An 80,917-nucleotide genomic window follows, 5' to 3' on the forward strand; every position below is an offset into this window, starting at 1 on the left:
TACAATACAGGATAGCATCCATGTGTTCAGCCTAGTTCATAAATATGTGTCCAGGATTCTGGGTACATATCAAGATGCCGGGGCTATTTTACGCAAGAAGCTGCTGCAGGCACTACAGACCGGTAACAGGAGGAAAAAATATTTTCTTAAAATTGCACTAAGTTTTCCAAAGAAACGTCCGATAAATAGATTAGACAACAGAAATGCGAATCATTTCAAGGAAGAAAGGAGATGCCGTTATGCGTATAGAAGCTTATAACCAGATTGCATCCATATATAAAACAAGTAAGACTGGTAAAGTACAGCAGCCATATGGTGTAAGCACAGGCAGGGATGAAGTGCAGATTTCCCAGTTGGGAAGAGATTACCAGATCGCAAAACAGGCAGTCGCAGAAGCTTCGGATATCAGGGAAGATAAAGTAGCAGAACTGAAAACAAGTGTCCAGTCAGGAAAATATGATGTGGATTCCGGAGATTTTGCAAGTATGTTACTGGCAAAATATAACGAAATGAAGAAGTAAGAAGTGAGGATAAGCCGTGGCTAGTTTGATGGAGGATTTGGCAGATGTACTTCTGCAGGAAGATAAACAATATCAGGAGTTGATTGTTCTTTCAAAAGAGAAGACAGATGTACTGGTTGCCGGAAATGTAAAGAGGTTGGAAGAAATTACTGCAATGGAGCAGGAAATGACAGATGTGCTTCATGGATATGAAGTGCGCCGCAGAACTATCTTACAGGATATGGCAGATGTACTGGGTAAATCAAAGGATGATTTTACCATTGAGACCATGATACAGATACTGGAATCACAGCCAAAAGAACAAAGCCGCCTTATTTCACTTCGGGGTAAACTTCACAGGACGTTAAAGGAAATGGCACAGCTAAACACACAGAATCAGGCACTGATAAAACAGTCCTTAGAGATGGTGGAGTTTGACCTGACCTTGTTTAAGAGCCTGCGACAGGCACCGGAAACGGCAAATTATAACAAATCTGCATACAATACCGGAGATTTGTTAGGAAGCAGCGCTTTTGACACGAAACAGTAGGCAGGAGGAAAAGTACCATGGCAAATGGAATGGGAAGTTTATATATTGGTTCTTCTGGACTTCGGACAAGCCAGAATGCCTTGAATACGACAGCAAATAACCTTGCGAATGTTGACACAACCGGATATGTGCGCCAGCAGGCCATTCAGGCGGACCGCCATTACAATACATTTGATAAAAATGCAGCAATCAGTAATCAGCAGTCCGGACTTGGTGTAAGCATTGCAGATGTCATTCATTCAAGAGATATATTTTTAGATAAATCATATCGTACAGAGACTGGAAGACAGTCTTTTTATTCCGCATGCTACTCTGCAACAAATGAAATTTATACTTATTTTCAGGAGCTGGAGGGAGAAACATTCCAGGATAGTATCTCGTCTTTATATACTGCATTTGAAGAGTTCTCCGAAGATCCGTCTGATTCGGTAAACCAGAACCTTGTAATGCAGAAATCGAGTCTGTTTATCAGACGGGCGAAAGCCGTTTACACAAGTTTACAGAACTATCAGAATAATTTAAATACAAAAATTTCCAAAGATATTGACCGGATTAATGAACTGGGAAAGAAAATCTATGATTTAAACGAAAACATTGTAAAAATCGAGGCTGGTGGAGTCGAGACTGCAATGGAATTAAGAGACCAGCGGGATAACGCACTGGACGAACTGGCAGGTCTGGTTCATATCGACTATGATGAGAAATACGATGGAACTGTATTTGTTTCAATAGAAGGTGTTGATTTCGTAAATCGTGCCCAGGTATATGAGATGGGAAAAAGCGTAGATGACGAGACCGGTTATATTACACCATACTGGCCGCAGATGTCAGATACGAATCGTGGACAGACAGCCAATGTATTTAACTTTAATGTAGATATTTCATCTGCTTATAACACCGACATCGGAGAATTGAAGGCACTGGTAATGCAGCGTGGAAATTATGTGGCAGATTACCGTGATATAGAAGGAAAATCCCGTCAGGAATATAATGATGATGCAGGAATGTCTGTAATGCTTTCTACAGAAGCAGAATTAGACCAGCTGGTACATAAACTGGTTACAGCAATCAATGATATCTTCTGTCCGAATGTAGAATATGCCGGCACAGATTTAACCGGAACAACAGCAGATGGAAATGCGTTTACCATTACACAGGGGATGAAAGTTTTAGATACAGATAACTGCGCAGTAGGAAGTGATGGAAAGCTTCCGCCACAGGAGCTATTTTCCAGGGTAGGAACGGATCGCTATACAGAGGTGAATGTAACGGATGCGGCTGGAAATACCAGGACATACTATGTATACAATGAGGAAAGTGCAACAGATATTTCTAAAATGTATACCTTGTCCAGCCTTAAGGTAAATGATGAAATTATCAGCCAGCCATCTTACATCCCGCATCTGACACAGGATAGTAATAATAAACAGGTAGCGCAGCAGCTTGGTACCGCATTTACAGAGATGTGGAAGAAGAGTGAGATTTCTTTGAATCCGAATGCTACCAGTAAATGTACCTTTATGGAATATTATGCACAGATGATTGGTGAAACAGGAACAGCAGGTTCTGTTTACAATACCATGTCAGAGACACTGAATAACACGGTAAATACCGTTGATAATAAGCGTCAGCAGGTAATCGGAGTTTCTTCTGACGAGGAACTGACCAGTATGATTCAGTTCCAGAATGCTTACAATGCAGCCAGCCGTTTTATGAATGTGGTAAGTGACATGATAGAGACATTAATTAACGGATTGTAATATAGAAGAGGTGGGAATATGCCGTCACAATTTTTTGGATTAAATATAGCAGCATCTGCATTAAATGCATTTCAGGCATCTGTAAATACTGCTGCCAATAACGTATCCAATGTACAGACCAAAGGTTACAGTAAACAGGTAACGAATAAAGAAGCCGGTGAGGGAATGCGTGTCAATGCAAAATACGGAACCACCGGAACCGGAGTAAATGCGGTTTCTGTCACACAACTCCGGGACAGCTATTATGACACGAAATACTGGAATAATAATGGAAACCTTGGATTGTATCAGAAACGTCTTTACTATATGGAACAGATTCAGACATATTTTACAGATGATGATACGGAAAAGGGTTTTTCCACATTATTAAAAACCATGTTTAATAATCTGGATACCACACAGCATACGAACTTTGATGAGAATGTAAGAAAGCAGTTTATCGGAAGCGCCCAGAGTCTTGCTACCTATTTTAACGGAGTTGCTACGAACCTTCAGGAATTACAGGGAACCTTAAACAATGAGATTAAGTCTACTGTAGATAATGTAAACTCCATTGCAGAGAAAATTGCATTGATTAATAAGCAGATTAATCAGGTGGAAATCAATGGTGGACATGCCAATGAGCTGAGAGATAAGAGAGCACTTTTGGTGGATGAACTTTCCGCAATTGTTCCAGTTGAAATATCAGAAGTGCCGATTACCAACAGTAACTATCCGGATATGGATCTTGGAATTAATAAATACACCGTGAAAATCAATGGACAGACCATGGTGGACGGATACGATTACCGTACCCTTTCTTATGAAGCGAGAGAGCAGAAGATTAACCAGACTGATATTGATGGATTATACGACCTGACCTGGTCAGATACCGGAGTAAAATTCAATGCAGCCAGTGCATCCATGGGTGGAAGCTTAAGAGCTTTGTTTGAAATGAGGGATGGAAATAATGCAGAGAACTTTACCGGTAAAATAGGAACAGAAGCCGGAAGTATCCAGAATACTGTGGTAGATGGAAGAACTGTAACACAGATTACCGTAAAGAATCCATCTATGACGGATGTAGAGAAATTATCCATTGCAGAACAGGGAATCATAACCGTATTAAACAATGATTACCTTTATTCCGATTTTACCATGAATGCAGATGGAAGTTATACTTTTACATTAAAACAGGAGTTAAATGCATCCCAGAGAAGCAAGTTCTTAGGAGAAAGTGTCAGCATTGGAAAGAGTGTGGATGCCATGGGAATCCCGTACTATATGTCCCAGATGAACCAGTTCTTAAGGAGCTTTACCAAAGCATTTAATGATATTGAACGTGGAGACGCAGCTGATCCGGCAGTAGATTTAAATGGAAAAGAAATGGGAAGCTTCTTTGTAGGAAAGAGAGCTTTAGGCGGAGAATATGATTTTACAGATACACAGATATCCTCCGGTTCCAATACCTATTATCAGCTGACAGCATTAAACTTTGCTGTAAATTCAGAGTCCATAACAGACCCGGGAAGATTTGCAGCAGTAACCAGGTCAGAGTACACCGATGGTGTGGATAAATATACATTGTTGGATAGCTTGAAGAAATTAGAGAGTGATACCAAGCTTTACCGTGGAACGGGGGCAGATGATTTCTTACAGTGTCTGCTTTCGGATATTTCTGTAGATACAGAAGAAGCGGAGCTTTTCAGCAAGAATTATTCCAATATAGAGTCGACTATCGATATGCAGAGACAGTCGGTATCCGGTGTAGATGAAGATGAAGAAGCACTGGACTTAGTAAAATTCCAGAATGCATACAATCTGGCATCCAAGATGGTTTCTGTTATGGCAGAGATGTATGACAGATTAATCTTAGAGACCGGAGTATAAGGAGGTTTGTTAGAATGAGAGTAACCAATAACATGATCATGAGCAATACCAAAATAAATATCAATGGAAACAAGACCAATGTGAATACATTGAATAATCAGATGACATCACAGAAGAAAATCAGCAGGCCATCCGATGACCCGGTTATTGCTATCCGTGCACTTCGGCTGCGCAGCAGTTTAAGCCAGATTAATCAGTATTATGAAAAAAATATTCCTGATGCAGAGGCATGGTTAGATGTTACCGAAACCTCTCTTACTAACATGATAAAGCTGCTGACTACCATTCACACCCAGTGTGATGCAGGAGCCAATGGAACGCCGACGGAAGAAGACCGTAAGACTATTTTAAAACAGTTACAGTCCTTAAGTGACCAGATTTATTCTGAAGGTGATGCAGATTATGCGGGAAGAACGGTATTTACCGGTTATAAGACGAATTCAACCTTGACATTCCAGGCAGACAGCAAAGAGGCTTATAATATCAGCGAGTATTTATCCGCAGATAAAATCGAAGAATATAATTATTCCTATGGAAATGTTAAGACCCCGACAGCTGCAGACGTAGCTGCAAAGACAGCACCGGGTACACCGGAGAATACTACACTGCACAGATTGCGCCTTTCCTATGATAATATTACCGATATTACTGGTGGAAAAATCAGTTACAGTTATAAAGACACAGCAACCGGACAGATGACCACGAAAGAGCTGAATGTTACCACTGTTACCACCAGTGATTTAGAAGCGTCTTCTTATGCAATAGCAGATAATGACATCGTATTTAATAAAGACACCGGTGAATTCCTGATGGGAAAAACGCTGGCATCAAATCTGAAATCATTCGGAGCAACGGTTTCTGTAAATTATGATAAGACCGGATTTTCCAAAGGAGAATTACGACCGGAGAATTATTTTGACTGTACCAATAATACAGATGCAGCTAATCCAATCCAATATACTAATTTTGAAAACGGAAAGAGAGTCCGGCAGGATATTGAATATACCATTGCATCGAATCAGACACTGGTGGTAAATACACAGGCAAGCACAGCGTTCAATTCTGATATCGCAAGAGATTTAGATAATCTTACTTCCATTGTGCAGTCAGCGATTGACGCACATAGTGTAGTGGATAACATTAAGGAAATGAAAGGCTTAAGCCAGTATTCCTCAAAGGACGACCAGGAATATTTGGAAAGCTGTCTGGCTGCTGCCCAGAAACAGGCAGATTATGCAGACCATCAGCTGCAGACAGTATTTAACAGGGGATTGACGAAATTCGAAGGCTATATGTCAGATGTAAACCTTGCAATCACGGATGTGGGAAGCAAGGGACAGCAGCTTGATATTACAAAGAACCGCATGTCTAATCAGCAGCAGACGGTAGAGGCGTTAAAATCAGACAATGAGGATAAGGATTTATCAGAGATTATCATTGACTATACTTCTTCCTATACTGCATATCAGGCATCTTTACAGGCGGCCGCTAAATTAGAAAGACAGACTTTACTGGATTATCTGTAAGAAAGGAGAAACTGGCATGAAAGCAGCAACAAGATTGTTTGGGGAAATAGAAATTGACGAAAGCAAAATCATAACATTTGAGGACGGAATCATTGGATTTCCGGATATGAAGAAGTTTACCTTAATCTTCGATGAAGAAAAAGAGGGCAGACCATCCATTTCCTGGTTACAGTCCATGGACGAGCCAGAGATAGCATTTCCGGTAATGGATCCGCTGTTCGTTTGTGAAACATATAATCCAAGTGTGGAAGAGGAATTGTTAAAGAATCTTGGAACCATAAAAGAGGATAACCTTTATGTACTGGTAACAGTTACCGTGCCGCAGAATATCAAAGAACTTGCAGTGAACTTAAAAGCACCGATTGTAATTAATACAGACACAAGAAAAGCGAGTCAGATAATCGTAGAGGATGACCTGCCGGTAAGATACAGAATTTATGAAATTTTAGAAGAAGCAAAGAAGAAGGCAGGTGAATAAGATGCTGGCATTAACAAGAAAAAAGGGAGAATCCCTTGTTGTCAATAACAATATTGAGATAACAGTACTGGAGATCAGAGGAGACCAGATTAAAATCGGCATCTCAGCACCAAAGAATGTGCCGGTATACCGGAAAGAAGTATATTTACAGATTCAGAAAGAAAATGAAGCTTCTCTTAAAGCCGATGGGTTAGAAGCTTTGAAAAATTTACTGTAACCGCTAAATAAATTTACGGGTTCTACCGATATAAGAGTTAGAACAATGGTAAACGGAAATGACAAGAAGCACATGGAGGTGTAAGCAATGTCAATTGAATCAATCAGAAACAGTGGATCGGTGTATCAGGGAAGTTCTCCGGTTCAGGGAACAATAAGAGAAAGTTCCGCAGTAACAACAGAAGGATTACAGACAAGTGCAGATGAAATGCAGCAGGAAAATGCCAGTGTATTAGAAAATGCAGCAGCACAGGGTCAGAATCCAGCAGAAGAAGAAAAAGCAACTGCCGCTTCCTCGGAACAGGTTAAGAAGGCGGTGGAGAGCATCAATCGCAGCCAGGCTCATACAGAAGCAATCTTTGGCATCCATGAAGGAACCAATCGTGTTACCATTAAGATTGTGGATAAAGAGAGCAAGAAAGTGATTAAAGAATATCCGCCGGAGAAGACACTTGACATGATACAGAAGCTCTGGGAGATGGCAGGGCTGATGGTAGACGAGAAGAGATAGGAGGTACTTAAGATGGCAATTCGAGTATCAGGATTAGCGTCAGGAATGGATACCGAGTCGATTGTTACACAGCTCGTATCTGCATATAATGTAAAGAAAAATACATATGTAAAAGCACGGACCAAGCTTTCCTGGAAGCAGGATGCATGGAAGACATTAAATAAAAAGGTAAAGAGTCTTTACAGTAACATGACAAGCTTAAAGTACAGTTCTGCGTATAAGACCAAGATGGCGTCGGTGTCGGATACTACTAAGGCAAGTGTCAGTGCAGAGGGTACTGCTGTAAACGGAAGCTACAGCTTAAAGATTAATCAGGTGGCAAAGTCCGGTTATCTTACCGGCGGCCAGTTAGCAGCTTCTACAACCAGAGCAACCAAGCTTAGCGAGTTATTGGGTGATGACAGCTTTGCCGGTGGAAAGATTGAAGTGACATCTGCCGGAAAGACCAGCACTATTGAAGTGACAGCAGATACAACCGTAAGTAATTTTGTTTCCAAATTAAATGACGCAGGCGTAAAAGCATCTTATGATGCTACGAACCAGAGAATCTATGTAGCAGCATCCGGCACAGGAGCAGCCAATGATTTCAGCCTGTCAGGAGTAGATGACAATGGAAGCACAGCATTAAAGGCACTGGGCTTGAGGGTAGCTTCCAAGAGCAATACAGAGAATTATAAGTCATGGGCAGCGTATGATGGACAGGATATAGCGCAGATTCTTGCGGATCTGCAGAATTCCAAGGATGCAATCTCAGCAGCCAATAATAGCATTACACAGTCGCGCTCTAAGATTTCCGGTTATACAACAAAGGTAAATTATGCATCTTCCTATGAGACCATGATGAATGCATATAAGGGACTTGATAATGCAGGAGAAATCCGTGATTTGGATGAACTGGCAGCTATGTCCAAAGCTGATTTATCCAAAACATATGAATTGGATGATGATGGAAACTTTAAAAGAGATTCAGAAGGAAAGCTGATTGTAGCAGACGATACAGTCGCAGATGATAAAAAAGCAACCGGTACAGACCGCCTGAATGCCCTTGCAGCCAAAGCAGGTCTTGTTGAGAAGAAGGATGAAAATGCCGGAGAAGATGTAAAACAGGTTACCATTGCAGAATTTGCGGCAGCAAAGGCAGCAGTAGACAAGTATGATGCCCAGGCAGCTGATGACACCCTGACAGCTGATGAAAAAGCGGATATGAATGATTTCATTACCAGTGTACAGCATGCTTATAAGGGGGCAGCAGATTCAGAATATGCATCCATAGAAGAACTTACCAATGCATACAATGATAAGATTACGAAAGAGCAGGACAGTATTACTGCCCAGAATCAGATTATCAGTGATAATAAAGCAGTCCTTGAGAAATATGCCCTGTTAGATAATGGGGAAGATCAGGCGGCATTAGAGGCACGTATTTCCTATGCGGTAAAACAGCTTGCCAATGCAGCTGACAAGACACAGTACAATACGGATGCAACCCGCATAGATGGTCAGGATGCAGAGATTTATGTAAATAATGCAAAATATACGTCATCCTCTAACTCCTTCAGCATTAACGGACTGAAGATTGAGGCGCTGGCTTCCACCGAAGGTAGCGAGATTAACGTAACGGTAAAGAATGACGTAGACGGTGTATACAAGAAAATAAAAGATTTCTTAAAAGAATATAATTCCCTGATTAATGAGATGACTTCTCTTTATAACGCAGATTCTGCCAAAGGATATGAGCCGTTGACAACGGAAGAAAAAGATGCCATGACAGATTCTGAAGTCGAGGAATGGGAGAAGAAGGTAAAGAGTGCATTGCTTCGCCGGGATGACAGTCTGGGTAATCTTTTAAATTCCATGACCAGTGCCATGTATAAGGGATATACTGTGAATGGCAAGAGTTACAGCCTTTCCAGCTTTGGTATTTCAACCCTGGGATATCTCAATGCAGATGAGAATGAGGAAAATGCTTATCATATTGATGGTGATGCAGATGATTCAGCGGTTTCTTCTAAGACCAATAAGTTAAAACAGATGTTACAGGAAGACCCGGATACAGTTACGGCATTCATGCAGCAGCTTGTTACCGGTGTATACAATGAGATTGATACCAAGATGCGCTCTAATTCTCTGAGCAGTGCAATGACTGTTTATAATGATAAGCAGATGGCAAAAGAGTATAGCAATTACACTACCACCATTAAGAAGTGGGAAGATAAGATTACTTCGATGGAAGATTCTTATTATAAGAAATTTGCGGCGATGGAAACTGCACTGGCAAAATTACAGCAGTCTACATCCTCACTGTCAGGTCTCTTAGGTTCATAAGTGCCGATAAATGTCAGTCACAGGTATAGACCGGTGATAATGTGAAAATACATGGAGGTAACACGATGACAATGAACAATGGATATGCAGCATATCAGAACAGTAAGATTATGACTGCTTCTCCGGCAGAATTGACACTGATGCTTTATGAAGGTGCCATCAAATTCTGTAATATTGCAATCATGGGAATTGAGGAGAATAATATCCAGAAAGCCCATACAAATATTGTAAAAGTAGAAAATATCATAGAAGAGTTTCAGGCAACCTTAAATCATAAGTATCCGGTTGCAAAGGACTTTGAAAATGTGTATAAGTACTTACAGGAACGTCTGGTTGAGGCAAACATGAAAAAAGATAAAGAAATTTTAGAGGAAGTACTGGTACACCTTCGCACCATGCGTGATACTTGGAAAGAGGTAATGAAGCTTGCACACAGCAAATAACAGCTATATTGAAATCTTAAAACAGAGCCTTACGAAAAAAATAGAACTGCTGGATACAATTATGGCATTAAATGTATTGCAGAAGGACATGCTGGAAAATCCGGATTTAGATCCGGATGAACTGGAAGAAAATCTGAACCATAAGGCAGATATGGTAGAGCAGTTATCAAAGTTAGATGACGGATTCAGTCAGATTTATGACCGGGTTCGAGCTGATTTGACAGAGAACCGAGGGGCATATTCGGAAGACATTGCTCAGATGAAGCGGGATATTACCGCAATCATGGACAAGAGTACTGCAATCCAGAGCCAGGAAAAACGCAATCAGGTATTGATGCAGCAGAAATTTACTTCCGTGAAGAAACAGATTAAGGAAGTAAAGAAATCCAGACAGGCGGTGAATTCCTATTACAGAAATATGATGAAAATGGGAACTCCGGGTTCCACATTTCTGGATGATAAGAAGTAGACTGGAAAAATTTAAAAAAATTTTCCATTTACTATAAAGTATCGAGACAACCGTCCGATATATATAACAAGTAAACAAGATATTGTTACTTAGCAGATAGATTTGAGGAGTGTACGGCCGATAAGATATCTGCAACAACAAACAAGTAGTCGCAAGGAAGCGACGTTAAATTCAAGGAGGAATTAATTATGGTAGTACAGCACAATTTACAGGCAGCAAACACAAACAGACAGTTAGGTATCACAACAAGCGCACAGGCAAAATCAACTGAGAAATTATCTTCCGGTTACAAAATCAACCGTGCAGCAGATGACGCAGCAGGACTTTCCATTTCTGAGAAAATGAGAAGCCAGATCCGTGGTCTTAACAAAGCTTCTTCAAACGCACAGGATGGTGTATCTTTAGTACAGACCGCTGAGGGTGCATTAAATGAAACACATTCTATCTTACAGCGTATGAACGAACTTGCTACACAGGCAGCTAACGGAACTAACACAACTGTTGATAGAAGTGCTATCAAAGCTGAGTTGGATCAGTTAACATCTGAAATCGACCGTATCCAGTCTACCACACAGTTCAACACAATGAACCTGTTAGATGGTACTTTCTCTGGAACAACAAACAAGATGAAATTACAGGTAGGTGCCCTTTCCGGACAGTCTATCGACTTCTCAATTGCTAATATGTGCGCATCAAAGATTGGTCTTAAGGCTGCTTTAAGTGTAAGTACATTTACAAAAGCTGGTTCTTACATGAAATCAGTTCAGGATGCAATCGAAGTTGTTTCTAAACAGCGTTCCGCAATGGGTGCTATCCAGAACCGTCTGGAGCATACAATTGCCAACCTGGATACCACATCTGAGAATACTCAGTCAGCAGAATCCCGTATCCGTGATACAGATATGGCTTCTGAAATGGTTACATACAGCAAGAATAACATCCTTGCTCAGGCAGGTCAGTCTATGTTAGCACAGGCTAATCAGTCTACTCAGGGTGTATTATCCTTACTTCAGTAATCATAAGTACTCAACCATAAAAGTAAAGCTGACCCGAAAGGGTCGGCTTTATTTTTTACTTTACAGGAAATTGCTTTCCTGTAAAGTAAAAAAACGCTCTGCGAGGATGCGCACTGCGGCGTATAAGCTAGATGGCGCAGGCGCGAGAATGTGCTAAGGCACATTCTTTGTTACACGGGTAGTGATAATTATTTTCTTAGTGACGAAAAGATTAGTATCATGTAGAATAGAAGAAAAGAGATAAGACGAGGTACTCTAAAGTGGAAGCAGGAAAGTATAGTCAGTTACAAGAGGAAATGAAAGCAGTAATCCGGAAGCTGTATCAGAACCAGCAGGAGGAAACTTATCCATGGATTGGTGCACATATTCAGGAGATAAAGGATAGCCTGTTAGAACAAATTACATATTATACAGAAAAAGGTGAAACCGACGTAGCAATACAGGAACAGGCAGTTACCATATTGGAGCATCTGATTCATGCATATCAGAATCATCAGATCATGGAACTGGCAGATTGCCTGAACTATGAATATGGCAGATATATGGGATGGGAGATATAATATGACGATATACGAAAAGAATATGCAGGCAATCCGGGAACACCATGTAAGACTTCATGAATATCTGGAAACGGCACAGCCGGAGCAATCAGTAGAGATACGCTATGAAGCAGCGGAAGATGAAATGCTTTATCCGATTGTGACAAAGGGCGGATTGGAATACCGGTTAAATAGTAAATATAATCCAAAGGAAGCATCCATGCAGTATGTCAGCCAGTTTGAAAAAGAAGGCTCCTACAGTGTGTTCTTTCTTTTGGGATTTGGAGACGGAAGAAGTATAGAAGCATTGGCGCAGACGCTGGATGAGACCATGACACTTATTGTATATGAACCATCCGTTGCTATTTTCCAAAAAACATTAGAGACCTTTGATTATACTGAACTTTTAAAGAAGAAAAATGTGTATTTGATAGTAGAGTCAGAGAATATGCTGCAGGATTATTTAGAATCCGGTATCAGCTTTAACAATATCCGGATGATGCGCCTTGGCATTCTTCCAAATTATGATTCTATTTATCCGAAGGAATGTAAACATATGTTAGAGACTATGATATATTTCATGAATAAGACGAAAATATATCGGAATACCATCTATAATTTCCGGGATGAGTTTGCGGCGCATGCTCTCAGTAATATGTATGATTATCTCTGGCAGACAGATACCCATTATCTGAAAGAATGTCTTGCGGAGGAGGATTTGAGTGATGTACCGGCAATTATTGTGGCGGCAGGACCATCCTTAAATAAAAATGTGCAGGAACTGAAGCGGGCGAAAGGAAAAGCATTGATTCTTGTGGTGGATGCAGCACTCCGGGCAGTAGTAAATGCCGGAATTACACCGGATTTGGGAATGACGGTAGACGCAAGAGTTGCAGACCGCTTTTTTGAAGGAATCGATATCAGCACATTTCCGTTTGTATTTGAGGCAATATCCAGAGAAGAAATCGTAAAGAGACATACCGGCAAACATTTCTATGATGAATTTCCGTGTAACATGTTTGCAAAGGCTGTAATAGAAAAGAAAGGCTATGTCTTAGATGATATTTTAACCGGAGGCTCTATTTCGACCAGCGCATTTTCACTGGTAAAGGCACTGGGCTTTAAGAAAATTGTATTTATCGGTCAGGATTTGGCTTTTACCGGAGGACAGAGCTATAACAGCGGTCTGAAGATGGATGAAAAAGAAAATGAGCAGCACCAGAAGAAACGTGTCATCGTACAGGTAAAAGGTAATGACGGAACCATGCTGGATACGGATTATCAGATGGATATGTACCGGAAATGGATTGAAAATGAAATCTTAAAATTGCCGGAGGATATTACGGTAATCAATGCAACAGAGGGTGGCGCGAAAATAGAAGGCGCAAAAGTGATGACATTAAAAGAAGTCATTGATTCCTGCACGAAAGAAATTGATTTCGAAAAATTATTGCAGGAAGTACCGTTGGCATTTTCAGAGGAAGAACGGCAGGATATTATCAATGAGATAAAGGAAGAGCCGAAGCGTCTGGAAGAAGTAAAGGAAAATATTAAGAAAGCAACGAAAGTTGCAGAGCAGTTAGAACAGGCATCCAAAGATGGAAATGTAGAGGAGCAGAAGAAACTTCTGACAGAATTTGGAAATCTCAATGAAGAAATCCAGAAAGAGCCGGTGCAGGATTTGTTACTATATTATAACAGTGAAATAGAATTTTCCATTGGGGATGATGTATTATCTGCAGATTTAACAATACCAGACTTATGCAATCGTGCAAAAGCCTGGTACAAGGGCTATGAATCTGCGGTAGACCGACTCATAGCAGATTTACATGAAAAATTTATTGACCGTCTATAACAGATAACATGGTTTGAATCCGGTGCTCAAAGGTGTGGGCCTCTAAAATTTTACCAAGGGCGTTGGCAGCAATCTGCTGACGTTCTTTTTCGTGGGAAAGATAATAGTCGGCATAAGTTTCTGCTTCCTCATAGGAAGAATAATAAATGAAATCTTCTCCCGGAACAAAGTAATTCAGAAAATCTTCCTGATAATTGGTCAGCAGGAAACCACCGCTTCCCATAATATCGAATGCCCGCAGAGGAATGCCCTTTTGGATACTGCGCAATGTAATGTTAAGATTAATCTTTGAATGTTGGAAAACCAGAGGCATAATCTCATAATAGTCAATGGCTCCCATATTTTCAACTTTGGGAAGCTGCGGAGTAGGATTGTTGGTATAAAGCTTCACCTGATGCGCTGCGGAAAGCTTTTTTAGGATTGCAGTGCGGTCTAATTCTGCCAGTTTCCTGGCAAGGAAATAGTTGGCATAAATATAGCACGGTGTTTCGATGCCGTCTTCATTAGGCGCATATGGAACGGATTTTTGCATATCACTTAAGATGGTATCATTTAATAAACCGGGAATTAGAAATTCACCATATACCTGCTGCTGGGCTGCGATAATTGCATCGAGGTATCCCTTCGTAAAGGCAGGAAGCTTCTGATATAGGCGGTCATAAAGCAGGTGGTCTTCGTTATAAAGAGAACCGACAAAAGAAATCTCGGAAGAGATTATATCAAGGATAGAATCTGCTGCCTGCATGGTGGAAAGTCTTTTTGCATTTGCGGCAAGCGGCAGATAGAATACCCGGTCAATGCCCCCCTGCTTTAACTCTTCGTAAATTGGATAATCGAAAAGAAAAATATAATTGGTGGGATAAGTAATCGTAAAGGAATACAAAGCCACCAGCGGACTGTCATAAACATAGGAAACATAACGGAGATTATGCCGATGGGCACAGGTGGCCAGAATCGGATAATAGTTAAAGGAAAATACAAAGTCGTAGGAAGTATTTTCTACAGCAGCATCAAAAGCCGCATCATAGGCAGCACTTTTGCGGACATTATAATCCTCGTGCATAAATAAATCGGTTTCAATGTTGCAGTTATGAAATGCTTCTAACATATCTTTTTTGGCAAAAGCCGGTGAATCAAGAAATAATATTTTCATAGAGTTCCTTTCATTAAAGAGAGCGCGCAGAGGATAACATTTTCTGAAGCTGTTTCTCATAAGTATAATGATTTAATACTTTCTGATAGCCGTTTTCGGCAATTTCTATCCGTTCTTTTTCATGGGAAAGATAGTATTCGCATTTAGACAGAAGGTCATCAGGACTGGTATAGATGTCTAAATCTTCTCCAATGGTAAAACATTCACTTAAATCATTCTGATAATTTGTCAGTAAGAAGCCACCGCATCCAAGAACATCAAAGACACGAAGGGGAATACCGTTCCGGATGGATTTGCAGGTCATGTTCAGATTAATTTTGCTGTGGGCAAAGACCTGAGGCATTTCTGTTAAAGTCATAACCCGTCCACGATTGTGGACAGGAAGAGCGTCTGCATCACTTCCGGTGTATAAGTCTACTGAAAAATGGGAGCCAAGAAGGGACAAAAGGTGCTTCCGCTCATTGGCAGTTACCTTCATGCCAAGGTACTGCTGTGCAATGATATCCCGGTCAACCCGTCTGGCTTTTTCCGGCGGAATATAATAATCCGGCATACAGTCAATAAATTCTTTGACAATAGAATCCGGCAGCAATTCATTTAAAAGAAATGCACCGTAAATCTGTTCCTGTGCATCCATAATTCCATTCAGATATCCTTCGAGATAAGGGGAAGGATTCTTGATGGCATCATAAGGACATTTTTCCGTATAGAGCGATCCAACAAAGGAAATATCACTTTTATAAGAATCGGGATTGGAATCAGCAAGAACGGAATCCCAACGTTTTACATTGGTTGCCAGCGGCAGGAAAAAGGTATGAGCCGGGTTATATGGCGCAAAGTCCTGATATTGCATGGAATCAAAAAGAAAAATACGGTTCCATTCATTCGAATAGGAATCCGAATATAATTCCATGACAGGACTGTCTACGGTCCAGCAGATATAAGGAAGCTTCATGATATTACAGATTTCCGATAAAACAGGATAAAAGTTTATTGAGAAAATGCAGTCGAAGGAAGATGATAACAGTGTATCAGAAACATGCTTGATGACTGTCTGTGTGGGAATATTTTTATCGGTAATTTCAAGATTAATACAGAATACTTCATGCCCTAAATGCTTCATGGCTTCGATAATATCCGGTTCGCAAATGCTTCCATAACGGTAGAATAGTATTTTCATGATAAACTTTCCTCTTCCTTGGATATAGAGTATAATAACTATAACTATTGTAACGAAATCGGTGGAAAGAAACAAGGTTAGAATAAGGAGAAATCGTCGCAGGACGAAAAGAAAATATATGGAACAGTTTTTTGGGATTTTACAAAGAGGACTGGGGCAGCTGGATGCAACAGGGGAATATGAAGAAGGAACGCTGCGGGAGTTAAAGGAAAGCTACCAGAAATTTGATGCAGCGATGCAGCAGAATATGCTGCGCGTAATAGAACAGTCATTGGCAAAGTTTCCGATAACATTGCAGATTTACATCTGGTCATCCCTGCTGGCGGTTCTTCGGGATGAAAAAATCATTCCTTATATGGGAGAATTAACGGCAGATGACTCTTTGAATTTATGGCAGAAAGTGGAATTAATGAATCAGTTGCAGCGGACAATTTTTGCCAGTGAAATGATAAAGGATGAAGAGGCAGAATATAAGAGAAACAGTGACGCTTATACTGCATTGATGGATGAAATCAGACAGCAGAATAAAAAAGAATTTTCCTATCTGCCGTGGGAAAAAAGGAATAAAAAAATTGTTCTGATAACAAAACAGTTTATCGGAAGACAGCATGCACCGACGGAAATAACATTGCAGATGAACCGTTATTTAAAGGAACTGGGTTACGAAGTGGTATTATATGTCGCCTATATGCCAAATCGGAATACAGCACCGTTGTGGTATAAGCAGTGTCTGTGGAATAATTTTATGAATACAGCCGGAGCATTTCAGGGCGAGATAGAAGGAGAGGAACTGAAGGGTTATAATCTGCTTTTTACAGAAGAACATTATCCGGAACAGCTTTATGATGCGGCGGAAATGATATGGCAGGAAGCACCTGAGTGGGTGCTTGAAATCGGTGATAAAACAATATTGGCTGATTTGTGCCGACAGTTCACTACCGTATTAACCAGAAGGTGCGTTAAGACAATTCCTGTGACCAATGCACCGATTATCGTACTGGCTTTGGATTATACCATGGCGGAAGAAAGACGATATCAGAGCTGGCTGAAACCGTACCAGCAGTTTGTGAAAGTAAAACATTCCATTGTGGGAAATACAGTGGTTGTGGAAAAAGAGAAGAAAGAAAATTATGGCATCCCAGAAGACAAGTTCGTAATTTTACTGGTGGGAAACCGGCTGGTGCAGGAAGTAACAGAGGATTTTCTTAAGACGATTTATACGATGCTAGAGGAAAATCCAAAAGCAGTACTGGCGGTCATTGGAAATTGCGAGGCACTGGAAAAAAGGATAGCAGAAGCATATCGGGAGCGTTTTTATTTCCTTGGATATACCGAAGAATTACAGAAAACCATGACCATAGGAGATTTGTTTTTGAACCCGCCAAGACAGGGCGGCGGTACCGGAGCCCTGTATGCAATTTTACAGGAAATTCCGGTAGTGACACTGGACAACTGCGATGTGCAGGTAAATGTGGGCAAGGTATTCACCTGTGATTCTATTGAGTTGATGGTAAATCTGGTACATCAATATTGTGAAGATAAAGGATTCATGGAGAAGAAGAAGGAAGCATGCCGCAGAAAAGCAGAGGAAATTCTTGCAGTAGATGAAAAAGAAAACTATCGAAGGTTATGTGAATTTGTGGAAACTTATACAATAAGGCAGGAAAAGCAGGTACAGCATCCGGACGGGAGATAACATGGAGCATAGAATAAGAGAAGCGAAAGGGACAATTTTAATCTATAAGGGAGAACCAATCTGCTATAACATTTTAAATACATTTGCAGAGCAACTGGGAGAAGCGTTGCAGAGGCTTGGAGAAGAGGTAGAATATTTTGATGTGAAGCAGAGCGGCGAAGCAGCTCTGGCAGCTTATGCAGGAAAAACATATCAGGCGGTAATTGGCTTTCAGAGTTATCTTTTTGATATTTATCTTCCGAAGGCAGGCATTTATTTACATGATTTGATAAAGGGACCAAAAATAAATTTCCAGTTTGACCATCCAATCTGGATGAAGAATCATTATATCAGAATGCCGGAGCATTGCTATAGTGCAACCCATGACAGAAATTATGCGGCATTTATAGAAAAGTATTATCCGAGAATTGCAGGAAGTTCCATTATCTTTCCGGGAGGTTGTGAGAAGGCAGCAGGAGAGAATGGAAAACAGGAAGCAGAGCGGAATTTGAGGGGAGCGCAGGATAAAAAGGAATATCAGATATCCTTTATTGGCACCTATACGGACTATCGGAGTTATCTGCCACTGATCAGAAATAGCCAGGGAATCATTAAAAAGATAGCAGCCCATTTTCTGTTTCGGATGAAACAGCACCCGGAAGAGACTGCGGAGAAAGCATTGGAAGAATCCTTACGAAAAGATGGAATTGTACTATCGGATGAAGAATTTTTAGAAGTATTAGATGGCGTCAAGCCAATGATTTATTGCATCATGTCCTATTACCGGGAAAAAGCAGTAAAGGTAATTTTGGAAGCAGGCATTACACTGGAAGTATTCGGGGACAGTTGGAAGAAGAGCCCGTTTGGGGATTCACCATATCTTCGTATCCATGAAGCGGTGGATATGAGAGAAAGCCTTGAAGTCATGGAAAAAAGCCTTATATCTTTTAATGTGATGGCCTGGCATAAGGATGGATTTACGGAACGGATTGCAAACAGCATGTTACAGCATAGCGTGGTACTTACCGATGAAAGCACTTATCTGAAAGAGCAGTTTACAGATGGGAAAGATATTCTCATGTACCGGTTGAATGAACTTTATAAGATTCCGGAACTGCTTACGGATTATCTGGAAGGGGCAGGAAGAGATAACCTGCAGATGATTGCAGAGAATGCTTACAGGAAAGCAAAGGAAAATTATACCTGGGAGCAGAGTGCGAAAAAGCTTCTTGCATTTATTGATGAAATAGATGCCAAGGAAAGAAAATGCAGTGAAAAGTGAAAATACTCTTGTGAAAATGAAGGAATGAACCGATATACATTCTATAGAAAGGCGGCACAGGATGTGCCAGGGTGAAAATATCATGGAAGATAATAGAAGAGAAGAAAAAGAAGCGTTAAAAGTATTGACGGAGTACAGCCCGAAATTATTAAAATCTATGAGAAATGTAATGGAAGAATTACATGGAAATCGTCAGCCGGATACCGATGAATATCTTTTGAGCATTATCAAAGGTATGAACTGGGAAATTCAGGTCTTAAATGGAACAATGGACTATCTCAATGAAATCGAGCAGCTTATTGATAAGCAGGCAGCAAATGCTCTGTTTGTAAATTTCAGCAAAATATATCAGAAAAAAGATGATGAGAAGCTTGCAGAAGTCTTTGAGAAGGACATGATACCATTCTTTGAAAAACTGGAAGAAGTAGCCAAAGTTAAGATGAATTAAAAAACTACTGATATCGAAAGGTATCAGTGTTTTTCGTTGCAAAGCAGGAGAGAACGATGAAAATATTATTCTGGCAATGGCATTCTTTTATGGGAAAAGGAATGGAACGTGCGTTACACAGATTGAATATTGCTTATGATACCTTCTTTTATCAGATGAATGACTGGGAATCGGATGATCGGTTTGCAGAGCAGTTGGAAAAGAGGATTTCGCAGCAGGCGTATGATGCAGTGATCTCTATAAATTTTAATCCGGCTATTTCTGATGTATGCCAGAATCATAAACTGCCTTATCGTGCGTGGGTCTATGATTCTCCGATTCATATCCGCAATGTACAGGCGCTGAAGAATTCCTATACAAAAGTGTATTTTTTTGACCATGGACAGGCAGAAGAATATCAAAGACAGGGAATCAATGCCGGCTATTTGCCACTGGCAGCAGATGTGGAAACATTTTATCCGGTTGCAGTTACAGAAGTCGATAAAAAGGAATATGGAGCAGAGATTTCACTGGTAGGAAAATTATATCAGACTGTCTATCCACAGTATATGGCACCTTTGAAAGAGTATGACAGAGGATATTTGGAAGGTGTGATTGCGGCTCAGAAAAAAGTATATGGCGGCTATTTCCTGCCGGATTTTATAACGGATGATTTGATTCAGAACATGAATGCAGTTTATCAGAAACAGTGGAATGGAGAGATTACGGTAAATCATCGTGAAATTGAATTTTTGCTGGCCAGTGAGATTACACGAAGAGAGCGGCAGGAAATATTAACGCTTCTTTCCAATCATTTTGATGTAGCACTCTATTCCGGAGAACAGGATGTAGCCATACCAAAGATAAGAAAGAAGAATTATATCGATTATTATACCCAGATGCCAAAAGCATTTAAATGCTCCAAAGTGAATCTTAATATTTCGCTGAAAACAATCCGGACAGGAATTCCACTGCGTATACTTGATATTCTTGCCAGTGGTGGATTTGTGATTTCAAACTTTCAGGAAGAGTTGGCAGAGTACTTCCGGCTGGGAGAAGAAATGGTTACTTATGGAGATTTAGAGGAACTTTATTATCTGGTGAATTACTATTTGCAGCATGAGGAAGAACGAAAAGAGATTGCAGCCAGAGGTTTACAGCGGGTAAAAGATGATTTTCGATTTGAAGAACGGATGAAAGTAATACTTGAGGACTTATAGCATGAGAAAAATTTCTGTATGTATCATTACAAAAAATGAATCAGAAAAATTGAAAAAATGCCTGAAACATCTGACGGGATATGGCTTTGAAATTGTTGTGGTAGATACCGGCTCTACGGATGATACGGTTGCCATGGCAAAAAAATATGCAGATAAAGTATGCTATTTCAGCTGGTGCAATGATTTCTCCGCAGCACGGAATTATGCATTGACTCTGGCGTCCAATGACATTGTTATGATGATAGACAGTGATGAATATTTACAGGAAATAGATACAGGCGAGCTGGAAAATTTGTTAAAGCAGCATCCTTCTATGGTAGGGCGAATCAAAAGAATTAACCGCGTTTCCGTAGGAGAGCAGGAAACAGAATACATAGAACGGATTAACCGGATATTCTCCAGACAGCAATATGAATATTCGGGCAGTATCCACGAACAGGTTACAGCAAAAAATAAAGAAGAGTATGAAACCTACCTTGCTCCGGTTGTTATCTTGCATGATGGTTATGAAGGCACCGAAGAGGAGCGGAGGAAAAAAGCAGAACGTAATCTGAAGTTATTGTTAAAAGAGTTGGAGAACCATCCGGATGATACTTATTTCATGTATCAGATTGGAAAAAGCTATTATATGGCAGAGGATTATGAAGAAGCAATCCGGTATTTTGAAAAAGCATTGGGCTATGACTTGAATCCAAAGCTGGAATATGTAATTGACATGGTAGAAAGCTATGGATACGCACTTTTGAATACCGGGCGGGTTGAAACGGCATTGCAGTTTCAGGGGATTTATGAAGAGTTTGGAGACTGTGCGGATTTCAAGTTTCTGATGGGACTCATCTATATGAATAATGAACGTTACGAAGAAGCAGTAGCTGAGTTCTTAAAGGCAACGGAGTATAAGAGCGCACGGATGACAGGAACAAATTCTTATCTGGCATATTACAATGCAGGCGTAATCCGGGAGTGCCTCGGAGACATCGGACAGGCACTGGAATATTACCGGAAATGCGGAGATTATGCAAAAGCACAGGAGAGAATCAGGGCATGTTCAAAGGGTGAATAGATACAAAGGAGAATGAGAACTATGAAGGCTATTTTATTGGCTGCAGGACGGGGAACCAGAATAGCGAGAAATGTTGAAATGGTGCCAAAGTCAACTTTGCCGATAGATGGAGAACCATTGATTCGGCGTTCCGTAGCATTGCTTCAGAAAGCTGGAATGCAGTGTATTGTATGTACCGGATATAAAGAAGAAAAGGTAAAAGAAGCATTAGAAGGAATGGAAAAAATTACATATTGCTACAATCCTTTTTTTGATGTTACAAACAGCCTTGCAAGTCTTTGGTTTGCAAGAGAAGAGATGGATGATGATCTGATTATCATGAATGCAGATGTGTTCTTTACTGAAAAGATATTAACTGCACTGCTTAAAGATAAAAGAAGTCCGGTTATGGCAATCGACCGTTCCCGGGTGCAGGAGGGGGATTATTTTTTTAAGACGGCATGGAATGGCCGAATTGAAAAGTATGGAAAGGGACTTCCGATTGAATTGCGCAGCTGCGAATATGTAGGTATGGCAAAAGTGGAAAAGAGTTTTCTGCCCTTATTTAAAAAACGTATGGAGGAAATGATTCGAAGCCAGCAGCATAGTGCCTGGTGGGAAAATGTATTATATTCCTTTACGGATCAGAAAGAACAGGATATTTATACCGTGGATGTGGACGGTAAGTTCTGGGCAGAAATAGATTATTTTGATGATTATGAAAGAATTATAGATTATGTTGCACATACAAGAGAAAGTAGGAAATAAGATGAGTAAACTGCCTTTGGTATCAATTGTAATTCCTGTTTATAATGGGGGCAATTATTTAAAAGAAGCAGTTGATAGTGCGTTAAATCAGACGTACCGTAATATTGAGATACTGGTTGTAAATGATGGCTCAAAGGATGATGGAAAAACAGAAGCAATTGCATTGTCTTATGGAGATAAGATACGCTACCTGAAGAAAGAAAATGGTGGTGTGGCGAGCGCACTGAATATGGGAATTAGAAATATGAAGGGAGAATATTTTTCCTGGCTGTCACACGATGATTTATATTATCCGGAGAAGATAGAAAAGGAAATGCAGGCAGTACAGTCGCTTGCGGATAAGACAACAGTAGTGCAATGTGAATATGATTTTTATGATATGGCATCCGGGAGCCTTACTACGACAAATTTTCATAAATATTACACGTTAGAACAGATTACCAATTCTGTATTCAGTGTATTACAGTTACAGATACATGCCTGCGGAGCACTGATACATCGGGACAATTTTACCCGGGCAGGCTGTTTTGATGAAACAATTTATACAGTACAGGATATAGAACTATGGTTTCGTATGTTAAGAAATCGTAAATCCTGTTTTGTTCCGGAAGCACTGTTTCGGGTAAGAGAACATGTGGCAGCAGGCTCAAGAACCATACCGTCTTATTATGCGGAGACATGTGCACTGTATATAAGACTGATAAAGAAAATGAGTTTGACAGAAATGGAGCGTGTATTCGGTTCGGCATGGCGTTTTCTTGTACGTATGATAGCTTTTATAAAGAGCTACAATGGCGATACTTCTGAGATAGAAAAAAGGCTTGCCGAATGCAGTCCGAATGATTCTGACAATAGAAACCGCAAGATATTAGCGGAAAAACTTCAGAAGAACCGGAAAAGAATTGTGATATTTGGTGCAGGACAGTATGGGGTAAGAATGCATTATGAACTTCTGAAGAGGGGAATAGAGGCAGAACTGTTTTTAGATAACAGCACCGAAAAGGACCAGAAGATAATAGATGGATTGCCTTGTCAATTACCGGAAACGGTACTTGATGATAAGGATAATATTATGGTTGTAGTGGCTCTCAGAAATTGCCAGAGTGCGCTGGAACAATTGCAAAAGCTTGGCTTTACCAATATCATAATCCGGCAGGAGATTGATGGAATATTAACAGATAGAAGCAGGAAACAGGTGAAAGTATGAAGTGGACAAATAAAGGACACGAATTTGATGCAGTTTATCAGAATATAGAAAAAAAGGATAAATTCTATTTATTCGGAGCTGGTGAATATGGAGAAGCAGTTTATCAGGAATTAGAAGATAAGCTTCCGATTGCCGGTTTTATTGATAACAATCCGGAAAAGCAAAAAGAAAATTATCTGGGACAGCATGTATATGGTTTAGAGGAAATTGATAATGAAAATGCCGGAATTATTATAACAGTATCACCTTATACCAGAAAGCCGCTGATACAGCAGCTGATGACCAGTGGATATGTTTATAATCAGGACTTTTTTACAATGGAAATCTTCATGTCCGTTTATTTTGCATATCAGAGAGAAGAATTGTATATTCCATCCATTTCTTTTCTGCCGAGCACAAAATGTAATTTAAATTGTGAAGCATGTCTGAATTTTACACCATATATGAAAGAGCCAATGGTTCGTTCCTGGGAGATTGTGAAGGCAGATGTAGACATGTTTTTCCGGTGTGTGGATTATATTATGCTATTCCATATCAGCGGTGGAGAGCCATTCTTATATCCGCATCTGGCACAGTTGATAGAGTATATCGGAGAAAATTACAGACATAAAGTTCATTTCCTGCGAACAGTAACAAACGGAACTGTTTTGCCGAAAAAGGAGATACTGGAAGCCTGTAGAAAATATAATGTGGATGTTACCTTAGATGATTATAGGGAGGCTGTTCCGGCATCGGAAGAGAGATTTCAGGAGATTCAGAAGCTGTTTAAAGAATATGGAATCGTATATGAAATAAACAAGGTTGACAACTGGATTGATCTTGCACCGATGACAACAGACCATAGTGACTGGAGTGAACTGCGCCTGCAGAAGTGGTTTGAAGGATGTCATGTTCCGTGGCAGGAGCTGCGCGGTGAAAAAATATACAGTTGTAATTATGCCAGTTATGCAGTTGTAGCAGGATTTATGGAAGAACAGGAAGATGAAGTATTTGATTTGAAAAAATATGACAGAAGCCGAATGAAAGAACTGATGGAATTCCGTATGGGCTATAATGAAAAGGGATATGTGGAATTCTGTAAAAGATGCAGCGGTTATGTCGATATCAATGATCATATTGTATCACCTGCAAAGCAAAAAGAAAGAAGTTAGGTCAGGAGGCAGAAAAAGTGGAAAAGCCAATAGTGTCAATTGTGATTCCAGTTTATAACGGAGCAAATTATATGAAGGAGGCAATTGATAGCGCATTAAATCAGACTTATCCGAATTGCGAGGTAATTGTTGTAAATGATGGTTCAAATGATAATGGAGCCACTGAGAAAATTGCATTATCCTATGGGGATAGAATCCGCTATATCAAAAAAGAAAATGGTGGAGTAGCAACCGCGGTAAACAGAGGAATAAAGGAGATGAAGGGTGAGTATTTTTCCTGGTTGTCTCATGATGATTATTATTATCCGCAGAAAATAGAAAAACAGATAGAAGCCATTGAAAAATCCGGAGATAAGACAGCAATTGCCCATTCTAATTTTGATTTTTTAAATATGACAACAGGAGAAAAAACCAGTGTGGACTGGCTGAAACAATATGATATGCAGCAACTGACGAACAGTAATTTTGCACCGGTTTTCCTGTGTATTCATGGTTGCAGTATCCTGATTCATAAAAGCCATTTTGAAAGAGTCGGCTTATACGATCCGGAACTGATTGCAACACAGGATTCTGTATTTTTGTTTCATGTAATGAGGGGACAGAAATCTGTATTTGTGCCGGAGAGTCTTTTTGTGGGAAGAATTCATGGAGAGCAGGGCAGCCAGACTTTGGCATGTCACAGACCGGAATATAATAAAATGTTTGAAAATTTCTGTGAATGGCTGACAGATGATGAAAAGATAAATATGTGTGGAAGTGTATTTAACTTTTATTACAGATTATATGTTTTGTTGAAACAGAGTCCGAAGGCGGATACCATATTGGGATATCTTAAGGATAAGCTGCTGGCATTTGTAGAGGATGAAATAATGTCAGATGGAACAGGAGATATGAATCTCCTGTTCCCGGAATGGAAGGATAAAGGGGTAGATAGAATATGTTTGTTTGGCGCAGGGGATTATGGGAAAAGAATGCTGAATGAATTACAGTTGAGAGGATTTTTGGTACATTCTTATATTGATAATGATGAGAAAAAATGGAACACAAGAATCTGTGGTATTCCATGCTATGGAATGGATTATCTGGTGAAACATCAGGAGCATACAGCGGTTATTGTGTCTGCACTGGCAGAAGATGAGATAAAACTTCAACTGAAAAAAAACAACATAAAATACATAAAAAAATATTCAGAGATATACAAAAAATTATTCTATTGTGAGCCATTAAAATCAGTATTAAAGGAGAATTTGAAACATGAGCATGAAGTGGAAGCATAAGGGAAGAGAATTTGAAAGCATCGGCTATCAGTTAAAGGATAAGAAAACAATGATTATATATGGCGCAGGAGATTATGCAGAGGATATTCTGAATGTGTATGAGGGTTCTGAATGTAAAGACAGCTGGAAACTATGGCTGGTAGATAGAGATGAAAAAAAACAGCAGGAAGGAAAAAGAGGATATCGTGTAATGTCTCCGGAAGAACTCTGGAAGAAGGAGAAAGAGAATTACTTTGTAGTAATCTGTGCAACACCATCCGGAGCTGCAGAGATAAAAAAAGGTTTACTGGAACATGAAATAAAGGAAGAAGATATTTACGATTATAGTTATTTCCTTTATACATATCTTCCCATCTATTTTATGTATGTGAAGAATAAGCTGTTTTTCACATCGGAAAATATTATTCCAAGTACCGTTTGTGATTTGAACTGCAGAAGCTGTCTGAATTTTAACCCATATATTAAGAAACATATTGTGGACAGTCTGGAAGAAGTAAAAGCAGATATTGATGCCTTTTTTGGACAGGTGGATTTAATTTATCGTCTTCAGATTAGTGGTGGTGAGCCATTTCTTTATAAAGAGCTGGGACATGTATTGGAATACATTTATGAGAATTATAAAGATAAAGTGATTCGCCTTGAGACAGTGACGAATGGAACAATTGTACCATCTGATGAACTTTGCCGGATCTTAAAGAAATGCAAGGTAACGGTATTTTTAGATGATTACAGAAAGACCCTTCCAAATGGAGAAGCATTGTATGAACGTGTAAAAAATAAACTTAATCAGGAAGAAATTTCTGTTATTTATAATTATGCAGAAAAGTGGATTCGTATGTATTCTAAAAATTCAAGCCATGAAGAAGATTCAGAAGAGAAACTGGAAAGTTTCTATGAAAGATGTGGTAATCCGTGGTCAACACTTCGTAAGAAGAAGATAACAGGCTGCAATTATGCACATTATGCAGCAAAGGCAGGGATTTTACCGGATGATGAAGACAATTACTTTGTATTAACAGGTGAGGTAGACAAAAAAGCATTATTAGAATTCCGATTACGATACAATGAAAAGGGATATGTAGAATTCTGTAAAAAATGTGCAGGCTGGACATCCATTAATCCGAATCTGGAAGATGCAGCTATTCAGAAAGCAAAGGAGTAATTGCAATGAAATGGACAAACCGGGGACATCAGTTAGACCATGTAAAATCAATCTATGGAGAGAAAACTAAAATATATATTTATGGAGCAGGAATCTATGGAGCTGATTTGTATCATAGAATCAATTGGCTTGGAAATATAGATGGTTTTATAGACCGCAACGTAGAAAAACAACAGAATGGTTATCTGGGAGAGCAGGTAATTGCACCGGAAAAGATTCTTCAAAAAGTAGATGAGGAACATATTATTATTGTTGCTATGGAAAAAAAGGCTGCCGAGCAGGTTATGAGGCTGCTTAGAACGGCAGGATATATAAAGGCTCTCGATTGTTTTTATATCGAAGACTTTCTGGATTTTTATACCTATCAGCAATATGCTTTTTTTGCAGCCGATAAGTTAATGATTTCTTCTGTTTGTATGATTCCAAGTACAGTATGCAATTTAAAATGCAAGGATTGTTTGAATTTTTCACCATATTTTAAAAAGCATATTATACATGATTTTACCTTTGTAAAAAGAGATATTGATACGCTGTTTCGGTGGATTGATTATACTCCAAGGTTTCAGGTTTCCGGGGGAGAGCCTTTGCTGAATAAAGATTTGGGAAGGACACTGGTTTATCTGGATGAAAATTACAGAAACAGGATTGAAAGTATAGAAACTGTAATTAATGGAAGTATTGTACCGGGTGATGAACTATGCCGGTTGATGAAAGAACATCGTATAAAGGTTTATCTGGATGATTATCGTGAGAATGTACCTCAGTTAAGGGAAACCTATACACAAACAGTAGAAAAACTGGAAAAATATGGCATTGAGTGGATTGACAATTATGTTCCGGAATGGTTCAGTCTGGATGTGGAACATACAGAACACAGTGATATGACTGATTTACAACTGGAAAACTATTTTGATAATTGCGGCAGCCCGTGGAACTGCCTGGAAAATGAAAGATTGTACTCCTGCAATTTTGCACATTTTGCAGCGAAGGCAGGAATTATAGAAGAAACAGAAAATGATTACTTTGACCTTAAAGATTATTCAGAAGTCCGAAAAACGGAGTTACTTGAATTCCTACTGAAATATACTACAAAAGGTTATGTGGATTTTTGTAAAAAATGTGCAGGCTGGTCAGAGGCAAACTGTAATAAAGTGAAGGTTGCAGAGCAGATAGAATAGTGGTTATACGGAGGCATTTATGAAACAGTCTGAGAGAAAAAAAGTACAGTCTATTCTTGAAAATATACGAAAACAGCATAATATATTGGAAAGTCTGCCAGAGAAAGAAGTCTTTGCTCTGCTGGAAGAAAATCAGGGCACAATCATTGAACTGGGAAATTATGTGGAACAGAATATGGGACAGACAGCACCTTTTATCAGAATGTTGGAAGAGTATTGTGAGCTTGTATATCAGATGTTTCAGAGCATGAAAAAAAACAACAGACTTCAGGCAGCAGTGGAAAATGAAAGAGCAGGAAAAAAGTTGGAGCAGGCAGAAGATTATTATGTAAAGCATCTGCTGTATAGAAAATATGAAATATTGTTTCTGCCATATAAAGCAGCTATGTGGGATTCTATGGAAAGCATATATTTGGCTGCCGAACAAAATTCAAAGTGTAGAGTGTCTGTAATGCCAGTTCCTTATTACCTTTTGGAGGATGGAAAGAAAACAGCAGTATATGAAGGAAATCGATTCCCGGAAGGATTACCCATTGTAGATGCATATCAATATAAGCTTAAAGAGGAACGACCGGATGTAATCTTTATACATAATCCTTATGATGGATATAACCGGGTAACCAGAGTTGAGGAACAGTTTTACAGCAGTGAATTAATAAAATATACCAGCCATTTGTGTTATGTTCCCTATGATGTCGTAAATGAAAACAGTTTTAATGAGACGTATTGTATTGTGCCGGGTGTAAGAAATGCATGGAAGATTTTCGTACAGTCTGAAAAACTGAGAGAAATCTATGCAAAATATGTCGGGGCAGATAAAGTGGTTGCTTTGGGTTCACCGAAGATAGATAAGATTCTGAAAGGAAGAAATGGAGTGACAGTTCCGATGCAGTGGGAGAAAGTAATTGGAACAAAAACAGTATTTCTTTTGAATACGCATGTGTCACGGATTATCAATGAAAAGACAGGAGCATTTACTTTTTTGCGAAAGGTTGCAGAGTTCTTTGAAGAGCACAAGGATATCGTGCTGATTTGGAGACCGCATCCATTAAGTGAGAGCACTGCACTGGCAATGAACCGGAAAATATATGAGAAATATGAAGCAGTTATCCGGCAATTCAAAAAAATAGAGAATGTGATTTATGATGATACACCAGACATGCATTGTGCAATAGCGTTAAGTGATGCATACTTTGGTGATGGAGGTTCTTTGCTGACTTTGTATAAAGTCACAGGAAAGCCGGTTTATCTTCTGGATTCTGATGTTGATAATCTTAAAGTGACACCGGCAGAGCAGTTCTCTTGTGCGAATTTGATGGAATTGGAGCAGGAAGTCTGTTATGGAACAGGAAGAGCCTGCAATACATTGTTTGCAATCAACCGGAAGACGAAAACGGTACAATATATACGAAGTATTTTAGAAGAAAATCGTATGCAGGAAAATGCATATGGTTATGTGGTTTCTACAGAAGAGAAGATATTCATGCTGCCAAATTTTGCCAGACATATCGCAGTTGTTGATAAAAAAACAAAAGAAGTACATTATCTTCCAAACTATTACAAAAAAGAAGATGATTTAAAATGTGTTTCAGCAATAAGACAGGAGAATAAATTGGTAATTACACCACTTTTTTCTGGAGATCCGGTGCTTGTTTTAAATCTTGAGACAGAAGAAATAAAGAAAAGAGCGCTTCCGGAAGATAAAGATAACCGGAGAAGCTTTTATTATGGTCAAAGCTGTATCAATAATGAAAAGTTGTATATTCCGATACGGACAGAAAACCGGATATTGGAAATTGCGAGAGAAGAGGTTATCAGTCATAAACTGGAAAAAATAAATGGTGGATTCATGCAGTGCATATTCTGGGATGATAAGCTGTGGATACTTCCAGCAGATGGACAATATTTGCTGCAATGTAGTAAGGATTTTAGGCAGTTAAATAAGATTGAATATGATGAATTTATACCAATGGAAGACAAGGATAAGACATTTCTGTTTTATCGGATGGTACTGCAGAAAGAGAATTTATGGCTGATACCAAGAAATGTCCCATATTTTATTAAAATAGAGAAAAATGGAAAACCAACTCGAATTGATATAGACCATATTGAAGTGATAGAATATTTAAGACAGCATGAACAGCCATTTTCAGAGGCGGTTGCAGTAGAAGATAAAATATATTTTCCACCATTTATGCTTACGGATTTCTATGTGCTGGATACGAAAGATAACAGTCTGAAAAAAGAATGTTTTCAGACGCAGCATACAGAAGAACTGGTGTCTCAAATTCTGGAATGTAAAGGAGAAAAAGAATATATTTACCGTTCTTCACTGTTTGGATTTTCTTATTTTGCAGATTTGGTAAGAAATAAGAAAGACATTTATGCAAAGCAGAGAAAAAATGCGGTACTGGATACTTTTGCACGGAATGATGGAAGTGCTGGAAAAGGAATTTTTGATTATGTTTGTAATGAAATAATGGATGCATCGGAGGAAGACTGACGTGAAATATTTAATCCTTGGAGTGAATGGAATGGCAGGACATATGGTGGCACAGTACCTGCTGGAACAAAAACATGATGTAACAGGGTTTGCAAAAAAAGAAAGTGCGATATGTAAGACAATCATAGGTGATGCCTGCAGGAAAGACGAGCTTTTGGATGCAATTACAGCTGATGATTTTGATGTGGTGGTAAATTGTATTGGAGTATTGAATACGGCAGTAGATAAGAAACTTTCGGATGGAATTTATTTAAATAGCGTATTCCCACATTTTCTGGCAGAAAAGTTAGAGAATACAAAAAGTAAGCTGATACATATCAGTACAGATTGTGTCTTTGAAGGTACAAAAGGAAAGTATACAGAAGAAGATCTACCGGATGCAACATCCTATTATGGACGTTCTAAGGCATTGGGAGAAGTTTTTGATAACCGTAATCTTACAATCAGGACTTCGATTGTAGGACCGGAATTAAAGGAAAATGGAATCGGACTTTTTCACTGGTTTATGTTGCAGAGAAATTCTGTGAGCGGATATAAAAATGTAATCTGGTCCGGTGTTACAACCTTACAACTGGCAAAAGCAATTGAAGCAGATGGAAAGAAGAATCAAAAAGGACTTTACCATCTGGTAAATAATGAAGAAATCAGTAAGTATGCATTATTAGGATTGTTTAATCAATATTGCAGAGAAAAGAAGATTGAAATAAAAGAAAATTGTAGTATTGTTAATAATAAGTCATTGGTTAATACGCAGGATGAAATTTTTGAAGTGCCGTCTTATGATAAGATGGTAGAAGAAATGGCAGAATGGATACAGAAACATTCACAGCTTTATCAACAGTATAAAGGAGTATAGCATAATGAAAAAATTGAAAGTGATGACAATTGCCGGAACAAGACCTGAATTGATTCGATTATCAGAAATTATAAAGAAAGCAGATTTGTATTTTGAACATATATTTGTGCATACTGGTCAGAATTATGACGCAAGGTTAAATGATATTTTTTATGATGATTTAAAATTAAGAAAGCCGGATTATTATCTGAATGTAGTTGGAGACAATCTGGGAGAAACGATGGGAAATATTATTGCAAAATCCTATGAACTGATGCAGAAGGTAAAACCGGATGCATTGCTGATACTGGGGGATACCAATTCCGCATTGACTGCAATTTCTGCAAAACGTTTAAAGGTTCCGATTTTTCATATGGAAGCGGGAAACAGATGCTTTGATGAGAATCTTCCGGAGGAAACTAACCGACGTATTGTAGATCATATTTCGGATGTCAATCTTCCATATACAGAACATGCAAGAAGATATCTGATTTCAGAAGGAATTCGAAAAGAACATATTTATGTAACCGGTTCTCCGATGAAAGAGGTGATTCTGGCACATCAGAAAGAAATCGATGAAAGCAATGTGCTGACCACTCTTGGACTGACAGAAAAGAATTATATTGTTCTTTCAGCACACAGAGAAGAAAATATTGATAATGAGAAACATTTTGAAAGTCTGATGAATGCGGTAAATAAGATGGCAGAAAAATATCAGATGCCGGTTATTTATTCTTTGCATCCAAGAAGTGCCAAATTTGTAGAACAGCGTAATTATCAGTTCCATCCACTGGTAAGGAAAATGCCGCCATTTAATTTTACCGATTATAGTGCGTTGATGAAACATGCTTTTTGTGTGGTATCAGATAGTGGAACTATGCCGGAAGAATCGGCGGTCAGTCATTTCCCGGCAGTATGTATCCGCACTTCTACCGAGCGGCCGGAAGCATTGGACAAGGGCTGTTTTGTAATTGGTGGGATTACAGAAGAATCTTTGTTACAGTCTGTTGATATGGCTGTGAGAATGGCTGAACTGGGAGATTTTGGAGAAGCAGTTCCGGATTATGAAGCCGTAAATGTTTCTTCAACTGTAATAAGAATTGTTCAGAGCTATACACGCATTATTGACGATAAGGTCTGGAGGAAATAGCACATGAGATACACCTGTAAAACCAACATAAATGAATTGAGAACTTCCTATGACTATCTGGTTGGCTGGGGTGCCGGAAGGGATGAATATGACAGACGATATAATTTAAGCCTGTATCAATTGGATTATATGATTGATGCGGCCGAAGAGAACTGGGGGAAAATCCGCTGTGGCATAAAGATGGAATCCCAGGAAATATTAAAGAATCTTGTCGGAAAAAAGGTCTGCTTTATTATATATCCGAATATTGAACTGGAGATAATGCCGGAAATAGAAAAATACCTCAAAGAGTATGATTTTATTGCATCCCGGTTAATTGACTGTCCACAGGCACCGTATTTACATTCTTATGCAACGGCAAATGAAGATATTATTTTTGCACAATTAATAGAGACAATGGGAATAAAGAATCCGTTGTATGTTGACATCGGGGTTTGCCATCCGGTAGTCAGAAATAATACTTACCTTCTGTATGAAAAAGGTTATACCAATGGCATATTAATAGAGCCGAATGGAAATATGTGTGAACTGGCACAGATATATCGACCAAAGAATAAAATTGTTGAGGCGGGAGCCAGTGGTGACGAAGGTGGAATTCTCCGCTATTATATGAATCATCAGTCCAGCTTGAAAGGTTATAATACATTTAACCAGGAGGTTGCAGAACGAGAAGGATTTGCAGACAATTATAAGGATGTTCCGGTAATGAATATCAATCGTATTCTGGAAGAAAACTGTACCAAAGCCCCGGATATTATTGACATTGATACAGAAAGCATGGACTTTGAAATATTGGAAGCTTTAGATACAGATCGTTTTCGAGTAAAGCTGATTTGCGTAGAAGTATGGGGACGGGAAGCTGAATTTTCGCAGATGATGGAGAAAAAAGGCTATGTTCATTATATGTCTACGATAGAAAATACACTTTATATTGCAAAAGAGGCAGCAGAGCAGCTAAGAAACAGGAGGATTAGATAGATGGGATTCTTTACAGACAAAACATTGATGATTACAGGTGGAACTGGTTCTTTTGGAAATGCGGTTCTGAAAAGATTTTTAGATACCGATATCAAAGAAATCCGTATTTTTTCGCGAGATGAAAAGAAACAGGATGATATGAGAAAGTTGTATAATAATACAAAAATTAAATTCTACATTGGAGATGTTCGTGACATACGAAGCGTACAGGATGCAATGCATGGTGTAGATTTCATATTTAGTGCAGCTGCATTAAAACAGGTTCCGTCCTGCGAATTTTTCCCGATGGAAGCGGTTCGAACCAATATAATTGGTACAGATAATGTATTAACAGCAGCAATTCAGGCGGATGTGCAGAAGGTAATTTGTCTTTCTACTGATAAGGCTGCATATCCGATTAATGCGATGGGTATCAGTAAGGCGATGATGGAACGTGTTTTTGTGGCAAAATCAAGAACAACAGATGTGACTACAATCTGCGGAACCCGTTATGGTAATGTAATGTGCTCCAGAGGTTCTGTTATTCCACTGTTTATCGATCAGATAAAGAGCGGAAAGCCGATTACAGTTACAGACCCTGAAATGACACGTTTTTTAATGAGCTTGGATGAGGCTGTGGATTTGGTAATGTTTGCGTTTGAAAATGCAAAGCCTGGAGACATTATGGTGCAGAAGGCTCCGGCATGTACAATCGGAGTTCTGGCACAGGCCGTAAGAGAACTTTTCCATGATACCAATGAAATTCATTATATCGGAACAAGACATGGCGAGAAAAAGTATGAAACTCTTTTGACCAGAGAAGAATGTATGCATGCATTTGACCTTGGAAATTTCTATCGTGTTCCGGCGGATAACAGAGATTTAAATTACGAACAGTACTATGAAAAGGGTCAGGTAGAGAAAGCAAAATTAGAAGAATTTACATCGGATAATACCACGATTCTGAATGTAGAGCAGGTAAAGGAAAAACTGCTGTCATTGGAATATGTTCGTAATGAACTGGAAAATATGTAATTTAAGAGGAAATACATATGTATTACATCAATGAAAATATTAAGGATTTATACAGAGTAAAATTTCATGATAACCGGGAAGGTGTACTTCGACTGGATATGAATGAAAATCCGGGCGGACTTCCGGAAAAAGTGTTTCGGCGGGTGATGGAAAAAATCACACCGGAGTATCTTGCAACATATCCGCAGAAGGATAGACTTATGGAAGCAATTGCGAAACATGATGCATTGCTTTATGAAAATATTTCTGTAACGGCGGGGTCAGATGAGGCAATGCGGCTGATATTCCAATGTTTTGCAAAAGCAGGTGGGAAAGTTGTTACAGTTGTACCGACCTTTGAAATGTATGATGTATATGCCAAAATGTTTGGAATGCAGCATGTGATGGTAGAATATCACGATAATTTTACGGTTGATGTAAATGACATTTGTAAAGAAATAGACACTCAGACCAATATTGTTGTATTGCTGAATCCCAACAGCCCGATTGGAACGGTATATCAGGACAATGAAATAGAAGAAATTATAAGAAAAGCGCAGGAGATGGGGGCGGTCGTAGTGATTGATGAAGCCTATCATTATTTTTATAAAAAGAGTGCTATTTCTTTGGTTAAAAAATATGACAATCTTATGGTGCTTCGGACATTTTCCAAACTATTTTCCATGGCAGGACTTCGAATCGGATATGTTGCGGGATGTGAGCAACTTATTTCCTATATTGAAAATGCGGAGTCAACTTTTAATGTAAATAATGTTGCGATTCTGTTTGCACTGGAAGTGATCCAGGACAGTGATTTGGAAAAGAAACTGAAAAAAAAGGAGCGGGAAGGCAGACAATGGCTGTTAAAGAAACTGGAAAAGAAAGAGTATACCTGTTATGCCGGAGAGGGGAACTATATTCTGGTGAAGCCGGTAAAACCATCGGCAGAGGTTGTGGCAGAATTAAAAGAAAAAGGAATCTGGATTCGGGATTATAAGAAGGGTGTATTGAGCGGATGGATACGGATTTCCACCGGAGCAAAAAAATACATGAAGCAGTTTTGGGAGGCATTTCTTGAAGTTGAACGGTCGTAAGAAAGATACAGTAGAACAGAACAACACTGAAATCATATTATCGGATCAGGAACTGCGTAAGTTGCAGTTGAATTTATTGGAGATGCTGATAGAAGTAGACCGTATCTGCCGGAAATATCAGATTGCATATTCGCTGGACGGAGGAAGCCTGCTTGGGGCAGTGCGTCATGGAGGATTTATTCCATGGGATGATGATGTAGATGTCATTATGCGAAGAAAAGAATATCAGAGATTTTATAAAGCGTGTAAAAGAGAACTGGATCAGAAACGTTTTACTTTGCAGGAATACCGGACAGATAAGAACTATCGCTGGGGCTATGCAAAGCTGCGGCGTAAGGGAACAGAATTTGTCCGGCTGGGACAGGAACATATGCAGAGCACAAGAGGAATTTTTCTTGACATATTTGTAGTTGATAATGTTCCGGATGGATATATTTTAAGAAGGCTGCATTATATGGCATGCTATGTAATTCGTAAACTGTTGTATTCTGAATTGGGGATGAAGGCAGCTTCTTCCGGATTGAAAAGGAAGTGGTTTGGCTGTTTATATCGTGTAGTTCCAAGAGATACCATATTTTCCTGGCGGAATCGAATTGCCGGAAGGTGTAACAGGAAAAGGACAACATTGGTCAGTCATATGACATATCCTTATCCGCATGGAAAATATGGTATGCCGGCAGAGTGCTTTGATGAAATGATGGATATGCAATTTGAAGGATATTCTTTCCGGGTGTTTAAGGAATATGATAATTATCTGAGGGAATTATATGGAGATTACAGGAAACTTCCTCCAAAAGAAGAACGAAAGGCACATTTAAGTGTATCCAAAATTCAACTGCTAGAGCCGGAAGATATTTTCTCAAAAGAAGAATTAAATCGACTGGGTTATTATGTGAGGGAGGAAAACAAATGAATATTGCATTATTGATTGCAGGTGGTGCAGGTACAAGAATGAAACAGGATATTCCGAAGCAGTTTCTTACGGTAAATGAAAAACCTGTTATTGTATATACATTAGAGGCATTTCAGAAACATGTTGAAATAGATGTTATTGCGGTAGTGTGTCTGGAAGGATGGGAACATGTATTAGAAGCATATGCCAGACAATTTAATATAACTAAATTACAACATATTTTCCCGGGTGGAGACTGCGGACAGGCATCTATCCGAAATGGAATTTATGCATTGGAAAAAGAATATGAAAAAGATGATATTATATTGATACATGATGCGAACAGACCAATGGTATCGGCAGATATTATATTAGACTGCATTGTGAAGACAAAACAGTTCGGAAATGCAATTCCGGTTATTCCATGTGCAGAGGCAATGCTTGAAACAGAAGATGGCATGGTATCTACGGGAAGTTATCCAAGGGAAAAATTAAAGCGGACACAAACTCCGCATGGATTTAAATTAGGGGATATCTGCCAATTGCATCGAGAAGCAGAAAAAGCAGGAATAACTAATTCGGTGGCTTCCTGTACATTGATGATAGAACTGGGAAAACAGGTGCATTTTTCCATGGGCTCAGAGAAGAATATAAAAATTACAACAGTGGATGATGTTGATATATTTAAGGCACTGCTGCTGGCAAAACGGTCAGAGTGGTTAAAGTAGGAAGGCAAAATGAGCAGATATAACAGCGAGACATATCGGAAAGATTTGCAAAAAACAATTGAGTCAACCAATGATATCTTAAAGGCGTTAGAAGGAAAAAAAGTATTGCTGACTGGTGCAACTGGATTGATTGGTGCTGCGATTGCAGATTTATTAATCTGGTACAACAAGGATAGAAATGTGCCGGTTGAACTATATGCAGCCGGTAGAAATGAGAAACAGATAGAAGAAAAATTTGAGCCTTATGAAAAAGCAGCCTGGTTCCATATTGTTCCATATGAAGCTACTGGAAAAATTAAATTTGAATGCCCGGTGAACTATATTATTCATGGTGCAGGAATTGCCTATCCGAAAATGTTTACTCAAAGTCCGGTAGAAACGATGCGGGTAGCATTATATGGAACAGATCAGATATTAAAGTATGGAGTGGAACAGAAGATTCAGCGGATGGTATTTATTTCTTCCAGTGAAGTGTATGGAAAACATGCAGGTGAAAATCCATTGGAAGAGTCGGAATATGGATATATAGATTTGCTGAATCCGAGATCTTCTTACTCTATGGGAAAACGTGCAGCAGAGACAATGTGCATCAGTTATGCAAAAGAATATGATCTTCATGTTACAGTTGCACGTCCAGGACATATTTATGGACCTACAGCTCGGAGAGAGGATAATCGTGTATCTTCCATGTTTGCATATGATGCAGCAGATGGCAAAAATCTTATTATGAAAAGTAATGGTACGCAGATAAGGTCCTATTGCTATGCGTTGGATTGTGCATCAGCAATTTTATTTTTACTTTTAAAAGGAAAAAAGGAACTGGCATATAATATTTCAAATAGAAATTCCATTATGTCTGTAAAAGAGCTGGCAGAGCAATTGGCAAAGGAAGCTGGAGTTAAGGTGCAGCTTCAAATTCCCAAAGAAGAAGAACGACAAGCATTTAATCCCATGGATAATTCCAGCCTGAATGGGGAAAAGCTGGAGTTGCTGGGCTGGCAGGGACTTTTTGGTGGAGAAGAAGGTACGGCACATACAGTAAGAATTATCAAAGAAGGAAGACTATAAGATAGCAAAGGAGCCACCCCATGAATATTTTGGTTTATCGCTGGAATTCCTACAACTACATAGACATCATTGCAACATTCCAATCCATGGGACATCAGGTGGATGTAATTGAGCAGGAACTGGAAAGCTATGATGAGGATGAAGTGTTTGCGGCACGTTTGCATGGCATATTGCAGCAGAAAAACTATGACTTTGTTTTTACGGTGAATTATTTTGCAGTGATTTCCGGAGTATGTCAGCAGATGGGGATAAAGTATGTATCCTGGAGCTGTGACAGCCCGCTGCTTAGCATGTATCACAAGAATGTATTCTTGGACTGCAATTATTTCTTTCTCTTTGATAAGACCAATTATCTGGAATTCAAGGGAATGGGCGTAAAACATATCTGGCATCTGCCGCTGGCAGTGGATACGGACCGGCTGGATGAGCTATTTGCACAGGATACTATGGATAAAATGCAGTTGGCAGAAACAGATAGTGGGAATGCCTCAAAACATTCGGTGCGGGATTTTGCAGGCGGGATTTCTTTTGTAGGAAATTTATATGAGAAGAACAGCTATGATGAACTGGAAACAAGGTTTCCGGAATATTTGCGGGGTTATTTTGATGCTGTCATGGAGGCACAGCTTAATATCAGCGGCGGCAATATAATCGAACCGATGTTGACTGCGGATATCTTAGAGCGTGTATCGGAATATTTTGAACTGAAGAAATCGAAGGATTCTTTTTCTGATCTGGGGCTGGTATTTGCAACAACGGTGCTTGGATTTAAAACTGCTTCTTTGCAGCGGCAGCGTGCATTGCTGGCACTGGTGGCTAAATTCCCGGTAAACCTTTATACAAATACAGGCGGAGATACTTTGCTTCGGGTAAAGAATTGCGGCTCAGTAGATTATTGGTCGGAGATGCCGAAGGTATTCCGCTATTCGAAAATCAATCTTAATTTTACGATTCCGAATATCAAGAGCGGGCTGCCTCTACGGATTTTTGATGTACTTGGTGCAGGTGGATTCCTGCTGACCAATTATCAGGCAGAATTACCGGATTATTTTGAAATTGGAAAAGATTTGGCTTGCTTTGAATCCGAAGCAGAACTGGTAGAAAAGTGCAGCTACTATCTTACCCGTGAGGAAGAACGGCAGCAGATAGCAAAGAACGGTTATGAGAAAGTGAAGAACTGCTGCAGCTATCGGAAACGTCTGAAGTTTATATTGGAAAAGATTGGGGAGGAGTAGAAGATAGTGGATTTATAAAAAAATTAGAGACGCTTTACAGTGTTTTTAGAAACTTGTATTGTATATGCTTCGACGGTTATGTTACAATAGCTACGAAGCATATTTTTTTCATAATTTTGGCAATATGCAAAAAGAAATCCGTATAATGCCTCATTTCATAGAATCAATGAACACATCTTATATTTCTTGAAAAATTCATGCTTTAAACTCACAAAAAAAGCAGGATTTTTTTAGAAAACTCCTGTGAAAAATTGCATAGGAGGAAGAATGAAATGCCCGCATTATCAATGTTTTATGGAATTATTGTACGCATGCAGAGTGAAAAAGGTGGAAAACATAGTAAACCACATATTCATGCGTTGTATGGAGAAGAGGAAATTATAGTTTCGCTGAATGGAGAAGTATTGGAAGGCAAGTTCCCTAATCGGCAGTTAAAAATGCTATTGGCATGGATGACAATCCATGAAGATGAATTATATGCCAATTGGAAAATGCTAAGTGAGGGAGAAGGCTATTTCCGGATAGCTCCATTAAAATAATGGAACAGAACAAGGAGGATATGAAGATGCTTAGACCAACGGCTACAAGCGTTCGGGCGGAAGAAGGTTATATTCTTGATGTTGAATTTGATAATGGAGAAAGAAAACAGTTTGATGTTAAACCATATATAAAAGGCTCGTGGTATGGGAAATTGGAGAACCCGGATTACTTTAGAAGGGTAAGAACAGATGGATATACTGTTGTATGGCCGGAAGGTCAGGATATCTGTCCGGATGAATTGTATACACAAAGCACCAGCTTCGCAAAATAAAGAACATAACCTGCCACCGGCAGCAAAAAAATAAGACCTGATTTTTCCCACATGTAAAAGTCAGGTCTTATAAATATTTATCCAGCATCAAACCAGAGTACATAGACGTAATATAAGGTGTGGCAAAATTCTTGCCCGGGTTCTTGTAAGCAACAATTACTTTGTCCACGTACTGCATCGGATTTAAGGAAGCCTGGTTGGCTTTTGCACTTAAGGCATTCTTAAAGCGGTTTAATACATGGAAACTCTCGGCGGCATCATCCGATTCGACAGCGTCCGCCAGTAAATCCCGGTCAACGGAAATAGTAGAATCAGAATTTATAATAAGTCCGATGGCTTCAAAATCATTTTTAAAATGCTGTGCAACACCGCTCATATCAGAAAGCAGCTTCTGGCTGGTCGGCTGCGACTCGCGGTATTCATTAGCGGTATCCACCATGGAATTATAGGAATCCACCAGTTCCTGAATATTATCGGCAACGGCATCCACATTTGCTTTAAAACCAAGGGTAGCAGGTCTGCCTTCCGGGCTGACTGCTTTCAGGTGTACTTCAAAAGTATTGTTGATGGTAAATGTATTGGAATAGGAACTGTGTTCCGTACCGTTTAACAGAAAAACGGAATTGGAAGCTGCATCCGTAACCTTGTTAATACCAAGCTTATCCATTGCCTGTATGGATTCGTTGGAAGTTCCCGGCAGAATCTGGAACAGAAAATCTTCGTCATCCTTAAGACCGGTTTTTCTGGAAGTTAAGACCAGGGCACTGTGGCCGGAGTCGTCTTCTTTAACATCTGCGTGAATGCCAATGCTGGCAGTATTGAAAAGCTTTGCCAGCTTATCCTGGACACTCCGGTTGGTATCATCTGGATTTACATTGAACTGGAACTCATAGGAAGCACTGCTGGTATTCAGATCAAAGGAATAACTGCCTGGTTTAAAAGCAAGCTGGTCATCCTTTAAGTAATTACCGTAGTTTAACTGCGGAGAAGCAAGCTTCTTAATTTCCATCTGAAAGCTGTTGGTATTCTCGTCGGAATCTCCGTTTCCAACATAATCTGCATCAACGATATCATTCTGGTCAGAGACGGCAATTTTTTTCTGAAAAGCCTCTGCAAGACTGTCACCGGTGGATAAAGAAGCAATGACATTTTTTAAATCACGGGCATGCTCTTTGATATCGATAGCAAACTTCTGTGCATCAGCAGAATCTTTTATTTTGTAAAGAGGGGATTCTTTATTGATTTTTACAATATTATTGTAAACAGAGCGCAACTCACTCTTCTTGTGGGAATCATACCGGGAAACGGTAGACTTGCCATAAGTTGTAAGATAATAGTTATACATATTATCAAGAATAGCAGATGCCATAAATAACCCCCTCCTTTCTTCCATGAAATGTGCATCTTCTTGATGCCGGGTATAGTAAAATCCATTTATACATATCTAATATAGCATAAAAATAAGAAAAAGTCATCTACAAGATATACAAAAAATGTTGCAAAAACGCTAGATTTTGTGGTAATATATGTACTGGATTACAAGTTTACAGAGAATGTGAAAAAAGAGTTGACGCTCCATGTGGTTTGTGCTATCATAGACTAGCTTGGAAGTAAGTCTTTTTTTTATGCCTAAAAATAGGCATAGAAAACACAAAGAAAGTAATGGAGGTGGAAGTTGTGCGCACAAAGATTACATTAGCATGCACAGAATGCAAGCAGCGTAATTACAACATGACAAAAGACAAGAAAGCTCATCCAGACAGAATGGAGACAAAGAAGTATTGTAGATTCTGCAAGACTCATACATTACACAAAGAAACAAAATAATTTGTGAATGCGTGACAATGAGCAAAAAGAAAAGGAAGTGACAAAATGGGAGAAACCGAAAACAAGAACACAGCAGTAAAAGAGAGCTGGTTCGCCGGTCTTAAGGCTGAATTCAAAAAAATCATTTGGCCTACAAAAGAATCACTTGCCCGTCAGACAACAGCAGTTGTTATTGTGTCAGTTGTACTTGGTCTGATAATTACACTTCTGGATACAATCATCCAGTACGGTGTGAATTTTCTAGTGAATTTATAATGGAGGCATAGGTGATTATGGCAGAGGCACACTGGTATGTAGTTCATACCTATTCAGGTTATGAGAATAAGGTCAAAGCGAACATCGATAAGGCAATCGAGAACCGGCATTTAGAAGAGCAGATACTCGAAGTCAGAGTACCGATGCAGGATGTTGTCGAGCTTAAGAACGGTGCGAAAAAGCAGGTTCAGAAGAAAATGTTCCCGGGATATGTGCTTATCAATATGGTCATGAATGATGATACCTGGTATGTGGTAAGAAATACCAGAGGCGTAACCGGATTTGTTGGACCGGGATCTAAGCCGGTACCACTCACTGACGCTGAAATGAGACCACTGGGAATCAAGTCAGACAACATTGTCGTAGATTTCGATGAAGGCGATACCGTCGTTGTAATCGGTGGTGTGTGGAAGGACACCATCGGTGTTATCCAGCGTATGGATCACGGAAAACAGATTTGTACGATTAATGTGGATTTATTTGGCCGGGAGACTCCGGTCGAGATTAGTTTTTCAGATGTAAAGAAGATGAATTAAAGGAGGCAACCTCAAATGGCAAAGAAAGTAGAAGGATATATCAAATTGCAGATTCCTGCCGGCAAAGCAACTCCGGCACCACCTGTTGGACCTGCTTTAGGTCAGCATGGTGTGAATATTGTGGAATTCACAAAACAGTTTAATGCAAAAACAGCAGATATGGGAGATACAATCGTTCCTGTAGTTATCACTGTTTACGCAGACAGAAGCTTCAGCTTCATTACAAAAACTCCTCCAGCAGCAGTACTGCTGAAAAAGGCCTGCAACTTAAAGAGTGCATCTGCAACTCCGAACAAGACAAAAGTTGCAAAGATTTCTAAAGCTAAGCTTCAGGAAATCGCTGAGCTGAAAATGCCAGACTTAAATGCTGCATCTGTTGAAGCTGCAATGAGCATGATCGCAGGAACAGCAAGAAGTATGGGAATCGAAGTAGAGGACTAAATGGAAACGTGGGAGGGTACCACTCCCGATAATACCACAGGAGGTTATTTAGAATGAAAAGAGGAAAGAAATATTTAGAAGCTGCAAAATCAATTGATAGAGCAACTTTATATGATCCGGCAGAAGCAATCGGACTTGCAAAGAAAGCAGCCGTTGCAAAATTTGATGAGACTATCGAAGTTCACATTCGTACCGGATGTGACGGACGTCACGCAGATCAGCAGATCCGTGGTGCAGTTGTATTACCACACGGAACTGGTAAAGCTGTAAAAGTATTAGTATTCGCAAAGGGAACCAAATTAGACGAGGCTCAGGCAGCAGGTGCTGATTTCGTTGGTGGAGAGGAATTGATTCCAAAGATCCAGAACGAAGGATGGCTTGACTTCGACGTTGTTGTTGCAACTCCTGATATGATGGGTGTTGTTGGACGTCTTGGTCGTGTACTTGGACCGAAGGGCTTAATGCCAAACCCAAAAGCTGGAACTGTTACTATGGACGTTACCAAGGCAGTAAACGATATCAAAGCCGGAAAAATCGAGTATAGATTAGACAAAGCAAATATTATCCATGTGCCAATTGGAAAAGCATCCTTTAGTGAAGAACAATTAGCGGACAACTTCCAGACTCTTATTGATGCCGTAAACAAAGCAAAACCGGCTACATTAAAAGGTCAGTACATGAAGAGCGTTTCTGTAGCTCCTACCATGGGACCGGGTGTAAAAATCAACCCACTGAAGCTTGTTTAGTTTTTGTTATTGACATCCAAGATATTAATTGCTATAATAGCAAAGCATATTGCCGAAGACAGTAGGTGCCGTAAGGCGTAACCGTAGAGAACCTACCGAGGAAATGCAGATACTTATGTATTTGTAAATGAGATTTCAAATCCTCTCTGTCTTCCACAGAGAGGATTTTTTAGGTAATGTACCTGTCTTTCGCAAGATGAAAAATAAAGAAGGAGGTGCACGATTCGTGGCAAAAGTAGAACTTAAACAGCCTATCGTACAGGAAATTTCTGAGCAGATTAAAGATGCACAGTCAGTAGTAGTCGTTGACTACCGTGGACTTACCGTTGCAGAAGATACTCAGCTGCGTAAGCAGTTAAGAGAAGCTGGTGTTGCTTATAAAGTATATAAGAATACATTAGTTAATTTTGCAATCAAAGGAACTGATTTCGAAAGCCTTTCCGACGTATTGGAAGGACCAAACGCATTCGCAATTTCAACAACAGATGCAACAGCACCTGCAAGAGTAATTGCTAAATTTGCAAAGACAGCTCCTGCACTTGAGATTAAAGCCGGCGTAGTAGAAGGAACCTTCTATGATGCAGATGGAATGAAAGCAATCGCTACAATCCCATCCAGAGAAGAATTACTTTCCAAATTCCTTGGAAGTATTCAGTCTCCTATTACAAACTTCGCTCGTGTTATTAATCAGATCGCTGAAAAAGGCGGCGCAGCAGACGTAGAAGTTAAGGCAGAAGAGGCAGCACCTGCAGAAGAAGCTCCAGTAGAAGCTCCTGCAGAGGAAGCTCCAGCAGCAGAATAATCTGCAAACCAATCAATTTATTGAAAACAAAACCAAAAACGGAGGTAAATTAAAATGGCTAAATTAACAACAGCTGAGATGATTGACGCTATCAAAGAGTTAAGCGTATTAGAGTTAAATGAATTAGTAAAAGCTTGTGAAGAAGAGTTCGGTGTATCCGCAGCAGCAGGCGTTGTAGTTGCAGCAGCAGGTGGAGACGCAGCAGCAGCAGAAGAGAAGACTGAGTTTGACGTAGAGTTAACAGAAGTTGGACCAAACAAAGTTAAGGTTATCAAAGTAGTTCGTGAAGCTACTGGCTTAGGCTTAAAAGAAGCTAAAGACTTAGTAGATGGCGCTCCTAAGATCGTTAAAGAGCAGGCTGACAAAGCTACAGCTGATGACATCAAAGCTAAATTAGAAGCTGAAGGTGCTAAAGTAACATTAAAATAATTTTTGATTCACAACTGAATTAGAAATGATAGGAATCGGATTCATAGAAATATGGATCCGATTTTCTTGTAGTTTATAGGACTTTAGACCTATTGACGAAAAAAGGAAATATGTAATAATAGTAGCGTAACTTGAAAACAATATAAGAACAGGAGATTAGTTATGAACACAGGACTTAAGGTATGGCTCTGGATTGTATTTGTAATCAATATCATTTCCGGAGTAATGATGATTCCGTTAATGCTCATTCAGCCACTGCTGATTGTCAGCCTCATTGCAGAAGTGCTTATTATCGTAGGTGCCGGTCTGATTTTGTTTGCACAGAAGAAGGTTGGATTCTATCTGATGATTGCATGTGCAGCAATCGGTCTGGTAATCAACATCTTTGGCGGGGTTGGAGTCGTAAAAAGTATCATCAGCGCAGTATTGTGCCCATTAATTACATATTTGTTTATGCAGAAAGACTGGGACAGCTTCCAGTAGAATGAGACATCAACAAGAAGAACCTTCCGGCAGAAATGCTGGAAGGTTCTTTGCTTTATAGAAAATATTTTTATAAAAGTGATAGATTTAAGACATCAGATTCGTAATAATAAGTGTAGCTGCAAAAATGCAAACCATGGTGCATGAAGCAAAAGGCAGGATAACAATGAAGATAACAGAGAAGAATTATATTCAGCAATTACAATTGCATAATGAAGAAGCATTGATTTATGTCATAGATATGTATGGTGGATTGCTTAAGGCGGTCATCCGGAAACACTTATTTACCATGCCACAGAAACAGGAAGAATGCATGAACGATGTGCTGCTTTCCATCTGGGAACACGCAGCATCCTTTGATGATGAGAAGAACAGCTTCAAGAACTGGGCGGCAGCCATTGCCCGGTACGAAGCCATCGACTATCTTAGGAAATATAAGCGGGACTTGGAACAGCTTTGTATGGATGATGTGACAGCGGCGGAAAATGACAGGATGTTAGAACAACTGATAGAAGGGGAATTAAGCCGTGAAGTAGAACAATTGCTTTTGTGCCTGAAACCCCTTGACCGGAAAATATTTATGAAATTATTTGTAGAGGAAGAATCTGTAGAGCAGATAAGCGAAGATACCGGACTTCCGAGAGATGTCATTTACAACCGGGTATCCAGAGGAAAGCGGAAAATGAGAAACATGTATTTGAAACAGAAGGAGGCATGAAGAGATGAAAGACGATAAAATCTATGAAATGTTAAATGATGCGGAAATTGATTTGAATGAATATGAAGTAGAAGAGTTATCCTCCGAAGAAAAGGAACGGTATAAAACGAGAATCCGGATGGAGGTAAAACGTATGAACATGGAAACAAGGAATAAGAAAAATAAAAATATAAGAAAAATTGCGGCAGGAATGGCAGCAGCCTGCGCGGTCGCAGTGGGAGTGGCGGGATTTTCTAATTCTGCACTGGCAGACAGCATCTACAGCAACACAATCGGAAAACTGATTGGCGCAACACAGGGAGATAAAGATGAAAAGGAACTTTCGGATATCTATTCTACCATTGGAAAAGAGTCCACGGAATTGGTTTCGGATGATCAGTGTGTGCTGGAAACAGACCGGAGTGGAGTAAAGATAAGCGTTTCGGATGTGTATTGCGATGGTTACCTGCTTTACTACACAACCACCCTTAGCACAGACAATGAAAAACTGAATGAATCAGACTGGATTATGGGACCGCAGAGTGATAAGGTGATGGAAAATGTTTCTATCAATGAAACCCTGATTCAGTCGGCAATCGGGCAGCCTTTTGAAAAGGCAGAGGACGGAAGCTATGTGAAGATGGAACAAATTGATTTATCAACATTGACTGATGAAAATGATAATCCGATTGATATTTCGGGCTTGAAAGATTTTACCGTAACCTGGAGCATAGACACATTAGAAGGCTATCTTTCCGATGCATGGGATGAAAATGGAGAATATCAGACCACCACAAAAGTAAGCGGAGACTGGCAGCTCTCCTTCCCGGTGCATGTGGATACTTCCAAGAATGAGACCATCGCAGTAAATAAAGAAGATAATGGTGTTGCAGTAAATCAGGTGATCAAAACCGGTGCCGTCTTGATCGTTGACATGCAGCTCCCGGATATTACCGGCGTACCGTACAATGACCCATATAATGATCCGGATATATTTATTACCGACGAAGCAGGCAATGCAATGTGGTGGTTAGGCGGCCGGTTTACCCCAAATGAGGATGGAAGCCAGAGTGAACGGATTATGCTGCTTTATAATGGAGAGAGTACAATCCATATATCCGTAACCAACAAAAATGGTGCAGGTGAAAGTATTGCAGAACTGGATGTGGACTTAAAATAAAACCGGAAGCAATAAAATAGATAATGAAATATGTAATAGAATAGAAAAATAAAGAAAAAAGCAACTATGGGATGCAAAGAAAAAAGCATTTCATGGCTGCTTTTTCTGATGTTAGGCAGCTATAAAAAACGCAGATGGCAGGCTGCATCACTGCGAGGATGAAAATTATTCCCCAATATTGAAAAATATATGCATATTGTGCGAAAATAATGCTTGACTTTAGAAAACTACTTGTGGTATCATATACGTTGCACTATTGTGGTGAGGTGGCTTTACTATATCCTTTTTTAGGAAATGAAGCCCAAAGAATATAATTTGCTGAAATTTAGTGGATTGAGAATAAAAAACGAGAGGTGAAACGTCAATGGAGAAAAACAGAATACGTCCGGTGAAGGCTGGAAAAGGCATACGTATGAGTTACTCAAGACAAAAAGAGGTATTGGAAATGCCAAACCTGATTGAGGTCCAGAAGGATTCCTATCAGTGGTTCTTAGACGAGGGCCTGAAAGAAGTGTTTGCAGATATCTCTCCGATTGAGGATTATAGCGGACATCTTAGCTTGGAATTTGTGGATTTCACATTATGTGAGGATGATGTGAAGTATACAATTCCGGAGTGTAAACAGAGAGACGCAACTTATGCAGCTCCTTTGAAGGTAAAAGTCAGACTGTATAACAAAGAAACAGATGAAATTAATGAACATGAGATTTTTATGGGCGATTTACCTCTCATGACAGAGACAGGAACCTTCGTTATCAATGGAGCAGAGCGTGTTATCGTAAGCCAGTTGGTTCGTTCCCCTGGTATTTACTATGGCATTGCGCATGATAAAGTAGGTAAGGAACTCTATTCCTGTACCGTAATCCCGAACCGTGGAGCATGGTTAGAGTATGAAACAGACTCTAATGATATTTTCTATGTACGTGTTGACCGTACCAGAAAAGTGCCAATCACAGTATTACTGCGTGCATTAGGACTGGGAACCAACCAGGAAATTATAGATTTATTTGGCGAAGAGCCAAAGATTTTAGCATCTTTTGGAAAAGACGTTGCTACAAGCTACGAGGAAGGTCTTCTGGAATTATATAAGAAGATTCGTCCGGGCGAGCCTCTTTCTGTTGACAGTGCAGAGAGCCTGATTACCGCAATGTTCTTCGACCCAAGACGTTATGACCTGGCAAAAGTAGGCCGTTATAAATTTAACAAGAAGCTGGCATTTAAGAACCGTTTGCGCGGAAAAGTGCTGGCTGAAGATGTTGTTCTTGAGACTACCGGAGAGGTAATCGAAAAAGGAACAGAGCTGACCAGAGAGCTTGCAGAAGAGATTCAGAACGCAGCTGTTCCGGCAGTATATATTGCTACAGAAGAAAGAAATGAAAAAGTTCTTTCTAATATGATGGTAGACCTCACTACCTATGTTGATGTAGTACCGAAGGAAGTTGGTATTACTGAGCTGGTATATTATCCGGCATTAAAGAAAATCCTGGATGAAAATGAATCCTTGGAAGATATCAAGGAAGCAATTCGTAAAAACGTATCTGAACTGGTTCCGAAGCATATCACCAAGGAAGATATTTTCGCATCCATTAACTACAATATGCACTTGGAGTGGGGCATTGGAAATGATGACGATATTGACCACTTAGGCAACCGTCGTATCCGTGCGGTAGGTGAGTTATTACAGAACCAGTATAGAATCGGACTTTCCAGAATGGAACGTGTGGTTCGTGAGCGTATGACCACCCAGGATCAGGAAGGAATTTCTCCACAGAGCCTGATTAATATCAAACCGGTAACCGCAGCAGTGAAAGAGTTCTTCGGATCTTCCCAGCTGTCGCAGTTCATGGATCAGAACAACCCGCTGGGTGAGCTGACACATAAGAGACGTTTATCCGCATTAGGACCAGGTGGTTTGTCCAGAGACCGTGCCGGATTCGAGGTTCGAGACGTACACTACTCCCATTACGGAAGAATGTGCCCTATTGAGACTCCTGAAGGACCGAACATCGGACTTATCAACTCACTGGCATGTTATGCAAGAATTAACGAATATGGTTTCATTGAGGCACCATATCGTAAGATTGATAAAACAGATCCTAAGAATCCGCGTGTTACAGAAGATGTTGTATACATGACCGCAGATGAAGAGGATAATTACCATGTAGCACAGGCGAATGAAAAACTGGATGAAGAAGGACATTTCGTAAGAAATTCCGTTTCCGGCCGTTACTTAGACGAGACACAGGAATATGACAAGCAGATGTTTGATTATATGGACGTATCTCCTAAGATGGTATTCTCTGTTGCTACCGCATTGATTCCGTTCTTGCAGAACGATGATGCGAACCGTGCGCTGATGGGATCTAACATGCAGCGTCAGGCAGTACCTCTTCTTACCACAGAAGCTCCTGTAGTAGGAACCGGTATGGAAACCAAGACTGCAGTAGACTCCGGTGTATGTGTAGTTGCAAAGAAATCCGGTACTATTGAGAAATCTGAGTCAAACCAGATTACCGTGAAGAATGATGATGGAACAAGAGACGTATACAAACTGACCAAGTTCTCACGAAGCAACCAGTCCAACTGCTACAACCAGAGACCAATCGTGTTCAAAGGTGATCATGTAGAAGCTGGCGAAGTAATTGCTGACGGACCATCTACCTCTAATGGTGAGCTTGCTCTTGGAAAGAACCCGTTAATCGGATTCATGACATGGGAAGGTTACAACTACGAGGACGCTGTTCTTCTGAGTGAAAGATTAGTACAGGATGATGTTTATACATCTGTTCATATTGAAGAGTACGAAGCAGAAGCCCGTGATACTAAATTAGGACCGGAAGAAATTACAAGAGACGTTCCAGGTGTCGGCGATGATGCATTGAAAGACCTTGACGAAAGAGGAATCATCCGTATCGGTGCAGAAGTTCGTGCCGGTGATATTCTGGTAGGTAAGGTTACTCCAAAGGGAGAGACAGAGCTTACCGCAGAAGAGAGACTGTTACGTGCCATCTTCGGTGAGAAAGCAAGAGAAGTAAGAGACACTTCCTTGAAAGTACCACATGGTGAATATGGTATCATTGTAGAGGCGAAAGTATTTACAAGAGAAAATGGTGACGAATTATCCCCTGGTGTAAATCAGGCAGTTCGTATTTACATTGCGCAGAAGAGAAAAATCTCCGTTGGAGATAAGATGGCTGGACGTCATGGTAACAAGGGTGTTGTTTCCCGTGTACTTCCGGTAGAAGATATGCCATTCCTGCCGAACGGCCGTCCACTGGATATTGTATTGAACCCATTGGGTGTACCTTCCCGTATGAATATCGGTCAGGTCCTGGAGATTCACTTAAGTCTTGCAGCGAAAGCACTTGGATTTAACATTGAGACTCCTGTATTTGACGGTGCACGAGAGATTGATATTCAGGATACCCTGGAACTGGCAAATGATTATGTCAACTCCACCTGGGAAGAATTTGAAGCAAAATATAAAGATACATTGCGTGAAGATGTAATGCAGTATCTTTCCGATAACAGAGACCACAGAGAATTGTGGAAGGGCGTTCCGATTTCCCGTGACGGAAAGGTTCAGCTTCGTGACGGACGTACCGGAGAAGAATTTGACTCACCGGTTACCATTGGCCACATGCATTACCTGAAACTGCATCATCTGGTAGATGATAAGATTCATGCACGTTCTACTGGTCCTTACTCCTTAGTAACACAGCAGCCTCTGGGTGGTAAAGCTCAGTTTGGTGGACAGCGTTTCGGAGAGATGGAGGTTTGGGCACTGGAAGCTTATGGTGCATCTTACACATTACAGGAGATTCTGACTGTGAAGTCCGATGACGTGGTTGGCCGTGTGAAGACATACGAAGCAATCATTAAGGGTGACAATATCCCTGAACCGGGAATCCCAGAATCCTTCAAGGTACTTCTCAAAGAACTTCAGTCCCTTGGTCTTGATGTCAGAGTATTAGACGAAGACCGTAACGAAGTTGAACTGATGGAGACCAGCGAATATGGTAACACAGATTTGAATTCCATTATCTCGGGCGATAAAGATTTCGCGTTTGAAGACAGCGAGTCCTTCGGAAAGATGGGCTTTACCAAACAGGAATTTGATTCTGAGAGTGGAGAACTCAACAACGTAGAAGAAGAGGAAGAGGATGATGACGCAGGCTTCGATTTTGACGATGCTGCCGATGAAGTTCTTGACGAAGAATAAATAGGAAGGGAGTGTCATTAATGCCAGGAACAGTAAAACAGGAAACTTACCAGCCGATACAGTTTGATGCAATTCAGATTGGTCTGGCATCACCTGAGAAAATCAGAGAGTGGTCCAGAGGAGAAGTTAAGAAACCTGAGACCATTAACTATAGAACTTTGAAACCGGAAAAAGACGGATTATTCTGTGAGAAGATTTTTGGACCGAGCAAAGACTGGGAATGTCATTGTGGTAAGTACAAAAAGATTCGTTATAAAGGTGTTGTCTGCGACCGCTGTGGTGTTGAAATCACCAAAGCCAGCGTTCGTAGAGAGCGTATGGGACATATCGAGCTTGCAGCTCCGGTATCCCATATCTGGTACTTCAAAGGAATTCCATCCCGTATGGGATTAATCTTAGATCTTTCTCCAAGAACATTGGAGAAGGTTCTGTACTTTGCTTCCTATATCGTACTGGATGCAGGTTCTACAGATTTATCTGTAAAGCAGGTATTATCCGAGCAGGAATATCAGGATGCAAGGGAAAAATATGGCAGCTCTTTCCGTGTTGGAATGGGTGCAGAAGCCATTCTTGAGTTATTACAGGCAATTGACCTGGAGAAAGATGCAGCAGAGCTGAAAGCAGAATTAAAAGATGCTACCGGTCAGAAACGTGCAAGAATCATCAAGAGACTGGAAGTGGTAGAATCCTTCCGTGAATCCGGAAATAAACCGGAGTGGATGATTATGACCGTTATCCCGGTTATTCCACCAGACTTACGACCTATGGTACAGCTGGATGGTGGACGTTTTGCAACATCCGATTTAAATGATTTATATCGTAGAATTATCAATAGAAATAACCGCCTGAGAAGATTGTTAGAGTTAGGTGCACCTGATATCATCGTTCGTAACGAGAAGAGAATGTTGCAGGAAGCAGTAGATGCCCTGATTGACAACGGTAGAAGAGGAAGACCGGTAACCGGACCTGGTAACCGTGCTCTGAAATCTCTGTCCGATATGCTGAAAGGTAAATCTGGACGTTTCCGTCAGAACCTTCTTGGAAAACGTGTAGACTACTCTGGACGTTCCGTTATCGTCGTAGGACCGGAACTTAAGATTTATCAGTGTGGTCTGCCAAAAGAAATGGCAATCGAGCTGTTTAAACCGTTTGTTATGAAAGAGCTGGTTGCAAACGGAACTGCACACAATATTAAGAGTGCAAAGAAGATGGTTGAAAGATTACAGTCGGAAGTCTGGGATGTCTTAGAAGATGTCATCAAGGAGCATCCGGTTATGCTGAACCGTGCTCCTACACTGCATAGACTTGGTATTCAGGCATTTGAGCCAATCCTGGTAGAAGGTAAAGCAATTAAGCTTCACCCATTGGTATGTACCGCATACAACGCCGACTTCGACGGAGACCAGATGGCTGCCCATTTACCACTGTCACAGGAAGCACAGGCAGAATGTCGTTTCATGCTGCTTTCACCGAACAACCTGTTAAAACCTTCTGATGGAGGCCCTGTAGCCGTTCCTTCACAGGATATGGTTCTTGGTATCTACTATCTGACACAGGAAAGACCAGGTTCATTAGGAGAAGGCGGATACTATAAGAGTGTAAACGAAGCAATTCTGGCATATGAGAACCAGGCACTGACCTTACATTCCAGAATCCATGTGCGTGTTCATAAGACCATGCCGGATGGAACTGTTAAGACTGGTGTCGTTGAGTCCACACTGGGAAGATTTATCTTCAATGAAATCATTCCTCAGGATTTAGGTTTCGTAGACAGAAGCAAGCCTGAAAATGAACTGGTACTGGAAATCGATTTCCATGTAGCAAAGAAACAGTTAAAACAGATTCTGGAAAAAGTTATTAATACACACGGAGCAACCAAGACCGCTGAGGTATTAGACGATATTAAGTCCATGGGTTACAAGTACTCTACAAGAGCAGCTATGACCGTATCTATTTCAGATATGACGGTACCGCCTCAGAAACCGGAAATGATTGCAAAGGCTCAGGATACGGTAGACCGCATTTCAAGACAGTACAAACGTGGTCTTATTACAGAGGAAGAGCGTTACAAAGAAGTTGTTGAAACATGGAAAGAGACTGATGATGAGCTGACAGAAGCACTGCTTTCCGGTCTGGATAAATACAACAACATCTTCATGATGGCAGATTCCGGAGCCCGTGGTTCTGATAAACAGATTAAACAGTTAGCAGGTATGCGTGGTTTGATGGCTGATACAACTGGTAGAACAATCGAGCTGCCTATCAAATCAAACTTCCGTGAAGGTCTTGAAGTATTGGAGTACTTCATGTCCGCACATGGAGCCCGAAAAGGTATGTCCGATACTGCGTTACGTACCGCCGATTCCGGTTACTTAACCAGACGTCTGGTAGACGTATCACAGGACCTGATTGTCCGTGAATCTGATTGCTGCGCAGGCACAGGAAGAGAGATTCCTGGTATGTATGTCAAAGCATTCATGGATGGAAAAGAAGAAATCGAAAGTCTTGAAGAGCGTATTACAGGAAGATTTTCCTGTGAGACAATTTGCGATAAAGATGGTAATGTGCTTGTAAAAGCAAACCATATGATTACACCAAAACGTGCTGCAGCAATTATGAGCAAGGGTGTAGATGAGAATGGAGAACCATTAACCAAGGTTAAAATCCGTACGATTCTTACCTGCCGTTCCCACATCGGAGTTTGTGCAAAATGTTACGGAAGCAATATGGCTACCGGTCAGGCGGTACAGGTTGGTGAAGCGGTTGGTATTATCGCAGCTCAGTCTATCGGAGAACCTGGTACACAGCTTACCATGAGAACATTCCACAACGGTGGTGTTGCCGGTGACGATATTACACAGGGTCTTCCTCGTGTCGAGGAGTTGTTTGAGGCAAGAAAGCCTAAGGGACTTGCAATTATCACAGAATTTGGTGGTGTTGCAACCATTAAAGATACCAAGAAGAAACGTGAGATCATTGTAACAAACAATGAAACAGGTGAGACTAAGACTTATCTGATCCCTTACGGTTCCAGAATTAAGATTATGGATGGAGCAGTATTAGAGGCTGGTGATGAGCTGACCGAAGGTTCTGTAAATCCGCACGATATCCTTAAGATTAAGGGCGTACGTGCCGTACAGGATTACCTGATTCAGGAAGTACAGCGTGTATATCGTCTGCAGGGTGTTGAAATTAACGATAAGCATATCGAGGTTATCGTACGTCAGATGTTAAAGAAGATTCGCATTGAAAATAACGGAGATTCTGAGTTCCTGCCAGGAACATTAGTAGATAATCTGGATTACGAAGAGATGAATGAGCAGTTAGAGGAAGAAGGCAAAGAGCCGGCAGAAGGTAAACAGGTATTACTTGGTATTACCAAAGCATCTTTGGCAACCAACTCCTTCTTATCAGCAGCATCCTTCCAGGAGACAACTAAGGTTCTGACAGAAGCAGCTATCAAGGGCAAGATTGACCCATTGATTGGTCTGAAAGAGAACGTAATTATCGGTAAGCTGATTCCGGCTGGTACTGGTATGAAGCGTTATCGTAACATCAAACTGAACACAGATGTAAACGAAGAGGAAGAACTCTCCTTTGATGATTTTGACGGATTCGATGAGGCACCTGTGACAGATGAAGTCGAAGAGACAGAAGCAAAAGAAGAAGTAACTGCTTCTACAGAAGAATAATGTAAGGTTCGAAGAACTGATGCAGATACAGGAAGGGAAGCTCTGGCTTAATAGGCCGGAGTTTCCCTTTCGAGTTAGAGATTCTTTTAAGCTTTTATACAGGTGGTAGAATAAACAAACGAGGAAAATCCAATGAAAGTAATCGTAGCAATAGATTCATTAAAAGGCAGCTTAAGTTCCTTAGAGGCAGGAAAAGCAGTGGAAGATGGTATTAAAAAAGCAATACCAACAGCAGAAGTTATGATAAGGCCGGTTGCAGATGGTGGAGAAGGAACAGTAACAGCCCTGACCACTGGATTGCAGGGCAGTCTGGAAAAGGTAGCGGTAACAGGTCCCCTTGGACAGAAGGTCGAGGCAGCGTATGGTATCCTGCGGATAAAACAGCAGTCATTGAAATGGCAGAAGCCGCCGGACTGCCACTGGTGCCGGTGGATAAACGAAATCCAATGGAAACCACTACTTATGGTGTGGGGGAACTGATAAGCCATGCCATGGATAGAGGCTGCCGTAAGTTTATCGTTGGAATTGGCGGCAGTGCCACCAATGATGGCGGTGTCGGAATGCTGCAGGCTTTGGGGTGTCATTTTTATAAAAAAGATGGAATCGAAATAGGATTTGGAGCAACAGAACTGAAAGACCTGGAAACGATAGATACGGAGGCGTTGGATAAGAGGCTGAAAGAATGTACTTTTGAAATAGCCTGTGATGTGACCAATCCATTATGTGGCACAACAGGAGCCAGTGCTGTGTTTGCACCACAGAAGGGCGCAGACGAGACCATGGTAGTAAAACTGGATGCGGCATTAGCTCATTTTGCTGATGTAACAGAAAAGGCTTTAGGCGTAGACAACCGGAACATGCCGGGAGCCGGAGCAGCAGGCGGACTGGGCTTCGCATTTGCATCCTATCTGGGCGGGGATTTACGTCCGGGCGTAGAGATAGTATTAGATGCGGTATTGCTGGAGAAAGAATTAAGTGAAGCTGATATCGTAGTGACCGGAGAAGGAAGATTTGACGGACAGACTGCTATGGGAAAAGCGCCGGTTGGAATTGCAAAGCGGGCAAAAGAAAAGGACTGCATGGTACTGGTATTTGCCGGCAGCATTGAACCACAGGGCGTCCGGAAAGTGCAGGATGAAATGCAGCTTGTAGATGGAGCATTTCCAATTTTACCAGGTGTGATGACATTGGAAGAAGCCATGCAGAAGACTGTGGCATATGAGAATATGAGCTATACGGCAGAGCAGGTATTCCGGCTGATTGGGAACTGTTATATAAAATAATTTCTATGCCAGCCCTTCGTACCCTAGTTCATAGAGCAGCTCATTGGCATCGGAAAGAGCACAGTTTCTTTGCAGGCAGAAAATAATCGCACTGTCCCGCTCCATGCGGGCATAGAGAATCGGATAGCCGGTAGCTTTTAAAAGCTGCTGCACTTCCGTAAAGGATAGGTCCATGGCAAAGCAGAGGGCGAGCACTTTGTCACGGGAAGGACGTTTGCGCCCATCAAAAATCTGATAACAGTAAGTACGGTCAAGACCGCTTTTTCGGATGAGAGAAGGCAGGTCTTGATTTTTTGCCTGAATCAACCGGTTCAGATAATCCGAAAGTGAGACCTCGATCAGCTCAGCTTCCTCCTGCTCTGCATAGTTGGAGAAAGCAGGTGTGTTTTTCAAAATATCTAAAAGTTCCTGGGTTGATTTTTTCATTTGGCGAATCCTCTCATTTCTGCTATAGTGATATTGATTATCATAGAATTGTGGGAATGAAAATTCAAGTAGAAAAGGAAAAAGTGATAACAAATGAGTGAAAAATTATATCAGGATTTTCGGCGGCAGCGGCAGATACCGCTTACCGTACTGGGGGGCCAGCCGCCCTATCAGACCCGGTTGATACAGGATGCTGCCACAGGAAAGATTCTGGTTCAAAAAGCAATACAAAAAGACAGTATTCCGGTTTACCGGAAACTGCAGCAATTAGAGAGTCCACATCTTGCAAAGATTATAAGCTGTGAAGAGCAGCAGGACATCGGCATGGTAACAGAAGAATATATCAGCGGTGAGACACTGGATGAGAAGCTGCACCGGCAGGGCGTTATGCCGCCGGAGCTTGTAAAATATTATATCCGACAGTTACTGGAAGCATTGGAGCAGATTCATGCACAGGGAATCGTACACCGTGATATTTCTCCGAAAAATGTTCTCATTTCTACGGATGGAGTTGTAAAATTACTGGATTTTGATATTGCAAGGAGACATAAGCGAAATCAGAATGCAGACACGACAATTCTTGGAACCGTAGGATTTGCATCTCCGGAGCAGTATGGCTTCCTTCAGACAGATGCAACCGCAGATATTTATGCACTGGGCGTTCTTATGAATGTGATGCTGGAGGGGACGCTGCCAAATGTGCATCTGACTGCCCGGAAACCATTTTGTAATGTAATAAAAAGATGTATAGAGATTGACCCGCAGAACCGGTATCAGAATGCCGGGGAACTTCGGGAGGCATTAAAATTAGAAAATCTGGGTGCTGTAAAAAAGAAAACGATTCTTCCGGGATTCCGGACCGGAGTTGTCTGGAAAGAGATAGTGGCAGTTTTTGTATATCTATTTCTGATTGTGGGAAGCATACAGTTTCTGATGCTGTATGGCAAGACTCCATTGACTTTTTGCCTGGAAGCAATTGCGGTATTCATCTATGCGTGGATATCCTGCGGGGTTGGATTTAATTTCCTTTTGTGGGACACCAAAGTGCCGGGAATCCGCTCCCTGCAGAAGCCGGTACGGATTATAATCCGGATTATACTGGCACTTACTATCTTTTATTTTGGCATGAAGCTGGAAAACTATGTAAAAATAACCTTACTTGGTCTGCCGCTGAAATAGAAAATATCGAAAGTTATCGGGCTATGAAAGATGCCTCCGATTTTGAACACGGCTGAAAATGTATGCTGCCGGCATACCACAAAGCCTTCCGACTCGTATATGATGATTTCATACTTAAGAATGATGAAAAACCGGGAGGCAAGAAAATGGAAAAAGTAAAGAAACCGATTTATAAGAGATGGTGGTTCTGGGTAATTATTGTAGTAGTTGTATTTGCAATTGCAGCAGGCGGCAGCGGAAGTGACAAAAAGGATTCGAAAAAGAATTCTGCTACCGGTACAGAGCAGACGGATAACAAAGACGCAAAGACAAAGGACTCCGATGCAAAAGATGCAGAACCGGAAGAAGATTTATCCGCTGTAGAAACAGAATATACCCTTGGAGCAGGTTATTACACCGCAGGTATTGATTTGCCGGTTGGAAAATGTAACCTTACCGCAGTCAGCGGAAATGGAAATATAAACAGCTCCAATCTTCTGAAGGGTGGAGTCAATGAGATGTTCGGCGTGGATGATGGAAATGATCTTTACGAATCATCCTTTAACGGACTTAAGATGAAAGAAAATGTAGTATTTCATATTTCCGGAGATGTAGTTGTACAGGTCAGCTATACAGAAGTGACTGGTGGCATGACCGGAAGAGAATATGATGAATCCCAGGCGGTAGAATTAGGCAGTGGAAACTATACCGCAGGAACAGATTTTCCGGCAGGAACCTATACGGTGACAGCGGTGGAAGGAACCGGAAATGTCAGTTCATCCAATCTGCTTGACGGTGGAATGAATGAGATATTTGGTGTGGATGATGGAAATGGTCTTTATACTTCTGAAGTGAAAAATGTGGAATTCAGTGATGGTGTGGATTTAAAGGTAAGCGGAGTGAATATCTGTCTGGTGCCGGCAAAGGAATAAAAGTATTTACGGAAATATTATAGAAAAGCACAACAGGATTTGCCTGAGGAGGGCAAGGCTGCTGTGCTTTTCTTGTAGCTTATGCGAATAGTGAAAAAATATATTCTTATCCGATGTATTTGGAAAGCATTATAACAACGGGAGAAGTTCGCGTTGATTTAAGAAAAAATTATGGTACAATTGCAGTGAATATGAGAAGTTATAAAAAGTTATAAAGACTTATAAAAGAATATAAAAGTTATAAAAGGTTATAAAAACTTATAAAAGGAGTACTCAAAATGACAATCCGTACCGCACAGATGGAAGATATTGATGCAATTACAGCAGTGGAGACAGAATGTTTTCCGCCGGCAGAAGCAGCAACAAGGGAAGAATTTGCAGAACGTCTAAAATATTATAAAGACCATTTCTGGCTGATGTTCAATGAGGGACATCTGGTGGCATTTGTAGATGGCATGGTGAGTAATCAGAAAGACCTTACAGATGAAATGTATGAAAAAGCAGACCTGCATGAGGAACAGGGTGACTGGCAGATGATTTTCGGTGTGAATACCATCCCGGCATATCGAAGATGCGGTCTGGCAGAGCAGCTATTAAAAAGAGCTATTGCAGATGCAAAAGCCCAGGGAAGAAAAGGGCTGGTGCTGACCTGCAAGGATAAGCTGATACATTACTATGCGAAATTTGGATTTGAAAATGAAGGCGTATTAGAATCTACCCATGGAGATGTAGTGTGGAACAAGATGCGTCTGACTTTCTAAAAATAGAATATCTTATAAAAACGAAATGAGGCAGAACTTTGAAATATAAAAAAGTAGTAAAAGGAAGCTTTGTAGACCGCCCGAATCGTTTTATAGCCCATGTTAAGATTGACGATGAGATTCAGACAGTACATGTAAAGAATACCGGGCGGTGCCGGGAACTGCTGCTTCCGGATGCGGAAGTTTATCTGGAAGTGGCAGACAATCTGGCACGAAAGACAGCCTATGATCTGATTGCGGTCTATAAAGAAAATTTTGGCTTAATAAATATTGACAGTCAGGCACCCAATAAGGTGGCAAAGGAATGGCTTGAAACACAGAATTATGATGTAGTGAAACCGGAGTATAAATATGGAAATTCCAGAATTGATTTCTATATGAAGAAAGGGATGCAGGAATATCTGATGGAAGTAAAGGGCTGTACCTTAGAACGGCAGGGAATCGGTTATTTTCCCGATGCACCAACAGAGCGAGGGGTAAAGCATTTACGGGAATTGATTGGAGCAAAAAAAGCCGGTTATGAATGTGCTGTGGCATTTGTGATTCAGATGGAAGGCGTAACGGAAGTCCGGGCAAATGAAGAGACACACCCGGAGTTTAAAGATGCGTTAGAAGAAGCGCGGGCAGCAGGCGTAAAAGTATTGTTTCTTATGTGCAAGGTGGAAAAGGACAGCCTCAGAGTAGTGGAGCAGCGGGAGTAAAAAATGTGGTATAAAGAAAAGGTAGTGCGCTTCTATGATTTAGATAGAAATCTGATAGAGGTAAGGAAGCCGGTGAGGTTGGAAGGAAAGATTTAGCCGGCGAGCCAGAGAACCTCGATTCCGCTGACGCTGCATGGAAGTATGGCTGTCGCCACATGAACGGAAAGATTCAGGCATAAGAACGAGAATCGCAACTTCGATTCCGCTGACGCTCCATCTCAGTCGTGGCTGTCGCCACATGAACGGAAAGATTCAGGCATAAGAACGAGAACCGCAACTTCGATTCCGCTGCGCTCCATCTCAGTCGTGGCTGTCGCCACATCATCAGAAAGCCTCAGCCAGCGACTAGGATACAAGTATCCAGTCGCTGGCTGAAACTTTCTTTGCGTTTCTCATAGCTTGCACGAAAAATTTGCTTGACAAGTGGCGAATCGGCTTATATACTGAATTAGTGTGCATACAAATGCACATTTATCAAATAATAGCACAGGAGGTGAAAATAATGCCAACATTTAACCAGTTAGTAAGAAAAGGACGTCAGACATCTGTTAAGAAGTCTACTGCACCTGCACTTCAGAAGGGCTACAATTCTTTAAAGAAGAAAGCAACTGATACTTCTGCTCCTCAGAAGAGAGGTGTTTGTACCGCTGTTAAGACAGCTACACCTAAAAAACCTAACTCAGCTCTTAGAAAGATCGCCAGAGTTCGTCTTTCCAACGGAATCGAAGTAACAAGCTACATTCCAGGAGAGGGACACAACTTACAGGAACATAGCGTTGTTCTTATCCGTGGTGGTCGTGTTAAGGACTTACCAGGTACAAGATACCATATTATCCGTGGAACTCTTGATACAGCAGGAGTCGCTAACAGAAAACAGGCTCGTTCCAAATACGGCGCTAAGAGACCAAAAGACGCTAAATAAGCTTAGCGCACACCAATAGTATCACAAACAGAGCTAAAGGTAAGTGTTGGAATTATTGTCACATACGATATATTTCCGCACGAACACATTTTAGAGAGACACATGTGAGTACCGTTGAATTAATCGAAACAAATACTACATGACAGGCATAATGACCTGTGATGCAAAACATGATTAAGGAGGGAAGTAACGTGCCACGTAAAGGACATACTCAGAAAAGAGACGTATTAGCAGATCCGATGTACAATAACAAAGTGGTTACCAAGCTTATCAACAACATTATGTTAGATGGTAAGAAAGGTATTGCACAGAAGATTGTATACGGTGCATTTGACAGAGTTGCAGAGAAGACTGAGAGACCAGCTCTTGAAGTATTCGAGGAAGCTATGAACAACGTTATGCCAGTACTTGAGGTAAAGGCTAGACGTATCGGTGGAGCAACTTACCAGGTACCTATCGAAGTTAGACCGGACCGTCGTCAGGCTCTGGCTCTTCGTTGGCTTACACTGTTTTCACGCAAGAGAGGCGAGAAGACAATGGAAGAAAGACTGGCAAATGAGATCATGGATGCAGCAAACAATACTGGTGCATCTGTAAAGAAAAAAGAAGATATGCACAAGATGGCAGAAGCAAACAAAGCTTTCGCACACTATCGTTTCTAATCAGAACGAGAGCATATTTTTTCGGTTAAGAAAATTAGGAGGAAAAAACCTTGGCTGGAAGAGAATATCCGTTAGAGAGAACCAGAAACATTGGTATTATGGCGCACATCGATGCTGGTAAAACAACATTGACAGAGCGTATCCTTTATTATACCGGTGTTAACTATAAGATTGGTGATACTCATGAAGGTACTGCTACCATGGACTGGATGGAGCAGGAGCAGGAAAGAGGTATTACCATTACTTCAGCCGCTACGACATGTCACTGGACTTTGGAAGAGTTTACAAAGCCAAAGAAAGGTGCTTTAGAGCATCGTATCAATATCATTGATACTCCTGGACACGTAGACTTTACGGTTGAGGTTGAGCGTTCACTTCGTGTACTGGACGGCGCTGTCGGCGTGTTCTGTGCAAAAGGTGGAGTAGAGCCTCAGTCAGAAAATGTATGGCGTCAGGCTGACACATACAACGTACCTAGAATGGCATTCATTAACAAAATGGATATCTTAGGTGCAAACTTCTACGGAGCTGTTGATCAGATTCGTACAAGATTAGGTAAAAATGCAATTGTTCTTCAGTTACCAATTGGTAAGGAAGATGATTTTAAGGGAATTATTGATTTGTTTGAGATGAAAGCTTACATCTACAATGATGATAAGGGAGATGATATCTCTGTAACAGACATCCCGGATGATATGAAAGACGACGCAGAATTATATCATACCGAACTGGTTGAAAAAATCTGCGAGTTAGATGATGACCTTATGATGCAGTATTTAGAGGGAGAAGAGCCATCTGTTGAAGATATGAAGGCTGCCCTCAGAAAAGGTACCTGCGAGTGTACAGCAGTTCCGGTATGTTGTGGTTCTGCTTACCGTAACAAGGGTGTTCAGAAATTATTGGATGCTATCGTAGAATATATGCCAGCTCCAACAGACATCCCAGCTATTAAGGGTGTTGACCTTGAAGGAAATGAAGTAGAGAGACATTCATCTGATGATGAACCATTCTCCGCTCTTGCATTCAAGATTATGACTGACCCATTCGTAGGAAAACTTGCATTCTTCCGTGTTTACTCTGGTGTAATGAACTCCGGATCTTACGTACTGAATGCAACAAAAGATAAAAAAGAACGTGTAGGCCGTATCCTTCAGATGCATGCAAACAAGAGAGCAGAGCTTGAAAAAGTTTACTCTGGAGATATTGCAGCAGCCGTTGGATTTAAGTTTACAACTACTGGTGATACCATCTGTGATGAACAGCATCCGGTTATCTTAGAGTCCATGGAATTCCCAGAGCCAGTTATCGAGCTTGCTATCGAGCCTAAGACAAAAGCTGGACAGGGTAAGATGGGTGAAGCTCTTGCAAAACTTGCAGAAGAAGATCCTACTTTCCGTGCTCATACAAATACAGAAACAGGACAGACCATCATAGCTGGTATGGGTGAGCTCCATCTGGAAATCATCGTTGACCGTCTACTTCGTGAATTCCACGTAGAAGCAAACGTAGGTGCTCCACAGGTTGCTTACAAAGAGACATTTACAAAGCCAGTTGATCAGGAATACAAATATGCAAAACAGTCTGGTGGACGTGGACAGTACGGACACTGTAAAGTTAAATTCGAGCCGATGGATGCCAACGGAGATGAACTCTTCAAGTTTGATTCTGCAGTTGTTGGTGGTGCTATTCCTAAGGAATACATCCCTGCAGTAGGCGAAGGTATCGAAGAAGCTACCAAAGCTGGTATCCTTGCAGGATTCCCAGTAGTAGGTGTTCATGCTACCGTATATGATGGATCTTACCATGAGGTCGATTCATCTGAGATGGCATTCCACATTGCCGGATCCATGGCTTTCAAAGAGGCTATGGCAAAAGCAGCTCCTGTAATTCTTGAGCCAATCATGAAAGTCGAAGTTACTATGCCGGAAGAGTACATGGGAGATGTTATTGGTGACATTAACTCTCGTCGTGGACGTATCGAAGGTATGGATGACATCGGTGGTGGAAAAATGGTTAAAGCATATGTTCCACTTGCTGAGATGTTTGGATACTCAACAGACTTACGTTCCAGAACTCAGGGACGTGGTAACTACTCAATGTTCTTCGAGAAATATGAGCAGGTTCCGAAGTCTGTACAGGACAAGATTGTTGCATCTAAAGCAAAATAATAAAAATGCTTGAAAAACTCGCAAGTTTTTTATATAATCAGAAATAGCCGAGTGACTTATTAAAATGTAAAAATAAGCGCCCAGAAAGGGCATAAAATTAAGGAGGACGTTTTAAAATGGCAAAAGCTAAGTTTGAAAGAACCAAACCACATTGTAATATCGGAACCATTGGTCACGTAGACCATGGTAAAACAACTTTAACAGCAGCTATTACAGCAGTTTTAGCAGCAAGAGTTGCAGGTAATACAGCTACAGATTTCGCTAACATCGATAAAGCTCCAGAAGAGAGAGAAAGAGGTATCACTATCTCTACAGCTCACGTTGAGTATGAAACAGAGAAGAGACATTACGCACACGTTGACTGTCCTGGACATGCTGACTACGTAAAGAACATGATTACCGGAGCAGCTCAGATGGACGGCGCTATCCTTGTTGTTGCTGCAACTGATGGTGTTATGGCTCAGACAAAGGAGCACATCCTTCTGTCTCGTCAGGTAGGTGTACCTTACATCGTTGTTTTCTTAAACAAATGTGATATGGTAGACGACCCAGAGTTAATCGAGTTAGTAGAAATGGAAGTTACAGAGCAGTTAGAGGAATATGGTTTTGAAGGCTGCCCAATCATCCAGGGTTCTGCTCTTAAAGCTCTTGAAGATCCTAACGGACCATGGGGCGACAAGATCATGGAATTAATGGATACTGTAGATAGCTATATCCCAGATCCACAGCGTGATACAGATAAACCTTTCTTAATGCCAGTTGAGGACGTATTCACAATCACAGGTCGTGGTACTGTTGCAACAGGTAGAGTAGAAAGAGGAACATTACATCTGAATGACGAACTTGAAATCCTTGGTGTTAAGGAAGATGTTCAGAAGACAGTTGTAACTGGTATCGAGATGTTCCGTAAACAGTTAGACGAGGCTCAGGCTGGTGATAACATCGGTGCACTTCTTCGTGGTGTTAACCGTGACCAGATCGTTCGTGGACAGGTTCTTGCTAAACCAGGTACTGTTACTTGCCACAGAAAATTCACAGCTCAGGTTTACGTTTTAACAAAAGATGAAGGTGGACGTCATACACCTTTCTTCAATAACTACAGACCACAGTTCTACTTCAGAACAACTGACGTAACTGGTGTTTGTGAATTACCAGCAGGTACAGAGATGTGTATGCCTGGTGATAACGTAGAAATGACTATCGAACTGATCCATCCAGTAGCTATGGAGCAGGGTCTTACTTTCGCTATTCGTGAAGGTGGACGTACTGTAGGATCAGGACGTGTTGCTACAATCATCGAGTAATCACTGACTAATATATATTGAGTACCGCAAGGTACATTGTGTCCAAACGTAAGATACCCCGGAACCGTAAGGTTTCCGGGGTTTTTCTGTTGTGTAAAAAGTTTAAAATAAGGCTGTAAAGAATAGCGAATATATTAAAAACAGGCAGGTATGGGAAGAAACTGAAAATCTTCGCATATATGCCTGTGATACTGTTATGATACTATTTCTGTTCGTTATTGGAAAATTTCTGTGCTAAAAGTTCATCTCGTTTACGGATTCGTGTTTCAAAATCCAGTTCTTCAATTTCTTTATGGGTGACAGGTTTGGTAGTGTAGTATTCCAACGTCTGTTTCTTCCACATATCAAACATATCTTTACCTGTGAAATAAGATTCCAGGCTTTCTCTGTTCTCCTGCAGATCGGCAAGAAAATTACACATATCTGCGTTTAAAGAGTGTTCCGGATCATTTCCATAAAAGCGAAGTCCGGCATACCATTTCTGTGTTTCTGTTTCTATATCACCGGGAAGTTTATTATTTATATCCAGTTCATACCGGAGTTCATTGGATTCATTCATCTGCAATAAAACCCAAATAATATCGCTGAGAGTAGAAATCTGTACTTTATTTTCAGATAATCCAAATAACCAGTCCAAAGAGACATGAAATTTCTGAGCAATAGTCAATAACACATCATTGGAGGGAGTAACCACACCATTTTCATAACTGGATAAAGTTGACTGACGTATACCAATAGCTGCGGAAAAGTTTTTTTGATTCATCTTCAGATCAGTTCGCAGCTCTTTTATTTTTTCTGAAATAGATGATTCCTGCATATTAGCCACCTCCTTAAAAGCTAAGAACAGTATATCACAAATGATAAAAATCAACAATATGGAAAAAATATCATTCATATAGATAAAAATTATTGACAATGATTATATGAAATGATATAGTATCAGTGAAAATGATAATTATAGATAAGGAGGAAATAGTATGCAGAGACAGAACTATATGATTACAGCGGAAGAAGTTGCAGAGAGCATGGGGATTTCACTTGGATATGCTTACAAGCTGCTTCGCAAACTGAACAAAGAGCTTGCAGATCAGGGATATGTAACCGTTGCGGGCAAGATACCGAGGGCATTCTGGGAAAAGAAATTTTATGGATATTCCCAGATTGCAATGTAAGGGGGTGAGAAAGTATGGCAGCATACAAAGATGAAGAAAGAGGAACCTGGTATGTTTCATTTTATTATGAGGACTGGACAGGAGCCAAAAAGCGAAAAGTAAAAAGAGGATTCCGCACTAAGAAAGAAGCATTAAATTTTGAAGCGGAGTATAAAAGAACAGCGAAAGCAGACATGGATATGACAATGGGAGAGTTTGTAGAAGTCTACTTCCGAGACAAGTCTCAGTCATTGAAGGACAGGAGTATCAAGAACAAAAGAGATACGATGAATGCTCAACTGTTACCGTATTTTAAGGACAGACCGATGAACAGTATCACACCAGCAGAGATTATCCAGTGGCAGAATACGATTATTGAAAAAGGATATTCAGATGATTATCTGAAAACAATACAGAATCAGATGACGGCATTGTTTAATCATGCGAAGAATATCTACAATCTGGCAGATAATCCCTGTGACAAAGTAAAACGTATGGGAAAGACTTCAAAAAAGAAAATGAAGTTTTGGACAATTGAAGAATATCGGCAGTTTATGACCGGAATAGAACCGGGAAGCAAATATTATGTGCTGTTTGAATTATTATTCTGGACAGGAGCGAGAGAAGGCGAAGCACTCAGCATTACACCTGCTGACATTGATTTTGAAAGGAATCTACTTCATATCAATAAAACTTACTACCGTATGCATGGAGAGGACGTGATTACATCTCCCAAAACAGAAGAATCGAACCGCACGATTTCCATACCGGAATTTCTGAAAAAAGAGATTCAGGACTATATTAGCAGACTGTATGAGTTGCCCGAAGATGAACGGATTTTTCCAATGGTTCATGAAGCGGTACAGCATAAGTTAAAACAGGTGGTTCAAAAGACCGGAGTAAAAAAGATAAGAGTACACGACATTCGTCACAGTCATGCGGCATTTCTGATTAATAAGGGAGTGCCACCATTGATGATTAAAGAAAGGTTTGGACATACGGACATTCGCATTACATTGAATACTTATGGGCACTTATATCCAGATCAGCAGAAAGTGGTGGCAGATATGCTGGATGATGAAAATATAAAAAGCTCCGGAAGTACGAACAACCGGAGCAATGTGACAAATGGGGACGAATCCACAAATGTCAACCCTAGACAAGTTGATTATAGCAGGGATTCTTCCAGAGAACAACAGAGAATTGGCGAGAACAGTTGGGAAAATGGAGGAATTTATGGAACAGAGAAATGAGAATAAAACAGAATTGAAAATGATAAAGATGTCAGATGTCCAGTCCCAGACAGTGGACTGGCTCTGGTATCCATTTATCCCTTATGGGAAATTAACGATCATTCAGGGTGATCCGGGCGATGGAAAAACTACGCTGATATTAAATATTGCAGCGAGATTGTCTAAAGGAGAAGGTCTGGATAACGATATGAAAGTAACAGAACCAGTAAATATTATTTATCAGACAGCGGAAGATGGGCTGGCAGATACGGTAAAACCCAGACTGGAGCTGGCAGAAGCGGTCTGTGAAAGAATCATGGTTATAGATGAAACAGAAAAATCACTTTCCATGATAGATGAGAGACTGGAAACTGCTATCAAACGGACTGGTGCGAGAGTGCTTATTTTAGATCCGATTCAGGCATACCTTGGAGGAACAATGGATATGAACCGGGCAAATGAAGCAAGGGATATGACAAAAAGATTGAGCTTGCTGGCAGAAAAGTATAAATGTGCAATTTTATTAATCGGACATATGAATAAAGCTGGTGGAAATAAAGCTGCATATAGAGGAATGGGTTCGATTGACTTTTTTGCAGTAGCTAGAAGCGTATTACTGGTAGGAAGAATAGAGGGAGAACCGGACTTAAGAGCAGTGGTTCAGATTAAAAATAATCTGGCTGCATTTGGACATTCCAAAGCATTTCGCCTGACAGAAACCGGATTTGAGTGGATAGGTGACTATGAAATCACAGCAGATGAGGTGCTTGGTGGAATTGCTCCAAAGGTAAATAAACTGGAACAGGCAAAAAAGATGCTGAGGGAACTGGCAGAAACATCAACTTCTGTGCAAAGCAGTGAAATCTTTGATATGGCAGAAGATTTGAATATTTCTAAAAGAACACTGGAAAATGCAAAAAAGGAACTTGGAATTAAGGCAAGACGAATCGGTAATTCCTGGTATTGGGATTTAAATAAAGTTAAGCCGGAATAAATTAAGGGTGCAACATTGCAGAGTATATAGAAAATGCGGAATTAAAATGCAAGGTTGCAATCTGTAAAGACATTGCAGTGTTGCGTCCTTACATAAATTGTAAGAAGGTGAGAACTTGAAAAACGTTATGATTCCAGAGGAGTTATTTGGAAAGATTATAAAATATCATTTACTGGATCAGGAACAGGAAGCAGATGATATAAGAAAAGGTTTGGAGAAAAAGCTGGATGCAATGGTAAATCGTGAGGTATACAGTAAATCCAAAACTGCACCAACAGAAGAAGAACGGGAAAAGTTCCGGCAGGAGTATCTGGACAGAAAAGGAATGCAAGAGAGCTTTCGATGGTAACAGTTCGTGTTGATTACCTTTTTACAGGAGCGTGTCACGCCCCTGTGAGAAGTAAACAAGAAGAAAGTGGTAAGGCGCATACGGAAAGCTGAGGCTGGACGGTGAGGTTGCTGTAAATTTGATAGTTGTGAAGAAGGGAGAACGATTCGATGAAGCAGGGAAGATTAGGATATAACAGTAGCAATGACAGATATGGGTTATTAGCGTCGGACTTATGGATTGATACGGGATTTCACTGTGGAGAAGGTCTTGAGGTACTGGTTGATGATAAGTGGGTACGGACAAGAATGGAGATGAATCCAGCAAGAGAATGGTATCTGGTGGGAACACCATATTGCGGAGATCTGGAATATGTACAGGCAAGAATACCGGAATAATTTAGTCGAGAGAGTAACGCAGAAGCCAACCGATTAACGGGAGGAATAAAATAGGTCTTCGCTCCGCTTCGGTCTGTTCTGCACCCCCGGAGGGCGCAAGGGTACTTTTGATGGACGGAACGGCTGTCGAAAGTGCTTTTGCGTTACTTTTGACAAAAGTAACAAAACCGCCGTATCCGGCGAAAGTTTCTTAATATCGCCATGACTGGCGTAAATAAAAATTATGTGTCATATCTGGCACTTGCTCAGAGAAGAGGTGAGAAATATTATGATAAAACGAACAATTAGCGGTATGATTGGGAAAGGCTCTCTGGCTCATAACAGGAGAGAGTTTTTCGCAGAGAATGTAGAACCGGACAGAGTACAATTAAATATTTGTTACCAGAATGAAAATCTGAAGGAAGTCTATAAAGAGTTATTTGATGATGCTGTGGGGAGATACAACATCGGAAAAAGAAAAGATCGGCAGATTACAAATTACTATGAAAAAATCCGGCAGGGAAAACAAGAGAAGTTGTTCCACGAAGTGATTTTTCAAATTGGAAATCGAGAAGATATGGCTGTCGGAACAGCAGAAGGAGATCTGGCTGTAAAAATACTGGATGAATATGTAAAGGACTTCCAGAAACGGAATGCAACGTTACGGGTATTTGGTTGTTATCTACATCAGGATGAAGCTACCCCACATTTACATATCGATTTTATTCCTTATGTGACTGATTGGAAAGGAAAAGGAATGGATACCAGAGTTTCGTTGAAACAGGCATTAAAAAGTCTTGGATTTCAAGGTGGAAATAAGCATGATACAGAGTTGAACCAGTGGATGAACCATGAAAAAGAAGTTCTGGCAGAGATTGCAAAGCAGCATGGAATTGAATGGGAACAGAAAGGTACTCATGAGGAACATTTGGATGTTTATAACTTCAAGAAGAAAGAACGAAAAAAGGAAGTACAGGAGCTGGAGCAGGAGAAAGAGTATCTAACTGCAGAAAATGAAGAACTGACAGCACAGATTGCGGAATTCAGAGCAGATATCCAGATTTTAAAAGACGATAAGGAACAGGCAATTAGGGAGAAGCAAGAAGCAGAACAAAGGGCAGAGGACGTAGAAAAAGAACTAAAAAGTCTGGAAGATCGACGAAATGTATTACAACCAATTATGGATAATGCCAGTAAGGAAATAAAAGAGTATGGAATGATTAAGATGTTTTTACCGGAGGCAGGAACATTTGAACGTGCAGTACCTTACAGGGAGAATAAAATCAAGCCATTGTTTATCAAGATGAAAAATCAGATTGCTGCATTAGCTGGAAAAGTTGTAGAACTTAACAAAACGGTAGAAAACTGGAAAAACAAATACCAAAAATCTGTTGAGAAATGTGATAATATCCAGAAACAGTTAGATGATGTGCGTAAAGAAAATGGAAAATTATCAAATGATAATCAACTTTTACAAGAGATTTCGGACAGATATGACAGAGTGGTGCGTATTCTGGGAATGGAAACTGTAGAGGATGTGGTGCAGCAGGATATTAAAGAACAAAGGGCACTGGAAGAAAAACGGCGAACGGAGCAAATGCCAAAGGGAAGCGTTCTGAAACAGTTGGAATGGGCGACTCAAAAGAGTCAGATTGAAAACCAACAACGTAAGAAAAATAAAACAAAATACAAAGGATTGGAGATTTAGACTATGAAAAAACAGATTTATGATGAGAAAAATGGAATGAGCTATACGTTGCATGGAGATTACTATTTGCCGGATCTGGTTTTAAGAGAAGAAGAACCGACATATGGAAAATATGGAATGTTACGAAAGCAGTTCTTAAAAGAACACAGATCAGCAAGATATCAATACATGTTATTGACCGGAAAATTGAATGAACATCTGAATCAGATTGATCAGGAAGCCAGAGAACAGGTGGAAATGCTTATGAAACAGATGGCAGAAAAAAAGGGTGTAACTGAAGAATTAAAGGTACAGGATCAGATGAAGTGGGTTAGGTTAATGAATAATATAAAAGTTAGTGCAGAAGAGATTATATTGAAAAACATGGTATATGTGTGAGATCGTTCTTTTACACTTTTGTATATATTAGAATAGCACTTTAGAAAGCACTATGGTAAAATAAAGTGAAGGTAAATCGGAATTTGGAGGATTGAATTATGTGGAATGAATTAGGTATAAGTGGAGGAACCGCAATTGTTATTTTGCTTGCGCTGTATTTCGTTATCAAATGGGCAGTGAAAAATGGCATCAAAGAAGCCTACAGTGCAATCACTGGAAAGAGAACTGTTGAAGATATCCAAAACGAAAAAGAGCTGAAAGAACTTGGATTGGATTCAGAAGATCAATAACTTCAAGTTTGTGGAATCGACTGAAAGGAAGCATTATATGTTCTATATTTATATTATTTTTGATTTTGCAATGGCAGTAATTATGCTTTTATTTGGAATATGGTTTTATAGGTCAAAAGGACAAGCATCCAACTTCTTGTCTGGTTATAATATGAAATCTGCAGAAGAACGAAAAAAATATGATGAAAATGCTATGTGTAAGGCATATGGGAAGAGAATGATGCTTATGTCACTTCCTTTTATTGCTGGAATGATTATAGATATTTGGTATATAGGAACTGGTTGTTTAATTGCATGGGCGATATGGTTTGTTATGTTTATTCTGTTGCTTATAGATAGACATAAAAGAGAAAGTTAATTTATAGAAAAATAGAATGTTTTCGGGGTGAAAATACCGTTTATTTGTTTTAGACATATGATGTCCGATTGAAAATTAGCGGATTCTCGTTTTATGTCGTGGTAATTTTGCTATATATTGGTAAGCTGTAAGTGGAAGAGAGGTAGAGACATGGATACAAAAAAGATTGGAGCTTTTTTAAAGCAATGTCGTAAAGAAAAGAATCTTACGCAAGAGCAGCTTGCCGAGAAGTTTGAGGTATCTGCAAGAACAGTTTCCAGATGGGAAACAGGAATAAATATGCCAGATCTCAGTATACTTGTTCAACTTGCTGAGTATTACGATGTTGAGATAAGAGAGCTCCTGGATGGAGAAAGGAGCCAGACTATGAATAAAGAGATGAAAGAAACACTGGACAAAGTGGCGGTGTATGAAGAATGGGTGAAACAAAAAGCATTAAAGGCTGGAAATCTTGCATTTGCATCAATGTTTGTGATTAGTGTGTTAGCGATTATTATTCAGATGTTATTAACGGTGGATATTCGCTTGGTTTTAGGAGAGACAGCAACTGCTTTGGTAGGAGGAATTCTGTATGCTTCTATTATGGTGTACAATGGAATATGGGATAAATGTTTGCCCAAAAGTGCTACTATATGGCGCGATTTTTTCACCAGTGTGATATGTGCAGGAATTTTTACAGTCATCTATGGCATATGTTTATTTAGAATGGGAGCTACAGAAACACAGGTAACACGATTAGCAGTGGGATTTCTGATTGGTATTACTATTGTGGCATTTATTGTTCTTAGGCTCTTGGCATTTATTAATCGAAAAAGAAACCAGAATTCGTCAAATGTTCAGGAGAAAAAGGAAACTTCCATATCTAAGGCAGAATGGACAAAAATTTATAATGCACAGAATATAGTAGAGACAGAACAACTCGTAGAAATGTTAAAGCAAAATGGAATAGCAGCTTTTTCACAGGAAGCAGGTGCGAATGTTGCAATGCATGGGGCACCTGGATTTGGAATATATGGTGTGGATATATTCGTGAAAACCGATGATGCAGAGAATGCAGTAAAGGTGCTTAAAGGTTACTTCTCGGGGGATATATAAAGTTTTGCGAGATAAAAATTTTGACATTTTTAGAGATAGGTGCTATTTTTTTAATTATAGTGATATTGAATTTACCGCTTAGTTATATAGCTAAGCGGTGTTTTTATAAGTATTTACAAGCGAGAAAAAAGAGCAGCTAAACTAAAATAAGCATAAAATATGGAAAAAGCAAAAAAATAATGGACGCTGCGCTTGACAAAATAATAAATAGAGTATAGTATGAAGAAAAGGAGACGTGAAAAATGAATATAAATCAAAAACTAATTAGGGCTGCAGAATTTAACCCTACAGAAAAATCGCATAAATTAACAGTTTTAAGTATGTGTCAGCAAATTGAAAAACAGCAAATAACTTTACCGTTATATCAGAGAGACATGAGTTGGAATTTGCATAAATGCATTTCTCTTTTAAATTATCAATTATTAGGAAAAGCTCCGGTTTCGCCACTTTCAGTTAATGCGATTAATGATCTGCAGGATTACGTGCCACAAGTATCATTTATAACGAGAGAAATAGTTAAGGATATGAGTAGAACTCAAATTTCAATTGTAGATGGACAGCAAAGACTGACAACGAACTATAAAGCATATACGGATAGTGAGGATTTTCGAAATATAGTTTTGGATTTAATAAAAGGAAGATTTCTTCTGGTAGAGGGAGCAATAGAAAGATATCAGATTCCAGTTGGAAAGCTGCTCAATAAAGAAGATAGCGTGTTTTATTCGTATGTTATGAATTCTAAATACCTAAGAAAAGAAAATGTTTTACCTGTTTTATTACAGTGCCGGACTAAAATTAGAAATTATTATTATACAATTAATCAAGCAGATGATTTGTCAGAAGATGAACAAATAGAATGGTTTGAAGTATTAAATAATGCAGGAAGTCGTGTAAGTGCTTTACAAATGAGATTTTCAAAGATGAAAATTCATGGAATTGATATCTATACGCAATATACGAATATTTTCAGAGATAGACTTTTGGAACATGGTTATAACTTCTTTGTCCCTAAAAAAACAGAGGTCTCTTATCCAATTGCTACTTTAAATTCGGCATATGAAATTATAACAGGTAAGGAACATACAGAAGCATATACTCCTATTCCATCTGATACAAAAGAGAACCAGTTGTGTAGTCTTAAACCTTCAGAAATTCAAAGATGCTTTGAATTGACATTGAAAGCACTAGATAAAGCACTTCAGTTTATTCAGGAACACAATTTGCAAGAACCAGATAGAATAGATTATATAACATATTTAACAGGATATTTTGTATATTATCCAGATAATATGGGAAAAGAAGTTGAAAATAAATTGTGTGAGTGGTATATGAATGTTAATTTTAAAAACCAATCTAATACTGGACGACGTACAGAATTCAAGAAGCTGTTAAATATTAAGTCATAAAGGGAGATACGGATGAAGAAGGTTATTAATGGATGCATTTATGCAATAGATTTAGGGGGAACAGAAGAATACGAATTTAAAGGGGTACACCCGGCGATGGTTGTACGGATGCTAAAAGAAGAAAAAATGTATTATGTTGTACCCTTAACGACGTATACAAAAGAGCGGTGGGAAAAATGTAAAAGACAAGGCTTTGGGTGTAGAATCGTTTCAACTAATTCTATTGCTCGAGTTGATAAGATTAATATTGTTACAGAAAAACAAATACATAGTAGATATTACAATTCTGAAAAATTAGTATGTGCGGAACCGGCGGAAATTGAAAAGGTAATTTTGCGGGTGGAAGAATACTTTAAATTGTCGAATCAAAAGGGATTGAATGAGTATAAGAAATTTTATTCAGAGAAAAAAGTTTTTGAAAATAAAATGTATCAATTTTGGATTGACAATAAATTTGATGATGTTTATTATAATGTAAAAATAGAAAAAGGCTCTATTGAATTAGAGTTAGGAAAAGATGAAATTCGAAATCTGACCTTTAATGATATAGTACAGGTATTATCTGAATTGTTAGATGCTTCAAAGCTTCATTTCGAGAAAAAAGGTAATCAAAGTATAATAATATGTTTTAATGTCGATCACAAAATAGCATTGACTTTTCAAGAAAAATATGATAAATTTAAATCACAGAAGGGTAGTGTAGAAGCGTAAAGCCAGCTGTGAATAATAAGTGCGTAGAAGGGTTGTATTTAATATACGTAAAGCCAGCTACATAAAAAGTAAGCTAGTTTAGTTTACTTTTTTTATTTAGTGCATATCATAGATAATGGAAGGGCAGCTAATAGCGTAAGACCAGCCACTAATTTCGAGGGATTGGGAGACCAATCCTTCGTTTTGAATGTATTACTTATTTTGTGATACTATTTTGATACTAAAAAATGAAAAGAATAAAAATACAACTTGGAAAATTCACAATACAGGACAATATAGACACGAAAATCATAGAAAATAATGAGATTTTAAGAACCTCACAAACGTGAAGGTGGACGTACAGTAGGATCAGGACGTGTTGCTACAGTTATCGAGTAATCAAAAATTATTCAGTAATTTCAAGGGTTTCGGAGATTTCTCCGGAACCCTTTTTATGTACAGAACTAATGAAATTAAATGTGAATGGTGCCAAAATGGTGCCAGAAAACTAATTAATAGTTAATTTACAAACAGTAGTATGAAATAATTTTGGTATAAGTTTTGGTATAAGTGGTGAAAAAAGATTGCCGTCTGTGATAAAAATAAGTATAATCAAATTATAATATAGAGAGGTAAATGCAGGAGGTGAGATGTCCAAAATACGCTTGCCTCTTTGTAGTATAAGATTATGCAACGAAAGAACTACTTTGATTATGTAGAAGAAAAACTAGCGATTTTAAGCATAAGAGTAAAGAACAGAGGGAAGTTAAATATCCTGGATGTACATATGCATTCTGAGAATTTTTATAGAGATTTCATTAATCTATTATATGGTTGGTCTTTGGAGAATGCTAATAACAGATTGCAAAACATTGAAGCTATTGATTTGATTGATGATAATGTAAAATTAATCGTACAGGTTTCTGCAACAGCAACTAAAACCAAAATCAATAATTCTTTAAGTAAAAAAAGTATTGAAGAGTATGCAAAAAGGGGATATACGTTTAAGTTTGTTTCTATTGCAGAAAATGCCGATCAACTTCGTCAACAAAAATATAACAATTTATATAATATTGGATTTAATCCTAAGAAAGATATTTACGATATTTCAAGCTTAGAAAAAGATATTTTAAATTTGAAATTACAAAAATTGGAGGAAGTTTATCAATTTATTAAAGCCGAGCTTGGAAATATGCCAGATTGTGTACGTTTTAATTCTGATTTGACAACAATCATTAATATTTTAGCAGAGGTGAAGTTGGACGAGAATGAACCTTTGGGGAATATTAATATGTTTGAAATTGATAAAAAAATTGAATTTAATAAGTTAGATATTGCTGCATCAATAATAGATGATTATAAAATATTTTATAATCAGGTAGAGAAAAAGTACAGAGAATTTGATAAAATGGGATTGAACAAGAGTATGCTTGTTTTACAATCTTTAAAAAAGATGTATATTGATGCGTTGTTAAAGAATAAATATGATAATAGTGATCTACTGTTTGTTGGATTAATTGACGAAGTAAAGGAGATCGTAATTAATAGTAGTAATTATTTTGATATTAGTAAAGAAACGTTGGAAGCATGTGCCTCTTTGCTTGTAGTAGATGCTTTTATGCGTTGCAAAATATTTAAGAATCCGGAGGGCTATGCATATGTTATTACCTGAAAACATGCAACCAGAAGTAAGTATATATTATAATGGTGCGATGGTATTGAAAGAATTACAAAATAGCACCTCAAATTCGGTTATTGATATCTATCAAGTAGTAAAAGAAAAGTATGAAATGTCATTTCCTATTTTTCTTCTGTCGCTTGATTGGCTGTACCTTATAGATGTTGCAGTCATGGATGAAAAGGGGGATATAAAATTATGTTCCTAAAATTACTTAGGATAGAAACAGAAGATGAGGTATTAAGAGAATTACATTTTCATAAAGGAATAAATCTGATTGTTGATGATACTCCAACATCTACGAATGATACGAATGAACTAAAAACAGGAAACAATGTTGGAAAGACAACGGTTTTAAAGTTAATTGATTTTTGCTTTGGAGCAAAAGCTAAAAATATATATACGGATCCAGAAAACGAACGTCAAGATTATGAATTAGTCAAGAATTTTCTAATTGACTACAAAGTAGTGATAACTCTTGTTCTTAAAGAAGATTTGGATGATGATGATTCGGATGAAATAGTAATTAGAAGAAACTTCCTAAGTAGAAATAAAGTTCTGAGGCAAGTTAATGATAAGAACTGTACGGAGGATGAATTTGAAGAACAAATTAGAATGCTTTTATTTCCAGATGTTACAGAAGGAAAGCCGACATTGAGACAGTTACTTTCGCACAATATAAGATATTCAGATGAAAGCATCGGTCATACATTGAAAGTATTGAATCGCTATACAAAGGATGTAGAATATGAAACATTGTATTTATATCTTTTTGGATGCAAGTTTGAAGGAGGACAAAAGAAGCAAGAATTATTAACGAAAATAGGGCAAGAAATTAGCTTCAAAGAAAGGTTGGAAAAAAAGCAGACTAAAAATGCTTATGAAGCGGCATTGGCGTTAGTTGAAAGAGAAATTCAAAATTTGAATGAAAAAAAAGCCAATTTGAATATTAATGAGAATTATGAAGAAGATTTAGCTCATTATACGCAAATAAAGTATGAAAAGAATAAGACTGCAGAGTTGATTAGCAATTTGGAAATTCGAATGAACATAATTGTAGAAACTCAAAGGGATATGGAACAAGAAATGTCGGATATAGATTTGCAACAACTTAGGCAAATTTATTTCCAAGCAGGGACTCAATTCGAGAAGATACAGCATACATTCGAAGAATTAGTGACTTATCATAACAAGATGGTTGCAGAAAAAATTCATTTCATTTCGAAAGAATTGCCAGAACTAAATAGCAAAATTACCGATGAGAGAAAGCGCCTAGATACATTATGTGAGGAAGAAAGAGAATATGCTACGATAGTTGCACAAGGAGATACATTTGCAGAATTAGAAAAGTTGATAGAAGAATTAAATGAAAAATATCGCCAAAAAGGTGAATATGAAAGTATTATTTCTCAGATGGAAGATGTAGATACAAATATCAAACAATATCGTGAGGAATTAGATGAGATTGATCAAAAGATTTTTACGGATGATTTTGAAGATACCGTAAAAAATCAGATTAATAAGTTTAATGTTTTTTTCTCTGAAGTTTCAAAAAAATTGTATGGTGAAACATATGCTATTAAATATGAAACGGAGATTAATAAGAAACAACAGAAGATGTATAAATTTTCAACTTTTAATGCAAATATGAGCTCAGGGAAAAAACAGGGAGAAATTTTATGTTTTGATCTTGCATATATTCAATTTGCCGATAGTGAAAAGATGCCCTGTGTCCATTTCTTATTAAACGATAAAAAAGAATTGGTTCATGATAATCAACTTGTTAATGTAATGGATTATGTTTCGGATAAAAATGTACAGTTCGTTGCATCCATTTTGAAAGATAAGTTGCCAGATAAACTTAGAAAAGAAGAATTTTATGTAATTGAGCTTTCTCAGGATAATAAGTTGTTGAGAATTGAAGAGATTACAAGTAGGTGAGGAAGAAACAATAATCCGTGTTTCGGGAGTATCCCAAAGTTTGTGTAAACCTCCAAACTATCCTCCGCATCAACCCATGCCTGCATCTCGCCATCCAGAGCAAGTCTTGCATATTCCAGCGGATTATCAATCGCCAGGGAATTCAGACACCGTTGGGAATTAGGAGTGGTCTGTATCCCGGATTCTGCCTGATTGCAGTCAATCCGGAGAATGTAGCCGTCATAGTGGTTAATGTCGATGCTATTGTGCATCGGGTTATATCTTGCGTGTATTAATTTCATTGTTATCAGTCCTTTCATTTGAATTGGAGGTAAAAAGCCCATGGGCTTATTTTGGACTTGAAAAACTTTCGAAATAGATATAATAATCACAAAATGTACCGCTATATAAAATGAAACACCATTAGAAATATTCAAAACAATGCAATTTGTTACATTAACAGTTGTGTTGCTACAGTTATCGAGTAATCTTTGCTCTTGCAATGAATTGCTAAAATAAGTAAAATTAACCCGGAGAGTGTTCGTGATATGTACCCTCTTTACTGGACAACCAGTAAGGAGGGTGTTTTTATGCGTTATAGTTATGAGTTTAAACTGAT

77 protein-coding genes, 2 pseudogenes and 1 other annotated feature are annotated in these 80,917 nt (G+C 39.5%); of the genes and pseudogenes, 73 read left to right on the forward strand and 6 right to left on the reverse strand.

The features are described from left to right. The first annotated feature begins 239 nt into the window (after positions 1-239). The 14 genes from flgM (at position 240) to OCV43_RS08950 (ending at position 14,057) form a co-directional block, all read left to right on the forward strand. Positions 240-521 carry a flagellar biosynthesis anti-sigma factor FlgM gene (flgM, locus tag OCV43_RS08885; protein WP_117841495.1) on the forward strand — a complete coding sequence of 94 codons (282 nt, stop codon included), beginning with the start codon at positions 240-242 and terminating at the stop codon, positions 519-521. A gap of 16 nt (positions 522-537) precedes the next feature. Beyond that, positions 538-1,050: a flagellar protein FlgN gene (locus OCV43_RS08890; RefSeq protein ID WP_262623886.1), complete on the forward strand. Its 513-nt coding sequence runs from the start codon at positions 538-540 to the stop codon at positions 1,048-1,050. Positions 1,051-1,067: 17 nt separating this feature from the next. Next, entirely contained in the window at positions 1,068-2,810 is a 1,743-nt protein-coding gene (flgK, locus tag OCV43_RS08895) for a flagellar hook-associated protein FlgK (RefSeq protein WP_262623887.1), read from the forward strand. Positions 2,811-2,828: 18 nt separating this feature from the next. Next, on the forward strand, positions 2,829-4,679 hold the full coding sequence (flgK, locus tag OCV43_RS08900) for a flagellar hook-associated protein FlgK (RefSeq protein WP_117697332.1): 1,851 nt from the start codon (positions 2,829-2,831) through the stop codon (positions 4,677-4,679). 14 nt (positions 4,680-4,693) lie between these two features. Beyond that, entirely contained in the window at positions 4,694-6,205 is a 1,512-nt protein-coding gene (locus tag OCV43_RS08905) for a flagellin N-terminal helical domain-containing protein (RefSeq protein WP_262623888.1), read from the forward strand. A gap of 16 nt (positions 6,206-6,221) precedes the next feature. Beyond that, complete coding sequence (gene fliW, locus OCV43_RS08910) at positions 6,222-6,683, forward strand: flagellar assembly protein FliW (RefSeq protein ID WP_022242363.1); 462 nt, start codon at positions 6,222-6,224, stop codon at positions 6,681-6,683. A gap of 1 nt (position 6,684) precedes the next feature. After that, the gene (gene csrA / locus OCV43_RS08915) at positions 6,685-6,900 is read left to right on the forward strand and encodes a carbon storage regulator CsrA (RefSeq protein WP_022242364.1); all 216 of its coding nucleotides are present in this window, start codon (positions 6,685-6,687) and stop codon (positions 6,898-6,900) included. An 87-nt stretch (positions 6,901-6,987) separates the two neighbouring features. Next, the gene (locus tag OCV43_RS08920; protein ID WP_262623889.1) at positions 6,988-7,410 is read left to right on the forward strand and encodes a flagellar protein FlaG; all 423 of its coding nucleotides are present in this window, start codon (positions 6,988-6,990) and stop codon (positions 7,408-7,410) included. A 12-nt stretch (positions 7,411-7,422) separates the two neighbouring features. Then, on the forward strand, positions 7,423-9,735 hold the full coding sequence (fliD, locus tag OCV43_RS08925; RefSeq protein ID WP_262623890.1) for a flagellar filament capping protein FliD: 2,313 nt from the start codon (positions 7,423-7,425) through the stop codon (positions 9,733-9,735). 65 nt (positions 9,736-9,800) lie between these two features. Next, positions 9,801-10,178, forward strand: coding sequence for a flagellar export chaperone FliS (gene fliS, locus OCV43_RS08930; RefSeq protein WP_022242367.1), 378 nt, complete (start codon positions 9,801-9,803; stop codon positions 10,176-10,178). Continuing rightward, positions 10,162-10,647, forward strand: coding sequence for a flagellar protein FlgN (gene flgN, locus OCV43_RS08935; RefSeq protein WP_262623891.1), 486 nt, complete (start codon positions 10,162-10,164; stop codon positions 10,645-10,647). The genes fliS and flgN overlap by 17 nt, the downstream gene beginning before the upstream one ends. A 188-nt stretch (positions 10,648-10,835) precedes the next feature. Next, complete coding sequence (locus OCV43_RS08940; RefSeq protein ID WP_117697322.1) at positions 10,836-11,663, forward strand: flagellin N-terminal helical domain-containing protein; 828 nt, start codon at positions 10,836-10,838, stop codon at positions 11,661-11,663. Positions 11,664-11,923: 260 nt separating this feature from the next. Next, positions 11,924-12,223, forward strand: coding sequence for a hypothetical protein (locus OCV43_RS08945; protein WP_022242370.1), 300 nt, complete (start codon positions 11,924-11,926; stop codon positions 12,221-12,223). 1 nt (position 12,224) lies between these two features. Further along, positions 12,225-14,057: a motility associated factor glycosyltransferase family protein gene (locus OCV43_RS08950; RefSeq protein WP_262623892.1), complete on the forward strand. Its 1,833-nt coding sequence runs from the start codon at positions 12,225-12,227 to the stop codon at positions 14,055-14,057. On the opposite strand, the gene OCV43_RS08955 is transcribed toward OCV43_RS08950, so the two are convergent. Further along, positions 14,041-15,210 (reverse strand): CgeB family protein, encoded by a 1,170-nt coding sequence (locus tag OCV43_RS08955; RefSeq protein WP_262623893.1) that lies wholly within the window; start codon positions 15,208-15,210, stop codon positions 14,041-14,043. The genes OCV43_RS08950 and OCV43_RS08955 overlap by 17 nt on opposite strands. Before the next feature lie 13 nt (positions 15,211-15,223). Continuing rightward, a complete protein-coding gene (locus OCV43_RS08960; RefSeq protein WP_262623894.1) occupies positions 15,224-16,390 on the reverse strand; it encodes a CgeB family protein in 1,167 nt (388 codons plus the stop codon). Between the two features lie 118 nt (positions 16,391-16,508). Between OCV43_RS08960 and OCV43_RS08965 the strand changes: the two genes are divergently transcribed. From OCV43_RS08965 to OCV43_RS09075, 23 genes are all read left to right on the forward strand, one after another. After that, entirely contained in the window at positions 16,509-18,086 is a 1,578-nt protein-coding gene (locus OCV43_RS08965) for a glycosyltransferase (protein ID WP_262623895.1), read from the forward strand. 1 nt (position 18,087) lies between these two features. After that, positions 18,088-19,347 carry a glycosyltransferase family protein gene (locus OCV43_RS08970; RefSeq protein WP_262623896.1) on the forward strand — a complete coding sequence of 420 codons (1,260 nt, stop codon included), beginning with the start codon at positions 18,088-18,090 and terminating at the stop codon, positions 19,345-19,347. A gap of 61 nt (positions 19,348-19,408) precedes the next feature. Further along, positions 19,409-19,795, forward strand: coding sequence for a DUF8042 domain-containing protein (locus OCV43_RS08975; protein WP_022242908.1), 387 nt, complete (start codon positions 19,409-19,411; stop codon positions 19,793-19,795). A 56-nt stretch (positions 19,796-19,851) separates the two neighbouring features. Continuing rightward, positions 19,852-20,994: a CgeB family protein gene (locus OCV43_RS08980; RefSeq protein ID WP_262623897.1), complete on the forward strand. Its 1,143-nt coding sequence runs from the start codon at positions 19,852-19,854 to the stop codon at positions 20,992-20,994. A gap of 1 nt (position 20,995) precedes the next feature. Beyond that, positions 20,996-22,057 carry a glycosyltransferase gene (locus tag OCV43_RS08985; RefSeq protein WP_262623898.1) on the forward strand — a complete coding sequence of 354 codons (1,062 nt, stop codon included), beginning with the start codon at positions 20,996-20,998 and terminating at the stop codon, positions 22,055-22,057. A gap of 21 nt (positions 22,058-22,078) precedes the next feature. Continuing rightward, positions 22,079-22,804, forward strand: a complete 726-nt coding sequence (locus OCV43_RS08990) for a phosphocholine cytidylyltransferase family protein (protein WP_262623899.1) — start codon at positions 22,079-22,081, stop codon at positions 22,802-22,804. 1 nt (position 22,805) lies between these two features. Beyond that, complete coding sequence (locus tag OCV43_RS08995) at positions 22,806-24,011, forward strand: glycosyltransferase family 2 protein (RefSeq protein WP_262623900.1); 1,206 nt, start codon at positions 22,806-22,808, stop codon at positions 24,009-24,011. Then, on the forward strand, positions 24,008-25,162 hold the full coding sequence (locus tag OCV43_RS09000) for a radical SAM protein (protein WP_262623901.1): 1,155 nt from the start codon (positions 24,008-24,010) through the stop codon (positions 25,160-25,162). The genes OCV43_RS08995 and OCV43_RS09000 overlap by 4 nt, the downstream gene beginning before the upstream one ends. 17 nt (positions 25,163-25,179) lie before the next feature. After that, positions 25,180-26,439, forward strand: coding sequence for a glycosyltransferase (locus OCV43_RS09005; protein ID WP_262623902.1), 1,260 nt, complete (start codon positions 25,180-25,182; stop codon positions 26,437-26,439). After that, positions 26,417-27,601 (forward strand): radical SAM family protein, encoded by a 1,185-nt coding sequence (locus OCV43_RS09010; RefSeq protein ID WP_262623903.1) that lies wholly within the window; start codon positions 26,417-26,419, stop codon positions 27,599-27,601. The genes OCV43_RS09005 and OCV43_RS09010 overlap by 23 nt, the downstream gene beginning before the upstream one ends. 5 nt (positions 27,602-27,606) lie before the next feature. Beyond that, a complete protein-coding gene (locus OCV43_RS09015; RefSeq protein ID WP_117841475.1) occupies positions 27,607-28,779 on the forward strand; it encodes a radical SAM protein in 1,173 nt (390 codons plus the stop codon). Between the two features lie 19 nt (positions 28,780-28,798). Beyond that, on the forward strand, positions 28,799-31,282 hold the full coding sequence (locus tag OCV43_RS09020; RefSeq protein ID WP_262623904.1) for a hypothetical protein: 2,484 nt from the start codon (positions 28,799-28,801) through the stop codon (positions 31,280-31,282). Position 31,283: 1 nt separating this feature from the next. Further along, positions 31,284-32,138 (forward strand): dTDP-4-dehydrorhamnose reductase family protein, encoded by an 855-nt coding sequence (locus OCV43_RS09025; protein ID WP_262623905.1) that lies wholly within the window; start codon positions 31,284-31,286, stop codon positions 32,136-32,138. 4 nt (positions 32,139-32,142) lie between these two features. Then, positions 32,143-33,267: a non-hydrolyzing UDP-N-acetylglucosamine 2-epimerase gene (gene wecB / locus OCV43_RS09030; RefSeq protein WP_262623906.1), complete on the forward strand. Its 1,125-nt coding sequence runs from the start codon at positions 32,143-32,145 to the stop codon at positions 33,265-33,267. Between the two features lie 3 nt (positions 33,268-33,270). After that, positions 33,271-34,245 (forward strand): FkbM family methyltransferase, encoded by a 975-nt coding sequence (locus OCV43_RS09035; protein WP_262623907.1) that lies wholly within the window; start codon positions 33,271-33,273, stop codon positions 34,243-34,245. Beyond that, a complete protein-coding gene (locus OCV43_RS09040; RefSeq protein WP_117841470.1) occupies positions 34,246-35,259 on the forward strand; it encodes a polysaccharide biosynthesis protein in 1,014 nt (337 codons plus the stop codon). Positions 35,260-35,276: 17 nt separating this feature from the next. Further along, complete coding sequence (locus OCV43_RS09045; protein ID WP_262623908.1) at positions 35,277-36,332, forward strand: pyridoxal phosphate-dependent aminotransferase; 1,056 nt, start codon at positions 35,277-35,279, stop codon at positions 36,330-36,332. Further along, the gene (locus tag OCV43_RS09050; RefSeq protein ID WP_227700645.1) at positions 36,313-37,245 is read left to right on the forward strand and encodes a LicD family protein; all 933 of its coding nucleotides are present in this window, start codon (positions 36,313-36,315) and stop codon (positions 37,243-37,245) included. Before OCV43_RS09045 ends, OCV43_RS09050 begins: the two co-directional genes overlap by 20 nt. Beyond that, on the forward strand, positions 37,242-37,952 hold the full coding sequence (locus OCV43_RS09055; RefSeq protein WP_117841468.1) for an IspD/TarI family cytidylyltransferase: 711 nt from the start codon (positions 37,242-37,244) through the stop codon (positions 37,950-37,952). The genes OCV43_RS09050 and OCV43_RS09055 overlap by 4 nt, the downstream gene beginning before the upstream one ends. 9 nt (positions 37,953-37,961) lie before the next feature. Then, positions 37,962-39,020, forward strand: coding sequence for an NAD-dependent epimerase/dehydratase family protein (locus OCV43_RS09060; RefSeq protein WP_262623909.1), 1,059 nt, complete (start codon positions 37,962-37,964; stop codon positions 39,018-39,020). Positions 39,021-39,040: 20 nt separating this feature from the next. Continuing rightward, complete coding sequence (locus OCV43_RS09065) at positions 39,041-40,255, forward strand: CgeB family protein (RefSeq protein WP_262623910.1); 1,215 nt, start codon at positions 39,041-39,043, stop codon at positions 40,253-40,255. A gap of 272 nt (positions 40,256-40,527) precedes the next feature. Further along, entirely contained in the window at positions 40,528-40,794 is a 267-nt protein-coding gene (locus OCV43_RS09070) for a DUF4160 domain-containing protein (RefSeq protein ID WP_117841465.1), read from the forward strand. A 26-nt stretch (positions 40,795-40,820) separates the two neighbouring features. Further along, positions 40,821-41,066: a DUF2442 domain-containing protein gene (locus tag OCV43_RS09075; protein ID WP_262623911.1), complete on the forward strand. Its 246-nt coding sequence runs from the start codon at positions 40,821-40,823 to the stop codon at positions 41,064-41,066. A gap of 67 nt (positions 41,067-41,133) precedes the next feature. Here OCV43_RS09075 and fliD (OCV43_RS09080) read toward each other — a convergent pair whose 3' ends face one another. Continuing rightward, complete coding sequence (fliD, locus tag OCV43_RS09080) at positions 41,134-42,435, reverse strand: flagellar filament capping protein FliD (RefSeq protein ID WP_262623912.1); 1,302 nt, start codon at positions 42,433-42,435, stop codon at positions 41,134-41,136. Positions 42,436-42,743: 308 nt separating this feature from the next. Between fliD (OCV43_RS09080) and rpmG the strand changes: the two genes are divergently transcribed. The 13 genes and pseudogenes from rpmG to OCV43_RS09145 all read left to right on the forward strand — a co-directional run bounded on the left by rpmG (position 42,744) and on the right by OCV43_RS09145 (position 57,659). After that, a complete protein-coding gene (gene rpmG, locus OCV43_RS09085; protein ID WP_117697288.1) occupies positions 42,744-42,893 on the forward strand; it encodes a 50S ribosomal protein L33 in 150 nt (49 codons plus the stop codon). 45 nt (positions 42,894-42,938) lie between these two features. Then, positions 42,939-43,148: a preprotein translocase subunit SecE gene (gene secE / locus OCV43_RS09090; RefSeq protein ID WP_022242923.1), complete on the forward strand. Its 210-nt coding sequence runs from the start codon at positions 42,939-42,941 to the stop codon at positions 43,146-43,148. A gap of 17 nt (positions 43,149-43,165) precedes the next feature. Continuing rightward, positions 43,166-43,684: a transcription termination/antitermination protein NusG gene (gene nusG, locus OCV43_RS09095; protein ID WP_022242924.1), complete on the forward strand. Its 519-nt coding sequence runs from the start codon at positions 43,166-43,168 to the stop codon at positions 43,682-43,684. 15 nt (positions 43,685-43,699) lie between these two features. Continuing rightward, positions 43,700-44,125: a 50S ribosomal protein L11 gene (gene rplK, locus OCV43_RS09100; RefSeq protein ID WP_022242925.1), complete on the forward strand. Its 426-nt coding sequence runs from the start codon at positions 43,700-43,702 to the stop codon at positions 44,123-44,125. Positions 44,126-44,178: 53 nt separating this feature from the next. Continuing rightward, entirely contained in the window at positions 44,179-44,871 is a 693-nt protein-coding gene (gene rplA / locus OCV43_RS09105) for a 50S ribosomal protein L1 (RefSeq protein ID WP_022242926.1), read from the forward strand. A gap of 34 nt (positions 44,872-44,905) precedes the next feature. Next, positions 44,906-45,051: a sequence feature (ribosomal protein L10 leader region), on the forward strand. A 46-nt stretch (positions 45,052-45,097) separates the two neighbouring features. Then, positions 45,098-45,673 (forward strand): 50S ribosomal protein L10, encoded by a 576-nt coding sequence (gene rplJ, locus OCV43_RS09110; RefSeq protein WP_022242927.1) that lies wholly within the window; start codon positions 45,098-45,100, stop codon positions 45,671-45,673. Positions 45,674-45,727: 54 nt separating this feature from the next. After that, entirely contained in the window at positions 45,728-46,102 is a 375-nt protein-coding gene (gene rplL, locus OCV43_RS09115; RefSeq protein ID WP_117697286.1) for a 50S ribosomal protein L7/L12, read from the forward strand. Between the two features lie 162 nt (positions 46,103-46,264). Next, complete coding sequence (locus OCV43_RS09120) at positions 46,265-46,585, forward strand: hypothetical protein (protein ID WP_022242929.1); 321 nt, start codon at positions 46,265-46,267, stop codon at positions 46,583-46,585. Between the two features lie 166 nt (positions 46,586-46,751). Continuing rightward, positions 46,752-47,303 (forward strand): sigma-70 family RNA polymerase sigma factor, encoded by a 552-nt coding sequence (locus OCV43_RS09125; RefSeq protein WP_262623913.1) that lies wholly within the window; start codon positions 46,752-46,754, stop codon positions 47,301-47,303. A 4-nt stretch (positions 47,304-47,307) separates the two neighbouring features. Further along, entirely contained in the window at positions 47,308-48,462 is a 1,155-nt protein-coding gene (locus tag OCV43_RS09130) for a DUF4179 domain-containing protein (protein ID WP_262623914.1), read from the forward strand. 364 nt (positions 48,463-48,826) lie between these two features. After that, positions 48,827-52,684 (forward strand): DNA-directed RNA polymerase subunit beta, encoded by a 3,858-nt coding sequence (gene rpoB, locus OCV43_RS09135; RefSeq protein ID WP_022242932.1) that lies wholly within the window; start codon positions 48,827-48,829, stop codon positions 52,682-52,684. Between the two features lie 20 nt (positions 52,685-52,704). Further along, positions 52,705-56,376, forward strand: a complete 3,672-nt coding sequence (rpoC, locus tag OCV43_RS09140) for a DNA-directed RNA polymerase subunit beta' (protein WP_262623915.1) — start codon at positions 52,705-52,707, stop codon at positions 56,374-56,376. A gap of 132 nt (positions 56,377-56,508) precedes the next feature. After that, positions 56,509-57,659 (forward strand): annotated as a pseudogene (locus OCV43_RS09145) (glycerate kinase family protein). Positions 57,660-57,662: 3 nt separating this feature from the next. Here OCV43_RS09145 and OCV43_RS09150 read toward each other — a convergent pair. Then, positions 57,663-58,085, reverse strand: coding sequence for a hypothetical protein (locus tag OCV43_RS09150; protein WP_022242935.1), 423 nt, complete (start codon positions 58,083-58,085; stop codon positions 57,663-57,665). A gap of 93 nt (positions 58,086-58,178) precedes the next feature. On the opposite strand from OCV43_RS09150, the gene OCV43_RS09155 reads away from it, so the two are divergent. The 8 genes from OCV43_RS09155 to tuf all read left to right on the forward strand — a co-directional run bounded on the left by OCV43_RS09155 (position 58,179) and on the right by tuf (position 66,693). Next, positions 58,179-59,264: a serine/threonine protein kinase gene (locus OCV43_RS09155; RefSeq protein WP_262623916.1), complete on the forward strand. Its 1,086-nt coding sequence runs from the start codon at positions 58,179-58,181 to the stop codon at positions 59,262-59,264. Positions 59,265-59,410: 146 nt separating this feature from the next. Next, positions 59,411-60,175 carry a hypothetical protein gene (locus OCV43_RS09160; RefSeq protein ID WP_262623917.1) on the forward strand — a complete coding sequence of 255 codons (765 nt, stop codon included), beginning with the start codon at positions 59,411-59,413 and terminating at the stop codon, positions 60,173-60,175. 278 nt (positions 60,176-60,453) lie between these two features. Then, positions 60,454-60,936 (forward strand): GNAT family N-acetyltransferase, encoded by a 483-nt coding sequence (locus OCV43_RS09165; RefSeq protein WP_262623918.1) that lies wholly within the window; start codon positions 60,454-60,456, stop codon positions 60,934-60,936. Between the two features lie 38 nt (positions 60,937-60,974). Next, complete coding sequence (gene sfsA, locus OCV43_RS09170; protein WP_262623919.1) at positions 60,975-61,637, forward strand: DNA/RNA nuclease SfsA; 663 nt, start codon at positions 60,975-60,977, stop codon at positions 61,635-61,637. A 502-nt stretch (positions 61,638-62,139) separates the two neighbouring features. Next, positions 62,140-62,559, forward strand: coding sequence for a 30S ribosomal protein S12 (gene rpsL / locus OCV43_RS09175; protein ID WP_022242941.1), 420 nt, complete (start codon positions 62,140-62,142; stop codon positions 62,557-62,559). Between the two features lie 191 nt (positions 62,560-62,750). Continuing rightward, positions 62,751-63,221, forward strand: coding sequence for a 30S ribosomal protein S7 (gene rpsG, locus OCV43_RS09180; RefSeq protein WP_207659146.1), 471 nt, complete (start codon positions 62,751-62,753; stop codon positions 63,219-63,221). 50 nt (positions 63,222-63,271) lie between these two features. Next, a complete protein-coding gene (fusA, locus tag OCV43_RS09185) occupies positions 63,272-65,389 on the forward strand; it encodes an elongation factor G (protein WP_117697237.1) in 2,118 nt (705 codons plus the stop codon). A gap of 116 nt (positions 65,390-65,505) precedes the next feature. Continuing rightward, on the forward strand, positions 65,506-66,693 hold the full coding sequence (gene tuf, locus OCV43_RS09190; protein ID WP_227700655.1) for an elongation factor Tu: 1,188 nt from the start codon (positions 65,506-65,508) through the stop codon (positions 66,691-66,693). A 202-nt stretch (positions 66,694-66,895) separates the two neighbouring features. Here the strand turns inward: tuf and OCV43_RS09195 are convergent, their stop codons facing one another. After that, positions 66,896-67,510 (reverse strand): helix-turn-helix domain-containing protein, encoded by a 615-nt coding sequence (locus tag OCV43_RS09195; RefSeq protein ID WP_262623920.1) that lies wholly within the window; start codon positions 67,508-67,510, stop codon positions 66,896-66,898. Positions 67,511-67,670: 160 nt separating this feature from the next. Between OCV43_RS09195 and OCV43_RS09200 the strand changes: the two genes are divergently transcribed. From OCV43_RS09200 to OCV43_RS09270, 15 genes are all read left to right on the forward strand, one after another. Beyond that, on the forward strand, positions 67,671-67,865 hold the full coding sequence (locus tag OCV43_RS09200) for a helix-turn-helix domain-containing protein (protein ID WP_055053915.1): 195 nt from the start codon (positions 67,671-67,673) through the stop codon (positions 67,863-67,865). Between the two features lie 14 nt (positions 67,866-67,879). Next, entirely contained in the window at positions 67,880-69,097 is a 1,218-nt protein-coding gene (locus OCV43_RS09205) for a site-specific integrase (protein WP_008402044.1), read from the forward strand. After that, on the forward strand, positions 69,069-70,070 hold the full coding sequence (locus OCV43_RS09210) for an AAA family ATPase (protein ID WP_262623921.1): 1,002 nt from the start codon (positions 69,069-69,071) through the stop codon (positions 70,068-70,070). The genes OCV43_RS09205 and OCV43_RS09210 overlap by 29 nt, the downstream gene beginning before the upstream one ends. A gap of 115 nt (positions 70,071-70,185) precedes the next feature. After that, positions 70,186-70,419, forward strand: coding sequence for a complexin-2 (locus OCV43_RS09215; protein WP_330412578.1), 234 nt, complete (start codon positions 70,186-70,188; stop codon positions 70,417-70,419). A gap of 149 nt (positions 70,420-70,568) precedes the next feature. Beyond that, complete coding sequence (locus OCV43_RS09220; RefSeq protein WP_055053912.1) at positions 70,569-70,796, forward strand: DUF5348 domain-containing protein; 228 nt, start codon at positions 70,569-70,571, stop codon at positions 70,794-70,796. 268 nt (positions 70,797-71,064) lie between these two features. Further along, a complete protein-coding gene (locus OCV43_RS09225) occupies positions 71,065-72,483 on the forward strand; it encodes a plasmid recombination protein (RefSeq protein ID WP_317246660.1) in 1,419 nt (472 codons plus the stop codon). A 3-nt stretch (positions 72,484-72,486) separates the two neighbouring features. After that, positions 72,487-72,861, forward strand: coding sequence for a TnpV protein (locus OCV43_RS09230; protein WP_129796027.1), 375 nt, complete (start codon positions 72,487-72,489; stop codon positions 72,859-72,861). A 98-nt stretch (positions 72,862-72,959) separates the two neighbouring features. Continuing rightward, on the forward strand, positions 72,960-73,151 hold the full coding sequence (locus tag OCV43_RS09235) for a DUF6019 family protein (protein WP_262623923.1): 192 nt from the start codon (positions 72,960-72,962) through the stop codon (positions 73,149-73,151). 37 nt (positions 73,152-73,188) lie between these two features. Then, positions 73,189-73,509 carry a DUF3784 domain-containing protein gene (locus OCV43_RS09240; protein WP_008373534.1) on the forward strand — a complete coding sequence of 107 codons (321 nt, stop codon included), beginning with the start codon at positions 73,189-73,191 and terminating at the stop codon, positions 73,507-73,509. A gap of 150 nt (positions 73,510-73,659) precedes the next feature. Next, positions 73,660-74,604 carry a helix-turn-helix domain-containing protein gene (locus OCV43_RS09245; protein WP_262623924.1) on the forward strand — a complete coding sequence of 315 codons (945 nt, stop codon included), beginning with the start codon at positions 73,660-73,662 and terminating at the stop codon, positions 74,602-74,604. Positions 74,605-74,846: 242 nt separating this feature from the next. Continuing rightward, a complete protein-coding gene (locus tag OCV43_RS09250) occupies positions 74,847-76,010 on the forward strand; it encodes a GmrSD restriction endonuclease domain-containing protein (protein WP_081017107.1) in 1,164 nt (387 codons plus the stop codon). Positions 76,011-76,022: 12 nt separating this feature from the next. Then, positions 76,023-76,721: a hypothetical protein gene (locus OCV43_RS09255; protein WP_055053907.1), complete on the forward strand. Its 699-nt coding sequence runs from the start codon at positions 76,023-76,025 to the stop codon at positions 76,719-76,721. 667 nt (positions 76,722-77,388) lie between these two features. Beyond that, the gene (locus OCV43_RS09260) at positions 77,389-78,372 is read left to right on the forward strand and encodes an ABC-three component system protein (protein WP_262623925.1); all 984 of its coding nucleotides are present in this window, start codon (positions 77,389-77,391) and stop codon (positions 78,370-78,372) included. Next, entirely contained in the window at positions 78,359-78,586 is a 228-nt protein-coding gene (locus tag OCV43_RS09265; protein ID WP_262623926.1) for an ABC-three component system middle component 6, read from the forward strand. The genes OCV43_RS09260 and OCV43_RS09265 overlap by 14 nt, the downstream gene beginning before the upstream one ends. Further along, on the forward strand, positions 78,577-80,319 hold the full coding sequence (locus OCV43_RS09270) for a DUF2326 domain-containing protein (protein ID WP_262623927.1): 1,743 nt from the start codon (positions 78,577-78,579) through the stop codon (positions 80,317-80,319). The genes OCV43_RS09265 and OCV43_RS09270 overlap by 10 nt, the downstream gene beginning before the upstream one ends. 44 nt (positions 80,320-80,363) lie before the next feature. Here the strand turns inward: OCV43_RS09270 and OCV43_RS09275 are convergent. Next, positions 80,364-80,600, reverse strand: a pseudogene (locus OCV43_RS09275) (DUF6061 family protein); the annotation flags it as partial. Positions 80,601-80,917: the final 317 nt, after the last annotated feature.

Source organism: Roseburia amylophila (genome assembly GCF_025567465.1).
GTDB classification, from domain to species: domain Bacteria; phylum Bacillota; class Clostridia; order Lachnospirales; family Lachnospiraceae; genus Roseburia_C; species Roseburia_C amylophila.

Excerpts from the sequence above, each read along its gene's own strand:
- flgM (WP_117841495.1), top strand. The coding sequence starts at position 240 with ATGCGTATAGAAGCTTATAACCAGATTGCATCCATATATAAAACAAGT.
- flgK (WP_262623887.1), top strand. The coding sequence starts at position 1,068 with ATGGCAAATGGAATGGGAAGTTTATATATTGGTTCTTCTGGACTTCGG.
- flgK (WP_117697332.1), top strand. The coding sequence starts at position 2,829 with ATGCCGTCACAATTTTTTGGATTAAATATAGCAGCATCTGCATTAAAT.
- OCV43_RS08905 (WP_262623888.1), top strand. The coding sequence starts at position 4,694 with ATGAGAGTAACCAATAACATGATCATGAGCAATACCAAAATAAATATC.
- fliW (WP_022242363.1), top strand. The coding sequence starts at position 6,222 with ATGAAAGCAGCAACAAGATTGTTTGGGGAAATAGAAATTGACGAAAGC.
- csrA (WP_022242364.1), top strand. The coding sequence starts at position 6,685 with ATGCTGGCATTAACAAGAAAAAAGGGAGAATCCCTTGTTGTCAATAAC.
- OCV43_RS08920 (WP_262623889.1), top strand. The coding sequence starts at position 6,988 with ATGTCAATTGAATCAATCAGAAACAGTGGATCGGTGTATCAGGGAAGT.
- fliD (WP_262623890.1), top strand. The coding sequence starts at position 7,423 with ATGGCAATTCGAGTATCAGGATTAGCGTCAGGAATGGATACCGAGTCG.
- fliS (WP_022242367.1), top strand. The coding sequence starts at position 9,801 with ATGACAATGAACAATGGATATGCAGCATATCAGAACAGTAAGATTATG.
- OCV43_RS08940 (WP_117697322.1), top strand. The coding sequence starts at position 10,836 with ATGGTAGTACAGCACAATTTACAGGCAGCAAACACAAACAGACAGTTA.
- OCV43_RS08950 (WP_262623892.1), top strand. The coding sequence starts at position 12,225 with ATGACGATATACGAAAAGAATATGCAGGCAATCCGGGAACACCATGTA.
- OCV43_RS08955 (WP_262623893.1), bottom strand. The coding sequence starts at position 15,210 with ATGAAAATATTATTTCTTGATTCACCGGCTTTTGCCAAAAAAGATATG.
- OCV43_RS08960 (WP_262623894.1), bottom strand. The coding sequence starts at position 16,390 with ATGAAAATACTATTCTACCGTTATGGAAGCATTTGCGAACCGGATATT.
- OCV43_RS08965 (WP_262623895.1), top strand. The coding sequence starts at position 16,509 with ATGGAACAGTTTTTTGGGATTTTACAAAGAGGACTGGGGCAGCTGGAT.
- OCV43_RS08970 (WP_262623896.1), top strand. The coding sequence starts at position 18,088 with ATGGAGCATAGAATAAGAGAAGCGAAAGGGACAATTTTAATCTATAAG.
- OCV43_RS08975 (WP_022242908.1), top strand. The coding sequence starts at position 19,409 with ATGTGCCAGGGTGAAAATATCATGGAAGATAATAGAAGAGAAGAAAAA.
- OCV43_RS08980 (WP_262623897.1), top strand. The coding sequence starts at position 19,852 with ATGAAAATATTATTCTGGCAATGGCATTCTTTTATGGGAAAAGGAATG.
- OCV43_RS08985 (WP_262623898.1), top strand. The coding sequence starts at position 20,996 with ATGAGAAAAATTTCTGTATGTATCATTACAAAAAATGAATCAGAAAAA.
- OCV43_RS08990 (WP_262623899.1), top strand. The coding sequence starts at position 22,079 with ATGAAGGCTATTTTATTGGCTGCAGGACGGGGAACCAGAATAGCGAGA.
- OCV43_RS08995 (WP_262623900.1), top strand. The coding sequence starts at position 22,806 with ATGAGTAAACTGCCTTTGGTATCAATTGTAATTCCTGTTTATAATGGG.
- OCV43_RS09000 (WP_262623901.1), top strand. The coding sequence starts at position 24,008 with ATGAAGTGGACAAATAAAGGACACGAATTTGATGCAGTTTATCAGAAT.
- OCV43_RS09010 (WP_262623903.1), top strand. The coding sequence starts at position 26,417 with ATGAGCATGAAGTGGAAGCATAAGGGAAGAGAATTTGAAAGCATCGGC.
- OCV43_RS09015 (WP_117841475.1), top strand. The coding sequence starts at position 27,607 with ATGAAATGGACAAACCGGGGACATCAGTTAGACCATGTAAAATCAATC.
- OCV43_RS09020 (WP_262623904.1), top strand. The coding sequence starts at position 28,799 with ATGAAACAGTCTGAGAGAAAAAAAGTACAGTCTATTCTTGAAAATATA.
- wecB (WP_262623906.1), top strand. The coding sequence starts at position 32,143 with ATGAAAAAATTGAAAGTGATGACAATTGCCGGAACAAGACCTGAATTG.
- OCV43_RS09035 (WP_262623907.1), top strand. The coding sequence starts at position 33,271 with ATGAGATACACCTGTAAAACCAACATAAATGAATTGAGAACTTCCTAT.
- OCV43_RS09040 (WP_117841470.1), top strand. The coding sequence starts at position 34,246 with ATGGGATTCTTTACAGACAAAACATTGATGATTACAGGTGGAACTGGT.
- OCV43_RS09045 (WP_262623908.1), top strand. The coding sequence starts at position 35,277 with ATGTATTACATCAATGAAAATATTAAGGATTTATACAGAGTAAAATTT.
- OCV43_RS09055 (WP_117841468.1), top strand. The coding sequence starts at position 37,242 with ATGAATATTGCATTATTGATTGCAGGTGGTGCAGGTACAAGAATGAAA.
- OCV43_RS09060 (WP_262623909.1), top strand. The coding sequence starts at position 37,962 with ATGAGCAGATATAACAGCGAGACATATCGGAAAGATTTGCAAAAAACA.
- OCV43_RS09065 (WP_262623910.1), top strand. The coding sequence starts at position 39,041 with ATGAATATTTTGGTTTATCGCTGGAATTCCTACAACTACATAGACATC.
- OCV43_RS09070 (WP_117841465.1), top strand. The coding sequence starts at position 40,528 with ATGCCCGCATTATCAATGTTTTATGGAATTATTGTACGCATGCAGAGT.
- OCV43_RS09075 (WP_262623911.1), top strand. The coding sequence starts at position 40,821 with ATGCTTAGACCAACGGCTACAAGCGTTCGGGCGGAAGAAGGTTATATT.
- fliD (WP_262623912.1), bottom strand. The coding sequence starts at position 42,435 with ATGGCATCTGCTATTCTTGATAATATGTATAACTATTATCTTACAACT.
- secE (WP_022242923.1), top strand. The coding sequence starts at position 42,939 with ATGGGAGAAACCGAAAACAAGAACACAGCAGTAAAAGAGAGCTGGTTC.
- nusG (WP_022242924.1), top strand. The coding sequence starts at position 43,166 with ATGGCAGAGGCACACTGGTATGTAGTTCATACCTATTCAGGTTATGAG.
- rplK (WP_022242925.1), top strand. The coding sequence starts at position 43,700 with ATGGCAAAGAAAGTAGAAGGATATATCAAATTGCAGATTCCTGCCGGC.
- rplA (WP_022242926.1), top strand. The coding sequence starts at position 44,179 with ATGAAAAGAGGAAAGAAATATTTAGAAGCTGCAAAATCAATTGATAGA.
- rplL (WP_117697286.1), top strand. The coding sequence starts at position 45,728 with ATGGCTAAATTAACAACAGCTGAGATGATTGACGCTATCAAAGAGTTA.
- OCV43_RS09120 (WP_022242929.1), top strand. The coding sequence starts at position 46,265 with ATGAACACAGGACTTAAGGTATGGCTCTGGATTGTATTTGTAATCAAT.
- OCV43_RS09125 (WP_262623913.1), top strand. The coding sequence starts at position 46,752 with ATGAAGATAACAGAGAAGAATTATATTCAGCAATTACAATTGCATAAT.
- OCV43_RS09130 (WP_262623914.1), top strand. The coding sequence starts at position 47,308 with ATGAAAGACGATAAAATCTATGAAATGTTAAATGATGCGGAAATTGAT.
- rpoB (WP_022242932.1), top strand. The coding sequence starts at position 48,827 with ATGGAGAAAAACAGAATACGTCCGGTGAAGGCTGGAAAAGGCATACGT.
- rpoC (WP_262623915.1), top strand. The coding sequence starts at position 52,705 with ATGCCAGGAACAGTAAAACAGGAAACTTACCAGCCGATACAGTTTGAT.
- OCV43_RS09150 (WP_022242935.1), bottom strand. The coding sequence starts at position 58,085 with ATGAAAAAATCAACCCAGGAACTTTTAGATATTTTGAAAAACACACCT.
- OCV43_RS09155 (WP_262623916.1), top strand. The coding sequence starts at position 58,179 with ATGAGTGAAAAATTATATCAGGATTTTCGGCGGCAGCGGCAGATACCG.
- OCV43_RS09160 (WP_262623917.1), top strand. The coding sequence starts at position 59,411 with ATGGAAAAAGTAAAGAAACCGATTTATAAGAGATGGTGGTTCTGGGTA.
- OCV43_RS09165 (WP_262623918.1), top strand. The coding sequence starts at position 60,454 with ATGACAATCCGTACCGCACAGATGGAAGATATTGATGCAATTACAGCA.
- rpsL (WP_022242941.1), top strand. The coding sequence starts at position 62,140 with ATGCCAACATTTAACCAGTTAGTAAGAAAAGGACGTCAGACATCTGTT.
- tuf (WP_227700655.1), top strand. The coding sequence starts at position 65,506 with ATGGCAAAAGCTAAGTTTGAAAGAACCAAACCACATTGTAATATCGGA.
- OCV43_RS09195 (WP_262623920.1), bottom strand. The coding sequence starts at position 67,510 with ATGCAGGAATCATCTATTTCAGAAAAAATAAAAGAGCTGCGAACTGAT.
- OCV43_RS09200 (WP_055053915.1), top strand. The coding sequence starts at position 67,671 with ATGCAGAGACAGAACTATATGATTACAGCGGAAGAAGTTGCAGAGAGC.
- OCV43_RS09205 (WP_008402044.1), top strand. The coding sequence starts at position 67,880 with ATGGCAGCATACAAAGATGAAGAAAGAGGAACCTGGTATGTTTCATTT.
- OCV43_RS09210 (WP_262623921.1), top strand. The coding sequence starts at position 69,069 with ATGGAGGAATTTATGGAACAGAGAAATGAGAATAAAACAGAATTGAAA.
- OCV43_RS09220 (WP_055053912.1), top strand. The coding sequence starts at position 70,569 with ATGAAGCAGGGAAGATTAGGATATAACAGTAGCAATGACAGATATGGG.
- OCV43_RS09225 (WP_317246660.1), top strand. The coding sequence starts at position 71,065 with ATGATAAAACGAACAATTAGCGGTATGATTGGGAAAGGCTCTCTGGCT.
- OCV43_RS09230 (WP_129796027.1), top strand. The coding sequence starts at position 72,487 with ATGAAAAAACAGATTTATGATGAGAAAAATGGAATGAGCTATACGTTG.
- OCV43_RS09235 (WP_262623923.1), top strand. The coding sequence starts at position 72,960 with ATGTGGAATGAATTAGGTATAAGTGGAGGAACCGCAATTGTTATTTTG.
- OCV43_RS09240 (WP_008373534.1), top strand. The coding sequence starts at position 73,189 with ATGTTCTATATTTATATTATTTTTGATTTTGCAATGGCAGTAATTATG.
- OCV43_RS09245 (WP_262623924.1), top strand. The coding sequence starts at position 73,660 with ATGGATACAAAAAAGATTGGAGCTTTTTTAAAGCAATGTCGTAAAGAA.
- OCV43_RS09250 (WP_081017107.1), top strand. The coding sequence starts at position 74,847 with ATGAATATAAATCAAAAACTAATTAGGGCTGCAGAATTTAACCCTACA.
- OCV43_RS09255 (WP_055053907.1), top strand. The coding sequence starts at position 76,023 with ATGAAGAAGGTTATTAATGGATGCATTTATGCAATAGATTTAGGGGGA.
- OCV43_RS09260 (WP_262623925.1), top strand. The coding sequence starts at position 77,389 with ATGCAACGAAAGAACTACTTTGATTATGTAGAAGAAAAACTAGCGATT.
- OCV43_RS09265 (WP_262623926.1), top strand. The coding sequence starts at position 78,359 with ATGTTATTACCTGAAAACATGCAACCAGAAGTAAGTATATATTATAAT.
- OCV43_RS09270 (WP_262623927.1), top strand. The coding sequence starts at position 78,577 with ATGTTCCTAAAATTACTTAGGATAGAAACAGAAGATGAGGTATTAAGA.